Source organism: Amycolatopsis sp. lyj-90 (genome assembly GCF_046549035.1).
In the GTDB taxonomy this organism is placed as follows: domain Bacteria; phylum Actinomycetota; class Actinomycetes; order Mycobacteriales; family Pseudonocardiaceae; genus Amycolatopsis.
Map to the genome: position 1 here is coordinate 838757 of NZ_JAJPWP010000003.1, position 105182 is coordinate 943938.

Annotated in this window: 91 protein-coding genes, 1 tRNA gene and 1 pseudogene (1 of these 93 cut by a window edge); 46 read left to right on the forward strand and 47 right to left on the reverse strand. The window is 68.3% G+C overall.

The features are described 5' to 3' along the window. From pqqE to pqqA, 4 genes are all read right to left on the reverse strand, one after another. Positions 1–515: the 5' end (the start) of a pyrroloquinoline quinone biosynthesis protein PqqE gene (pqqE, locus tag ACLJPX_RS15480; protein ID WP_410600661.1), read on the reverse strand. The gene continues 574 nt to the left of window position 1, outside the view; the window shows 515 of its 1089 coding nt (coding positions 1–515); it begins with the start codon at positions 513–515; the stop codon falls past the left edge of the window. Continuing rightward, positions 506–778, reverse strand: a complete 273-nt coding sequence (gene pqqD / locus ACLJPX_RS15485) for a pyrroloquinoline quinone biosynthesis peptide chaperone PqqD (RefSeq protein WP_101610331.1) — start codon at positions 776–778, stop codon at positions 506–508. Before pqqD ends, pqqE begins: the two co-directional genes overlap by 10 nt. 2 nt (positions 779–780) lie before the next feature. Next, positions 781–1461 (reverse strand): pyrroloquinoline-quinone synthase PqqC, encoded by a 681-nt coding sequence (gene pqqC, locus ACLJPX_RS15490; protein ID WP_410600760.1) that lies wholly within the window; start codon positions 1459–1461, stop codon positions 781–783. 103 nt (positions 1462–1564) lie between these two features. Continuing rightward, positions 1565–1660, reverse strand: a complete 96-nt coding sequence (gene pqqA / locus ACLJPX_RS15495) for a pyrroloquinoline quinone precursor peptide PqqA (protein WP_101613483.1) — start codon at positions 1658–1660, stop codon at positions 1565–1567. Positions 1661–2000: 340 nt separating this feature from the next. Here pqqA and ACLJPX_RS15500 point away from each other — a divergent pair, with 340 nt between their 5' ends. Then, complete coding sequence (locus ACLJPX_RS15500) at positions 2001–2987, forward strand: PQQ-dependent sugar dehydrogenase (protein WP_410600662.1); 987 nt, start codon at positions 2001–2003, stop codon at positions 2985–2987. 63 nt (positions 2988–3050) lie between these two features. On the opposite strand, the gene ACLJPX_RS15505 is transcribed toward ACLJPX_RS15500, so the two are convergent. After that, positions 3051–4427 (reverse strand): WS/DGAT/MGAT family O-acyltransferase, encoded by a 1377-nt coding sequence (locus ACLJPX_RS15505; protein ID WP_410600761.1) that lies wholly within the window; start codon positions 4425–4427, stop codon positions 3051–3053. A gap of 96 nt (positions 4428–4523) precedes the next feature. Here ACLJPX_RS15505 and ACLJPX_RS15510 point away from each other — a divergent pair, with 96 nt between their 5' ends. The 8 genes from ACLJPX_RS15510 (at position 4524) to ACLJPX_RS15545 (ending at position 14278) form a co-directional block, all read left to right on the forward strand. Further along, complete coding sequence (locus ACLJPX_RS15510; protein ID WP_410600663.1) at positions 4524–5537, forward strand: glutathione S-transferase family protein; 1014 nt, start codon at positions 4524–4526, stop codon at positions 5535–5537. Then, positions 5521–6678, forward strand: a complete 1158-nt coding sequence (locus tag ACLJPX_RS15515; protein ID WP_101610326.1) for an NAD(P)/FAD-dependent oxidoreductase — start codon at positions 5521–5523, stop codon at positions 6676–6678. The genes ACLJPX_RS15510 and ACLJPX_RS15515 overlap by 17 nt, the downstream gene beginning before the upstream one ends. Continuing rightward, positions 6671–7297, forward strand: a complete 627-nt coding sequence (locus ACLJPX_RS15520) for a pyridoxamine 5'-phosphate oxidase family protein (protein ID WP_101610325.1) — start codon at positions 6671–6673, stop codon at positions 7295–7297. The genes ACLJPX_RS15515 and ACLJPX_RS15520 overlap by 8 nt, the downstream gene beginning before the upstream one ends. Positions 7298–7395: 98 nt before the next feature. After that, on the forward strand, positions 7396–9027 hold the full coding sequence (locus ACLJPX_RS15525) for a thiamine pyrophosphate-binding protein (protein WP_410600664.1): 1632 nt from the start codon (positions 7396–7398) through the stop codon (positions 9025–9027). After that, positions 9024–11084: a hydantoinase/oxoprolinase family protein gene (locus tag ACLJPX_RS15530; RefSeq protein ID WP_410600665.1), complete on the forward strand. Its 2061-nt coding sequence runs from the start codon at positions 9024–9026 to the stop codon at positions 11082–11084. Before ACLJPX_RS15525 ends, ACLJPX_RS15530 begins: the two co-directional genes overlap by 4 nt. After that, entirely contained in the window at positions 11081–12793 is a 1713-nt protein-coding gene (locus ACLJPX_RS15535) for a hydantoinase B/oxoprolinase family protein (protein ID WP_410600666.1), read from the forward strand. Before ACLJPX_RS15530 ends, ACLJPX_RS15535 begins: the two co-directional genes overlap by 4 nt. A 2-nt stretch (positions 12794–12795) precedes the next feature. Next, entirely contained in the window at positions 12796–13581 is a 786-nt protein-coding gene (locus tag ACLJPX_RS15540) for an SDR family NAD(P)-dependent oxidoreductase (protein WP_410600667.1), read from the forward strand. A 4-nt stretch (positions 13582–13585) separates the two neighbouring features. Next, positions 13586–14278 (forward strand): GntR family transcriptional regulator, encoded by a 693-nt coding sequence (locus tag ACLJPX_RS15545; protein ID WP_410600668.1) that lies wholly within the window; start codon positions 13586–13588, stop codon positions 14276–14278. A gap of 72 nt (positions 14279–14350) precedes the next feature. Here ACLJPX_RS15545 and ACLJPX_RS15550 read toward each other — a convergent pair whose 3' ends face one another. Beyond that, a complete protein-coding gene (locus ACLJPX_RS15550; RefSeq protein ID WP_410600669.1) occupies positions 14351–16300 on the reverse strand; it encodes an NPCBM/NEW2 domain-containing protein in 1950 nt (649 codons plus the stop codon). A gap of 216 nt (positions 16301–16516) precedes the next feature. Between ACLJPX_RS15550 and ACLJPX_RS15555 the strand changes: the two genes are divergently transcribed. Together ACLJPX_RS15555 and ACLJPX_RS15560 are read left to right on the forward strand one after the other, a co-directional pair. After that, positions 16517–17788 carry an aspartate aminotransferase family protein gene (locus ACLJPX_RS15555; RefSeq protein WP_410600670.1) on the forward strand — a complete coding sequence of 424 codons (1272 nt, stop codon included), beginning with the start codon at positions 16517–16519 and terminating at the stop codon, positions 17786–17788. Between the two features lie 26 nt (positions 17789–17814). Next, a complete protein-coding gene (locus ACLJPX_RS15560) occupies positions 17815–18252 on the forward strand; it encodes a PPOX class F420-dependent oxidoreductase (protein WP_410600671.1) in 438 nt (145 codons plus the stop codon). Positions 18253–18449: 197 nt separating this feature from the next. Here the strand turns inward: ACLJPX_RS15560 and ACLJPX_RS15565 are convergent, their stop codons facing one another. The 3 genes from ACLJPX_RS15565 to ACLJPX_RS15575 form a co-directional block, all read right to left on the reverse strand. After that, positions 18450–18644: a hypothetical protein gene (locus tag ACLJPX_RS15565; RefSeq protein ID WP_101610317.1), complete on the reverse strand. Its 195-nt coding sequence runs from the start codon at positions 18642–18644 to the stop codon at positions 18450–18452. 110 nt (positions 18645–18754) lie between these two features. Next, positions 18755–19249 carry a GNAT family N-acetyltransferase gene (locus tag ACLJPX_RS15570; protein WP_410600672.1) on the reverse strand — a complete coding sequence of 165 codons (495 nt, stop codon included), beginning with the start codon at positions 19247–19249 and terminating at the stop codon, positions 18755–18757. Between the two features lie 52 nt (positions 19250–19301). Further along, positions 19302–20081, reverse strand: a complete 780-nt coding sequence (locus tag ACLJPX_RS15575) for an IclR family transcriptional regulator (protein ID WP_101610315.1) — start codon at positions 20079–20081, stop codon at positions 19302–19304. A 112-nt stretch (positions 20082–20193) separates the two neighbouring features. Between ACLJPX_RS15575 and ACLJPX_RS15580 the strand changes: the two genes are divergently transcribed. Next, entirely contained in the window at positions 20194–21102 is a 909-nt protein-coding gene (locus ACLJPX_RS15580) for an SDR family oxidoreductase (protein ID WP_410600673.1), read from the forward strand. On the opposite strand, the gene ACLJPX_RS15585 is transcribed toward ACLJPX_RS15580, so the two are convergent. Together ACLJPX_RS15585 and ACLJPX_RS15590 are read right to left on the reverse strand one after the other, a co-directional pair. After that, on the reverse strand, positions 21093–22616 hold the full coding sequence (locus ACLJPX_RS15585) for a PH domain-containing protein (RefSeq protein WP_410600674.1): 1524 nt from the start codon (positions 22614–22616) through the stop codon (positions 21093–21095). The two genes, ACLJPX_RS15580 and ACLJPX_RS15585, sit on opposite strands and share 10 nt — an antisense overlap. Continuing rightward, a complete protein-coding gene (locus tag ACLJPX_RS15590) occupies positions 22613–23125 on the reverse strand; it encodes a PH domain-containing protein (RefSeq protein WP_410600675.1) in 513 nt (170 codons plus the stop codon). Before ACLJPX_RS15590 ends, ACLJPX_RS15585 begins: the two co-directional genes overlap by 4 nt. 147 nt (positions 23126–23272) lie before the next feature. On the opposite strand from ACLJPX_RS15590, the gene ACLJPX_RS15595 reads away from it, so the two are divergent. Continuing rightward, the gene (locus ACLJPX_RS15595) at positions 23273–24193 is read left to right on the forward strand and encodes a proteasome assembly chaperone family protein (RefSeq protein ID WP_410600762.1); all 921 of its coding nucleotides are present in this window, start codon (positions 23273–23275) and stop codon (positions 24191–24193) included. A gap of 61 nt (positions 24194–24254) precedes the next feature. Here the strand turns inward: ACLJPX_RS15595 and ACLJPX_RS15600 are convergent, their stop codons facing one another. Further along, the gene (locus ACLJPX_RS15600; protein ID WP_410600676.1) at positions 24255–25511 is read right to left on the reverse strand and encodes a hypothetical protein; all 1257 of its coding nucleotides are present in this window, start codon (positions 25509–25511) and stop codon (positions 24255–24257) included. Between the two features lie 40 nt (positions 25512–25551). After that, positions 25552–26205, reverse strand: coding sequence for an NAD(P)-dependent oxidoreductase (locus tag ACLJPX_RS15605; RefSeq protein ID WP_410600677.1), 654 nt, complete (start codon positions 26203–26205; stop codon positions 25552–25554). 141 nt (positions 26206–26346) lie between these two features. Between ACLJPX_RS15605 and ACLJPX_RS15610 the strand changes: the two genes are divergently transcribed. Continuing rightward, positions 26347–27174, forward strand: coding sequence for a class I SAM-dependent methyltransferase (locus ACLJPX_RS15610; RefSeq protein WP_410600678.1), 828 nt, complete (start codon positions 26347–26349; stop codon positions 27172–27174). On the opposite strand, the gene ACLJPX_RS15615 is transcribed toward ACLJPX_RS15610, so the two are convergent. Both ACLJPX_RS15615 and ACLJPX_RS15620 read right to left on the reverse strand, forming a co-directional pair. Next, positions 27171–27497, reverse strand: a complete 327-nt coding sequence (locus tag ACLJPX_RS15615; protein WP_410600679.1) for a YciI family protein — start codon at positions 27495–27497, stop codon at positions 27171–27173. The genes ACLJPX_RS15610 and ACLJPX_RS15615 overlap by 4 nt on opposite strands. Positions 27498–27505: 8 nt before the next feature. Then, positions 27506–27940: a MarR family transcriptional regulator gene (locus ACLJPX_RS15620; RefSeq protein ID WP_410600763.1), complete on the reverse strand. Its 435-nt coding sequence runs from the start codon at positions 27938–27940 to the stop codon at positions 27506–27508. 118 nt (positions 27941–28058) lie between these two features. On the opposite strand from ACLJPX_RS15620, the gene ACLJPX_RS15625 reads away from it, so the two are divergent. Both ACLJPX_RS15625 and ACLJPX_RS15630 read left to right on the forward strand, forming a co-directional pair. Beyond that, on the forward strand, positions 28059–28730 hold the full coding sequence (locus ACLJPX_RS15625) for a nitroreductase/quinone reductase family protein (RefSeq protein ID WP_410600680.1): 672 nt from the start codon (positions 28059–28061) through the stop codon (positions 28728–28730). A gap of 235 nt (positions 28731–28965) precedes the next feature. Continuing rightward, positions 28966–29781: a hypothetical protein gene (locus ACLJPX_RS15630; protein ID WP_410600681.1), complete on the forward strand. Its 816-nt coding sequence runs from the start codon at positions 28966–28968 to the stop codon at positions 29779–29781. A gap of 60 nt (positions 29782–29841) precedes the next feature. On the opposite strand, the gene ACLJPX_RS15635 is transcribed toward ACLJPX_RS15630, so the two are convergent. The 8 genes from ACLJPX_RS15635 to ACLJPX_RS15670 form a co-directional block, all read right to left on the reverse strand. Further along, a complete protein-coding gene (locus ACLJPX_RS15635; protein ID WP_410600682.1) occupies positions 29842–31071 on the reverse strand; it encodes an RNA polymerase sigma factor in 1230 nt (409 codons plus the stop codon). Continuing rightward, positions 31072–31476 (reverse strand): YciI family protein, encoded by a 405-nt coding sequence (locus ACLJPX_RS15640; protein WP_410600683.1) that lies wholly within the window; start codon positions 31474–31476, stop codon positions 31072–31074. A 96-nt stretch (positions 31477–31572) separates the two neighbouring features. Further along, positions 31573–32565, reverse strand: a complete 993-nt coding sequence (locus ACLJPX_RS15645) for an isopenicillin N synthase family dioxygenase (RefSeq protein ID WP_410600684.1) — start codon at positions 32563–32565, stop codon at positions 31573–31575. A 31-nt stretch (positions 32566–32596) separates the two neighbouring features. Next, positions 32597–34015, reverse strand: a complete 1419-nt coding sequence (locus ACLJPX_RS15650; protein ID WP_410600685.1) for an MFS transporter — start codon at positions 34013–34015, stop codon at positions 32597–32599. 74 nt (positions 34016–34089) lie between these two features. Beyond that, positions 34090–35427: a UDP-glucose dehydrogenase family protein gene (locus ACLJPX_RS15655; protein ID WP_410600764.1), complete on the reverse strand. Its 1338-nt coding sequence runs from the start codon at positions 35425–35427 to the stop codon at positions 34090–34092. A gap of 102 nt (positions 35428–35529) precedes the next feature. Continuing rightward, positions 35530–36720 (reverse strand): hypothetical protein, encoded by a 1191-nt coding sequence (locus tag ACLJPX_RS15660; protein ID WP_410600686.1) that lies wholly within the window; start codon positions 36718–36720, stop codon positions 35530–35532. Then, positions 36717–37826 (reverse strand): hypothetical protein, encoded by a 1110-nt coding sequence (locus ACLJPX_RS15665; protein WP_410600687.1) that lies wholly within the window; start codon positions 37824–37826, stop codon positions 36717–36719. The genes ACLJPX_RS15660 and ACLJPX_RS15665 overlap by 4 nt, the downstream gene beginning before the upstream one ends. Continuing rightward, positions 37804–39243, reverse strand: coding sequence for an FAD-dependent oxidoreductase (locus ACLJPX_RS15670; protein ID WP_410600688.1), 1440 nt, complete (start codon positions 39241–39243; stop codon positions 37804–37806). The genes ACLJPX_RS15665 and ACLJPX_RS15670 overlap by 23 nt, the downstream gene beginning before the upstream one ends. Positions 39244–39812: 569 nt before the next feature. Between ACLJPX_RS15670 and ACLJPX_RS15675 the strand changes: the two genes are divergently transcribed. From ACLJPX_RS15675 to ACLJPX_RS15705, 7 genes are all read left to right on the forward strand, one after another. Further along, positions 39813–40814 carry a helix-turn-helix domain-containing protein gene (locus ACLJPX_RS15675; protein WP_410600689.1) on the forward strand — a complete coding sequence of 334 codons (1002 nt, stop codon included), beginning with the start codon at positions 39813–39815 and terminating at the stop codon, positions 40812–40814. A 146-nt stretch (positions 40815–40960) separates the two neighbouring features. Further along, complete coding sequence (locus ACLJPX_RS15680) at positions 40961–41701, forward strand: class I SAM-dependent methyltransferase (protein ID WP_410600690.1); 741 nt, start codon at positions 40961–40963, stop codon at positions 41699–41701. Next, on the forward strand, positions 41682–42776 hold the full coding sequence (locus ACLJPX_RS15685) for a FecCD family ABC transporter permease (RefSeq protein ID WP_410600691.1): 1095 nt from the start codon (positions 41682–41684) through the stop codon (positions 42774–42776). The genes ACLJPX_RS15680 and ACLJPX_RS15685 overlap by 20 nt, the downstream gene beginning before the upstream one ends. Beyond that, a complete protein-coding gene (locus tag ACLJPX_RS15690; protein WP_410600692.1) occupies positions 42776–43564 on the forward strand; it encodes an ABC transporter ATP-binding protein in 789 nt (262 codons plus the stop codon). Before ACLJPX_RS15685 ends, ACLJPX_RS15690 begins: the two co-directional genes overlap by 1 nt. After that, positions 43561–44544, forward strand: a complete 984-nt coding sequence (locus ACLJPX_RS15695; protein ID WP_410600693.1) for an ABC transporter substrate-binding protein — start codon at positions 43561–43563, stop codon at positions 44542–44544. The genes ACLJPX_RS15690 and ACLJPX_RS15695 overlap by 4 nt, the downstream gene beginning before the upstream one ends. Positions 44545–44549: 5 nt before the next feature. Continuing rightward, positions 44550–45608: a cysteine synthase family protein gene (locus ACLJPX_RS15700; RefSeq protein WP_101613476.1), complete on the forward strand. Its 1059-nt coding sequence runs from the start codon at positions 44550–44552 to the stop codon at positions 45606–45608. Continuing rightward, positions 45605–46798 carry an ATP-grasp domain-containing protein gene (locus tag ACLJPX_RS15705; RefSeq protein WP_410600694.1) on the forward strand — a complete coding sequence of 398 codons (1194 nt, stop codon included), beginning with the start codon at positions 45605–45607 and terminating at the stop codon, positions 46796–46798. Before ACLJPX_RS15700 ends, ACLJPX_RS15705 begins: the two co-directional genes overlap by 4 nt. Before the next feature lie 32 nt (positions 46799–46830). On the opposite strand, the gene ACLJPX_RS15710 is transcribed toward ACLJPX_RS15705, so the two are convergent. The 3 genes from ACLJPX_RS15710 to ACLJPX_RS15720 are packed head-to-tail and all read right to left on the reverse strand — an operon-like array spanning position 46831 to position 48682. Next, complete coding sequence (locus ACLJPX_RS15710) at positions 46831–47406, reverse strand: hypothetical protein (RefSeq protein ID WP_410600695.1); 576 nt, start codon at positions 47404–47406, stop codon at positions 46831–46833. 28 nt (positions 47407–47434) lie between these two features. Next, complete coding sequence (locus tag ACLJPX_RS15715; protein WP_410600696.1) at positions 47435–48019, reverse strand: hypothetical protein; 585 nt, start codon at positions 48017–48019, stop codon at positions 47435–47437. A gap of 57 nt (positions 48020–48076) precedes the next feature. Beyond that, positions 48077–48682, reverse strand: coding sequence for a TetR/AcrR family transcriptional regulator (locus ACLJPX_RS15720; RefSeq protein ID WP_101610291.1), 606 nt, complete (start codon positions 48680–48682; stop codon positions 48077–48079). A gap of 93 nt (positions 48683–48775) precedes the next feature. Here ACLJPX_RS15720 and ACLJPX_RS15725 point away from each other — a divergent pair, with 93 nt between their 5' ends. Then, the gene (locus ACLJPX_RS15725) at positions 48776–49480 is read left to right on the forward strand and encodes an SDR family NAD(P)-dependent oxidoreductase (RefSeq protein WP_410600697.1); all 705 of its coding nucleotides are present in this window, start codon (positions 48776–48778) and stop codon (positions 49478–49480) included. A gap of 182 nt (positions 49481–49662) precedes the next feature. On the opposite strand, the gene ACLJPX_RS15730 is transcribed toward ACLJPX_RS15725, so the two are convergent. Beyond that, positions 49663–50040, reverse strand: a complete 378-nt coding sequence (locus ACLJPX_RS15730) for a RidA family protein (protein ID WP_410600698.1) — start codon at positions 50038–50040, stop codon at positions 49663–49665. Positions 50041–50232: 192 nt separating this feature from the next. Between ACLJPX_RS15730 and ACLJPX_RS15735 the strand changes: the two genes are divergently transcribed. The 5 genes from ACLJPX_RS15735 to ACLJPX_RS15755 all read left to right on the forward strand — a co-directional run bounded on the left by ACLJPX_RS15735 (position 50233) and on the right by ACLJPX_RS15755 (position 57826). Then, a complete protein-coding gene (locus ACLJPX_RS15735) occupies positions 50233–54861 on the forward strand; it encodes an isopeptide-forming domain-containing fimbrial protein (RefSeq protein ID WP_410600699.1) in 4629 nt (1542 codons plus the stop codon). A 218-nt stretch (positions 54862–55079) separates the two neighbouring features. Then, positions 55080–55682: a YbaB/EbfC family nucleoid-associated protein gene (locus ACLJPX_RS15740; RefSeq protein ID WP_410600700.1), complete on the forward strand. Its 603-nt coding sequence runs from the start codon at positions 55080–55082 to the stop codon at positions 55680–55682. Then, positions 55679–56014, forward strand: a complete 336-nt coding sequence (locus tag ACLJPX_RS15745; protein ID WP_410600701.1) for a type VII secretion target — start codon at positions 55679–55681, stop codon at positions 56012–56014. Before ACLJPX_RS15740 ends, ACLJPX_RS15745 begins: the two co-directional genes overlap by 4 nt. Next, positions 56011–57273 (forward strand): WXG100 family type VII secretion target, encoded by a 1263-nt coding sequence (locus tag ACLJPX_RS15750; protein ID WP_410600702.1) that lies wholly within the window; start codon positions 56011–56013, stop codon positions 57271–57273. Before ACLJPX_RS15745 ends, ACLJPX_RS15750 begins: the two co-directional genes overlap by 4 nt. A 61-nt stretch (positions 57274–57334) precedes the next feature. Further along, positions 57335–57826 carry a GNAT family N-acetyltransferase gene (locus ACLJPX_RS15755; RefSeq protein WP_410600703.1) on the forward strand — a complete coding sequence of 164 codons (492 nt, stop codon included), beginning with the start codon at positions 57335–57337 and terminating at the stop codon, positions 57824–57826. Here the strand turns inward: ACLJPX_RS15755 and ACLJPX_RS15760 are convergent. The 13 genes and pseudogenes from ACLJPX_RS15760 to ACLJPX_RS15820 form a co-directional block, all read right to left on the reverse strand. Then, the gene (locus ACLJPX_RS15760; protein ID WP_410600704.1) at positions 57823–58404 is read right to left on the reverse strand and encodes an adenylate kinase; all 582 of its coding nucleotides are present in this window, start codon (positions 58402–58404) and stop codon (positions 57823–57825) included. The genes ACLJPX_RS15755 and ACLJPX_RS15760 overlap by 4 nt on opposite strands. Positions 58405–58437: 33 nt before the next feature. Then, a pseudogene (locus tag ACLJPX_RS15765) lies at positions 58438–58614 on the reverse strand (polyketide cyclase /reductase); the annotation flags it as partial. Positions 58615–59139: 525 nt separating this feature from the next. Further along, positions 59140–59727, reverse strand: coding sequence for a TIGR03086 family metal-binding protein (locus tag ACLJPX_RS15770; RefSeq protein ID WP_410600705.1), 588 nt, complete (start codon positions 59725–59727; stop codon positions 59140–59142). Between the two features lie 19 nt (positions 59728–59746). Further along, positions 59747–60742 carry an alpha-ketoacid dehydrogenase subunit beta gene (locus tag ACLJPX_RS15775; protein WP_410600706.1) on the reverse strand — a complete coding sequence of 332 codons (996 nt, stop codon included), beginning with the start codon at positions 60740–60742 and terminating at the stop codon, positions 59747–59749. Continuing rightward, the gene (locus tag ACLJPX_RS15780) at positions 60739–61677 is read right to left on the reverse strand and encodes a thiamine pyrophosphate-dependent dehydrogenase E1 component subunit alpha (protein WP_410600707.1); all 939 of its coding nucleotides are present in this window, start codon (positions 61675–61677) and stop codon (positions 60739–60741) included. The genes ACLJPX_RS15775 and ACLJPX_RS15780 overlap by 4 nt, the downstream gene beginning before the upstream one ends. Positions 61678–61709: 32 nt before the next feature. Continuing rightward, positions 61710–66557, reverse strand: coding sequence for an amino acid adenylation domain-containing protein (locus ACLJPX_RS15785; RefSeq protein ID WP_410600708.1), 4848 nt, complete (start codon positions 66555–66557; stop codon positions 61710–61712). Between the two features lie 11 nt (positions 66558–66568). Beyond that, a complete protein-coding gene (locus ACLJPX_RS15790; protein WP_410600709.1) occupies positions 66569–68542 on the reverse strand; it encodes an amino acid adenylation domain-containing protein in 1974 nt (657 codons plus the stop codon). After that, positions 68535–69764: a cytochrome P450 gene (locus ACLJPX_RS15795; RefSeq protein WP_410600710.1), complete on the reverse strand. Its 1230-nt coding sequence runs from the start codon at positions 69762–69764 to the stop codon at positions 68535–68537. The genes ACLJPX_RS15790 and ACLJPX_RS15795 overlap by 8 nt, the downstream gene beginning before the upstream one ends. Continuing rightward, complete coding sequence (locus ACLJPX_RS15800) at positions 69761–70909, reverse strand: LLM class flavin-dependent oxidoreductase (protein WP_410600711.1); 1149 nt, start codon at positions 70907–70909, stop codon at positions 69761–69763. Before ACLJPX_RS15800 ends, ACLJPX_RS15795 begins: the two co-directional genes overlap by 4 nt. A 63-nt stretch (positions 70910–70972) precedes the next feature. Continuing rightward, positions 70973–71236: an acyl carrier protein gene (locus ACLJPX_RS15805; RefSeq protein ID WP_101610278.1), complete on the reverse strand. Its 264-nt coding sequence runs from the start codon at positions 71234–71236 to the stop codon at positions 70973–70975. A 335-nt stretch (positions 71237–71571) separates the two neighbouring features. Continuing rightward, positions 71572–72540, reverse strand: coding sequence for a ParB/RepB/Spo0J family partition protein (locus ACLJPX_RS15810; RefSeq protein WP_410600712.1), 969 nt, complete (start codon positions 72538–72540; stop codon positions 71572–71574). Between the two features lie 507 nt (positions 72541–73047). Next, positions 73048–73120 (reverse strand) — tRNA-Arg (locus ACLJPX_RS15815). Between the two features lie 65 nt (positions 73121–73185). Next, on the reverse strand, positions 73186–73623 hold the full coding sequence (locus ACLJPX_RS15820; RefSeq protein WP_410600713.1) for a MarR family winged helix-turn-helix transcriptional regulator: 438 nt from the start codon (positions 73621–73623) through the stop codon (positions 73186–73188). 45 nt (positions 73624–73668) lie between these two features. Here ACLJPX_RS15820 and ACLJPX_RS15825 point away from each other — a divergent pair, with 45 nt between their 5' ends. Then, entirely contained in the window at positions 73669–74793 is a 1125-nt protein-coding gene (locus ACLJPX_RS15825; protein WP_410600714.1) for an epoxide hydrolase family protein, read from the forward strand. Between the two features lie 151 nt (positions 74794–74944). After that, on the forward strand, positions 74945–75862 hold the full coding sequence (locus tag ACLJPX_RS15830) for a cation diffusion facilitator family transporter (protein ID WP_410600715.1): 918 nt from the start codon (positions 74945–74947) through the stop codon (positions 75860–75862). A gap of 92 nt (positions 75863–75954) precedes the next feature. Here the strand turns inward: ACLJPX_RS15830 and ACLJPX_RS15835 are convergent, their stop codons facing one another. Continuing rightward, positions 75955–76668: a DUF305 domain-containing protein gene (locus tag ACLJPX_RS15835; protein ID WP_410600765.1), complete on the reverse strand. Its 714-nt coding sequence runs from the start codon at positions 76666–76668 to the stop codon at positions 75955–75957. A 13-nt stretch (positions 76669–76681) separates the two neighbouring features. Next, a complete protein-coding gene (locus ACLJPX_RS15840) occupies positions 76682–77479 on the reverse strand; it encodes a DUF3105 domain-containing protein (protein ID WP_410600766.1) in 798 nt (265 codons plus the stop codon). A gap of 203 nt (positions 77480–77682) precedes the next feature. Here ACLJPX_RS15840 and argS point away from each other — a divergent pair, with 203 nt between their 5' ends. The 7 genes from argS (at position 77683) to ACLJPX_RS15875 (ending at position 87109) form a co-directional block, all read left to right on the forward strand. Then, positions 77683–79338 (forward strand): arginine--tRNA ligase, encoded by a 1656-nt coding sequence (gene argS, locus ACLJPX_RS15845; protein ID WP_410600716.1) that lies wholly within the window; start codon positions 77683–77685, stop codon positions 79336–79338. Between the two features lie 3 nt (positions 79339–79341). Beyond that, complete coding sequence (gene lysA / locus ACLJPX_RS15850; RefSeq protein WP_410600717.1) at positions 79342–80775, forward strand: diaminopimelate decarboxylase; 1434 nt, start codon at positions 79342–79344, stop codon at positions 80773–80775. Between the two features lie 3 nt (positions 80776–80778). Beyond that, positions 80779–82089, forward strand: coding sequence for a homoserine dehydrogenase (locus tag ACLJPX_RS15855; RefSeq protein ID WP_410600718.1), 1311 nt, complete (start codon positions 80779–80781; stop codon positions 82087–82089). Then, a complete protein-coding gene (thrC, locus tag ACLJPX_RS15860; protein ID WP_101610268.1) occupies positions 82086–83147 on the forward strand; it encodes a threonine synthase in 1062 nt (353 codons plus the stop codon). The genes ACLJPX_RS15855 and thrC overlap by 4 nt, the downstream gene beginning before the upstream one ends. Continuing rightward, a complete protein-coding gene (gene thrB / locus ACLJPX_RS15865; protein WP_101610267.1) occupies positions 83144–84025 on the forward strand; it encodes a homoserine kinase in 882 nt (293 codons plus the stop codon). Before thrC ends, thrB begins: the two co-directional genes overlap by 4 nt. Before the next feature lie 435 nt (positions 84026–84460). Continuing rightward, entirely contained in the window at positions 84461–86488 is a 2028-nt protein-coding gene (gene rho, locus ACLJPX_RS15870; RefSeq protein ID WP_410600719.1) for a transcription termination factor Rho, read from the forward strand. A gap of 90 nt (positions 86489–86578) precedes the next feature. Beyond that, positions 86579–87109: a hypothetical protein gene (locus tag ACLJPX_RS15875; protein ID WP_410600720.1), complete on the forward strand. Its 531-nt coding sequence runs from the start codon at positions 86579–86581 to the stop codon at positions 87107–87109. Positions 87110–87556: 447 nt separating this feature from the next. Here ACLJPX_RS15875 and ACLJPX_RS15880 read toward each other — a convergent pair whose 3' ends face one another. Then, entirely contained in the window at positions 87557–88102 is a 546-nt protein-coding gene (locus tag ACLJPX_RS15880) for a CHAP domain-containing protein (RefSeq protein ID WP_410600721.1), read from the reverse strand. Positions 88103–88325: 223 nt separating this feature from the next. Here ACLJPX_RS15880 and rpmE point away from each other — a divergent pair, with 223 nt between their 5' ends. Together rpmE and prfA are read left to right on the forward strand one after the other, a co-directional pair. Next, complete coding sequence (gene rpmE / locus ACLJPX_RS15885) at positions 88326–88553, forward strand: 50S ribosomal protein L31 (RefSeq protein WP_007028345.1); 228 nt, start codon at positions 88326–88328, stop codon at positions 88551–88553. A gap of 94 nt (positions 88554–88647) precedes the next feature. After that, on the forward strand, positions 88648–89718 hold the full coding sequence (gene prfA, locus ACLJPX_RS15890) for a peptide chain release factor 1 (protein ID WP_410600722.1): 1071 nt from the start codon (positions 88648–88650) through the stop codon (positions 89716–89718). A gap of 147 nt (positions 89719–89865) precedes the next feature. Here prfA and ACLJPX_RS15895 read toward each other — a convergent pair whose 3' ends face one another. The 3 genes from ACLJPX_RS15895 to ACLJPX_RS15905 form a co-directional block, all read right to left on the reverse strand. Further along, the gene (locus ACLJPX_RS15895; protein ID WP_410600723.1) at positions 89866–90603 is read right to left on the reverse strand and encodes a hypothetical protein; all 738 of its coding nucleotides are present in this window, start codon (positions 90601–90603) and stop codon (positions 89866–89868) included. A gap of 288 nt (positions 90604–90891) precedes the next feature. Beyond that, the gene (locus ACLJPX_RS15900; protein WP_410600724.1) at positions 90892–91371 is read right to left on the reverse strand and encodes a hypothetical protein; all 480 of its coding nucleotides are present in this window, start codon (positions 91369–91371) and stop codon (positions 90892–90894) included. A 14-nt stretch (positions 91372–91385) separates the two neighbouring features. Further along, complete coding sequence (locus ACLJPX_RS15905) at positions 91386–95072, reverse strand: ALF repeat-containing protein (RefSeq protein ID WP_410600725.1); 3687 nt, start codon at positions 95070–95072, stop codon at positions 91386–91388. A 286-nt stretch (positions 95073–95358) separates the two neighbouring features. On the opposite strand from ACLJPX_RS15905, the gene ACLJPX_RS15910 reads away from it, so the two are divergent. The 3 genes from ACLJPX_RS15910 to ACLJPX_RS15920 all read left to right on the forward strand — a co-directional run bounded on the left by ACLJPX_RS15910 (position 95359) and on the right by ACLJPX_RS15920 (position 99780). Then, positions 95359–95847: a hypothetical protein gene (locus tag ACLJPX_RS15910; RefSeq protein WP_410600726.1), complete on the forward strand. Its 489-nt coding sequence runs from the start codon at positions 95359–95361 to the stop codon at positions 95845–95847. Further along, complete coding sequence (locus ACLJPX_RS15915) at positions 95807–97855, forward strand: FG-GAP-like repeat-containing protein (RefSeq protein ID WP_410600727.1); 2049 nt, start codon at positions 95807–95809, stop codon at positions 97853–97855. The genes ACLJPX_RS15910 and ACLJPX_RS15915 overlap by 41 nt, the downstream gene beginning before the upstream one ends. 173 nt (positions 97856–98028) lie before the next feature. Continuing rightward, complete coding sequence (locus ACLJPX_RS15920) at positions 98029–99780, forward strand: arabinofuranosyltransferase (RefSeq protein ID WP_410600728.1); 1752 nt, start codon at positions 98029–98031, stop codon at positions 99778–99780. Positions 99781–99783: 3 nt separating this feature from the next. Here the strand turns inward: ACLJPX_RS15920 and ACLJPX_RS15925 are convergent, their stop codons facing one another. Continuing rightward, positions 99784–101217 carry a hypothetical protein gene (locus ACLJPX_RS15925; protein WP_410600729.1) on the reverse strand — a complete coding sequence of 478 codons (1434 nt, stop codon included), beginning with the start codon at positions 101215–101217 and terminating at the stop codon, positions 99784–99786. 116 nt (positions 101218–101333) lie between these two features. Here ACLJPX_RS15925 and ACLJPX_RS15930 point away from each other — a divergent pair, with 116 nt between their 5' ends. The 3 genes from ACLJPX_RS15930 to ACLJPX_RS15940 all read left to right on the forward strand — a co-directional run bounded on the left by ACLJPX_RS15930 (position 101334) and on the right by ACLJPX_RS15940 (position 105011). Beyond that, complete coding sequence (locus ACLJPX_RS15930) at positions 101334–101882, forward strand: HD domain-containing protein (protein ID WP_410600730.1); 549 nt, start codon at positions 101334–101336, stop codon at positions 101880–101882. A gap of 84 nt (positions 101883–101966) precedes the next feature. Continuing rightward, the gene (gene prmC, locus ACLJPX_RS15935; RefSeq protein ID WP_101610254.1) at positions 101967–102833 is read left to right on the forward strand and encodes a peptide chain release factor N(5)-glutamine methyltransferase; all 867 of its coding nucleotides are present in this window, start codon (positions 101967–101969) and stop codon (positions 102831–102833) included. 192 nt (positions 102834–103025) lie between these two features. Beyond that, entirely contained in the window at positions 103026–105011 is a 1986-nt protein-coding gene (locus ACLJPX_RS15940) for a M6 family metalloprotease domain-containing protein (protein ID WP_410600731.1), read from the forward strand. Positions 105012–105182: the final 171 nt, after the last annotated feature.

Here is a 105182-nt window from a genome sequence, read left to right on the forward strand (position 1 = left end):
AGGTCGATGATCCCGGCGAGCTGGTCGTGGTTCTGCCGGTGCAGGACGACGTTCACCGAAAGCGGCAGACCGGCCTTCTTGATCAGCCCGGCGACGACCAGTTTCCGGTCGTGGGCCCGGGCACCCGCGAGCCGGTCCGCGCGTTCGGCGGTCGCGCCTTGGACGGACAACTGGATGTGCGCGATACCGCGTTCGACGAGATCGTCCAATCTGGGCTCGGTCAGCCCGAGTCCGGACGTCACCAGGTTGACGTAGCAGCCGAGTTTCGTGGCGTGCTCGACCAGGATGGGCAGATCCGGCCTGGCGAGCGGTTCGCCGCCGGACATGTGCACCTGGAGCACGCCGAGCTCCCGTGCCTGTGAGAGCACGGAAATCCATTCCTCTGTGGACAGTTCGCCGTCGCGGGCGATCATCTCGACCGGATTCGAGCAGTACGGGCAGTGCAGCGGGCAGCGATGGGTCAGCTCGGCCAGCATGCCCAAGGGCGGAGCCGCGGTGGAGGTGTTCAGGTCCATTCGACGATCCGCCGATCTCCCAGCCGGGTCAGGACGTCCAGGATCTCTTGCTCGCGCACACCGGTATAGCGCTCGCGCAGCGCGGCCGCGATCGCGGCGACGTCCGCCGCGCCGTCGCAGAGTCCGAGCACGGCGGCGGCGGTCGGATTCGGGACGAGCACGCCTTCGGGGAACAGGAGGACGTGAGTTTCCCTTGTCCGGTCATAACTCAGCCGGACGCCGCGCCGCAGCCGCGGCACGGAACCGGTGGTGATGGTGGTCATCGCTACTCCTTGGCCGCGGCGCGCTCGATGGCGTCGAGGATGGACCAGAGCACGTCGGTCTTGAACGACAGCGCGGCGATCGCCTTCTCCTGCTGTTCGCGCGTGACGGCGTGTCGCACGACGATGTCGAGTGTTCCTTTGCCCTCGCCCGAGACCTTGTCGATGCGATTGGTGAAGTAGGCGAGGTCCTCCCGCGCGATCCACGAATAGTTCGCCAGCATGTCGGCGACGCGTCGCTGCATGAGGTGCCCCGCGAACATTTCGGTCAGCCCCGAAGCGACCGCTTCCAGCCAAGGTTTCGTTCGGGCGAAATTCACGTAGGCGTCGACGGCGAACCGGACGCCGGGGGCGACGTGCCGCTGATCGAGAACCTCTTCGCGGTCGAGTCCGACCGCGGTGCACAAACGGAGCCATCGCTCGGTTCCGCCGTCCCCGGCTTTCGTCCCGTCGTGGTAGACGATGCGGTCGAGCCATTCACGGCGGATCTCGGGCAAGGGGCAATTACTGATGATCGCCGCGTCCTTCTGCGGGAGCACGCATTGGTAGTACCAGCGGTTCGCGGCCCAGATCTTCAGTTCTTGCTCGGACAGTTCGCCGCCGTGCATCCGGTGGTGGAACGGATGCGTGCCCCAGTAGCGGTGGGAAAGCCCGCGCAAGGCCGCGATGAATTCCGCCGACGACATCGGCGCGGCGGAAAGAGGAAGAGACACGGTGCTGCCTCCAACGGCTCGCTGATCGGGACGGCGGCACGGTGGTGGGGGACGGCCCCCACCACCGGGTGGGAAATCAGTCCTCCATGCGGGCCGCGTAAGCGGTGACCTCCATGGGAGTTTCGTACTCGACGAAGTCGGGTGTGGTCCATACCTCGATGGCTTCGATCATTCTCTCACTCCTCGGATCGCTGACCTTGATCCCCGGAACGTCCACATGGGAACGAACCGGGCCGAGCCCCGCCACCCTAGAAGCGGGCCGCCGATTCTGACCAGACGTAAGGACCAAGTTCCGGAGCCGTTTTGTAAAGTTTCCTACCTATGGCCGATCGTGCCGCCCCGATCGTCACGCTCGGCGCACACAACGGTTAACAGGTGGCGCTTTCGATACCCCGTCCAGTGGTGTCCGTTTCGTCCCATGGTGTGTTTGTATCCAACTCGACGGGTGAACCCCGGCCACCCGCCGACCGCCGCCATCCGAGCTCCAGGGGTGTAGCTGAAGGAGGCGTCCCATGTCCTTACGTCGTACTCTCGCCGCCACGTTCGCGGCCGCGACGGCCGTGTCGATCGCGGCAGTCCCGGCGGCCGCCGCCGAAGTGCCGTCCATCCAGGCGATCAGGCAGCTCGCCGGTGGTCTCAACCAGGCCTGGTCGATCGACTTCCTGCCCGACGGCACGGGTCTTTTCACGCAGAAGGACGCCAAGACGATCAGCAGGATCGACAAGGCGGGCAAGGTCACCACGGTCCAGACCATCCCCGGGGTGAGCGTCACCGCGGAGGCGGGCCTGCTCGGCATCGCGGTCTCGCCGAAGTACGCCACGGACGAGACGGTCTTCATCTACTACACGACCAGTTCCGACAACCGCATCGCCAAGCTGAAGCTGGGCCAGACGCCGACACCGATCGTCACCGGTATCCCGCGTGGCTCGCAGTATCACCACGGCGGGCGGATCAGGTTCGGCCCCGACGGCTACCTCTACGCGGGCACCGGCGACGGCCAGAACGGCGCCAACGCGCAGAACAAGAACTCCCTCGGCGGCAAGGTCCTTCGCGTCACCACCGACGGCGCCGCCGCACCCGGTAACCCGTTCAACAGCCGCGTCTACTCCTACGGCCACCGCAACGTCCAGGGCCTGACCTGGGCGAACGGGCAGCTGTACATCTCCGACATCGGCAACAGCAAGCTCGACGAGCTGAACAAGATCGACCCTGGCAAGAACTACGGCTGGCCGACCTGCGAGGGCCCGTGCAACACGGCGGGGATGACCAACCCGGTCAAGGCATGGCCGACGGCTTCGGCGACGCCGAGCGGGCTGGCGGCCTACAAGGGCTCGCTGTACATGGCCTCCCTGAAGGGCGGCACGTACAAGCTCGACCTGAACGGCAACGGCGGCAAGCTCTGGACCAACCTCGGCCGCACCCGTGACGCCACCGCCGGCCCCGACGGCCAGCTCTACACGATCACTCCGGGCGCCATCTACGTCTCCGACGGCAGCTAGCGCCGGCGCGTTTAGTCCTCTGGTTGCGGTGGACAACCGCAACCAGAGGACTGAACGCGGGAGTCAGCTGCGCCCGACGGACGCCGCGTGCTCTAGTTCGGCGAGCGCGGTGTCCAGGTGGGTCAGGATGCGCTGCAGATGCGGGACGCTGCGACGGCAACCGGTGATGCCGAAGTCCAGGTTGTCCCCGTTGCTGGTCAGCGTGATGTTCAGCGCCTGCCCGTCGAGCAGCACCGACGCCGGGTAGATGCCGTCGAGCGACGCGCCGTTCCAGTACATCTGCTTGCGCGGCCCCGGCACATTGGAGATCACCAGGTTGAACGGCGGTTTCGTGTTGTTCACGATGCCGGGGATCGGGGACACGCCGAGCTGGGCGACGTTGATCCCGGACAGCAGGAGCGTCTGCAGCGGGGTCAGCTCCGAGAACAGCTTCTTCCCGTTGCGCATGGACGCGTTGATCGCCGTGAGCCGCGCGGCGGGGTCGGCCAGATGGGTGGCGAGGTTGCACAGCAGCGCGCCGATGTTGTTCCCCGCCGCGTCCCCGCTGTCCTTGCGCCGCAAGGAAACCGGGACCATCGCGGTCAGCGGGGCGTCGGGCAGCGCGTTCTGTTCCATCAGGTAGTCCCGCAGCGCGCCCGAGCACATCGCGAGGACGACGTCGTTGCGTGACACCCCGGCGGCGGTCGCGACCTTGCGCACGCGGTCCAGCGACCACGACTGCGCGGCGAATCGCCGTGCCCCGCCGATCGGGACGTTCAGCATCGTCTTCGGCGCCTGCGCAGGCAGCGTGAGCGTGTGCTCCTGGAACGCCTCCCGCGCCACCTTCATCGCGGCGGGCGCGATGCCGGCGAGCTGGTTGAACGTCTTCCCCATGGTCTGGAGCACCGAGGGGGACGCCTTGCCGTTGCGACCGTCGTCCGGTTTGGCCCGGCGGCCCCACGGCGGCGGGCAGTCGAGGTCGTTCGGGTCGTCCGACAGCGTGCCCTGCAGATGCCTCAGCGCCGAAACGCCGTCCATCAGCGCGTGGTGGATCTTGCTGTAGATCGCGAACCGGCCGTCCTGCAGGCCCTCGACCAGGTGGATCTCCCACAGCGGCCGGTGCCGGTCGAGCAGGGTGCTGTGCCAGCGCCCGGTCAGTTCCAGCAGCTCTCGGATCCGGCCGGGCTGGGGCAGCGCCGAATGCCGGAAGTGGTAATCGAGTTCGAGGTCGACGTCGGTCGCCCAGGCGATGTGCCCGGCGGTGTTGACCGGCCGGGCGGGACGCCGCCGGAACACTGAGCGCATGTTGTCGGAATCGAGCAGTTTCCGGCGGATGTCACGCAGATAGTCGGGCCCGGCGTCCTCGGGTTTCTTGAACAGCTGAAGTCCGCCGACGTGCATCGGATGTTCGCGCGTTTCCACGAGAAGGAACATCGAGTCGGTCACGGGCATGAACGGCATCGTCGGGACCACCTTCCGCGCGGCGGCGTGCGAGCACGCCGGGTGCCAGAGTCTACGCACACCGAAACCACCCTCTCACGCTTTAGGGTGGCTCACATGACGATCCCGACCGATCCGAAGACGGGTGAGTTCCGTCGGTCCGCCAACCATTTCGACGCGCGAGTCACCGCGGACGGCCGCGACGGCTGGCCGGTGGAGGCGGGGAGGTACCGGCTGGTGGTCAGCCGGGCCTGTCCCTGGGCGAGCCGGGGACTGGTCGTCCGGCGGCTGCTCGGCCTCGAGTCCGCGCTGAGCGTCGCCGTCGCCGACCCGATCCAGGACGACAAGAGCTGGCGGTTCACCCTCGATCCCGATGACCGGGACCCGGTGCTGGGCATCAAGTACCTGGCCGAGGCCTATCACGCGGCCGATCCGCACTACATGGGCGGGATCAGCGTTCCGGCCATTGTGGACATTCCGAGCAAGCGGCTGGTGACCAACGACTATCCGCGGATCACGCTCGATCTTTCCACCGAATGGACCAGTCTCCACCGGCCCGGCGCGCCCGACCTCTATCCCGAGCGGCTGCGCGACGAGATCGACGACGTCAACGCGGGGGTCTTCGCCGACGTCAACGCCGCTGTCTACCAGGCCGGTTTCGCGACCAGGCAGCGTGCGTACGAGGACGCGTACACCCGGCTCTTCGCCATGCTGGACGCGCTTTCCGAGCGGCTGGAAAACCAGCGTTACCTCGTCGGCGACACGATCACCGAAGCGGACATCCGGTTGTTCACCACGCTCGTCCGCTTCGACCCGGTCTATCACGGGCATTTCAAGTGCAACCGGGACAAACTGACCGAACTGCCGGTGCTGTGGGCCTATGCCCGCGACCTCTTCCAAACGCCGGGCTTCGGTGACACCGTCGATTTCGACCACATCAAGCGGCACTACTACGGGGTGCACGAGCAGGTGAACCCGACGCGGATCGTCCCGATGGGACCGGACCTGTCCGGCTGGACGACCCCGCATCACCGGGAGCAGCTGGGCGGGCGCCCGTTCGGCGACGGCACGCCGCCGGGACCGCCGCCCGAGGACGAACGGATCGAGGCCACGGATGGAGTCACTTCCTGAACGTACCGACGTCGTCGTGATCGGCGGCGGCATCATCGGGGTCAGCTGCGCGTACCGGCTCGCCGCGGCCGGGGTCTCGGTGCTGCTCCTCGAACGCGACAGCCTGGGCGCGGGCTCGACGGGGAAGGCGGCGGGCGGGATCCGGTCGTCGTTCACCACGCACGTCAACATCGAGATCGGCCTGCGCGGGCTGGCCGAGTACGCCTCGTTCGCCGAGACGTACGGCGCCGAGATCGACTTCCGCCGCGACGGCTACCTGTACCTGGTCACCGATCCCGCGGATCTGCCCGAGTTCGAACGCTGCGCCGAACTGCAGAACTCCTACGGCGTCCGAAGCCGTCTCGTCGAGCCGGCCGAAGCGCGACGGTTCTCCCCGATGATCGACACCGAAGGCGTGATCGCGGCGCTGTGGTCGCCGGACGACGCCAAGGCCACGCCGGACTCCGCGGTCCAGGGCTACGCGCGGGCGGCCCGCGGGCACGGCGCGGTGCTGAAGACCGGTGTCGAGGTCGTCGGGATCGAACGCGACGGGGACGAGATCACCGGTGTCCGGACCGGCGACGGTCTCGTCCGGACGGACGCGGTGGTCTGCGCGGCGGGCGCGTGGTCGGGGCGGATCGGCGAGTTCGCCGGTGTCGAGCTCCCGGTGCGGCCGTTCCGGCGGCAGGTGGTGTTCACCGGCCCGGTCGCGGGCCTGCCGGAATCCGTGCCGCTCACCATCGAGATGCCGTCGGCCTTCTACTTCCACCGCGAGGGTCTCGGGCTGGCGATGTCCTTCTGCGACGGTGACGGCGACCCCGGTTTCGACACCCGGTATCAGCCGGGCGACTGGTTGCCGAAGCTCGCCGAGATCGCCGCGAGGCGGGTGCCCGCCGTGCTCGAAGCGGGGATCCGCAGCGGCTGGGCCGGGCTGTACGAGGTCACCCCCGACCGCAACCAGATCGTGGGGGAAAGCGTCCAGGTGTCGCGGTTCTTCTACGCGACCGGATTTTCGGGACACGGGTTCCAGATGGGCCCGGCCGTGGGGGAGCTCGTGCGGGACCTCTACCTGGGGCGGGTCCCGGCCATCGACATCACCGGGCTCGACGTCCGCCGGTTCGCCGGCGACCGGGCCGCGACGAGGGAGCACAACATTGTCTGACGGGTTCATCGAGGTCACCAGCGAGGCGGAGCTGCGGGAGATCCTGCCGCCGCCGCTGGAGCGGACGGCGAACAAGGCGCGGCCCGCGCTCCACGAGATGGACCGGCGATGGCTGGCGGAGTCGCCGTTCGTGCTGATCGCGACGTCGGCGGCGGACGGCACCTGCGACGTCTCGCCGAAGGGCGACCCCGCCGGGTTCACGCTGGTACTGGACGACACGCGGATCGCGATCCCGGAGCGTCCCGGCAACCGTCGCGCGGACGGGTTCCGCAACGTGCTGTCGAACCCGCACGTCGGGCTGATCTACCTGATCCCCGGCCGCGGCGACACGCTGCGGATCAACGGCCGGGCGCGGCTGGTGCGGGAGGCGCCGTTCTTCGACGACATGATCGTGCGGGGCAACCGGCCGCGGCTCGCGCTGGTGGTCGACATCGACGAGATCTTCCACCACTGCCAGAAGGCGTTCATGCGGTCGAAGCTCTGGTCGCCCGAGAGCTGGACACCCGGCGCGATGCCGTCGAGGGCGGTCATCTCGAAGACCTTCGAGCGGCCGGAGGACAGCATCGCCGAGCTCGAGGCGTACTACGAGCCGAGCAAGTACTCGGCCGGTCTGTACTGACCTCGTGAGTGGTAAGGATGGTTCTAACCGTCCGTGCCACTCACGAGGCAGGAGATCACGGTTGCTGGATCGTTGAACGATCTGGCACTATCGGCGGGGTGCCTGCACCCACCGGAGCCCAGCATCTCGCCGACGCGCTGACCGCTCTGGGGACCGAAGTCGTCTTCGGTCTCCCCGGGGTGCACAACCTGCCGTTATGGGAGGCGCTGGCCGATACGGACATCCGGCTGATCGGGGTCCGGCACGAGCAGACGGCCGGGTACGCGGCCGACGGGTACGCCCGCGCGACCGGGAAACTGGGCGTCGCCATGGTGACCACGGGGCCCGGCGCGGCGAACACGCTCGCCGCCGTCGGCGAGGCCATGGCGTCGGCCGCGCCGATGCTCGTCATCGCGACCGACATCCCGTCCACGCTGCGGCGGCCCGGCGTGGTCCGCGGCGTGCTGCACGAGACATCGGATCAGCAGGCGATGTTCGCGCCGGTCACCAAGGCCGGCTTCACCGTCACGAGCGCCGACCAGGTCGCCGCCACCCTGCACCGCGCGGCCCGCCTCGCGCTCCAGCCGCAGAGCGGGCCGGTCTACCTCGGCATCCCCGCCGACTTCCTGTCCGAGCGGACGCCCGCCCGCCGTCCGCCGCGGTCGCACGCCCGGCCGTCCGAGATCCCCGATCTCTCCGAAGCCGAGGCCCTGTTGGCCACCGCCGACCGGCCGCTGATCTGGGCGGGAGGCGGCGCGCTGCGCGCCGGTGCCGGTGAGGCGATCGGCAAACTCGCCGAGCGGCTGGCCGCTCCGGTGCTCACCACCTTCGGCGCTCGCGGGCTCCTGTCGGTCGACCACCCCTGTCTCGCCCCGAACCCGGTGCACGCGCCCGAGGTCGGCGCGCTGTGGGACGAGGCCGACGTCGTCCTCGCCATCGGCACCGACTTCGACGGGCTGATGACGCAGAACTGGCTGATGCCGCAGCCGAAGAAGCTCATCGCGATCAACGTCGACCCGGACGACGCGGCCAAGAACTACCAGCCGGACATCACGCTGGTCGGCGACGCCCGCGTGCTCACCGAGGCGCTGAAAGTCGAGGAACGGCCGGGTATCGCGGCGCTCGTCGGCAGGCTCGCCAAGGTCTCCGCCCGGGTCCGGCGGCGGATCAAGGAAGAGGAACCGCAGGCCGCGGACCTTCTGTCCACTTTGGACGAAGTGCTGCCGCAGGACGCCGTCGTGGTCGCGGACATGTGCGTCGCCGGGTACTGGATCGGCGGTTTCCACCGCGTCCGCGCCCCGCGCAAGCTCGCGTATCCGATGGGCTGGGGCACCCTGGGCTACGGTTTCCCCGCCGCGCTCGGCGCCGGTGCCGCAGGCACCGGCCGCGCGATCTGCGTCAGCGGTGACGGCGGATTCCTGTTCGGCTGCGGTGACCTCGCCACGCTGGCGCAGGAACAGTTGCCGGTCACGGTGATCATCGTCGACGACGGCGGGTACGGAATGCTCCGCTACGACCAGGATCGCGCGGGCCTGCCGCGCCGGGGCGTCGACTGGGACAGCCCCGATTTCGTCGGTCTCGCGCGGTCCTTCGGGGTGCACGCGGACCGCGTCTCCGGGTTCGGGCGCGCGTTCCGCCGGTTGCTCGGCGAGTTCGTCGAGTCCGACGAGCCGAACGTGCTGGTCGTCCGCGCGAAGATGGCGCCGCCGCTCAACACGTCGCCGCGCTGGTATCGCAAGGGTTCTTCGTGACCGGGCTTCGCGTCGGCGTGGACATCGGCGGCACGTTCACCGATCTCTGCGTGCTCGACGAAACCGGTGTCGTCGCCGTCGGCAAGGTCCTGACGACGCACGACGAGCCCGCTCGCGCCGTCGAGGAAGGTCTGAGGAGGACACTCGCCGACGCGGGGCTGGTGGCGGCCGACGTCGAGCAGTTCGTGCACGGCACCACGCTGGTCACGAACGCGCTGATCGAACGCAAGGGATCGCGGACCGCGCTGCTGGCGACCGCGGGTTTCCGTGACGTGCTGGAGATGCGGCGTGAACATCGGTACGAACTGTACGACCTGCTCATCGAGCTCCCCGCCCCGCTGGTCCCGCGCCACCTGCGGTTCGACGTCCCCGAGCGGATCCTCGCCGACGGAACCGTCCACACAGGACTGGACGAGGAGTACGTCGCCCGCCTCGGCCGCGAGCTCGACGCCCGCGGGATCGACGCGGTCGCGATCTGTTTCCTGCACGCCTTCACGAATCCCGCGCACGAACGGCGGGCCGCCGAAATACTCCAGGACGTCGCGCCGAGGTTGCGGGTCGCGTTGTCCAGCGAGGTCGTCCCGGAGATCCGCGAGTTCGAACGCGCGTCCACCACGGTCGGATGCGTCTACGTCCAGGACCTCACCGAACGCTATCTGCGCGATCTGGAACGTCGCCTGCACGCGGCCGGGGTCCGGCCGTCGCCGCACATCATGCTGTCCAACGGCGGGATCGCGACCGTCGACACGGCCGCGCGCTACCCGATCCGCATCCTCGAATCCGGCCCGGCAGGCGGGGCGCTGGCCGCGTCCGCGATCGGTTCCGCGGCCGGTGTCGAGGATCTGCTGGCCTTCGACATGGGCGGCACGACGGCGAAACTGTGCATGATCTCCGGCGGCGCACCGCTGGTGACGCACGAGTTCGAGGTCGACCGGAAGTACCGGCTGCTCCCGGGATCCGGGCTGCCGGTCAAGGTCCCGGTCATCGACATGATCGAAATCGGGGTCGGCGGTGGTTCGATCGCCCGCATCGACGCACTCGGCCTGCTGACCGTCGGCCCGGATTCGGCGGGGTCCGAGCCCGGCCCGGTCTGTTACGGGCGGGGCGGCACCGAACCGACCGTGACCGACGCCGACCTCGTGCTCGGCTATCTGGATCCCGGCTACTTCCTCGGTGGCGGAATGACTTTGGACGCCGAGGGCGCGCGCGAGGCGATCCGCTCGAAGATCGCCGGACCGCTCGGCGTCAGTGTCGAAGAGGCCGCCTGGGGTATCCACACGAGCGTCAACGAGGACATGGCCAACGCCGCCCGCGTCCACGCCGTCGAGCGTGGCAAGGATCCGGCGAAGCTGCCGATGTTCACTTTCGGTGGCGCCGGGCCGGTGCACGGCGTCGGCGTGGCGCGGGCACTCGGCGCGCCCGAGGTGGTCGCCCCGCCCGCGGCGGGAGTGCTGAGCGCGGCGGGATTCCTCACCGCGCCGCTGGCCTTCGACTTCGTGCGCTCGGCGCGTTCGGCGGTCCTCGATCTCTCGTGGGAACAGGTCGACGCGCTGTTCGCCGAGATGGAGACCGAGGGCGGGGAACTGCTGGAGAAGTCCGGTGTGGACGGTGCGAAGGTGACGCACCGCCGGATCGCCGAGATGCGGTATTCCGGACAGGGCTACGAGATCCGCGTGCCGGTCGAACCGGGGAACTGGCCGGAATCGCTGGTCGACGCGTTCACCGGGACCTATCGGACGCTGTACCGGCGGACCGGGCCGGACGTCGCGATCGAGGTGCTCAACTGGCGGGTCGTTTCCAGTGGCCCGGTACCCGAGGTCACCTTGAAACTCGCGGGCGCGGTGGCCGAAGGCGACGCGCGCAAGGGGAGTCGTCCGGCGTACTTTCCCGCCGAAGGTGGATTTGTCGACACGGCGGTGTTCGACCGGTACCGGCTCAAGCCGGGTGATCGTGTCGCGGGACCGGCCATCGTCGAGGAGCGCGAGTCCACCGTGGTCGTTCCGCCGGGAGCTCACTGCGTGGTAGGCGATGATGCCAGCCTGGTGGTGACGGTATGAGCGTCGACCCGATCCTCGTGGGAGTGCTGGGAAACCGGCTGCATTCGATCCTCGCGGAGCAGCAGAACGCGCTCGTCAACACCGCGTTCTCCTCCGTGGTGCGGGAATCGCTCGATCTCGCCTGCGCGGTGTTCGACTCGCGCGGTGAGATGATCGGCCAGTCCGTCGGCGGGACCCCCGGCCACATCAACGCGATGGCGACCGGGATGCACCACTTCGTCGCCGCGTACCCGCCGGAGACCCTCGCGCCGGGCGACGTCCTGCTCACCAACGACCCGTGGCAGACGGCGGGGCAGATCAACGACATCACCGTCGCCACGCCGGTGTTCCTGCGGGGACGGCTGGTCGCGTGGTTCGCCTCCTGCTGCCACGCCCCGGACATCGGCGGACGGCTGGTTTCGGCCGAGGCCAACGAGGTCTTCGAAGAGGGCCTGCGCCTGCCGATCATGAAGTTCCTCCGCGCGGGCGAGGTCAACGCGGATCTCGAACTGCTGATCCGCGCGAACGTCCGCACCCCGGAGGAGACCCTCGGCGATCTGTACGCCCAGGTCACCGGGAACGAGGTCGGCGCCGCCAGTCTGGTGCGACTGCTGGAAGAATTCGAGCTGGACTCGCTCGACGACATCGCCGCGGAGATCATGAACCGCTCCGAGCGGGCGTTGCGGGACGCGCTGGCGAAACTGCCGGACGGCACGTACACCAGCGAACTGGTGACCGACGGATTCGACGACGAAGAGGTCGTCCTCAAGGTCGCCGTGACCATCGACGGCGACGAGATCCATCTCGACTTCGGCGGATCGTCGCCGCAGAGCCGTCGCGGGATCAACGTCGTCCTCAACTACACCCGCGCGTACGCCTCGTTCGCGGTCAAGGCGGCCATTTCCCCCGAGGTGCCGCACAACGCGGGCTCGTTCCGTCCGGTGCACGTCACCGCTCCCGAGGGTTCGGTACTCAACTGCGCGCCGCCCGCGCCGGTCGCGTCCCGGCATCTGATCGGGCACTTCCTGCCGTCACTGCTGATCACCGCGCTGCACGAGGCGTTGCCGGGCAACGCTTTGGCGCACAGCGCGGACGCGCTGTGGATGACGATCTGGCGCGGCGCCGACGCCGGGGGCGGCGAGTTCATGCTCAACGTCTTCCAGACCGGCGGGATCGGCGCGAGGTCCACAAAGGACGGCCTCAGCACGACGGGATTCCCGAGCGGGCTGCGGTCCACGCCGACGGAGGTCATCGAGACGATGGCGCTGCTGGTCCAGCGCGAACGTGTGCTGCGAGTGGACTCCGGAGGCGCCGGGCGACGGCGCGGCGGCCTCGGCCAGCGCACGTCGATGGCGGCGCGCGGCGAGATTTCCTGGAGTGTCAACGGGAACATCGACCGGGTGCGCCGACCGGCGTCCGGTGTGGACTCGGGACACGAGGGGGCCGTCGGCCGGTTCAAGCTTTCCGGTGGCGCGGACCTGCCGTCGAAGAGCCGGGTGAACCTGCGGCCGGACGACGTCGTGGACGTGATCCTGCCCGGCGGCGGTGGATACGGCGACCCGTTCGAACGAGAACTGGAGGCGGTACTCGCCGACGTCGTCGATGGTTACGTCTCGGTGGAAGGGGCGCGCGAACTGTACGGCGTCGAGGTGACATATCACGGGGAACCGGGGGCTTTGGTGCGGCTTCCGGAGGACTACACAGCGGTTTCGTCGAGAGGGAAGAGATGAGCATGGGTCGGCTGGCCGGCAAGGTCGCGGTGGTCTTCGGCGGCGCGAGGGGCATCGGTCTCGCCACTGTGAAGGAGTTCGTCGCCGAGGGGGCGACCGTGTTCTCCAGTGACATCCGCGAGCCCGCCGAGGCCGTCGAAGGCGCCGGGCACTCCCTTGTGGACGCCACCGACGAGGGACAGGTCGACGAGTTCGTGCGCGGGGTGCTGGCCGAAACCGGCCGGATCGACGTGCTGTTCAACAACGTCGGCATCCACCTCGGGAAGCCCCTGTCCGACACCACGCTGGCGGAATTCGACAACATCTTCGCGCTGAACGTGCGGGCCGCCTTCCTAGGCGTCCGGGCGGTGCTGCCGCACATGATCGCGGGCAAGGCGGGCAGCATCATCACGACGTCGTCCAACGGCGGCGTGATGGGCCGCCCCGGCGACCCGGTGTACAACGCGACCAAACACGCGCTGGTCGGCCTGACGAAGTCGATCGCCGTCGCGCACGCGCACCAGGGGATCCGCGCGAACACGGTCAACCCGGGCGCGATCGACACCGACATGCTGCGCGGCACGCTCGCGTCGCCGGAAGATTTCGAGGCGAAACAACACCAGTTGACCGCGAGCACGCCCGCCGGGCGGGTCGGCGAGGCGTGGGAGGTCGCGAAGGCGGTGGTCTTCCTGGCGAGCGACGAATCGAGGTTCATCAACGGGGTCGCGCTCCCGATCGACGGCGCCAAGGCCGCCGGTGCCATGCCGGGCAACCGGTACAGTCTCGACTTCGAACTCGGCGTCAGGTAACGCAGTGTCCACCGTGGATGCCGAGGAGACACTTGCCCGCGACAGGCCACTGCTCGAACGAAGCGGGACAGCGGAACGGGTCGCCGAGATCCTCCGCCAGCGCATCACCGAAGGCGTCTTCCCGCCGGGGTCGAGGCTTTCCGAGCCGTCGATCAGCGCCGCGCTGGGCGTTTCGCGCAACACCCTGCGGGAGTCGTTCCAGCTGCTGGCGCACGAACGGCTGGCGGTGCACGAACTCAACCGCGGCGTGTTCGTGCGGGAACTGACCGCGCAGGACATCTCGGATCTCTACGTCATGCGACGGGTCACCGAATGCGGCTCGCTGCGGCGCGCGTCCGAACTGTCCACTGTGGATCTCTCCGCCGTCGCCCTCGCGGTGCGCGAAGGCCGTGCCGCGGCCGACGAAGGTGACTGGCAGGCCGTCGGGACCGCGAGCATCGCGTTCCATCAGGCGCTCGGTGATCTGGCAGGCAGCGAGCGGGTCAGTACGACGATGCGGCAAGTGCTGGCGGAGACGCGGCTCTTCTTCGTGCTGGCCGAGAACACGCGCGCGTTCTTCGAGCCGTTCCTGGAACGGCACGAGCGGATCCTGCGGGATCTGGAGCGGGGGCGGTTCGGGCCCGCGGAGACGGCGCTGGAGAAGTACCTGCGGGATGCGGAGAAGCAGCTTCTGGCCGCTTATGACCGGCGGGGTTGAGCCTCGGGGTGTGCTATGAAAGGCCCGTTACTTGCAAAATTTGCAAGTAACGGGCCTTTCATGTCACGCGCGTCAGCAGTTCAGAGCCGCACCGGCCCAGTCCGCGTGATCGGAATCGACCCCGTCGCCGCCGTCGGTGACGACCAGGTCGAGTACCTGCACCCCGCTCAAGGGTACGGAAAGCGTCTGCGCCGCCTGGCCGCGCTTGAGCACGCCGGTGTTCGCCAGCCGCTTGCCGTCACCGAGGACCTCGAACGCCACGCTGCCCCCGGCCTTCTCGTCGTCGACGCCGACGGACGAAGCGAACGACGCGCAGCCGCCGCCGAGGTAGAGCCGGACCTTGGACGGCGCGTGGACGCCCAGTCCGTCGTCGTAGGTCACCCCGCCGATGCTCATCTTGTGGCCGTCACCGGCACTCGATTCGCCGTTGCTGGTCCCGCGTTCCACCGGTCCGTAGCCGTTGTCCGCCGTCATGAACGCCGCCTTCGAGAGCGCGTTCGTCCCGGCGGCAGGGGGTTTCACGAGGGGCGCGCTGCCGGTCATGGACAACGATCGTGCCCCCGATGACGTCCGATAGTCGATCCGCCCGGAGACCTCGACGTGGTCACCGACGGGAGACGACGGGCGCACGGTCCAGGTCCGCTCCCACGACTTTCCCGGTGCGACAGCGGGAATCCGTACTTCGGTGCCGCCGTCCGGCTTCCAGCCCGCGCCGACGGTGAGCTTCACCCTGCCCTCGGTCAGCGGTGTCCTGCCGTCGTTGAACACCTGCAGTGTCGTGGTGAACGGCTTGTCGGTGGCGGCGTATTCGGGCGACCGCAAGGAAAGTGTCGTATGCGGAGCGGCCTTCGGACGGCTCGACGGCCAGACCCGGAAGACCGCGGAACCGTGGCCGGGCAGCCCCGCCCGCAGGATTCCGGCGGACTCGGTCTCACCGCCGGTCCACAGGTCCCGGACCCGGTAGCCGGACGAGGCCGGGGCGCCGATCTCCTTGGCGGTGGCGGACAGGGTCGACGGCGCGCCGCCGCGATTGAACAGGACGACGACGTTCGAGCCGTCGGACATCGGTTTGGCCCAGACCTCGGTGTCCCCGTCGTCGCGGACCTTGCGTCCCTGCTTGCCGCCCCAATCCTGATTGACCGCGAGAAGATCCTTGTTCAGCAGGATCTTCTTGGTCGCGCCGGACATCGAACGCAGGTCGTTGCCCGCCAGCAGCGGGGCGTTGAGCAGCGACCAGAGCGCGAAGTGGGAGCGATATTCCGTGTCGGTCATGCCACCGTTGCCGACTTCGAGCATGTCCGGGTCGTTCCAGCCACCGGGCCCGGCATAGCCTTCCAGGCCGACCTGCTGGTCGAGGAGGTTCGTCATGCTCGACCAGGTGTCACTGATGTCGCCGGTGGTGCGCCACAGTTGCGCTCCCGCGCCCTTGCCCCATTCCCAGGGCTTGTTCTCGCCCCATTCGCAGAGGGCGTAGACGATCGGGCGGCCGGTCTTCTTCAGCGCCTCGCCCATTTTCGTGTACCGCTCCAGCGCGGGACGGCCCTGGTTGTGGCAGTTGTCGTATTTGAGGTAGTCGACTCCCCAGTCCGCGAACGTCCGCGCGTCGACCTCTTCGTGATCGAGTGAACCCGGCATGGTCCGCGCGCAGGTTTCCGTGCCCGCGCTGGTGTAGATGCCGAGTTTCAGGCCCTTGCCGTGCACGTAGTCGGCCAGCGCCTTGATACCGCTGGGAAACCGCGTCCGATGCGGTTCGTACTTCCCGTCGGGGGTGCGGTTCTTCTCCGCCCAGCAGTCGTCGAGGTTGACGTACTGGTAGCCGGCGGCCTTCATCCCCGACGTCACCATGGCGTCGGCGGTTTCCCGGATCAGCTGTTCGGTGATGTCGCAGCCGAACTTGTTCCAGCTGTTCCAGCCCATCGGCGGTGTCGCGACCGGTGGCGGGCTTTCGACGGCCGCCACCGGAACGGCGCAGAGGGCGGTGAGCGTGCAGGCGGCGACGAGCGCGCCAGCGAGACGACGCATAAGTTCCTCCCAGAATGCTCAACTTTGAACAAACTCACTCATCAAACAACAGGATCGGCCAGCGCTGGTCAAGAGCCGTTGGGATGGTGTCGGAAATTCACCGGAGGTTGCGGCGACAGACCGGACAGGTCCGCGGCGCGAACTGTGCACGATGGAGTGTTCGCGTCGCGGCCGGATCCGGGCGAGGATGGGGGCACGGACTCGAGGAGGAAGATCATGGTGTCGTCGGCATCCGCGCACAATCCGCTGTGGCATCCCTTCGCGGACATGGGAGCGGTCGACGGCGACCGGCTGGTCATCGCCCGCGGTGAGGGTTCCTATGTCTGGGACGACGAGGGGAAGCGCTATTTCGACGCGACAGCGTCGCTCTGGTACGCGAACTTCGGCCACGGACGCGAGGAGATCGCGGTGGCCGTCGCGGACCAGCTGCGGACGCTCGATTCGTACAACCTGTTCGGCTACAACGCCAACGAGCCGGCGCTGAGGCTCGCCGAGCGCGTCTCCGCGCTGGCGCCGGAACCAGGCTCGAAGGTGTTCTTCGGTTCGGGCGGCGGCGACGTCATCGACACCGCGGTCAAGATCGCCCGGGCGCATTTCGCGCATACCGGGCACCCGGAGAAGGTGCACGTCATCGGGCGGGTGCAGGGATATCACGGCACGCACGGCTTCGGCACGGCCGTCGGCGGCATCGCGGCCAACGCCACGAACTTCGGGCCGTTGCCGGGCGACATCTCGCACGTGCCGTACGACAGCGCGGAAGCACTCGAAGCGGAGATCCAGCGCGTCGGGCCGGAGCGGGTCGCGGCGTTCTTCTGCGAACCGGTGATCGGCGCGGGCGGGGTCCTGCTGCCGCCGGACGGGTACATCGAGGCGGTCGCCGGGATCTGCCGCAAGCACGGTGTGCTGTTCGTCGCCGACTGTGTGATCGCCGCGTTCGGGCGGCTGGGGACCTGGTTCGGGATCGACCGGTGGGACGTGAAGCCCGACATGATCACGACCGCGAAGGGCATCACCGGCGGGACGATCCCGCTGGGCGCGCTGATCGTCGCGCCGCGGGTGGCCGAGCCGTTCTTCACCGGGAAGCCGGGCGCGCCGGTGCTGCGGCACGGCGCGACCTACGCGGGGCATCCGGTCGCCTGCGCCGCGGGAAACGCGACGCTGGACATCTACGAGCGCGACGGGCTCATCCCGCGCGGGCGCGAGCTGGAGAAGCCGCTGGCGGACGCGCTTTCCGGGCTGGCTTCGCATCCGCTGGTCGCGGAGGTCCGGGCCGGGCTGGGTTTCCTCGGCGCGGTGGAGCTCAAGGCCGACTTCCTCGCGTCGGACGCCGGCGCGCCGAACCGGTTGCAGCGGACGGCGCGGGAGGAGGGCGTCCTCGTGCGGAACCTGGCCAAGGGGATCGCGGTCTCGCCGCCGCTGATCGCCGGGGAAGCCGAACTGGACCTGCTCACCACGGCTCTGCCACGCGCGCTGGACCGGCTCGTCTAGGCACGCGACTTCACCGGGAGGGCCGGATGGCCGAGTTGAGCGAGCAGGTCCGTGACCGGGTCGCGGCGCCGAACTTCTGGCATCTGGCCACGGTGAACCGGGACGGTTCGCCCCAGGTGTCGCCCATGTGGATCGACGTCGAAGGCGACTACATCGTGTTCAACACCGCCGTCGGCCGGGTGAAGGAAGAGAACCTGCGCCGCGATCCGCGTGTGTCGCTGTCGTGCGTGGACGCGGAGAATCCCTACGACCGGGTCGTGATCCACGGCCGGGCCGTCGAGTTCGTCGAGGGTGACGAGGCGGACCGCTGCATGGACCGGCTGGCGAAGAAGTACGTCGGAACCGACCGCTACGAATGGCGGATTCCGGGGGAACGGCGGGTCAAGATCCTGGTCGAGCCGGACCGGGTCCGGCACGTCGTCGGCGTGGAGCCCTTCCGGCGCGGGATCCTGCCGGAGGCCTGAGGCGGGGCCGAACCGTAGTAGGTCTCGTGAGTGGCTAGGACGGTTAGAACCGCCCTAGCCACTCACGAGGTCACGCCTCGCGACGTGCACGAGGACTCGCGCTCGGTCACGAAGGGCCCGCGTGGGCCCGCCTCGGCAGCGGCGGAGTTCGTCGCCCCCGTTGTCCGCGGTGGTGATCCACGCGAACGGTCCGGGTGTCACCTGGAGGTCATCCGCCATACCGGCACATGGACCACCCGCCCCGACATTTCCGGGAGCTCGTACCCGCTGACCACGGTGAACCGCCATTTGTCGACCCCGCCGCCGATGATCTCGGCGTAGCGGCGGGCGCCGTCCGCGTTGGCGAAGCGCACCTGCTGGCCGTTGGTGAGATGGGTGATCTTGACCGCCATCCGTGTCTCCTCTGCTCCGGTGCCGGCCCGCGGAGCTTCCCCCTCCGGGGCCGGCGCGGACAGTAGAACACACGTTCGATAGACGTCGCCAGTCGAACCCCCCGCGCGGGTCACCGCCGCATGGTCACCCTCGGCCACGCGTCCAGGCCACGGGCGATTTCGTGGTCCCGGATCGCTCGCAGGCCGTCGGTGAGGTCTTCCTCGCCGAGCGTCGCGAAGCCGAGCCGGGCGTAGTACGGCGCGTTCCACGGCACCTCGGCGTACGTCGTCAGCGTGAGCCCCGCGAGCCCCTCGCGCGAGGCCCATTCCGCGGCGTGCTCGATCAGCCGCCGTCCGAGGCCCTGCCGCGCGTGGTCCGGATGGACGGACACCTGCTCGACGTGGCCGTAGCCGTCGACGACCTCGGCGAGCAGGTACGCCATCGGGCCGTCACCGGTGTCGCAGACCCAGGCGCGGCCCGCGCGCTGATAGGCCGCGAGGTCCTCGAGCGACGGCGGATCGTCGTCGGCGATCGCGGCCATGTCGAGGGCGCGGAACGGCTCGCCCGCGGCGCGCTCGATATCCTGGAGCCTGGGCAGGTCTTCGGGTACGGCTGGTCGGATCACGGGTCGAGTTCTACCCCGGCGCCGGGGTGGGCGCGCGCGAATTACCGCCGCGTCAGAGGGAGAACGACGAAACGGCCCGGTGGATCCTGCTCGCGTACGACTGGAGCGCGACGATGGCGGCCCGTTTCGCGTCGTCGCTGATCCGGGTCGCGGGGGCGGCGAGGCTCAGCACCGCGGGCCGGTGCCCGGTGCTCGGGATCGGCACCGAACACGACCAGACGCCGTCGTCCAGTTCGCCCCAGCTGACCGAATACCGGTTGATACCCGCGCGTTTGACCTCTTCCCGCACGGTCGGCCCGCGACGCTGGACGATCGACGAAAGCCGCCTTTCCCGTTCGCCTTCCGGCAGCATGGCGAGCAGCATCTTGCCCGACGCGCCGGCGCCGAGCGGGACGGAATGGCCCGGCTGGAAGGTGAAGCGCATCGCGCGTTCGCATTCGACGCGGTCCGCGCAGACCGCGGAATCGCCGAAATGCTGGAACAGCAGGACCGTCTCGCCGAGGTCGCGAGCAGCCTCCTCCATCGCCGGGCGCGCCAGCCGGGCGAGGTCGTTGGCGAGCTGCGCGGCCCGCGCGAGCGGCATCACCTGGCTCGTCACGTGATAGCGCCCGGTCTTGCCCTCCTCCAGCAGCTGGAGTTCCTTCAGCAGTGCGACATAGCGATACGTCGTGGCGACCGGGGTGCCGATCCTCGCGGCGAGCTCGGCGACGCTCGCGTCCCAGCGGCGTTCGGAAAAGGAGAGCAGCAGCTGCAGGACTTTGCGTGAGCTGCTGGCGCCGGGGGTGCGTTTCGGGGGAGCGGTGGTGTCCAGGGATCGTGCGGCAGGCGTCATCTCGACCTCTCGCCGGGGCAATCACAAAGAGTCAAGAAAGTAGCACATTGTGTGAATTGCGGACCAGGGACTTTGGTCCACGAACAAACGGACTTCTTGCTAGGTTCGGACCATGGAAAAGCCATTGGCGGGCAAGATCGCTTTGGTCGCGGGGGCGACCCGCGGCGCCGGGCGGGGAATAGCGGTCCAGCTGGGGGCCGCGGGCGCGACCGTTTACGTGACCGGTCGCAGCACCGGTTCCCGGAGATCCGAAATGAATCGCCCGGAGACGATCGAGGAGACCGCGGCACTCGTCGACGAGGCGGGCGGGCGCGGCATCGCGATCGGCGTAGACCATTTGGAGGCCGACGAGGTCCGCGAGCTGGTGGAACGGATCGACGCCGAGCAGGGGGCGCTGGACGTCCTGGTCAACGACATCTACGGCGCACCCATCGAATGGGGCAAAACGGTCTGGGAGTCCACTTTGGACACCGGATTGCGGACGTTGCGCCTCGCCATCGACACCCATGCCATCACCAGCCATTTCGCGCTCCCGCTCATGATCAGGAAACCGGGATCGCTGGTCATCGAGGTCAACGACGGGACCACCGCGTACAACTCGGGGAACTACCGCGTTTCGTTCTTCTACGACCTCGCCAAGACCGCGGTGAACCGGATGGCGTTCGCCCTCGCCCACGAATTGGAACCGCATGGCGGTACCGCGGTGGCGGTCACGCCGGGCTGGCTCCGTTCGGAAGCGATGCTCGACGCTTATCAGGTCACCGAACAGAATTGGCGGGACGCGACGAAGGTGCAGCCGCATTTCGCCATTTCTGAAAGCCCGGCGTTCGTCGGCAGGGCGGTCGCGGCGCTGGCCGGTGACGCGGAAGTCGCCCGCTGGAACGGGAAATCGGTGTCCAGCGGCGAATTGGCGAAGGATTACGGATTCACCGACCTCGACGGAAGCCGCCCCGACTGCTGGCGTTATCTCGTCGAGGTCCAGGATCCGGGCAAACCGGCGGACGTCACCGGCTACCGCTGAGCCTCCCGCCGCAGGAACGGCGTGAGCAGGCCGGGCGCGGCCTGCTCCGCCATCGCCAGCCCGGCCGATTCGCCGACGTCGACCACCTGGTAGCCGCCCCGGCCCGCCGCGATCGGGGCGGTCACGGTGATCAACCCGCCGCGGCGCTGGAAGAACGAGCGGCTGATGACGATCCCGGTGAGCCCCTCGCGCCGGATCGCCACCGTCGCCCGCGCCAGTGAACCGGAGCGGCTGACCAGATACCGCCCGACGATCGCGTGGCCGAGGTTGCGGTAGCCGTCCCAGCCGACGAGCACGGCGAACGGCAGCAGCCCGAGCGCGACCTGCCACATCCAGTCCGGCAGGAAATCGATCCACGCCAGGCCGAACAGCGCCGTCGCCAGGATCAGCACGCCGACGACGGCCCGGGTGAGCCGCCTGGTGAGCGCGCGTCGCGGATGCCGGTTCAGCGGCACGGTCGCCGGGTCGAAGTTCTCCCGCAGCACCTCGGCCGCGACCTCGTGGACCCGGCCGACGGGCGCGGGCGGCAGCAGGAGCCCGCCGCCCTTGTCCCCGCCTTTGCCCTCGCGCAGCCCGCCCGCGATCGCGGTGAGCCGCGCCCCGCCCGCGATCCGCAGCGGCAGCGGCTCTTTCACCTCGACGCCGCGAAGCCGGTCCTCTTCGATGGACACCGAACGTGTGGTGATCAGCCCGCGCCGGACGTGCAGGGTGCCTTCCGTCTCCCGGGTGAGCTTGAAGTTCCAGAACGACAGCACGTAGCCGCCGACGGAAAGCAGCGAGACGAGCACCAGCAGGGCGACCGCCGCGACGACGACGATCAGCCACACGGCGGTGTTCGCCAGATCGTCCATGAGGTCCCGCAACGGCCCGACGTTCTCCGGGTCGATGTTCAGCTGGTGCGCGAAATGCCAGACCGCGGCGAACACCGCGCCCACCACGGCGAGCCCGGACAGCGTGAACGGCGCGTACCGCACCCACTTCCGGTCGACCTCCGCCACGATCTGCTCAGGCGGCGGCGCGGACTCGGCTTCGGCGATGACTTCCTTGCGGTGCAAGAGAACCGTGCGCAGCCGGTGTGCTTCGGTCGCGCTGACGGCGTCGAGGACGAGCTGGTCACTGCCCGCGCCCTGGACGGCCGAATGCCGTCCGGTGCCGATGCGCACGGCGCTGAGGGAGAACAGGCGGTGCTTCAGCTCCGAGGTGACGTCGACCGTGCGGACGCGGTCGAGCGGGATCGCGCGATGTTTGCGCAGCAACAGTCCGGTGGTCCATTCCACCTGGCCGTCGGCGATGCGATAGCGCGACGTGAGCACGTGCGAGATGCCGACGAGCACGGTCAGCGCGGTGACGCCCAGCCCGATCCATTCCCAGCCGTTGCCCCGGCCGAGGAGCACCGTCCCGATCAGCACCGGCAGCGATTTGACGACGTCGAGCACCGGCCGGATCAGCAGCATCCGGCGGTCGAGGCGGTGCCACTGATCGACGGTGGCGTCCGGTGCTGCCTCGGTGCTCATGTCGCGTCACCGGGAGTGGCCTGCGTGGTCTTCGTGAGTTCCGCGGCGAGCGCCAGCGCGTCGGCGTGGTCGAGACCGGCGATCTTGACCGGGCCCGCGGCCGACGCCGTCGTCACGGTGATCTTCGCCAGTTTGAACAGCTGCTCGACCGGGTCGCGTTCGATGTCGACGGTCTGGATCCGCGAGATCGGCGCGATCCGCCAGTCCTGTTTGAGCCAGCCTTCCTGGGTGTACACGGCCTCGCCGGTGACCTCCCAGCGGTGGATCCGATAGCGCCACTGCGGCATGACCAGGAGATGCAGGGGGCCGAGCACGCACGAGATCGTCAGTGTCACGGTGAGCCACGTCGGCGGGTCGTCGCTCGTGAGCACGAACACCGCCTGCACACCGATGAGCACCACCCAGCCGACCGCGGCCCACACCGTCCAGTACCCGATGGCACGACGGCTGACCCGGTTGGCGGGTGGGCGCAGGGTGAGCCGCTCGGGCGGTGCTGTCTCTTCTGTCACCTCTTCAGCGTGCACCACCCCGGCACGGACCGCCCACGGCACCTGTCACGGACCGATAGGATCTCGGCCACCATCGGCGGAATGGATGCCCCCTATCGGGGCGTTCCCACCCGTAGACGGTTGTACGCACGAAACCTGGAGGATCTGGTGGCGCTGGACCCGGAAGACCTGTACGAGGTGGACTCGGACGTCCCTGACCTCGGCGGGGCCGTGCTCCTGCACTACTTCGACGGGTTCATGGACGCGGGGTCGGCCGGCAAACTCGTCGCCGAGCACCTCCTGAGCTCGTCCGAACACCGCGTGATCGCGCGGTTCGACGTCGACCGCCTCATCGACTACCGCTCGCGCCGCCCGACGATGACGTACTCCATCGACCACTGGGAGGCCTACGACGCTCCCGAACTGGTCGTCCACCTGCTGCACGACGCCGACGGCGTGCCGTTCCTCCTGCTCACCGGCCCGGAACCGGACCACGACTGGGAGCGGTTCTGCGCGGCCGTGCGGAGTCTGGTCGAACGCTGGGACGTCCGGCTCACCACCGGTTTCCACGGCATCCCGATGGGCGCGCCGCACACCCGCCCACTGGGCGTGACAGCGCACGCGACGCGGGACGAGCTGGTCGGCGAACACCGGCCGCTGCCCAACCGGATGCAGGTGCCGGGCAGCGTCGCCGGGCTGCTGGAGTTCCGCTTCGGCGAGTGGGGGCACGACGCGTCCGGATTCGCCGCGCACGTGCCGCACTACCTGGCGGACTCGACGTACCCGAGCGCCGCGCTGCACCTGCTGGAGGCCGTCGCCGAGTCGACCGGGCTGAACCTGCCGGACGGCGATCTGCGGGAGGCCTCGCAGGAGGCGGAAGCCGAGATCGCGCGCCAGGTCGCCGGGTCGGAGAAAGTCGCCGACGTCGTGCGCGCGCTGGAGCAGCAGTACGACACCTTCATGGAGGCGTCCAGCAAGGAAAGCCTGCTCGCGGAGTCGGTGGAGCACATGCCGACCGCGGAGGAGCTGGGGAGCCAGTTCGAGCGGTTCCTCGCCGAGCAGAACGGTGGCGACACCCCGGAGCGCTGAGCCGCCCCTGCTCGTGAGTGGTAAAGACGGTTCTAACCGTCCTTACCACTCACGAGGCAGGTCAGGGCAGGTCGAGCGAAGCGAGGACGCCCCAAGTGCTCTCCAGCCCGCCCGAGCTGCCGACCCCGGAGGTCAGCACGCCCGGCGTCCCGGGGACGGCGGCGAACCCGAGGATAGAACTGCCGTCGGCCGTCTTGGCGACCTCCGGCGGAAGCGCGTCCTTTCGCCATTCGATCCCGTTCCACACGGACATCAGGACGTGGGCGTCACCGGGCACCCAGCCCGCGGTCCACAGCTTCCCGGAGCCGTCGAGCGCGGCCGCGTTGATCTCGTCGAACGGGCCGGACGGCAGGGAGCTCCACTTCTGCCCGTCCCAGCGGGTGACGAACGCGGGGATGCCGGTCGCGTTCCATTCGTTCACCCTGCCGACGACGTAGGCCGAGCCGCGGCCGTCGGGGACGACGTGGTTGACCAGCCAGCCGGTGCGGTAGTCCGACGGCACGGGAACCTCGATCTGCCGCCAGCCCGCGCCGTTCCAGTGCAGCAGGAACGGGGTCTCCTTCCCGTCGGCCGCCACCGACGACGCGGAGACCCACAGGTCGTCGTCACCGGTGCCGCCGACCCGGGACGGCCGGAGCGGGCGGGCGCCGGTCTGCGGGATCTCGACCTGCTCCCACGCCTTCCCGGTCCAGTGTTCGAGATGGTCCACGGACTTGTTCGTCTTGAAGTCGTAGTCGTAGGAGACCAGCCACACCGATTTCGGCGAGAAAGCGGCGATGTCGCTGGTGAAGCCCTCCATGCCCGCCGGTGGTTTCGGGCGTTCGATGTCGGTCCACGTCTTGCCGTCCCATCGCTGGACCAGTGTCGACGAGCCGGTCGCCGCCACGCGGGCGGGACGCGGCCGTCGGGGATCCGCGACCTGCCGCGTGCCGACCTCGACCGTGCGGTCACCGGCGGCCCAGACGTTGTCCGGTGCCGAGGCGGAGACCTGGGTGAACCGGGCGCTGGTGCCGGTGACCGGGGCCGGGGTGGTGTCGGCCCACTTCGTGCCGTCCCAGCGGACCGCGACCGGGACTTCGGCGCTGCCGGTCCAGGTGCTCCCGACGGTCCAGGCGTCGTTCGCGCCGGTGGCCGTGACGCCGTAGTAGATCCGGTTCACCGTGCTGTCCAGTGGTTGTTCCAGCCGCCAGCCCTCGCTCGCCGACGCCGTACTCGTGAGCAGGCCGGACAGGCCGAGGACCAGACCGGACACGGTCAGCGTGGATCGTCTTGCTACGCCTTGCATCTGGGACCCTTCCAGTTGTCGCAGGGAGTGCATGTGAACTCCTTACGAACCACCCGTCCGGAAGGTTGCCCGGTCAGTGGTCGATGGCGACCATTTCCCTCGAATGCCCTGGCCGTTCGATCTCGTCGACGAGTGCGACCGCGAGATCCGCGTACGAGAACGGTCCCGCGTCTTCCGCGCGCGGCAATACCCGGTGGTCCCCGCTGCGGTACTCGCCCGTCCGCTCGGCGTGTTCGTCGATGATCGCGGGCGGCGGCGCGATGACCACCCAGTCCAGTGCGCCGCCGGACGCACGGAGGACCTCCAGTTCCGCCGTGTGCCCGAGGGAGAATTCGCGGTGTTCCGGCGGCCAGCCCGGCTGGTCGTGGAACGCGACGCCCGGCGCGATCTCCAACGCCGACCCGACGCCGACGACGACCAGCCTCGTGACACCGGCTTGGCCGAGGCCGTCGATCAGCGCGTGCGCGGCGGCCGGGTAGTACTCCCGCGCGGGGAGATCCGCGCGGTAGATGGAACTGATCGCGGCGTCGTGCCCGGCGGCCGCCTTCGCGACGTCGTCGGCCACCGTGACGTCGGCGGCGATCAAGGTGACGGCTTCACCGGCGAGATCCTTGTGACGGCGGGGATCCCGGACGGCGGCGGTCACCCGGTGCCCGCGATTCACGGCTTCGGCGACGGCTCGGCGTCCTCCACGTCCGCCTGCCCCGAAGATGACGATCTTGCTCATCGCGCTCCTTTTCCCGTGCCGGCACCTGATCACCGGCGGCGAACGCGATGGTAGGAGCGGACCCCTCGGTTACCGCAACGAAACCGGCCCCTCGATGTTCTGAGTCCGTTCACCCGAATGGTGCTGGTGTATCGTCCCGGAATGCGTCACCTGGTACCCCATTCAGCCCTGTACACGGTGGGCCGATCGGCCCGCAGCACCCTCGGCCGGGGCCTGCACCGGCTCGCCCGGCGATTCCATGATCCTTATACCGAGGAGCTGAACCGGGTCGCCGGGGAACTGCGCGCGGAGATCGTCCGGCAAGGAGATCGCTGTTTCGATCGCGTCATCGAGTTCGAAATCCGGAGCCGTCGCGACATCATCTACGCCGGTGATCAGGACGCGGCGCGGGACAGCAACCGGTTCGCCCGCGAGCACCTGACCGGAACCCGCCACTTCGCCCGTCCGCAAGAGACGCTCGCGTACGCGCTTTCCCTTGCCCCGTCAGGGGGAATGGCCCTCGAATTCGGGGTCGCGAGCGGGAACACGCTGCGCGTGATCGCCAAGGCGCGCGGCGGTGCCGAAACCTACGGATTCGATTGGTTCCAGGGCCTGCCGGAGAACTGGCTCAACGGGATGCCCGCCGGTTCGTTCGCGCGCGAAGATCTGCCGGACGTCCCCGGCGCCGAACTCGTCGTCGGTCTTTTCGCCGACACGCTTCCCGGTTTTCTCGAGCGGCACGAAGGTGCCGTCGATTTCCTTCACGTGGACGGTGATCTGTACAGCTCGGCGAAAACCGTGCTCGATCTGGCCGGTCCGCGTCTGCGGCCGGGCAGCATCGTGCACTTCGACGAGTTCTTCAATTACCCCGGCTGGCAGCGGCACGAACACCGGGCGTGGCTGGAATACGTCGAACGCACCGGCACCGAATTCGAATACGTGGCCTACACCTACGCCGACAATCAGGTCACCGTCCGGATCACCGGCTAGATCATCTCGCGGACTTCGATCGTCCCGATCGCGGCCCAGGGATGACTTTTCGCCGCCTCGACGGCCTGTTCCCGGCTTTCGCAGTCGAGGACGGTGATGCCGCCGATCTGTTCCTTCGTCTCGGCGAACGGGCCGTCCGTGAGCAGCGCCTTGCCGTCGCGGACGCGGACGGTCGTCGCCGACACCGGCGCGTGCAGGCCCATCCCGTCGACGCGCATCCCGCGCCGCGTCAGCTCTTCGCGCCAGGCGCGGCAGGGCTCGGTGATGTCCGTGCCGGGCGTTTCGTCATCGACGGTCCCGCAGAGCATGAGCAGGTATCGCACCGGTTCTCCTAGGTCGTGAGCCCGTCCTCGTAGGCCCGAAGCGTGTCGATGAACAGGCGGCGCTGCGCCGGTGTCAGCGGGGCGAGCGCCTTCTGCCAGGCGCGGGCGCCCTGCGCTAGCCAGCCGTCGATCGCGGGCCGCATGCGCTCGGTGATGGCGACGATCCGCCGACGCCGGTCGGCCTCGTCCTCGCGCCGGTCCAGGACGTCCTTCTTGCTCAGTTCGCCGACCATCAGGCTCACCGTGGTCGGGGCGACCTCGAGCCGTTCGGCCAGTTCGTTCACCGTCATCGGACCGTCGAAGAGCAGGTACGACAGCAGTGACAAGTGACGCGGAGCCAGCGACAGCGACTGGAGTTCGTCGGGGATCTTGATCCGCTTCGCGCGGCCGACCATCCGCGGCATGAGCAGCAGCAAGGCGCGCACGGCGTCGTCGGCTTCCATGTCCTCGGTTGACACCGGGCACCCTCCTGGATACCTTTGCAAGCAAAGAGGCTTTGCTTGCAAAGCAAAATGGCTTTCAGGACGATGCTACCTGGGGAGTACCGTGGAATCGCTGTCGATGACCACCATGGATGCCGGGACGGGGCGTCCCCGCACGACCTCCGTCGCCTGCCGCAGTCACGGAAGCCGGTACCTGGCGTACGCGCCGGACGCCGATTCTCCTTGGTATCGCGACCTTCTCGTCAGTCCACAAGCGACACTCGGGATCGACGGGGTTCCGCATGCCGCGTATGCCGTGCCGCTCGAAGGCGGGGAGCGGGGTTTCGTGCTGCATCTGCTGGAAGTCGATGCCGCCCGCGGGCGGGCGATCGCCGATCAGTTGCTCGTCCACCACGACGAGCTCCGGAAGGCGCTGGCGGAGGCGCGGGCCGAGCTCGACGGCGAGCCGGTGCGGGGACGGCCGGGAGTGCGGCGCGAACTGCTCGGCCATTGTGTCACTTTCTGCAACGGCCTGCGGATGCACCATCTTCGCGAGGACGGCGCGTTCACGGCGATCGAAAAGGCCCATCCCGGACTCGCGCCGGCCCTGACCCGGCTGCGCGAAGAACACGAAACCGTGTCCCGCGCGTTGCTCGATCTTGATGAGTTGCTGCAGGGCAAGGGGGAACTCGAAACCGCCGCACTGCGTGAGGAGTTCGAGCGGGTCGCGAATGGACTCGATGAACACTTCGCCTACGAAGAGGCGAATCTGCTCCCGGCGCTCCGCGGAGCGGGAACATCGTCCCCGTGATCGGTTCGTTCTGTCACAGCTTGGAAACGAGCCGCGTGTTCCGGACCTGGGAACACGCGGCGGGGTTACTCCGAGCGGGTGAGAACTTCGGGCCACCCGGCGGGAGACACTGGTAACGAATGTCCGTTCCTGGGCGACTGATCGTTGTCCGCACCGATCGGCGCGACGCCCCCGACCGGAATTGTGAGAACCGATGAAGCTTCGAAGAGCCTCAGTTCTGTCTCTGGTGGCCGCTGTGGCCACGATCATGCTCGTGGCGCCTGCCTCCGCCCTCGCGGCCCCGCCGACCAGCGCCGTGGAGGTTTCGCCGACCACTGTCCAACGTGGACAGACGTTCACCGTCTCGCAAACCGTCTACAACGCCGACGCGACCTCGACCATCGAAGGCGGCAAGGCGACGCTCTACGGCAAGGAATCGCCGCTTCCGGGCATCGTCGACCTGGTGTCCTGTCCCGGCGCGTTCGCCTGCGACATGCTCGGCGGCAGCATCCGCGGCGGGGTCGGCACCGTGACCCCCGGGCAGAGCAAGACCGTGCTGTTCACCTTCCGGGTCAAGGACGACGCCCCGCTGGGCAGCGTCACCCTGCAGCACCAGTTCGTCGGTGACAACTACAGCTTCGAGATCCTCGACGGCCCCGTGCTGACCGTCACCGGCGCGCAGAGCGCCGCGGACCTCGGTGTCACGCTGACCGCGTCCCCGCGCGGGATCCTGACGTCGTCGATCGAGTACACGGTCAAGGTCACCAACGCGGGTCCGGGCACGGCGTCCGGTATCCGGGTGGCGTCGACGCTGGGCAACGGGCTGCGCTTCACCGGCTCGTCGACCTGCTCGAACCCGAGCGGCTCGAAGGTCGTCAACTGCGACTTCTCGTCGCTCGCGACCGGCACCAGCGGCACGGCCAAGTTCTCGGTGGCCGCCGGACTGCTGACCATCGGACCGGTCAAGACGACCGCGAAGATCACGCAGAGTTCCGTCGCCGACCCGAACGCGGCCAACAACACCGCGTCGTCGACCTGCACCGCGATCACCGGGCTCCTGCTCAGCTGCTAGTCAAGTACGTGAAGGCCCCCTTCCTTGCGTCTAGCGCAAGGAAGGGGGCCTTCACGTACTTCAGCGCAGGCGGGCGGCGCGAGCGTGGAGATAGCGCTGATGCGGCAGGTTCGTCGCGCGCCGGGCAGCCTCCACATAGGACTCGACGGCGCCCGCGGTGTCCCCGGCCAGTTCGAGCAGATGCGCGCGGGCGGCGTGGAACCGATGGTCGCCGGGAACCCGGTCACCGAGCTTTTCCAAGGCCGTCAACCCTTCTCGCGGACCTCGGGCCATCCCGACCGCGACGGCGTGGTTCAGCTCCACCACGGGATTCGCGGAGAGCCGCAGCAGAAGTTCATAGAGGGCCTCGATCTGCGGCCAATCGGTCTCTTCGGCGGTCGGCGCCTCGTCGTGCAGCGCGGCGATCGCGGCCTGGATCTGGAACTGCCCGGTCGGCCCGTGCGGCAGCGCCTCGGACAGCAGCGCGATCCCTTCGGTGACGTACCCGGTGTTCCAGCGGCTCCGGTCCTGTTCGGACATCGGGATCGGCGCACCGTCCGGTGCCGTCCTCGCCGGGCGGCGGGCGTCGGTGAGCAGCATCAGCGCCAGCAGCCCGGTGACTTCGCTGTCTTCCGGCAGGAGCCGGTGGACGATCCTGGCCAGCCGGATGGCTTCGGCGGACAGCTCGCTCCGCGTCAGGTCGGGGCCGGACGTGCTGGCGTAACCCTCGTTGAAGATCAGGTACAGCACGTGGAGGACCGCGTCCAGCCGCGCCGCACGCGCGGCTTCCGGTGGCATGCCGAACGGGACGCCGCTGGTCTTGACGCCCGTCTTCGCGCGGCTGATCCGCCGGGTCATCGTCGCTTCGGGGACCAGGAAAGCGCGGGCGATCTCCGCCGTGGTGAGGCCGCCGACGGCCCGGAGCGTCAGCGCGATCTGCGACGCCGGTGACAGGGACGGGTGGCAGCACAGGAAAAGCAGGATGAGCGTGTCGTCGGAGTCGGCGGCCCGCCGGTCCGCCGCGGGCGCGAGGTGTTCCTCCGGCAACGTCCGCTGGACGACGGTGTCTTCGCGACGGCGCCGCGCCTGCTCGGCGCGGAGCAGATCGGTCAGCCGCCGCGAGGCGACCGTGATGAGCCACGCGCGCGGATCGTCGGGCCGTCCCTCGGCGGGCCACTGCGTCGCGGCCGCGAGAAGCGCCTCCTGTGTCGCGTCCTCCGCCAGGTCGAAGTGACCATAGCGGCGGACGACGGCGCCGAGGACCTGCGGCGAAAGCGTGCGCAGCAGGTCCTCGACGCCGCTGTCCGGCACCTAGAGCTCCAGTTCTTCGAAGCTGTCGGCGCACGGCCGGATGTCGACGTACCACTCGCGGCCGAAGTCGGTGCCTTCCGGATGCGGGGTGGCAGCCAGTTTGGCCGCGATCTCGGTCGCGCGGTCGTAGCTCGCGCAGTCGACGGTCGTGTAGCCGACCAGGACCTCCTGCGTTTCGGCGTACGGCCCGTCGGTCACCACGGGCGCGCCGTCACGCAGGGAGACGCGGCGGGCGTGCGCCGGCTGGGAAAGGCCCTGCGCGTCGACGAACTCCCCGGACTCGACCAGGTCGTTGTTCCACTTGGCCATGAACTCGTGCAGGGCGGTGACCTCGTCCGCGCTCCACTTGCCGCCGATGCTGTCGAGATCCTGCTGCGACCCGAACATCATGATCATGTACTTCACGGTTGGCTCCTCTCGGCGGGCACCGCTTCGGTGCCTTCTGCCGGAGACGTCGGAGCCACCGGACAGGACCGGACATCGTTCGCCGGGAATTCTCCCTCAGCCGCGGTCGGCGGCGGTGTTCATCGCGTCGGCCGGTTCGAGGGTCCGCCCGCCGGTGATCTTGGCGTAGAGGTGCGCACCGCCGAGGACCGGCGGATATTTCGGCGGATTTTCGGGAGATTGGCAGGTCGGGAGGCATTCGAACCGTGCGTCGTGATCACCGTCGAAGAAGAACGCCACGCTTCGGCGCCGCGAGGGCCCGGGCCCGGACGGCGGCACGACCCGGTGCAGCGTGGAGCGCCAGCGGTCGTTGGTCCACTGCGCGGTGAGGTCGCCGAGGTTCACCACCAGCGCGTCCTCGGCGGGGATGACGTCGTGCCAGGCGCCGTCGGGACCGTGGATCTGCAGGCCGGGGACGGGATCGGCGTACAGGACGGTGACGATGCCGTAGTCGGTGTGCGCGCCGAGCCGCATCTGTCCCGGCAGCGGTGCGGGCGCCCCGGCGCGGCGTTCGAAGTGATTCACCCGCAAGGTGCGCGTCGGATGCCGGGTGTACGCCCCCAGGTAGCCGTCGGGGAGTCCGAGTGCCTGCTCGAAGATCTCCAGCAGGACCTTCGCGACGCGGTGTGCTTCCGCCTCGTAGGCGGTGAGCGCCGGCCGCAGGCTTTCCGGCAGACCGGGCCAGATGTTGGGCACGAAGAAGCCGTACGGATCGTCACCGTCGATGTCCTCCGCGCCGATCACGAACGACTCCGACAGGTCGGGCGGCGTCGTCTCGCCGAGGCTGTACGCCAGTCCTTCGGTGCCTTCGGCCGCGTACCCGCGATCCGAGGCGCGGTCGGCAGGCGCGGAGCGGAGCTTCTCCTCGACAGGGAGAGCGAAGAAGGCGGCTGTCGCTTCGCGCATCCCGTCGATCGTCGCCCGCGGGATGCCGTGCCCGACGAGCTGCAGGAACCCGACACGCGTCAAAGCCTCGTCGACGGTGTGCGCGAGCTCCGCGCGGTCTCCGTCGTCCCAGCCGCTCAGGTCGATCGTCGGTACGAGGGTCATGAGACGACGGTAGCCAGGACGGAGCCGGTGATCACGGGGCCGCGGTCATCCGATCGGGCGATCCGTCCTGCCCGATCGGCCGCGGTTCCCGCCGGGAACGGCGCAGGGCGGCCGAGCACAGCAGCCCGAGGATCAGCACGCCCATCGGGAGCAGGAAGGCGGTCTTGACCGCGTCCGCGGCCTCGTTCGCCCTGCCCGCCATCGGGGCACTGGTCCGTGCCTGCAGCACCAAACCGACGGCCGCGCCGCCGAGGACCCCGCCGATCTGCCGCGCCGTGTTGAAGATGCCCGACGCGCTGCCGACCAGCGACCGCTCGACCGAGTTGATGGTCACGTTGCTCATCGGGGAGAAGATGAAGCCGACACCGAGACCGCACCACAGCAGCCCGGGGATCAGCGCCGCGGGCGAACTCGCCGGGATGATCACCAGCGAGAGGACGCACAGGCCGCCGCACAGCGAGAACAGGCCGAACATCAGCGGGTACTTGGGGTGCGTCCGGTCCGACAACCGTCCCGCGAACGGCGCGACGGCGCCGGACATCAGGGCCAGCGGCGCGGTGAGCAGGCCCGCGTCGGTCGGGGACATGCCGAGCACCGACTGCAGGTAGATGGCCAGCACCAGGAGCGTGCTGGTCATCGCGAACCCGACCAGCACCGCTGTCGCGGCCCCCAGGGAGAAGTCGCGGTTGCGGAAGATTCGCAACGGCAGCAGCGGTTCGCGGCGGTTGACCCGTTGCCACAGGACGAAACCGCCCAGCAGCAGCACTCCCGCTCCGGCGTACCCCCATCCGTGGGTCCGTCCATTTTGGATTCCGAAGACGAGGCAGACGAGACCCGCGCCGAAGAGCAGGATGCCGGGAACGTCGAAGCGGTGAGAGTTCCCCGGTCTCCAGTCGGGCACGTGGACGGCGGTGAGCGCCAGGGCGAGCAGCCCGATCGGAACGTTCGCGAAGAAGACCCACTCCCAGCCGAACCGGTCGACGAGCACGCCGCCGAGCACCGGACCGGTGATCATGGCGACGCCCGCGACACTGCCCCAGGCCCCCAGCGCCGGGCCGCGTTCGTCCGGCGGGAACAGATGCGTGATGAAGGCCGTCGTCTGCGGCGTCATCAGCGCGGCGCCGAGACCCTGCACCGCGCGGGCGGCGATCAGGGTTTCCACGTCACCGGAAAGCCCGCACCACAAGGACGCCCCGGTGAACACCACGAGCCCGGCGACGAAGACGCGTTTCGGGCCGAGCCGGTCACCCAGCCTGCTGGCGGGCAGGATCGGAACGGCGTAGGCGAGCAGGTACACGCTGGTCACCCAGATCACCGCGGTCAGTTCGGTACCGAGTTCGCGCACCATCGACGGCACCGCGGTGTTCACGATGGTCATGTCCAGCATGACCATGAAGAAACCCAGGCACAGCGCGAAAAGCGCGGACCAGGGCTTGACTCGCTTCGTCATCGGTCGTCCCGTCCTCGACGGCGAGGGGACGACGAGTGAGGCCCGGGGGCGGGTCGCTCGCCGTCCACCCCCGGTCAGCCTGCCTGCCGGACCATGTCACCGGCGCGTGGCACGACCGCCGGGCGGCCGATGCCCTGATAGGAAAGGCCCGTCCCGGCCACGATGAGCGGGTCGAGGAGGTTCCGGGTGTCGATGACGGCCCGGCCGTCCAGCCGGTCGGCGATCCGCGCCCAGTCGAGAGCGCGAAACTCCGGCCACTCGGTCAGCAGCACGATCGCCGCCGCGCCGTTCGCCGCGTGATAGGCGGTTCCCGTGATCCGCACACCGTCCGTCACCCCCGGCACCGGGGCGTGGACGCTGGGGTCGTAGCCGAACAGTTCCGCGCCCTCGGCGGCCAGCCGTCCGGCGACCGCCAGCGCCGGAGAGTCCCGCAGATCGTCCGTCCCGGCCTTGAACGTCAAGCCCAGCAGGCCGATCCGGGCACCGGCCAGCTCGCCGCCGACGGCCTTGCGCACCTTGTCGACCACCAGTTCCTGTTGCTTCAGGTTGGTTTCGATCGCCGCCCGCAGCAGGGCGAAATCGCTGCCGGCCGACTCCGCGGTGCGCAGCAGGGCGAAGGTGTCCTTCGGCAGGCAGGAACCGCCCCAGCCCGGACCCGGCCGCAGGAACGACCTGCCGATCCGTTCGTCGTAACCCATTCCCAGCGTCACGTCGTCGATACTCGCGTCGAGGTACTCGCACAACTCGGCGACGGTGTTCACAAAGGACAGACGGGTCGCCAGGTAGCAGTTGGACGCGTACTTGATCATCTCGGCGCTCGCGGAATCGGTCACCAGTACGGAAGTGTCGAGCTTCCCGTACAGGTCGGCGACGCGCTGGGCGGAGACCGGGTCACGATCGGCCGAACCGACCACGATCCGGTCGGGATTCAGGAAGTCGTGGACCGCGGACCCTTCGCGGAGGAACTCGGGATTGGACACGACGGCCACGTCCGCCCGATCGATCAGTTCCGTGACACGGGAGGCGGTGCCGACGGGAACCGTCGACTTGTTCACCACGACGCATCCGGGCGCCAGCAGCTCCCGCACCTCGGCCACGACGAATTCCAGCGTCGTCAGATCCGCCGCGCCGGTGGCGCTCATCGGTGTCGGCACGCACAGGATCACGATGCTCGCCTCGGACACCGCCGCGCTCGCGCCGAGGACGAATCCCAGCCTGCCGGACGCCAGCCCGTCCACCACCAGCTCGCAGATACCCGGCTCCCGGATGGTCGCCTCACCGCGGCTCAAGGCGTCGACCTTTTCCTGGTCGACATCCGCGCACACGACCTGATGTCCCAGTGACGAAAGGCAGGCGGCCGTGGTCAACCCGACATAACCCGCGCCGATCACGGCGACCTTGGTCCCGAACATTGCACTCATTCCCTTTGACCCTCCTGTTTTCGACGCCACCGGGCAGGACGGAGCCGTCCTGCCCGGTGGCATCGAGAGATGCGGACTTCGTGTTCGGGCGCGTTACTTCGCGTGCGGGATCGCGCGGATGCCTTCGTAGGGGGTTTCCCTGCCGAGGTAGTCCACCGTTTCGAACAACCCGATCGCGTCCATCGGATAGCGAGCGCCCGCCTCGGCCGCGAAGATGCACGGAAGGATCTGCTTCCGCTCCGAGGCGGCGGCCTGGTTGCTCTTGCGGATGTGCTTGTGGGTGTGGATCAGGATGGGCATGTAGCCCCCGCCGAGGAACGAACCGGCCTGCAGGACCGCCCCGCCGACGCAGTCGATCACGCAGCCCTTGCCGAGGATCGCGTCGCGGCCTTGGTAGTAGTAGGAGGGCGTGGCGAGAGTGCCGTGCTCCACATGGAACACACCGGCCGCGAGGCCGATGATCGAGCGGCCGCCGGTCCGCAGCACCGAGCGGTAGAAGTCGACCAGGATCGGCCGCACGGTCGTGTCCGGAAGCTGGAATTCCCCGCACATCAGCGTGATGCGCATCAACTCCGCGAGCGTGAGGTTGCTGCCGTTCTCACCGGGGAACTCCTGGTCCCAGGGCACCAGGTAGTCCAAAGGGGACACCATGGTCGTCCCGACGTCCTCGAGGATCAGCCGTTCCGGCTCACCCTCCGGCGCCGTCTCCGCGACCCCGTTCCCGAGGACCCGCCCGGCGAGCAGGTACCGGCTCTCAAGCGTTTTCGCCCTGCTGGCCGCGATCAGGATGTTGAGCCTGCCGGTCACCGTGTCCGGGATGTCGAAAAGGTGGTCGATGCCGTCGGTGGGGACGGCGATCTTCGCCTGCAGGCCGCGGACGGGCAGCGGTTCGTACGAGTCCACGACCTCCTCGAGTGCGCCGGTGAACTCGCCCGCTCCGACCTGGAGGAGCTTTTCCGCCGCCAGGGCCCGGTAGTCGAAGGGGATGGAGGTCGACGTCGACAGCACGATGTCGGCGAGCTGGGCGCGATACCGGTCGTCGTCCAGGGACGCCGCGGCCAGTTCCAGGGACAGGTAAGGGGAGTCGTCACCGGGTCCGTGGACCCAGCTCGCGGTGAAGGGAGCTTCGAAACGGCAGACCTGCGCGAACAACGCGCGGGCCGCGTCGTCGTTCTTGATCTGGCTCGTCACCTGGGCCACTGCCGCTTCCCTGTCCGATACTTCGGCCAGCATGTCCTTGGCCGGTCGCAACAGCGTCGAAAGGTCTTCGATGATCTGCGTCATGCTTCGCTCCCAATTCGTGCGAACTTCTCTTCGTTTTCCTGGTGATCGGTTTCCGTTGAGCGGGGGAAGGTTCCGGTGAACATGGCCGAACCCAGCGCCGCGAGGAACCGGTGCTCGGCAGGCCGTATCGCCGTGGTGCCCTCGTCGATGCGGTGCAAGAGTTCCAGCTGGGCCAGCAATGCCTCCTTGAAATGGTTGACGGCGATCACGGAATGCCCCGTGGCGTTCCGGACGTGGACGACGTGCAGGTTCTTGTAGTCGGGCTCCGAGTCGAAGAACGGCTCGAAAACCAGGGTGACGTGTTCGCCGGAAGCGAGTTCCACGTCGGCGAAGCGATACCGGAACTCGGATCCGTACGGAATGACGGCGGGGGTGAGGTAGCTCCTCGAAACGCCCTCGGAGAACGCGAACCCCGCCAGACCGGCGAAGGCGATGGCGCCGGTCGACGACGTGTAGAGCTCGATTTCCGGCAGGCCCGCGGCCAACGTCCGCACCCGCATTTCGGCGGTCACCGACATCGGCACCGTGCGCAGATACGTCCGGTACTGCTCGGCCGGAAGGATCGCGCGCAGAATGCTCAACATGTGGAAACCCTCGTAGCCGGCTTCGCCGTACTGGGTGTCGACGAACCTGCCGTTCGCGACGTCGAGCTCCCGGTTCTTGGTGAATTCCACGGTGATCTTCTTGATCGGATCGGCTTCGCCGAGTTGCCGCACCGACTCCGCGAAGTGCCGCACGGCCTCGCTGTGGGAGTAGACGTCGTTGACGATGATCCGGGCACGGGGATTGCGCCGGATCACGCGCTGGAGACCGGCGAGGTCTTCCGGGTAGCAGGCCGGTTTCTCGAGCAGGATGCGGGCATCCGGCTGTATCCGCAGGATTTCTCCGACGACGGAAAGATGCGTGGCGGTCGGTGTGGCGACCACCCAGGCATCGACGCCCGAGGGATCGGGCACGCGGGCCACCCGGTCCCAGTCGGCACCGTTCCCGGTGTCGACGGTGCGGATCCGGTGACCCGCTTCGCCGTACCACGCGGCATACAGCGACCCGATCTTGCCGAGTCCGACGATCACGATCTCCCGTTCAGTCGGCGACGGTGACCGCATGGGCTTTGCCTCCCCTCGACCGCAGGGCGTGGCCCGCGGCGGACGTGCCGGCCGCCCGGCCCAGCACCGCTCCCGCCATCAATCCGGTGCCGCCCGGATATCCCTGGTCGTAAAGGCCACCGGCGATCACGCCCGCCGCGTAGAGGCCGCTGATCGGTTCGCCGCCGCCACGGACTTCGGCGTCGGTGGTCACGGACAGCCCGCCGTAGGTGAAGGTCAGGCCGCAGACCACCGGAACGAACAGGAACGGAGGCGTGTCGAGGCGTTTCGGCGTTCGATCGGAGTTCAGGCGCCGGATTTCGGCGGTCAGGGTCGCGGCGTCGATACCGAGCCGCCGGGCGCCTTCCTCGATCGAGGAGACGCTCACCGCCGCGGGGTCGCCGAGGTAGCCGTCCGGGAGCGCGCCCGCCGCGACGACCTGGTCGTCGAAGATCTGGAAGGCGATCTTCCCCGGCTGCTCCTGGATCTTCTGTCCCAGCGTGACGTAGGTGAGGTTGCTGTAGCCGGACTCGTCGAAGAACCGGCGCCCTTCCCGGTTGACCACGATGCCCAGCGGGAAGGCGTACCTGGCGAGGCCGTGGGATTTGTGCATCTGGCCCGGCAGCATGTAGTCGGGCAGCTTCACGCCCTGCGGCGTGGTGTGGCACTTTTCCCAGTTGCCCGCGGTGTCGGCGCCGAGTTCGACGGCCGCTGCCAGCGGAACGCCTTCGTTGAACGGGACGCCCCGCAGCTTGACGTCCCGCCAGTCCTCTCCGAGGTGGAGCTCGCGCAAGCGGGTGTTCGCCTCGAAGCCGGCCGATGCCAGGACCAGCGCGTCGGCGAGGATCGGGAACGCGGGCCCCGATCCGTGGAGCAGATACCGGTCGCCGCCGGTCTTCTCGAAGCCGGTGACGGCGCTGTCGTACAAGACCGTTCCCCCGAGCTGGTCGAACCGGGCGAAGTTCCGGTCCTGCAAGCTCTGCCCGCCGCCGTCGAGAACGATCGGCACATCGCCGGGAAGGGGAGTCGGCCTCGGCGCCCAGCGCTGGCCGGAATCGCGCATCCAGGAAATCGTTTCCGTCGAACGGCGAATGATCGATTCGATCAGCGCGACGTCCACCTGACTTCCGGATACCCGCAACCAGTCGCCGAGATACTGCTCGTCCGTGTATTCCGATCGGCCGGCCAGTATCTCTTCGGCCCGGTCTTTGTCCGCCTCCCGGAGCAGACCGGAGATGAATGATCTTCCTTGCCAAGAGAAACGCATGGTCCTGGTCAAGGAACTGTTCCCGCCGCGCAGTTCCTTCGGTGCGGCTTCGAGGACGGTGACGGAGGTGGCGCCCGCCTGCAGTGCGGCTATACCCGCACAGAGACCGGCATTTCCCGCTCCGACAATGACGACCTGCCTCTCGGCGACATCACTTTGCCCGCTGTGCATCAACAACGCTCCAGGTAATCCGGTGTTCGCCATTTTTGATCGACCGAGTTCGAGCCGGGCCGCCGGCAGGCATGCTGAGTGACGGTGTCCGCACTCACCGTTATCGGCTCACTGTCACCGAGTCGGCGTAGTCAATCGGGACACCGTTGTCTGCGAACTGTCGATCCGCTGCCGGGAACGAGCGGACGAGCGCTCCTTCACCCTCCGAGCAGGCCTGATCGCTTCCCCCACGTGGGCGGCGACGAGCGCCACCCGATCTTCAAAGCGGGAATTCCAGTGGATGCCTTCCGAGGTAACCCTGATGTTTCCGTCGAGTTTCCCGTCACCACTGACGATGATCCCGCCGGTTCTTTTCGATTGCTCACTTTCGGAGCCCAGCCATTTCCGCGCCTCCCCCGGTGCGGTCGATGTGGGACCAACAGAGGTCAGCCTGACTTCCTGACCAGCGCGTGGGCAACCTTCGGCCAGTTCGGGCTTGTTCGAAACCGTTCGAGCGCACCCGAACAGCAGATTCCGGCGCCGCTGATTGGCGGTATCGCGGCCGAGACGGCCTCAGTCAATCTAGAGCGATGATCGTTGAAGAGGGGGGCGACGACGGGGAGTCGCCGACAGAAGTTCCGCCACCGGACCCGGCCACTTCACCGGCTGAGTTCACAGCGGCACTGCGCGTATTGAGAACATGGTCCGGACTGACTTATCGGCAGTTGTCCGGAAGGGCGACGGAACTCGGGGGAGCGCTTCCGGCGAGCACGATCGCGACCACTCTCGGCCGCACCACATTGCCTCGCGAGTCTTTCGTCGAAGCGTTCACGCGCGCGTGCGGACTCAGTGACGAACAGGCGCGACGGTGGCTCGACGCCAGGACGCGCATCGCGCTGGGAAGCCCGCCGCGCGTCGAGGAACGGATCGCCGCCGACGAGGGGGTGAGCGCCGTCGCGCGGCCGGAACCGCGGCGCTGGCAGCGCTGGCGCGCACCGCTCATCGTGGTCGCGATCGTGGGCATCGTCCTCGTCGGCACGCTGGGATATCTGACCTGGCCCTTCGACGCGTCCTCGAAGAACAAGGTCGCCGAGGCCATGGTGCCGGGGCTCGCCCTCCGCGAGATAGGCAGCTGGGCGCAGATCCGGCCCGCCCGCTCGCCCGAGTTCTGCCTCGCCGAGGGGAAGGACCGGACCCAGCTCTACTCGGGAACCGTCGTCGCCCAGCAACCCTGCGGGGAGGCCACCTCGCCCCGCGTGTTCATCGACCCCGTCGGGGACGTGAACGCCGTGCAGATCCAGTGGCACCATCCGGACACCGGGGTCGGCTGCCTCACGGTCGTGAACGAGGGAATGGGGCACGACCTGATCGAACCCCGCGACGACTGCGGCGACGACAGCGCGGACCAGCTGTTCACCATCGGGCCGGCGGGCCCGCCCGAGGCGGCGCAGTACGTCATCAGCCCCGTCGGGACCAGCCAATGTCTCGGCCTGCGTGACCAGGACACCGCCGCGGGGACCGAAGTCGTCCGGGAACGCTGCTCGGGCGCGCCCGACCAGTTGTTCCTCATCGACCTGATCCCGCCTCCTTGACCGGTCCAGACCACTCGCATCCTCACCAAGCGTGCCGATCCGTACCTCCGTGATCACTCCACGAGAAAGCTCGGAAAGCCGGGAACCGGGGACGGCCTTCCGACGACTTGTGGGGCTGAATCGTGCGGCCCGGCGAGCGGAGAGAGATGCACTGGTACGAGGACGACGACCTGTGGGTCGGCTTCGCGGACGTGATGTTCCCGCCCAGCCGGTCCGAAGAGGCCGAACGCTTGACGGCCACGTCGCCGCTGCTCGCGGTCACCGAAGAGACGAAGGTGCTGGACCTGGCCTGCGGCCCGGCGATCCACGTCGTGCCGCTGGCCAGGAAGGGCGCCGACGTGACCGGCGTCGACCTCAGCCCGGCCATGCTCGAACGCGCGCGCGAGGCCTGCGAAAACGCGGGCGTCACCGCGAAACTGATCCAGGCCGACATGCTCGAGTACGTCGAGCCAGGCGCGTACGACCTGATCGTCAACATGTACACGTCGTTCGGCTACTTCACCGAGCCCGGCGACAACCTCACCGTGCTGCGGAACGCACACGCCAGCCTCGCGCCCGGTGGCAGGCTGCTGATCGACGTGCTCGGCAAGGAGGTGCTGGCCGGGTGGGTCGGCCGCCCGAAGGCGGTCGACATCGACGGCGGCACGGTGTTCATGCGCGACACCATCCTCGACGACTGGTCCCGGCTCAAGACCGACTGGACCCTGGTCCGCGGTGGTGAGGCGAAGCAGGCGTCGATCCTGTCCTTCCTGTACAGCGCGGCGGAACTGAAGGCGCTGTTCGAGACGGCGGGGTTCACGGACGTCGAGTGCTTCGGCGATTTCGACGGCTCGCCTTACGACAACCACGCGCGCCGCCTGATCGTGCGTGGTGAACGTGCCGGCTGAAACGCTCCGCCTGTTCGCGGAGCCCGACGAAGGAACCGCCCGCCCGCTGCGGCTCACCGGACCGGTGATCCTGCTGTCGGCGGCGCTCCTGATCTCGCTGATCGCGGGCATCGCGCTCGGCCCGACCACGGTCGCCCTCCCGGATGTCCTGCGTTACCTGGGAAAGGCGATCACCGGCGGGACCATCACCGGCGACGAGGTCACCGGGTACTCGATCGTCTGGCAGGTCCGCACCCCGCGCGTGCTGCTCGCGGCCGTGGTCGGCGCGGGACTCGCGGTGGTCGGGGTCGCGGTACAGGCCCTGGTCCGCAACGCCCTCGCCGATCCGTTCGTCCTCGGGATCTCTTCGGGCGCCTCGGTCGGCGCCGCCGCCGTCGTGGTGTTCGGCCTGTTCGCCGGGCTCGGTGTGCTGGCGTTGTCGACCGCCGCCTTCCTCGGGGCGCTCGGCGCGACGGCGCTCGTCTATCTGGCCGCCCGCAGCAAATTCGGCCTGACGCCGTTGCGCCTGGTGCTCACCGGGGTCGCGCTCACCTACGCCTTCCAGGCCGTGATGAGCGTGCTCGTCTACCTCTCGCCGAACGGCCAGGCCGCGCAGACCGTGCTGTTCTGGCTGCTCGGCAGCCTCGGCGCGGCGACCTGGGCGTCACTGCCGCTGGCCGCGCTCGGGGTGGCCGTCGCGATCGTGGTCCTGCTGCGCTACGGCACCGCGCTCGACGTCCTGTCCATGGGCGACGAAACCGCGATGAGCCTCGGCACCGACGCGGCCGCGTTGCGCCGCTGGCTCTTCCTGCTCACCGCGGTCGTCACCGGCCTGCTGGTGGCGGTGAGCGGCTCGATCGGGTTCGTCGGACTCGTCCTGCCGCATGTGGTGCGGATGGTCGCCGGTTCGGGACATCGCCGTGTGCTGGCGCTCGCGCCGCTGGTGGGCGCGGTCTTCCTGGTGTGGGTCGACCTGCTCGCCCGCACCCTCGTCGCGCCCGAGGAACTGCCGCTCGGCGTCATCACCGCGCTGATCGGCGTCCCGGTCTTCCTCGTGGTGATGCGGCGCCGCGGTTACGCGTTCGGGGGCCGCTGATGTTGTCTCTGAAGGACCTTTCCGTCGAGGTCGCTGGATCGACCCTGATCCGCGAGCTGCGGCTGGACGTCGGCGCGGGCGAGGTCGTCGGCCTGCTCGGGCCCAACGGAAGCGGTAAGTCGACGGCGTTGCGCTGTGTCTACCGGGCGCTGACGCCGTCCGGCGGCGCCGTCCTGCTCGACGGCACCGATCTCGCGGAGCAGAGCCTGCGCGACACCGCCCGCCGGATCGCCGCGCTCACCCAGGACAGCCGCGCGGATCTGGACTTCACCGTCGAGGAGGTCGTCGCGCTCGGCCGGTCACCGCATCAGCGCGGCAACCTCCGGCTGTCGGCGCGCGAACGCGCGTTGTGCCGGGAAGCGTTGCGGCGCTTGGACATCACTCATCTCGCCCAGCGCAGTGTGCTGACGCTTTCGGGCGGCGAACGGCAGCGGGTCCTGGTGGCGAGGGCGCTCGTGCAGGAACCCGAGGTGCTGGTCCTCGACGAGCCGACCAACCACCTCGACGTCCGTCACCAGGTGGAGCTGCTGAAGTTCCTGCGCGACTGCGGGCTCACCGTGCTCGTCGCCCTGCACGATCTCAACCTCGCCGCCGCCGTCTGTCACCGGATCGCCTTGCTGCGCGGCGGATCGCTCGCCGCCTGCGGCACCCCCGCCGAAGTGCTCACGCCCGAAACGGTCCGCGCGGTGTTCGGCGTGGAGGTCACCCAGGTGACCCATCCCGTGACCGGCGCTCTCCAGTTGCTCTACGACCTTCCCGCCGAAGAAACCGAGGGGATCTCACGATGAAGCCGTCCAGGGTGATCGCGCTCTTCACCGCGGCGCTGCTCCTGAGCGCCTGTGGCGCCCAGGTCGAGGCCGGGCCGGCCGCACCGGCACAGGCCACGGTGACCAACTGCGGTGCGCAGGTCACCTTCCCGGCGCCGCAGCGTCCGGTGGCCTACGACGTTTCCGGTGCGGAGAAGATGTTCGCGCTCGGGCTCGCCGGCCGGATGCGCGGCTACGTCATGAACTCGCTCGGCGACCCGTCGATCGCCGGTTCGCCGTGGAAGGACGACTACGCCAAGGTCGAACGGCTCGGCACTTCCCGGGTCACCCGCGAGATCCTGGTCAACGCCAAGGCGGACTGGGTGATCGCCGGCTGGAACTCCGGCTTCAGCGAGGAGCGCGGGATCACCCCGAAGCTGCTCGACCAGGTCGGCATCCGCAGCTATCTGCACACCGAGACCTGCTGGGAGTATCCCACCGCGAAGGCCGAGGTGACACCGCTGGAGGCGCTCTACACCGACCTGCGCAACCTCGGCGACATCTTCGGCGTCCGCCAGCGGGCCGACGAACTGGTCACGGAACTCAAGGGCCGCTTCGACAAGGTCCGCGCCGGAGCGCCGAAGACCCCGCCCGCCAAGGTGTTCGTCTACGACTCCGGCACCGACCAGCCCTTCACCTCCGGGAAACACGCCGCTCCCAACGACATCATCGACGCCGCGGGCGGGACCAACGTCTTCCGCGACCTCCAGGACGGCTGGGGCAGCGTCGGCTGGGAGGCGGTGGTGAAGACCGAACCCGAGGTGATCGTCGTGGTGGACTACGCCGACCAGCCCGCGCAGGACAAGATCGCGTTCATCAAATCCGCGCCACAGCTGAAGAACACGCCCGCCGTGCGCGACAACCGGTTCCACGTCGTTTCCTACGGCGACCTCGTGAGCGGACCGCGCAACGCCGCGGGCGCCGAGTCCCTGGCCGCGTACCTCCGATCGATCGGCCGGTGAACGCGATGCCCGTCGAGACCGCCCCTCTGGTCCACGAGCACGTCACCGACGCGATCAAGACACCGGCGCTGATCCGGCTCACGCCGAACGTCGTGCTGATCCGCTTCGAAACCCTGAAGGTCTACGCGGCGCTCGGCGCCGTCCGGTCGCTGCTCGCCGACGGTACGGTCCGAAAAGGACAGACGTTGATCGACAGTTCCAGCGGGATCTACGCGCTCGCGCTGGCGATGGCCTGTCACCGTTACGGTCTGCGCTGCCATATCGTCGCGTCCACCACCGTCGACCTCACCATGCGTTCGCAACTGGAGATCCTGGGCGCGACGGTGGACCAGATGCCGCCGTCCGAAGACCTCCGGCTCGACCAGCGGCGCCGGGTCGCGCGCGTGCACGAACTGCTGGAGCGCCATCCGGACATGCACTGGATGCGCCAGTATCACGATCCCGTCCACTACCTCGGCTACGGCGAGGTCGCCGATCTCGTCGCCCGCGCGCTGCCGTCCGGGCCGCTGACCGTCGTCGGCAGCGTGGGCACCGGCGCGTCGACCGGCGGGATCGCCCGGTCGCTGCGCGAACGCGATCCGGACGTCCGCCTGACCGGGGTCCAGCCGTTCGGGAGCGTCACCTTCGGCAGCGAACGGTTCACCGATCCGGACGCGATCATCGCGGGCATCGGCTCCGCCATCCCGTTCGGCAACGTCGATCACGAACTGTACGACCGGATCCACTGGCTGGACTTCGTGCACGCCATGGCCGCGACCGTCGGCCTGATGCGCGACCACGCCGTCTTCGCCGGGCTTTCCACCGGCGCCGCGTACCTCGTCGCGGGCTGGGAGGCGGCGCGGAATCCGGACCGGACGCATGTCGTCATCGGCGCCGACACCGGGCACCGTTACACGGCAAGGGTTTTCGCCCGGCACCGGGAAGCCGTCGACCCGGCAGGGCTCGCGCCGCGGGAGATCGCCTCACTCGACGACCTCGCGCTGCCGTGGGCGGCGATGGAGTGGCGCCGCCGCAAGTTCGGGATACCCTCGCAGCTGTCGTACCGGAAGGAGCGGGTGTCATGACCGTCGTCCTGTTGGAAGCACTCACCTTCGGCCTCGGCAGGCTGGCCGACGCGGCGGCGGGAGCCGGGCGGAAACTGGTGCTGTTCACCGGAAACCGCGACATCTACCGCTACGAACTCGGCACCCTCGGGCCGGACAGGGTCGAGGTCGTCGACATCGACACCACCGACATCGCGGCCTGCGAAGCGGCGTTGCGCGCCATCCCGGACCTCGCCGGGATCATCAACTCGACCGACACCTGGGCATTGCCGGGCGCGGAACTCACCGCCAGGCTCGGCCTGCCCGGTCCGGACGCGGCGGCCGTCCGCGTGCTGCGGGACAAGGGTGCGGTGCGCGATCTGCTGTACGACCACGGGCTCACCCGCGGCCGCCCGGTACCCATCATGGTCGCCGAGGAACTCGGATTCCCTTTGGTGGTCAAGGATTCCTCGGGGACGTCGTCGCGCGGGGTGTGGCTCGTCCGTGACGCGGCCGAACTCGAGCAGGCCAGGCGGGAGGCGAAGGACACGCCGCTCAAGGGGCACCTGATCGCCGAACCGTATTTCGCCGGTCCGCTCTACAGCGCGGAAACCGTGACCTGGCAAGGACGGACGCGGCTGCTCGGGATCCTCTCCCGTCAGCTTTCGCCGGAACCCGTGCGGCGCGAGGAAGCCGCCGCGTTCCCGGTGGCCTTCCCCGAGACCGAGTACGCCGGACTGGCCGACTGGATCGGCCAGGTGCTCAAGGCCGCCGGACACGAGCAGGGCTTCGCGCACACCGAGTTCGTCCTCACCGCCGAGGGGCCGGAGGTCGTCGAGATCAACATCCGGATCGGCGGGGCGATGCTCGGCGAGGCCTTGTGCCGGTCGCTGGACACCAACGTCTATTCCGCGATGATCTCGATGGCGCTGGGCGAGGAACCCGCCCTGCTCACGCGGGAGATCGGCGGGGGACCGGGCGTCGCGTTCGTGCTGGCGTACCCGGCCGCGGAAGGCGTGCTGACCGGCTGGTCCGGACTCGACCGCCTGCCCGGCTTACCCGGCGCGCCGGAGTGGTACCCGACGGCGAGCCCCGGTGACGAGATCCGGCACCTCGCGGATCAGCGGTCGTGTACGGGGATCGTGCTGGCCGAAGGGCCGACGGCGGAACTCGCGCTGCATCGCGCGCTCGCGGCGGCGGGTGGGATCACGCCGGAGCTCACGGACTCGTGAGTGGTAAGGACGGTTCTAACCGTCCTTACCACTCACGAGCCGCCGGGCACGCACTTCTTGGCGGCGGCCACGGCGGCCAGCAGATCCGGTGTCTCCATCTTGACCGACGCGAACGGGTCGGTGGTCTCCAGGAGCGGCTTCTGCGCCGACTCAAGGGCCTTGAGCGCGGCGTCCAGCGCGGTCTGGCTCTGGGAGGAGTCCAGCTTCCGCTTCCCTTCCGCCGCCGCGTCCCGCGCCGTCGTGTAACTGTCCACAAGCGACTTCTTCGCCGTGTCCCCGCCGGGTATCGGTGACGCGGGCAGCGCGTTCAGTTCCTCGACGACCTTGCCCGCCAGCTGGGCGCGGACCCCGAGGTTGTCGCTGAGCCAGGGCCGCGTCACCTCGACACCGGAACTCTGCCTGCTCGCGTGCTCGTTGCTGGCCTTCACGAAGCCGTAGATCGCGCCGCACATCCCGTCCAGCCAGGCCACCGTCCGGACGTCCGGTTCGGACGCGGTGGACGTCGGGGTGACGGTGACCGTCGGCGGAGCGGACGGTGCCTCTCCCGAACAGGCTGTCACCGCGAACAGGGCCCCTACCAGTGGAACAAGCAGGGTTTTCGGCTTCATGGGACTCCGTTCGCGGGTGACGCTCCGGTCAGTGGGGAGACGCGCAGTTCTTGGCCTCGGCCGCCGCGGCCATCAGCTCGGGCGTCTCGATCTTGAGTGCGGGCATGAGATCGGGCGTGTCCGTGACCGGTTTCTGGACGGCGTCCATCGCCTTGATCGCCGCGTCCATGGCGGCTTCGTTCCCGGACTTCTCCAAACGCTGCTTCCCGGCGGCCGCCGCGTCCCGTGCCGCGGTGTACTGGTCCACAAGGGACTTCCTCACCGCGTCACCGCCGGGAATCGGCGACGGGGGCAGCGCGTTCAGGTCGTCGACCGTCTTGCCCGCGAATCCCGCTCGGATCCCGAGTTCTTCCTTCAGCGCGTTGCGGGTCACTTCGATCCCGGACTGCTGCTTGCGCGAGTATTCGTCGTGGGCCTTCATGAAGCCGTACACCGCGCCGCACACCCCGTCGAGCCACGCGACGGTCTTGGCGTCCGGCCCGGCGGGCGGCGCGGGCACCGTGGACGACGGGGTGGCGGTGACCGTCACGGGTGCCGGTGGCGGCTCCCCGGAACACGCCGTCGTCGCGAACAGGGCCCCCACCAGGGAAACGAGCAGAATTTTCGTCTTCATCGGATCTCCCCTCCGGGGTGAACACGTTCCGGAGGGGCCGGGGGTTGCCTGACGGCTTCAGCCGCAGTCGCCCATGATCCGCGCCAGTTCCGCGGGCAGCATCGGCGGTTCCGGCAACGGGGTCGCGGCGGGCGCCCGCATCCCGTCGAACAGCAGGGCGAGATGGCGTCGCCAGACCTCCGGCCGGACGGCCGCGGTCGCCTCCACGGTGCGCGCGATCCCCCAGGTCACGAAGGCCATGTCCTCGAGGGTGAGATCGGCGCGCAGGGCTCCGCTCTCCTTGGCGCGCTCGACGACGCGGGTCATGAGTTCGTATCCGCGTTCGAGATCCTCGGCCAAGGGCGGCCGCGTCGAGGCCAGTTCGTTGTAGCCGCGATCGGCGGCCTGAAGTTCGCAGATCCGTTCGAAGAAGGATGTCAGCCCGGCCCAGGCGTCGTCGAGGGACAGCGCGTGCTCGGCCAGTTTCGCGACGGTTTCGGTCCGGTCGGCGAACACGGCGTTCACCAGATCCGCGCGCTGGGGGAAGTGATTGTACAGGGTGCCGATGCTGACGCCGGCGGTCTTGGCGATCTCTTCGAGCGCGACGTCGAGGCCGCGCGCCGCGTAGAGCCCCCTGGCGGCCTCGATCAGCAGGTCGCGGTTGCGCTGGGCGTCCTTTCTCATGACGACATGGTAGTCAAGTTGAAGGTGGCCTCAAGTTGTGTGTACCTTCGAAGAAGTTGAGGGCATCCTCAACTTAAGCTTCTGGGAGGACATATGACCAAGACGCTCGCGATCTTCGGCGCCGGACCGGTACTGGGACTGTCACTCGCCCGGCGCTTCGGCCGCGAAGGCTTCCGGATCGCCCTCGTCGCGCGCACCACCGAGAACCTCGACGCGCTCGTCGCCGAACTGGACGGCGACGGCATCGAAGCGAGCGGACACGTCGCCGACGTCTACGAACCGGACCGGATCGAGGCCGCTGTCACCGCCATCGGCCGGATCGACGCGGTCGCGTTCAACCCCGGCGGCGGGGGCATGGGCGAGGGCATCGCGCCGGTGCTCGACGTCGACCCGGAGAACCTGCGGCTGATCCTGGACCGGTTCCTGGTGTCGGCGGTGGCGCTGGTGCGGGCGGTCCTGCCCGCCATGACCGAGCGCGGCGACGGCGCGATCCTGTTCACTGCGGGCCAATCCGGCCTGCACCCGGCGCCGTTCCTCGGCAACGCGGGCATGGCGCAGGCGGCGCTGCGGAACTACTTCCACAACCTGAACGCGGTGCTCGCCGAGAAGGGCGTCTACGCCGGAGCCGTCAACATCGGGGCGCTGATCGAGGGCAGCGTCCCGCATCGGGTGCTCACCTCGAGCCCGCTGGACTTCGAACCCGAGGTGATCCACCCGGATGTCTTCGCCGACGCTTTCTGGAAGCTCTACGCGACGCGTGAGGCTCCCGAAGCGCTGGTCGGGTCGTTCGGAAAGTGACCTCGCCCCTTCATGTACTTGGGGAAAGGCCCTTCACGCGCTGCTGCCCGTGACTGCTGCGGAGGGCGATCGCATAGTCCGTGAAGGCCTCCTTCACTACCTTCAGGGTAGGCAAGGAGGCCTTCACGGACCTGCGACCATCTAGCCGTCCTTACCACTCACGAGGCCTGACCTGGGCCCGGTCACTTCTCGATGGCGTACGCCTCGATCTCGACCTTCATCTTCGGGTCGAGCAACGCCGAGACCTCGACCATGGTGGCCGCGGGCAGCACGTCGCCGAAGGCCTCGCGGTGGGCCCGCGCCACCAGGTCGGCGTCCTTGATGTCGGTCACGTAGGTGACCGTGCGCACCACCGCGGCGAGGCTCGAGCCCGCCTCCCGCAGCGCGGTCTCGACGATCGAAAGCACGGCCGACGCCTGCTCGTACGCGTCGCCCGACCGGGACGGTTCACGCGCCGTCGTGCCGGAAACGTGGATGTGCTCGCCGACGCGCACCGCCCGGCTGTAGCCGAAAATCTGCTCGAAGTCCCCACCGGAGGAGATGTTCACCCGCTCAGTCATGATCCGAACGAAAGCACAGTGACGGCCGGAGCGGAACCGACTTCGTCTCACCCATGATCGAACACGTTCAGGTGATGCCCGGACTTTCGAGTTGAGTGTGGTGGCGCGGCTTGTAGCGTCGGGCTGAGTTCGCTCGTCACCGGGAGGCTCCTCGTGGTCGTCGCACAGCGCCGACGCCGTGTACTGAAACCGTTGTCACGACGGGTTTTGTCGTTCGGCACAGTGGCGGCCCTCCTCTTCGGCGCCCTGGTCCCGACCGGGACGGCGCAGGCGGCGACGTGGCCGGTGCAGGGCGAGAACGACCCGTCGACGTTCGACTGCGATCACCTGTACTACAGCAACTTCCGGTCCGGTATGCAGTTCCGCACCGGCGCCTCGGGTGACGCGGAGATCCAGAACACGGTGATCAGCAAGCGGGCGGGCGCGGCCCCGCCGGACTACTGGTCGACGAACATGGCGCTGGGCAAGGATCCGGACACCGGCCGGGTCGCGGCGTTCTACTCCAGCTACACCACCGGGAATCTCACGCTCTACAAGCATGTGTCGGGAACGAACACGGTCACCGACGAGATCGCCGGGGGAGCGCCCCGCAAGCTTCCCGCCGGGGTCAACTGGGGCGGGCTCGGCGCCGATCCCGCCACCGGGATGCTTTACGGCGCGCAGAACGGCGGGGCTCCGGTCCTGTTCGCGATGGATCTCGCCAGTGGCGAGACGAAGACCTTCTCCCGGGGATCCACGCTGAAGCCCGTTCCGGCGAACGACCCCGTGTTCGCCGGGGGATCGCTCGTCCCCGACCTGTTCGTCGATTCCTCCGGCGGCGTGTACTACGGGATCGTTTACGGCGGGCAGAGCTACGTCTACCGGTTCGATCCGGACACGGGCGAGACCACCCAGGCGGTGAAGGTCACCGGACCGGGCTCGTCCAACGGCTTCAACAACTACGGCATGGCCTTCCTGAACGGCTCGATCTACCTCGGCTACTACGGCGGCGCGCTGTACAAGGTCGATCCGCGCACCGGCGTGTCCCAGCAGGTCCCCGGCGGCAACGCGCACACCAACCAGGTCGGCCGGATCACCTCCGAATCCGGCGGGACCTGGCCCATCACCGACCTGGCCAGCTGCTCGATCGCCCCGGACCTGACGAAACGGATCGTGGTCGCGAAGAAGGCGGACAAGGCCGACGCGAAACCGGGCGAAAAGGTCACCTACACCGTCACCGTCGCCAACGAGGGAACGGCGGCGGCACCCGGGACGGTCGTCACCGACGACCTGTCGGGCGTGGTGGACGACGCCGCGTACAACGACGACGCGAAAGCCCTTTCCGGCGGCTCCGAGCTGGCGAAACCCCAGTACGACGCCGCGGGAAAGCGCCTGACCTGGACCGGTGAGATCCCCGCTGGCGCGACCGTGACGATCACCTATTCCGTCACCGTGAACAGCCCGCCGGGCGGCGACAAGAAGCTCGACAACGTCGTGACCGTGCCGGGCAGCAACTGCGCCGAGGGCGGGAAGGACCCGGACTGCGCCGCGGTCGTCCCCGTGGCGACGTTGAAGATCGTCAAGACCAGCGCGCCGAAGAAGCCCATGCCGGGCCAGAAGGTCACCTACACGGTCAAGCTCACCAATGACGGCACGGCCGACTGGACGGACGCCACCGCCGTCGACGATCTGTCCGATGTGCTCGACGACGCGGCGTACAACGGCGACGCCACCGCGACCGGCGGCATCGTGACCTATCTGGAGGGCGACAGCACCCTGCGCTGGGCCGGCACCGTCGGGAAGGGCAGCACGGTCACGATCACCTATTCGGTGACGGTGGCGAACCCGCCGGGCGGGAACAAGCGGCTGACCAACGCGGTCGTCGGACCGGACGGCTCCACCTGCCCCGAAGGCGGCACGGATCCGGACTGCGGCACCGACGAGCCGATCAGCGGCGTCGTGATCACGAAATCGGCCGCTCCGGCCACGGCCAAACCCGGCGACGTCGTGACCTACACCTTGACCGCGCGGACCCTCGACGGTTCGGCCGCGGCCGGTGTGACGCTCACCGACGATCTGTCCGGCGTCGTCGACGACGCCACCTACAACGGTGACGCGGTCGCCACGGCCGATGGCGTGCCCACCCCGGCACAACCCGCCTACGACAGTCCGACGTTGAGGTGGACCGGAGACATCCCCGCCGGGAAGACCGTCACCATCACCTATTCGGTGAAGGTCGGCACGCCTCCCGCGGGGGACAAGGTGCTGCGCAACGCCGTCACCGGTCCGGACGGCTCGTCGTGCCCGCCGGGAAGCGCGGACCCGGCCTGCGGCACGGTGACCCCGATCGGTGCCCTGGAGATCAAGAAGACGGCGAGCCCGGCTTCGGCCATGCCCGGGGACAAGGTCACGTTCACCGTGAAGGTCACCAACGTCGGTCCGGCGGCCTATCCGGGAGCCTCGTTCACCGATGACCTGACCGGTGTCCTCGACGACGCCTCGTGGAATGGCGACGCCTCCGCCACCTCGGGCGCGGCCACCTTCGACGAGCCGGGCCGGAAACTCACCTGGACCGGTGACGTCGCCGCGGGAAGCACGGTGACGGTCACCTACTCGGTCACCGTCGGCAAACCGCCCGCCGGGGACCGCCGCCTGACCAACGTCGTGGTCGGTCCGGACGGCTCCACCTGCCCGCCCGGCGGAAGTGACCCGGACTGCGCGACCGAAACCCCGATCGGTGCCCTGGTGCTGGCCAAGACCGCTGCACCGGCGAGCGCGAAGCCGGGTCAGGTCGTCACCTACACCGTGACCGCGAGCAATCCCGGCACCGGCGTCTATCGCGGCGCCCGGTTCACCGACGATCTGAGCGGGGCCCTGGACGACGCGACCTACAACCAGGACGCGCGGGCCACCGCAGGCACCGTGACGTACGCGGAGCCGAAGCTGACCTGGACGGCGGACCTTCCGGCGGGCACCACGGTGACCATCACCTATTCGGTGACCGTGAACAAGCCGCCCGCCGGGGACCGGACGCTGCGCAACTCCGTGACCGGTACCGAAGACTCGACCTGCCCGCCCGGCTCGACGGACCCGGACTGCTCCACCGTCACCCCGGTCGCGGCCCTGCGGGTCGTCAAGACCGCCGCCCCCGCCGCGCCCCGGCCCGGCGAGCGGGTCACCTACACGGTGCGCGTCCAGAACACCGGCACCGCGGCCTACCCGGGAGCCCGGATCACCGACGACCTGACCGGGGTCCTCGACGACGCGACCTACAACGACGACGCCACGGCGACCGGCGGCACCACCGGCTACGAGGCCCCGGTGGTGACCTGGACCGGCGATGTCGCCTCCGGTGCCACCGTGACCATCACCTATTCCGTCACCGTGAACCGCCCGCCCGGCGGGGACAAGAAGCTCTCCAACGCCGTCACCGGCACCCCGGACGGCAACTGCCCGCCGGGTTCGGCGGATCCGGACTGCGGGACGGTCACGCCGGTGCCGTCGCTGAAGATCCGCAAGACGGCCACCCCCGAAGAGGTCAAGACCGGCGACACGATCACCTACACCGTCACCGTCGAAAACGTCGGCGCGGCAACGGATCCCGCCGCGTCGTTCACCGACGACCTCACCGGTGTGCTGGACGACGCCACCTACAACGGCGACGCGAAAGCGAGCAGCGGCACGGTGACGGTCGCCGTCACCCCGCCGACCTTGACCTGGACCGGCTCTCTCGCCCCCGGTGACAAGGCCACCGTCACCTATTCCGTGGTCGTGACCAACAAGGGCGACAAACGCCTGGTCAACGTGGTCACCGGCACGGGCTCCAACTGCGAAGAGGGCTCCGAAGACCCCGACTGCCGCAACGAACTGCCCACCCCCGCGTTGCGCATCACGAAGTCGGCCGCCCCGGCGGTGGTAGCGCCGGGCGGCAAGGTGACCTACACGGTGATGGTGCGCAACACCGGTCAAGCTCCGTATCCCGGCGCCGCTTTCGCCGACGACCTGACCAAGGTCCTCGACGACGCCACTTACAACGACGACGCGCGGGCCACCGCGGGCACCGTGGCGTACAAGGCGCCGAAGCTGACCTGGACGGGCACGGTCGCGCCCGGCGCGTCGGCGACCATCACCTACTCGGTCACCGTGGCGAAACCCTTGCGCGGAGACCACTTCCTGGACAACGCCGTCACGGGCGACGAGGGGACCAACTGCCCGCCGTCAGGACAGGCGGACCCTGCCTGTTCCACCCGTACCCCGGTGCTGTCGATGGTCATCGCCAAGACGGCGTCGCCGGTTTCCGACGTCGCGCCGGGCGGCAAGGTCACGTACACGCTCTCGATCACCAACACCGGCACCGGCATCTATGACGACGCCGCCGTGACCGACGACCTGGCCGGAGTCCTCAGTGGAGCGACGTACAACGGTGACGCGAAGGCGACGAGCGGATCGGTCGCGCTGAGCGGAAAACTGCTCCGCTGGCACGGCAAACTCGCAGTCGGACAGAAAGTCGTCGTGACGTATTCGGTCACGGCCGGTTCGGGGAAGCTGCGCAACGCGGTCACCTCCACCACCCCCGGCGCGAACTGCCTCACCCCGGCCGAACCCGGCTGCTCGACCGAAACGCCGGTCACCCCCGGCGAGCCGCCGACACGGCCCGATCCGGCCCATCCTGATCCGGTCAAGCCCGATCCGGCGGCGCCCGGCGATCCGGTCCGGCCACCCGGTACGGGGCCGCTGGCCTCCACCGGATCGCACACCGCCGACCTGCTGGCGCTGGCCTTCGCCGCGCTGCTGGCAGGCGCCTGGATGCTGCGGTACGCGCGCCGCCGGGTCCGCCGCTGAGCGGCCGGTTTGCGTTCTCGGGCAGTGAGGCTTGTTCGTACGGGCAAGCCTTGAGCCCGGTGCTCCGGGGGATCCGCGGTGCTGCCTAGGATGCCTTTGCAGGAACGGTGTTTTATGCTCTTTTTCGGCTTGAGGCGTGGTGAACGGCCTGACGGCTGTCCGCGTCGTCGAGCCGTGCCCCCCGGTGGTGACCCTGTCCAGAGCGAGCAAGGCGGCCCATGCAACCCAACTTCGACGCCGGTGAGGATTTCGCCCTCCTCCTGGAGCGGGAAGCCAAGAAACTCGAAGAAAAAGCCAGCGCGCTGACCGCCGCGTTCGCCGCGTCCGCCTCCACCGCGCAGTCGGCGGACGGCTCGGTGACGGTGAAGGTCGAGGCCAACGGCTCGCTGAGTTCCATCGAGTTCAGCAACCGGGCGCTCACGCTGGGACCGGCCAGACTCTCCTCACTCGTCATGCAGACCGTGCGCGAGGCCCAGCGCAGGACCGTCGAGAAGGTCACGGAGTCCTACACCGAGATCAACGGCAACGACGAGGCCGCGGAACTGGTCCGCACCTTCATGCCGAAGGTCGAGGACGAAGAGGGCGGCGCGCAGGACGGCCCCGAACAGGAGAAGTGGGCGCCGGAGGCGCACCACGAGGACCGGCCGCCGCAGCCGGGCCGGTGGACGCCGCCGCAGCAGCCGGGTGGCGCCAGGCCGCAGGCCGGTCCCCCGATGCCGCCGCAGCCGGGTCGCCCCGTGCGGCCCCCGAACCCGCCGGCGCCGCCGCCGCGCACCCGGCGGCCGTCCACTCCCGACGACGACGAAATGAGCCCGTGGTGAGTGCTGGACGCGAGGTAACGACAGCGGCGCTGAGGGAATTCGCCAAGCACCTCGACCGGCTCGAGGAATCGCTGCAGAAGAGCGCCGACATGGTGGGCAGTTGTGTCGCCGACCCGGGCCTCTTCGGCATCTTCGGCGGCCAGGCCTACGGCGCGGGCGCGAGCATGCACTGTGGCGAGGCACGCGACCAGCTGAACAAGTACGCGGAGAACATGCAGAAGTTCTCCGACAAGATGCACGAGGCCGCGAAGCTGTACGAGTCCAACGAGCAGGACTCGGAGAAGCTGATCACCGCCGCCGGCGACGGGATCGACGAGGTGAAGGTCAAGTGAGCGAGTACCACCGGAACGATTTCGGGAGCAACAGCGGCGTCAGCGCCGAAGACTTCAAGGACGAGAAGAACAACTTCCTCGCGGGCAGTGGTGACACCGCGGGCGCGGGCTTCTTCGATTCGGCGTTCGCGCTGAAACGGGCGACCAACGAAGGTGACGCCCTCTCCATCACGATGGCCTCGATCGGGATGGGGATCGAGATCCTCGGCATGGTCCTCGACCCGATCGGGTCGTTGCTCACCGCCGGGATCGGCTGGCTGATGGAGCACGTCGTCATCTTCCGCTGGCCGCTGGACTTCCTATTGGGGGACCCGAAGGGCATCGAGGCGGCCAAAGAGGCGATCTACGAAGAGGGCAAGACGGTCAAGCAGTGGTCGGAAGACCACAAGCAGTCCACCAGCAAGCTCTTGGAGACCTGGAAAGGCGACGCCGCCGAAGCGTTCCGGTCCGACATGGAGGGTGTCGCCGAGCAGCTCGACGCACTCGCCGGCTACATCAACCTCGCCGGCAAGCAGATGGGCATCGCGGGCGCGATCATCGGCGCCGTCCGCGGCATCGTCCGCGACATCATCGCCATGACCCTGGCAGGCATCCTCAAGGCCGCGATCGTGGCTGTCGCGCTGGCGCCCGTCACCTTCGGTGCCTCGATCATCGCGGCGATCACCTCGATCATGGCCACGGTCGGCGTGGCGATCGCGAAGATCGCCAAGCAGATCGCCGACATCGCCAAGCGGCTCGCCGAGATGCTCAAGATCCTGGCCAAGACGCGCGGGGCGGCCGACGACGTCGTCAAGATGAAGCTCAGCGGCAACATCGACAAGATCAAGGTCCCGGTGGGCGGCGGCAAGAAGCCGCCACCAGAACCCGCCCCGCCAGGAACTCCGCGGATCGAGGACGCGAAACCCGACCCGCTGGCCAAGCCCAAACCGGACAAGCTCGGCGACCAGGCAGGCTGGATCGTGCGGGAAAAGCTGTTGAAGGAACTGCGGGCCAAGGGCGAGCTGCCTGCGGGCGAGCTGCCCAAGGGCGACATAGCGAAGGTGATGAAGCGGTTCGACTACTGGTCCAGCATGCCAATGCCAGAGTTGACCAAGAGGCTCGGCAAGACCACGGCGGAAAACATCGAAAAGGTCACCAAGATCCTGAGCGACCCGACCTACGGTGCCTCGGGCATGGCGGGGAAGACCATCGTCGAGTTGACGAAGGGCATCCCGCCCGCGGCGAACGAAAAACCGCCGAAGGACGAGCCGGAGGAATGACGGCCACCGGAGCCCCGTACCGATCGAGGTGCGGGGCTCCGGTCACGTAAAGGGGGACCTGATGGGAAGCGGACCGGTCGTGCGGCCTGCCCGCAGGGACGACGTGATGGCCATCTGCCACTTCGGCGAGGAGCACGTCCGAGCCCACTACGCGCCGTTGATCGGTGAGGAAGCCGCAGCCCGGCAAGTCCGGATGTGGTGGCACGAGACGAATATCGCCGGGGCAGTGGCTCGCGGGTCGGTGGTGGTCGCGGACGACGGCGGGAACCTGGCCGGTGTCGGGCAGCGCGGTCTCGACGGCGACGACCACGTGATCTACAAGCTCTACGTGCACCCGTCTCATCGCGGCGGCGGGCTGGGTGTCCGGCTGCTCGACGTCCTCATCGGACAGTTGCCCTCGGACGCCGAGCGGCTGTACATCGAGCATTTCGTGGCCAACGAGCGCGCGGGCGCCTTCTACGAGCGCGAGGGTTTCGCGGTGGAGCGGATCGAACCGAGTTCCACGGGCGACCCTCGGCTCGGTGTGGTGTGGCGCGTCCGGAGTCTTCGTTAGCGGAGGTTCCGGGCGAGCGCCCCGTCGAGCCAGCGGTCGACCTGGCGCTGGCCGCGCAGGCGCACGATGACGAGGCCCGGATACCGGTTCTCTTCGATGACCTTGTGCACGCGGGCCCGGATCATCGGGTGGTAGCGCCAGGCGAGCTTGACGATGTGGTCCGGGTCGGTGAAGAACGTGTGCAGCGGCCCCTCGACGTTGCCGCCCGCGATCTTCGAGCCGCGCCCGGCCTTCCGTTTCAGCGTCCGGACGACGGTGCGGGCCACGGTCATGGCCCGCGGGTGATCGAGCCAGACCAGCACGTCCAGCCGCTCGGTCATCCGCTCCCGGACCTCCTCGCCCTGCCACTCGATGGCCCACTCGTCGCCGTCGAGATACTCCAGGACGTCGGCCTGCCAGGTCTCCCGCACCGTCCAACCGGGAGCGTGGAAGAAGGACTCGAACTCGACGAACGGCAGACCCATGCGTTCACTCAGAGTCCGAGCCAGCGTCGACTTCCCGGCTCCGGCGGGACCCGCCACCGCGACCCGCCGGAGCCGCCGCCCGGGAAGGGCGTCGTCCGGCCCGATGATCTCCATGCCTGGGAGCATAGGGATCGGCCGGAGCGACTCCTACCGGTTTTCGGCGGCTGTTTTGAGGTCCTTCAGCCAGATTTCGAGACCCTGGCCCAGCATTTCGGTGGAGCCGGGCACGTCTTTGTCGACCTGCGGGCCGGTGTGGCTCTCTTCGGTGCGGACGATGACGCCGCCGCGCACCTTGACGAAGTTCCAGACGTGGACGCCGTCGAGGGACCCAGGGTCCCTCGAAGTTCCCCTCATCCGCGCGGAACAGCGCCTCAAGCCCCGGCGGCATCATCAGCCACGATGATCGCGTTTGAAGCCCCCTTCGCCGCGTCTAGCGCAGTGAGGGGGCTTCAGGCGACCAAGGGTGCCGGAGCGAGGTGGGTCGGGTTGGTCGTGAGTGGCAATGCGCGTTCTATTGAGGGGTAGGCAAACGTGGCGTGTTGGTGAGCGGGGCCGGTGACGGGATGAAGGTGCCCTTTTCGCCGCGTCCGATGCCGAGTGGCCGTGTCGCGAAAGCCACTTTCGGGACATCAGACGTCCCGAAAGTGGCTTTCGCGACGCCCCGGGCAAAGGCGTCTGTGGCTGAACCCAAGGTGAGCGAGGGCGTGACTCGCGTGATCCGTCTCTGATCACGGGTGATCGCCGCCCCATCACACGCGAACACTCATCCCGCCCGAACGCGCCACCTTTGACTTAACCCCTCAATAGGACCCGAAACGCCACCGACGACCACCTGTACCGAAGGCCCCCTCAGACCGATCGGCCGAGGAAGGCCAGGAACCGGGTCTGCTGATCGGCGCCCGGCGCGGGTTTCACCTTGGGCCCGAAGGTGCCCGGCGTCCGGGAGATGATCAGCCGCGCGAGGGAGAACGACGGCGCGACGATGTCGGCCTCCATGGTCACCTCCACACCGAGCGCCGAGCCGACGTCCCAGGTGTGGACCAGGGTGTCGAAGGTCAGCAACGCCAGGTAGTCCGTGACAGTCACATCAGGACGGTTGGCCAGGTACCACGCCGGGGCGGGCAGACCAAGGAACTCGTCGGTGACGACGGCGTCCGTCGCTTCGCGGGTCGCGCGCCACTGGGCCAGCGGGTCTTCGCCCGCCAGCTCGCCGGGATTCTCGGAGCCCGCCGGACCGTTCCGGACGATGTACTCCTCGCCCGCCGCGTGACGGCGCAGAACCTCCACACCCCAGATGACGTGCCCCGCCACGTCGCGCACGGTCCAGTGCTCGCACGCCGAAGCCGCGTCCCACCGGCCCGCCGGGACGGCGGCGAGCACGGCGTCGAAGGTGTCCTGCGTCCGCTGGTAGCGGTCCACGATCTCTTTGGTTTCCATCATTCCTCCGCGCCACGGCTCATTTCGACGCCGACTTCAGCGTCGCGTTGACGGCGTCCGTCAGCTGTTCGGCACCCGGTATCAAGGCCTTGTCGAGCGCGAGGGCGTACGGGATGACCGTGCCGTCCGGCCTGCAGACCCGCCTCGGCGGCGCCACCAGGTCGAATTCTTCGGCCGCCGTCGCGACGATCTCCGCGCCCAGCCCGCACATCCGGTTCGAATCGTCGATCACGACGAGGCGCCCGGTCTTGTTGACCGACTTGCGCAGGCAGTCCCAGTCGAAGGGGTACACCGTCCGCGGATCGACGATCTCGATGTCCACCCGGTGGCTGAGGCTCTCGGCGACCTCGATCGCCGTGCCGACGTGCTGTCCCACCGCGACGATCGTCAGGTCGCCGCCCTCGCGGACGACGTTCGCCTCGCCCAGCGGCACGATCTCGTCTTCGCCACCGTAGGCCGGATCGGTCGCCCCCAGCAGCGGAGAAGGAGCGAACACGGCCACCGGGTCGGGGTCCTGGATCGCCGACCGCAGCAGCCCGTAGGCGTCCGACGGCAGTCCGGGGACCACCGTCTTGATCCCCGCGTGCGCGAGCAGGCTGTACGGGTTGTCCGAATGCTGGCCCGCCCAGCCGAACCTCGAACCCGATCCCGACACGAGATAGGTGACCGGGATCTGCACCTGCCCGCCGGTCATCAGCGAGAACTTGTGCGCCTGGTTCACGATCTGCTCGAAGACCAGGTAGATCAGCGAGGAGATCTGGAACTCGATCACCGGCTTCTTCCCGAGCATCGCCGCGCCCGTCCCGAAACTGGTGAAAGCCTGTTCCGACAACGGGGTGTCCAGCACTCGTTCCGGGCCGAACCTGGGCAGCAGCCCCGAAGTGACGCCGCTCGCGCCGACGCCCACGTCTTCCCCGAGCAGGAAGACGTCCTCGTCCGCCGCCATTTCGGCGTGCAGGGCGAGATTCATCGCGTGCATGTAACCGAAGTTCTCCGGTGAGGGCAGCTCGCTCACAGGATCACCCCCGGCCGGACAGCGGTGGATCCCGCGTACAGGTACATCAGCGCGTCCTTCGGGTCGGGCGACGGCGCGTTCTTCGCGAACTCGACCGCGTCGTCGATCTGGTTCTTGATGGCTTCGTCGATTTCGGCGACGACGTCGTCGCCCAGTTTCCCGCCCAGCAAGGGAATCGGATCCCGCTCGCGCCACTGGGCCACTTCGTCGCGATCGCGGAACTCGACACCCAGCAGTTCGAGTACGGAGTGATGTCCGAAGAACCGGTAGGTCGCGCACTCCAGGAAAGCGGGACCTTGACCGGTGCGGCAGTGCTCGATCAGTTCCTCGGTCGCGGTAGCCACCGCCTCGACGTCCATGCCGTCGACGGTGCGAGCGACCATCCCGAATCCTTCGGCGCGGCGGGCCGCGTTGCCCGCGAGCCCCGATTCGAGTTTCAGGCTGGTCGCGTACATGTTGTTCTCGCAGACGAACAACACCGGCAGAGACCAGATCGAGGCGAGGTTGAACGCTTCCAGCAGGACACCCTGGCTCATCGCGCCATCGCCGAAGAAGCTGACGACGACCTGCGAGTTGCCGCGTGCCTTGGCCGCCCACGCCGCACCGGAAGCGATCGCTCCTCCGGCGCCGACGATTCCGTTGGCGCCCAGGATGCCCAGCTTCATGTCCGCGGCGTGCATCGATCCACCGCGGCCCTTGTTGAAGCCTTCGAGGGTGCCGAGGAGTTCGGCGAGCAGACGGCGGGGATCCGCGCCCTTCGCCAGCACGTGCCCGTGTCCCCGGTGGGTGCTGGTGATGTAGTCCTCGTCCGTCAGGTTCGAACAGACGCCCACGGCGACGGCTTCCTGCCCGATGTACGGGTGGATACCGCCGTCGATCTCGCCGTCGATCGCCATCGCCAGGCAGCGTTCTTCGAACTCTCGGATCAGTTTCATGGACCGGTACAGGGCCATTTGGTGTTCACGGGTCATTTTTGCAACAGCCCTTCGTGGTCGACGGTGGGACGGGGCCGGACGAGCATCCTGTCGACGTAACGAAGCAGCGCGCCGTCGTCGGGGTTCGGTACGACGATCGGGGTGAACTCGTCGTTCGGGCGACTGTCCTTTGTGGAGTCGAAAGAGGACTCGAAGATCAGCCTCAGAATGGCGTGTTCCTCCGAGGAATGCGCTTCGAGCTTGGCGAGCCAATCGGACAACGGCAGGGTGCCGATCGCCGTGCCGTCGCCGCGCAAGAGATCCAGCAGGTGCGTGAGACGCATCGGACGGCGGCTGTCGAGCACGAATCGGCTGCCGTCCCGCGATCGCTCCGCGCCGAGCCGGGCGAGCTGCCCGGCCGTCTCGTCCACCGCGATCCAGGGTTCCTCCAGCTCGGTGTCCGGCGCGGTACCGAGTTCGAGGATGACCCGCAGCACCCGCAGCATGATGTCCCGGGAGTTTCCCTGCCCGGTCCGCGAATCCCCGACGATCCGGGGCAGCCGGTAGGTCGCCGCCGGGATCCCGCGTTCGTACGCGGCGGTGATCAGCTGTTCGGCGTGCGACTTGGTCTCCGCGTACCCGCTGCGGGCGCCGGTTTCGGCGCCGGCGGAAATGGTCGACACGAACTGCACCTGCTTGAGCCGCGTGGTGGCCGCCAGCCGGATCAGCTCGCGGGTGCCGCCGACGTTGGCTCCTTCGAGCTGTTCGTAGCTGGAGAGCGCGTCGACCCAGGCGCCGTTGTGGCAGATCAGGTCGATTTCGCCCGCGAGCCGCTCGAAGGTCGCGTCGGTGAGCCCGAGCCCGGGCGCCGCGAGATCACCGGGGACGACTTTGATCCGTTCGTGGTCGACCTCGTGCGACAGGCCGTAGCGGTCGAGATTTTCGCGCAGCCGTCGCCTTCCCGCGTTCTCGTCCGCGGCCCGGACGAGGCAGTGGACGCGCACGCCGTCCCGTTTCAGCAACTCGCGGACCAGGTAGGCCCCGACGAAGCCGGTGGCCCCGGTCAGCAGGATGTCCGAAACCTCGCCGGGCGCGCGGGGCGGCAGCGGGTCGGGGAGGATGCCGCGCAGGATCGGCAGCGGATCGAACGAGCGGGCGCCGGTCGTCAGCCCCTCTCCGGTGATCCCTTCGGCCAGTTTCGCGATCGTGGGCCGCTCGAACAACGTCCGCAACGGCAGGTCGATCTGGAGCGTCTCCCCGATCTTGACGGCGAGTTGCGCGGCCTTCAGGGAGTGCCCGCCGACGTCGAAGAAGCTCTCGTCCCTGCCGACGGCTTCGCGATCGAGGACCTGGGCCCAGATCGCCGCCAGGGTCTCCTCGGTCGGGTTCCGTGGCGGGGCGAACGGCGTGGCCGTGTCCGATCGAGAGCCGTCGTCGGGTTCCGGGAGTGCCTTCGCGTCGAGCTTTCCGTTGAGGGTCAACGGGAGCTCGGGCAAGGACACGAACGCCGCGGGCACCATGTACTCCGGCAGCACAGTGCGCAGCCGGGTGCGCAGTGCGTTGTCGTCGAGAACGCCCGAGACCTTGAGATACGCGACGAGCCTCTTCTGCCCGGACGTGTCTTCGCGCGCGACGACGGCGGCCTGTGAGATGTCCTCATTGGACAGAAGAGCCGCTTCGATCTCCCGGGGTTCGATGCGGAAGCCGCGGATCTTGACCTGATCGTCGACGCGCCCGAGGTACTCGATGTCACCGTCGGCGTTGTGGCGGACGATGTCCCCGGTCCGGTACAGCCGCTCGCTGGTGGTGTCGTGGCGATTGGGGACGAACTGTTCCTCGTTGAGTTCCGGTTGTCCTCGATAGCCTCGTGCGACGCCGGGTCCCGCCACGTGGAGTTCCCCCGGCACCCCCGTCGGAACGAGCCTGCCCTGCTCGTCGAGGACGTACACGCGGGTGTTGCCGAGCGGGCGGCCGATGGGGATGCCGGTGAGCTCGGCGGGAACCGGGGCCGGGATCGGGTGACACGTGGTGAACGTGGTGCATTCGGTGGGCCCGTAGCCGTTGAAGAACCGTGTGCCCGGCAGCGCGGCGACGGCGCGGCGGACGTGGGTGACGGACAGCGCTTCGCCGCCGACGAGCAGCTGCCGGAGTCCGGTCAGCGCCGAGGTGTCCTCGTCGACGATGTGGTTGAACAACGACGAGGTCAGCCAGGCCGTGCTGATCCGGTGCCGGGTGATCGCTTCGGCGAGCGGCCGGGCGGTGAGCACCCGCTCGCCTGCGATCACGCAGGTGGCGCCGGTGAGGAGGGCGCCCCAGATCTCGAAGGTCGCCGCGTCGAACGAGATCGCCGACGCGTGCAGCACCACTTCGTCCTGGCCGAGGATGCCTTCCGGGAGCCCGGTGACGAGCCGGATGATCGCCCGGTGCTCGATTTCGACGCCCTTGGGACGTCCGGTCGAGCCGGAGGTGTAGATGACGTACGCCAGGTCCCGGGGCTCCACACCGGACTCGATCGCGGCCGGTGATTCGTCCTCCAGGGTGGGATCGCCGGTCAGATCGGTGGTGATCACCAGCTCGGCCCCACCGTCGGTGAGCAGGAGCCGCCGGCGTTCCTCGGGGTACTCCGGATCGATCGGCAGGTACGCGGCACCGGTTTTGAGCACCGCGAGCAACGCGCTGATCTGCCCGATGGAACGCGGCAGGCACACCCCGACGAGGGTTCCCGGCCCGGCGCCCGAGGCGCGCAACCGGTGCGCGAGCCGGTTGGACCGGACGTCGAGTTCGGCGTAGGTCAGCGAGTCTTCGCCACAGACGAGGGCTGTCGCGTCAGGACGACGGCGGACCTGGGCGGAGAACACCGCGGGCACCGTCGCCGGATCCGGCAACGTCGTGGTGGTGTCGTTCCAGTCCTCCGCCAGCCGCCGGAGTTCGGCGTCGTCCATCATCGGCAGGGCGGACAGCGGCCGCTCCAGCCCTTCCCCGACGGACGCGAGCAGCTGCCGGAAGTGCCCGATGAACCGCTCGATCGTGACCCGGTCGAACAGGCGGGCGTTGTAGTCGACCCGCGCTTCCAGCACACCGTTCCGGTCCGTCACCTGGAGTTCGAGGTCGAACGGATCCGCTTCCGTGCCGGCGGGCGAGACCTCCGGCAACGGCACGTCCACCAGCCGGAGCGCGACCTGCGTGAGGGGATTGCGGCTGAAGTCCCGCCGGGGCGCCAGCTCCTCGACGAGGCGTTCGAAGGGAATGTCCGGGTTCGCGTAGGCGCCGAGCGTGGTCTCCCGGACGCGCCCGAGCAGCTCCGGGAACGTGGGGTCGCCGGAAAGATCGGTGCGCAGCACCAGCGTCTTGGCGTCGTACCCGAGGCCGGTCTCGCCGGACGCGGGCACGCCGACCGTCACGTCATTGGTGCGTGCGTAGCGGGACAGCACGACCTTGAAGGTCGCCAGCAGCGTCATGAACAGGGTGGCGTCGTGGCGGCCACTCAGCTCGCGAAGCTGTTCGGCGACAACGGAATCCACGTCGAAGGAGACCGAGTCGCCGCGGTAGGACGCCACCGGCGGCCGCGTGCGATCCGTCGGCAGTTCCAGCGCCTCGGGCACGTCGGCGAGTTCGTCCCGCCAGTAGTCGAGCTGCCCCTGCAGGGCCTCGAAGATCGGCTCGTCGGGATTCCGCATCGCGTGTTCGACGAGCCGGACGAGCCTGCCGACGATCCGCGTGGCGGTGGAGCGGTCGAAAAGACTGGTGCGGAACACCAGTGAGCCGTGCAGTTTGCCGTCCTGCACGTGGGTGACCAGTTCCAGGTCGAACCGGGTCGCCACGCCCGCCCACGGCACGGGGGAGATCTCGCCCTCGCCGGGTGTGGGGAGCTCCCCGTTGTGCACGACCACGACGTCGAAGATCGCGTTGCGGCCAGCGTCGCGTTCGGGCCGGACCTCGGCGACGACCTGGTCGAACGGCGCCTGCTGATGGGCGTACGCCTCGACCATCTTGGTGCGCGTCACCTTGAGCAGTTCACGGAACGACATCGACGGGGTGAGGTGGGCGCGCAGCACCACGGTGTTCACGAAGAAACCGAGGACGTCGGCGAACCGGCGGTCGTCGCGGCCCGCCAGCACCGTTCCGATCGTGACGTCCTGCTGTCCTGAATGGAGGGACAGCAGGGCTTGGAACACCGCGGCCACGGCGCTGGAGAGCGCACACCGGTTCCGCAGGGCGAAGGCACTGAAGGTCTTCGTGAGCTCGGCGGGCAGTTCGAAATCGACGTGGTCGCCCGCGAAGCCGGGATTGCCCGTTCGCGGCCGGTCCGTCGGCAGTCGCAGCGGTTCGAAACCGGCGAGTTCCCGGCGCCAGTAGTCGAGGTGTTCCGCCGCGGATTCGTTGTCGCGGCCGGAACGCTGCGCCGCGACGAACTCTTCGTAGGTCACGTCGAGCGGCGCGGGGGTTTCCGAACGGTAGAGCGTGACGAGATCCTCGGTCACGATCTGGATGGACCGGCCGTCGGTGATCATGTGGTGGTTCACCACGCACAGCACGGCCGATCCGTCGGCGCACTCGACGACCATCGCGCGCACGGGCGGTGCCGCCGCGAGATCGAACGGTTCGCTGACCAGCTCGGCGGTGTGCTGCTGCCAGGCGTTCTCACCGGGACCGGCGGTCCGCCGCGTCACCGGGATGCGGAAGTCCGGTACGGAGACCGCGGCGGGCGTCCCCGTTCCGTCCACGACGAACTTCCAGCGGAGCACCGGATGCCGTTCGACGAGCGCGCCGAGCGCCCGGTCGAGTGCCTCGAAATCGACGCCGTCGTGGAACCGCAGGACGATCGGGATGTTGTACGCGGCGCTGGTCCGATCGAGCTGCTGCACCAGCCACAGACGCTCCTGCCCGAGCGACAACCTCATCGACTTCTCCTTCATCCGACGCTCGCGGGTACCGGCGGGGCCGCGGCTTCGATCAGCATCTTTTCGTCGACTTTCCCGTTGCGGGTCAAGGGAATCTCGTCGACCTGGACCCAGCGGGCGGGTAACGCGTAGCTCGGCAGCTGACGCGACAGGAACTCGCGCAACGATCGCGGATCCGCCTCGGCACCGGGGTGCACGACGATGGCCGCCACGAGCTGGAGACTTTGGTTCGGTTGCCGCGAGACGACGATCACGGCGTCGCGGATCCCGGGGTGACCGGCGAGGATGGTGCCGATCTCCTCGGTTTCGATGCGATGCCCGTCGAGTTTGATCTGCTTGTCCGCGCGGCCGAGGAAGAGCACGTTGCCGTCCGGATCGAGCCGGACCAGATCCCCCGTGCGGTACAGGCGTTCACCGGTGTCCGGCGAGAAGTGGCCGAACCGCTTTCCCGTTTCGGTCTCGTCGCCGAGATAGCCGTCGGCCATTCCCGCTCCGGCCGCGTACAGTTCGCCGATCCCGCCGGGCGGGACGAGACGGGCGTTCCGGTCGAGGACGAAGACCTTGGTGCCGGCGATCGGCCTGCCGATGGGAAGCGGCCCGGTGACCTCCGCGCCGGACCGCACGGTGTGCGTGGTCGTGAACGTGGTGTTCTCGGTGGGGCCGTAGCCGTTCGTGATCACCAGCCCGGGATACGACTCGAGCAGCTGTGTCACGGCGTCGTGCGGGACGACCTCGCCCCCGCTCAAGAGCCAGCGGAGCCCGGCGAGTGCCTGCGGCCGGGACTTGACCACCAGCCGGAACAGGCTGGCGGTCAGCCAGGCGACCGAGACTTCCCGCTCGGCGAAGAACTTTTCGAGCTTCCGGACCGCCGGAAGCCTCCCGGGGAAGACCTCCAGCGTCGCGCCGTTGAGCAAGGTCACCCAGATCTCGTACGTCGACGCGTCGAAGGCCAGCGGCGCCATGCGCAGCACACGGTCACCGGGGCGCGTTCGGAGTTCCGGCGTCCGCGCGAGCCGCGCGACCGCGCGATGCGGGACGACGACGCCCTTCGGTTCGCCGGTGGAGCCGGACGTGAACGCGATGTACGCCGTGCGGCCCGGGTCTTCGGAGCCGGATGCCCGGCCCGGTGACCCGTGATCCGGGTGCTGCCCGGGAACCCAGGAATCGACGCGGACGAGCCCGCGCAGGACGGGATGATCGGCCGTGGCCGGGTCGACCACCGCGACCGCGGGTGCCAGCTTGCCGACGATCCTCGCCAACCGGGCGTCCGGCGCGTCGTCGTCGAATCCCGCGTACGCGGCGCCGAGACGGATGATCGCGAGCAACGCCACGATCTCGCCCGCCGACCGCCGGGCCGCGATGAGCACCGTGTCACCGGCCCGGACCCCCGCGTCCCCCAGGACCTCGGCGTACCGCCCGGCGGCGAGCGCGAGCTGTTCGTAGGTCAGTTCGACGTTCGCGTCCCGGACCGCGATCTCCCGCGGCCGGAGCCGGACCTGGTCCAGGAACAGGGATTCGATACCGGACGGCGGGCTTTCGGCACCGGCCAGTGCGTCGAGGATCCGGCGGCGTTCCGGCGCGATGCAGCGCACGTCCTGGAGACGGCCGTCGAGCGAGGCCAGCTCGGTCACCGCGGTGGCGACGTCGGCCGCGAAGCCGTGCGCGGCGTCCGGAACCTCGGTGACGAAGCGGATCTCCCCGGACCGCAGATCGGCGTCCGCGGACACGATTTCGAGGTCCGCGGAGCCGGCTCCGCCGTCTCCGGCCGTCCGGACCGAGCGCAGGAAGTCACCGACGAGCGCGTCGTCGTCGATCCGGAGCCGGATCACCTTCCCGGCGACCGAGATCGCGGCCTCGCTCGCGGCCGTCCACCGGCACAGGGTGACCGCGAACGCGGCCACCACCAGTGCCGCGCGGTCGTCCGCGGCGGATCCGGCCGCGAGCCCGGCCGTCAGCTCGTAGGGAACGGGGCGCGCCTCAGGCATCGGCCTTGCTGCTCCCCGCGTTCAGGCGCTCCAACCGGACATGGAGGTGGTCGGGCCGCCGGAAGATGTGGCCCCGCTCGCGGAGCCGCCAGAAACCCTTCCGGATGCCATCGAGCGAGCCGCCGAGCCGGACGCCGCCGAACCGGAGCGACAACCGCTCGAACAGCGTGTCGAACTCCGCCAGGGCCAGCTGGATGCCCAGGCAGGTGTGCGGACCGGCCGAGAACGCCAGCAGCCGCTGGTCGGTGCGTTCCGGGCGCCAGGTGTCGGGATCCTCGAAGGTGTTCTCGTCGCGGCTGGCGCTGCCCAGGGAGAGCAGGAGCGCGGACCGGCGCGGAATGTCCACCCCGTGCAGCGTCAGGTCGGTGGTCGCGTACCGGAGGATGGTGTGACTCGGCGGCTCCCACCGCAGCGTCTCGCGCACCACCTGGGTCCGGTAGTCCTGATCCGCCAGCGCCGAAAGCTCGACGTCGTGCGCCAGGACGGCGTACATGATCTTGCCGATGGTGGCGACGCTCGTCTCGGTCCCGGCCAGCAGGAACAGCGTCGCCGTGCCCAGCATGGACTCGTCGACCGGTTCACCCGGCGGGAAGACCAGGTCGAGGAACGGCATCCGGGCGCCGTCCTCGCGAGCGGCGATCTTGTCCTTCAGGTACTCGATCAGCTCCGCCTTGGCCGTGAGCGCCGAGTCCAGCGAGGTCGCCGGGAACTCGATCGCGCCCGCCAGCGGAAGGACCCGGGGGCGCAGCCAGGCCGCGTCCTCCGGCGGCAGGCCGAACAGCCGGGTGACCATCGCGTAGGGCACCCCGACCGCGACCCGCTCCATGAATTCGACGTCGACCTCGTCCCGGGAGCCCATTTCGGCCTCGATCGAGTCGAGGACCTGGTCCACCGCGGGAACGAGGATCTCGGTGCGCAGCCGTTTCACCGAACCGCCGGCGAACAGCGGCATGAACAGCTTGCGCAGATCGCGGTGACGCGGCCCGTCGGTGTCCAGCAGTGTCCGGCCGAACAACCGGCGGCTGCTGCGCATCGGGAACCCGCTGCCGACCTGCCGGTCCGACAGCAACTCCTGGACGTCGTCGAACCGCGTGATCAGGAAGGCGTTGAAGGCCGACGACCAGTGAACGGGTTCCGACCGCCGGAGCTCCTTGTAGATTTGCCACGGATCGGCGAGGAATTCGTCCGAACTGAAGTCCAGACTCACCTTCGTGGTGCTCATTTGTCGCCTCCGTTACCGACCAGCTCGGTCCGGGACTTCAGCTGACGCGCGGCCTCTTCCGAGGTGAGCCTGATGGACTCCGTGGTCCCGGCGTATCCGCCCGCCAGTGCGGGCACGACCTCGTGCGCGAGAGCCGTCAGCTGCTCGAGAGTCGCCTTGTGCGAGACCCACCGGGGAACGAAGAAGTTCAACGAGACCGGGTCGCCGACGCGGTCCAGCAGATCGCGGATCCGGCTGACGCAGGTCGCGGTGTCGCCGACGATGAACCCGCCCGTGTCGACGAGGTTCTGCAGCGTCTTGCGGTGGGCCACCGGGGAATCCGGGATCGGCATGCCGAGGGTGTTCCGGTACAGACCGCGCCGCAGCGCGGAAAACCCTTCCAGGAGTTCCTCGACGCCCTCGGCGGGGGAGTCGGCGATGTGCACGAAGACGTTGCACCGGATCCGGGTCCCGCCCGCGGACTTGTTCCGGTAGGAGTCGATCCGCTCGATCAGCGCGCCGACCGGATCCGGATCCATGCCGGGCCGGATAGAGCCCCACGGCGGCGCCACGTGGACGGTCGGCGTCGTGGCGGTGTCCGTCAGGAGCTCGATGCCGGCGGGGCTCAGCGAAGACGCGACGACGGTCTCGATGGCTCCGGGGCCCCTCAACGGCTGGAGCTGCAGGACGGCCTTCTTGACGGTGAACCACGGTGTCGTGGTGTTGACCGTCTCGCCGTTCAGGAGCGCCTGAACCGTCTCCAGCGCCGCCCGGAAATGATCGCGGACCGTGGCCGGGGCCACCCCGATCATTTCCATGTCGTGCACGTAGGTCCCGGTCCCGACGCCCAGGATCGCCCGGCCCGCGGTGAGGTGGTCGAGCAGCGCGATCCGTTCCGCGACGTGCAGGGGGTGGTGATAGGGCAGCGGGATCACGCCGGTGGCGAAGCGGATGCGGCGGGTTTCCCTGGCCAGTGCCGCCATCAGCATTTCCGGCGAGCTGAGCGTGCTCCAGCCGCTGGAGTGGTGCTCGCCGAGCCAGATCTCGTCGAAACCCAGGTCGTCGGCCAATACGCTCAGTTCGATGTCACGGTGCAGCGACGCGTGCGGGCTGACCGAAGGGTCGTGAAAGGGCGGCAGGAAGCAGCCGAACGCCTTGGAATTCATGATCCGAAAACCTCTTGATTCTTTGTCCGGGGGCGATCGTGATCGGCGGGCGACGGTCGTGTCTCAGCCGGCGGGCACCTGCTCCAGCAGGTAGTCGCAGAACTTGTCCACCGTGGTCAGATCCTCGTTTTCTTCGAGGTCGATGAACACGTCGAGCTTCGTCTCGATCTTCTCGATGAGCGCCAGGTATTCGATGGAGCTCATACCCGTCTCGGGGAACTCGGTGTCCGCCTCGATGGTCTGGTTTTCCAGAACACCGCCCGCGACTTCGGACAGCAGGGAGAAGATCTGCTGACGTAGTTCCGACCGTGCCTCTTCTGCGCTCATGTGTCCCCTTATGCTGATCCGCACCTCCTGGGCGCGGGTAGACGAGTTCGGAATTCCGGCTCTACCGCGGGTGAGTACGGCGAAAAGTAAACCGGTGGTTTCGGTTGATCCCTTGCCCCGTGATTCACGGCAGCGAAAGTCACCCCAGCGTGGCGTCCGTGCATGCGGGCGGGTTGACACTATTGTGTCCCGAATAGGCCACGGTTTGCAACACCGCGCGGTCTCGCCGACTTTCGCGCGGATGGCCGGAAAGTGCCATATGACAAGAAAAACTCCTGGTGGGCGACGTCGCGATGTCGCCCACCAGGAGTTTCCGAATACTGTATGAAGCTATTTCAGCGCTGGCGTTTCTGAATCAGTGCCGCGAATTGACGCCAGTCTTCGGCGCGGGTCTTGGCGAGCTCGGAGATCAATTCGAGCCGGTGTTCGGGTATGTTCCTGGCGACCTGATCCCACTCGTCCCGGTCGTTGAGATGGCCGTCCAGCAAGCGCACCAGGGTGCGCCCGGCCTCGGTGTAGCGAATGGTGGGATCCGACCGGAGCCGCTCCACCGCCGCTTGATCGGCGGTGGTCTGGGGGTGGGGATCGGCGGAGCGTGGTCTGGCCGGGGGCCGTGCCGGGCCCGCTTCCCGCGGCGTCGCGGGGGAGGACGTTTCGGTGTGGCGGTGCCGATGCCGCACGTCGTGCGCCGTCGCGAGGGAAACCCCCGCGCTGCGCGCGATTTCCCGGATGGAGGCGGACGGGTTGCTCGCGAGCAGCTCGTGCGCGCGACGGCGGCCCTGCGTCGGATCCAGCGCGCGGACGCGGCCGTCCCGGCCGACGTGGGCGTTCGACTGGGGAACTTCCCCAGTCGAACGGCGTAACCGGCCGACCGTCTTGTGGGACAGGCCCGTGACAGCGGCGATGGCGCGGTCGGACCACTGGGGGCGCAGTCCGAGAATCCGGCACGCGGCGGTCTTGCGATCGGCGAGGGAAAGCGGCAATCCGTGTGCGATGTTCGACTTCACGGCGAGGATGAAGGCGGCTTGCTCGTCCCCGTCGAAGAACTGCACGGTGATCGCGGTGGCCTTCTTGATCTTGGCCGCCTGCAACCGATGCGTTCCGTCGATCACCCGCATCGTGGGCCGGTGCACGAGAATCGGGGGGAGCGGGTTGTCCGTCTCCGCGAGTATTCGTGCGTAGGCTAGATCCACTCCCGCCGCCCGTGGTGAGCTTTCCGCCGACAACGCGTCCAGCGGCACTTCGACGACGTCGCCGAGCGCTGGATCCGAGGCCGCTGTCCAGTCACTTTCCCGCCTGGCCACGGGGATCTGTGGACTGTCTGCCTGTTTTTCCTTGTGCCAGTTCAACATCTTCTAGCCCCCAGAGCACTTGGATCATGTCAAACCTTTTCCATCATTCGAGCCGGTGTGTGAACTTGTCAAGGGCCGTGAGTCGCAACCGGGCCGCTGCCGGTTTACCTGGCATGTCGGCTTTTGTGCGGTGGTGACGACGCTGTCCAAGGGGGTCGCTTGACGGGAGTGCGCCTTGCGGGCAGCCTGGATCGAAGATGTGCCGTACACAGGAGATCGCAGGCTGGGGGCTGATTCGGGACGCTCAGTATTCCTGAGAGTCATCCGGGACACTGAGCGTGAAGCTTTCGTATTGCGCGGACGAACCGGAAGTTCGTTTATGCGCCTATTCTCTGGTGAGGCCGCCGATGCTATGAAAGGCCCGTTACTTGCAAAATTTGCAAGTAACGGGCCTTTCATAGCACGCTTGGTGAGTGTCCGATCCGGTTCGCACCGGGCGATCGGTGAACCGACTGTGTGTGCCCTCGGCAGGATTCGAACCTGCGACACCTGCCTCCGGAGGGCAGTGCTCTATCCCCTGAGCTACGAGGGCGTTGCCGCCTGGGCGACTCCGAAAGCTTAGCGCATCCGGTCCGGGGGCCTCGCGCGCGGTGGTCGTTAACCGTGGTGGTGGTCCACGACGCGGGCCAGGAGCCGGGTCAGCTGCTCCCGTTCGGCGGGTTCCAGTGGTGCGAGGAAGGCGTCCTGAGTCTCTCTGACCAGCTCTTCCAGGTGGCCGAGCCGCCTCGTGCCCGTGCCGGTGAGGGTGATCAGGTTGCGCCTGCCGTCGGCCGGGTCGGGGGAGCGTTCGACGTAGTCCGCGCCGGCGAGTTCGTTGATGACGGCGACGACGTCGCTGCGGTCGATTCCGGTGGCGCGGCTCAGGGTCGCTTGGCTCGACGGGCCGTTCTCGTCGATGGCCGCGAGGATCCCGTAGTGGTAGCGGCGGGCGCCGCTGCGGGCGAACTCGTCCAGGGCGAGCCGGTGGGCCACGGTGGCGGCCTGGTTGACCAGCCAGCTGGCCTTGGTGCGGAGCCGGGCGGGGACGGTGCTCATCGGGACAGCGTAGCGTTGGTGTCACCAACGAACTGGGAGGCTGTCGTGATCGAACCGTTCGAGGTGGGGATCCCCGAATCCGCCATCGTCGATCTGCGGACCAGGCTGCGCGCCACGCGCTGGCCCGAGCCGGCCACTGTGGACGACTGGAGTCAGGGTGTCCCGCTGGAGTTCGCGCGGGAGCTGTGCCGCTACTGGGCGGAGGACTACGACTTCGGCCTGGCCGGCCGCGTCAACGCCTTCCCGGGTTTCAAAACCGTCGTGGACGGTCTCGGTATCCACTTCCTGCACGTCCGGTCGCCGGAGCCGGACGCGACGCCGCTCGTGCTCACGCACGGCTGGCCGGGCTCGGTGGTCGAGTTCCTCGACGTGCTCGGCCCGCTGACCGACCCCGCCGCGCACGGGGGCGATCCCGCGGACGCGTTCCACGTCGTGGCGCCGTCGCTGCCCGGGTTCGGCTGGAGTGACAAGCCGTCCGGGACGGGCTGGAACGTCGAGCGCATCGCGCGGGCGTGGGACGAGCTGATGGGTGAGCTCGGCTACGAGCGCTACGCCGCGCAGGGTGGCGACTGGGGTGCCGGGGTCACGAACATGCTCGCCAAGGTCGCGCCGGAGCGGTTGATCGCCGTCCACGTCAACATGGCGGGCGTCCCGTACGACGAGACCAGGCTGGGCGAACCGACGGCCGAGGAGAAGGCCGCGATCGGTGACCTGATCCGGTTCCAGAAGGTCGAGTCCGCGTACTCGCAGCAGCAGGCCACGCGCCCGCAGACGGTCGGCTACGGGCTCACCGACTCGCCGGTGGCGCAGGCCGCCTGGATCGCCGAGAAGTTCCGGGAGTGGACCGACAACGACGGTTCGCCGGAGACCGCGCTGTCCTGGCGGCAGATGCTCGACGCGATCTCCGTCTACTGGTTCACCGGGACGGCCGCTTCGTCGGCGCGGATCTACTGGGAGAGCAAGGAGCGGGACCTCTCGGCGATTGAGGTTCCTTCGGGTATTTCGATCTTCCCCCGCGAGATCATCCGCCCCTCGCGGCGCTGGGCGGAGCTGCGCTACACCGATCTTCGCTGGTACGAGGTGTTGGCCAAGGGCGGCCACTTCGCCGCGTTCGAGCAGCCCGAGGCCTTCGTCGGCCAGTTGCGGGGGTTCTTCCGATCGCTTCGGTAGCGGTCCGTGTCGGTTTCAAGTTTCGGGAAGGCCCTCCTGGGGGATGGCTTCCTTGTGTGGCTTAAGACATGGTGAACTTAGGCTCACCTGTATTGCACATATGCGCATGTGACAATATATTCAGCCTGTCGACTTCACGAGAGGCGGAGCAATGGGTCACGGGCACGGGCATGGGACGGCATCGCCGTCGAGCGCGTCAGGCCGCTACCTCAAGAGCCTGACGATCGCCCTGGTCATCGGCGCCGGCTTCATGGTCATGGAGTTCATCGTCGGGTTCGCCACGGGCTCGCTCGCGCTGATCTCCGACGCCGCGCACATGTTCACCGACGTCCTCGGGGTCGGCATGGCGCTGGCGGCGATCATGCTCGCCCGGCGCAGTGGCCCGACGCTCACCCGCACGTTCGGTTTCTACCGGGCCGAAGTGCTCGCGGCGCTGGGCAACGCCATCCTGCTGTTCGGCGTCGCGGGCTACGTCCTGGTCGAGGCCTTCGGCCGGATCAGCGACCCGCCCGTCGTCCCCGGCCTGCCGGTGCTGCTGGCCGCGGCCGCGGGCCTGGTCGCGAACATCGTCTCGTTCCTGATCCTGCGCAAGGGCGCCGAGGAGAGCATCAACGTCCGGGGCGCGTACCTCGAAGTCCTCGCCGACCTCATCGGCTCCGTCGGGGTGCTGCTGAGCGGCGCGATCACGCTGCTGACCGGCTGGCGCTACGCCGACCCGATCATCGGTGTCGCGATCGGCCTGTTCGTCCTGCCCCGCACCTACGCCCTCGCCCGCCGCGCGCTGCGGATCCTGTTCCAGCACGCGCCGAAGGGGGTCGACGTCGCCGGGATCCAGGCCGAACTCGGCGAGCTGAAGGGTGTCGAGGACGTCCACGACCTGCACGTCTGGACGCTGACTTCGGGGATGGAGGTCGCTTCGGCGCACCTCACCATCGCGCCGACCGTCGAGCAGGCCGCGGTCCTGACCGAGGCCCAGAACCTCCTGGCCGACCGCTACTCGATCGAGCACGCGACGCTGCAGATAGAAGTGCCCCAGTGCGCGCAACGGTGCCGGGAACTCTCCTGGTAACTCCCCCCACGACGCGTTTCGTCCTCTAGTTGCGGTAGTTCGTGAAGCCAACTACCGCAACTAGAGGACGAAACGCGTAAGTGGGGGAGGCGTCAGGCGGGGAGAGGGGAGCCGCCGCGCTCCTGGAGCAGGCCCTTCATCAGGTCCATCTCGGCGCCCTGCGAGACGAGCATGCTCCGCGTCAGCGACTTCACGTCCGCGATGGACGTGTGGTCGTTGCCGTACTGCGCCATCTCCGTCCCGCCCATGTGATGCCGCAGCATCAGCTGGAGAAAGAAGACGTCCATCTCCTTGCCGGTCAGCGACCGCAGTTTGGCCAGTTCGGCCGAAGTCGCCATCCCCGGCATCGGCGCGCCGTTCGACGGCTTCATGTCGACGCCCCCGTGCCCGGCGTGGCCGGACGGTTCGGTCATCCAGGTCATGTAGGCGCCGTTCGTCTGCTCCGGCTGGCCCCACAGGCCCAGCCAGCCCTTCATCCGGCCGACCTGGCCGGTCTGCGTGCGCTCGATGTCGAACGCGAGGGTCTTGATCGCCGGATCGGCCGTGTGGTCCCGCGCCCAGCCCGCCATGGTGACGGCCTGGAGGTGGTGCACCGACATGTCCTGCGCGAAGCCGACCTCGACCGAGCCCGCACCCGGGGTGGTCGGCTCCGGCTCGGAGTCGACCAACCTGGTCGTCAGGGCGCCGAGGCCGAAGCCCACGATCAGCATGACGACCAGGGCGGCCCCGATCACCAGCCACCGGCTCTTGGTCGAGCGCGGTACCTCGTCGCCGGGTTCGTCGACGTACTGGGGATCGGGGTCCATCCTGCTCACTTACCTACTTGCTCGCGGGCGCCGACGGCTGGGTGGCCGGGGGCTGCGACGGCTGGCCGGCGCCGGGCTGCCCGTCCTGCTGGGTGCCCGCGGTGCCCTTGTAGTCCATCGGCTTCGCGTCCGGTCCCGGCGGGGTCGGGTCGAACTTGCCCGGCTCGATCTGCGCGTCGCAGGTGGCGTCACGCTCGGGGTACGCGCCGTACGGGTTGGTGCGCAGCGCCGCGATGAACTGGTCGATCCGCTCGTCGGACGCGCTGTCCAGCTTCAGCTGGTGGCCCCAGGACTGCAGCGAGATCGGCTTGTCGAGGTTCGGGTACGGCGACATCGTGGTGTACGGCTTGCCCTCGACGCGGACCCGCAGCAGCTCGAGCGCCTCGCCCGAGATCTGCGCCGGGTTGTAGGCGATCCAGACCGCGCCGTGCTCGAGACCGTGGACCATGTTCTCGTTGCGGACGGCTTCCGGGTAGACGACACCGTTGCACGCGGCCCAGGCCTGGTCGTGCGGGCCGCCGTAGGGCGGGGTCTTGTCGTAGGCGACGCGCTCGGCGGCCGTGACGTGGACACTGCCCTCGTACGTCGTGGTGGTCACGCCGTTGATCCGCTTGGAGGGATCCGGGTCCTGCTGCGAAGGCGCGAAGGCGGCGGCGGCCTCTTCACGGGTCTTCTGCTCGCGCTTCGGCGCCGAGGCGACCATGTAGTAGGTGACCACCGAGGCAGCCAGGACGACGATCGCGACGACGGCGATGATCGTGCCCCAGGGCGTGCCCTTCTTGGACACGACGGAACTACGGGCTGCCTTCATGGCGTTCTTCGACGACGCGCCCTTTTTTCTGGTTGTCCCGTTAGCCATGGCTCCTGCGTTCTCCAAAGGGGGTGGTCCCTGCGCGGGCCAGTGTAGAGACCGCGCGTCTGATCACCGTGAACAGCCGGAAGATCACCGGCTTGGCTCACACCTTCCGGCGGTCGCTGCGAAGCCCGGACCAGGTCACACCTAGAATTCCGCGAGTGACTCCCGCAGCTCTCGCCGACCTGGTCCGTAACTCAGCCGTGCAGGTTCTCACCGCGCGCGGCCTCGACGATTCCGTGCTGCCGGAGAAGGTGACGATCGAACGTCCCCGCAACCCCGAGCACGGCGATTACGCGACCAACCTGGCGCTGCAGGTGGCCAAGAAGGCGGGCATGAAGCCCCGCGACTTCGCCGACGCGCTGGCCGGGGCCCTCGCCGCGGCCGACGGCATCGACTCGGCCGAGGTCGCCGGGCCGGGCTTCCTCAACCTGCGGCTCGCCGCCGACGCGCAGGGCCAGATCGTCCAGCAGGTCCTGGACGCCGGTGAGCGGTTCGGCCTCGGCGACGAGCTTGCCGGGCTCAAGATCAACCTCGAGTTCGTCTCGGCGAACCCGACCGGCCCGATCCACCTCGGCGGCACCCGCTGGGCCGCGGTCGGCGACGCGCTGGGCCGCGTGCTGTCCGCGCAGGGCGGCCTGGTCACCCGGGAGTACTACTTCAACGACCACGGCGCGCAGATCGACCGCTTCGTGCGGTCCCTGGTCGCCGCCGCCAAGGGCGAGCCCGCCCCGGAAGACGGCTACGCGGGCGGCTACATCAACGACATCGCCGCCGAGGTCATCCGCCAGGAGCCGAGCGCGCTGTCGCTGCCGGACGACGAGCGCGCCGAGACCTTCCGCCGCGTGGGCATCGAGCTGATGTTCACCGAGATCAAGCAGAGCCTGCACGACTTCGGCACCGACTTCGACGTCTACTTCCACGAGAACTCGCTGCACGAGTCCGGCGCCGTCGGGTCGTCGGTCCAGCGGTTGAAGGACTCCGGGAACCTGTACTTCGAGGACGGCGCCTGGTGGCTGAAGTCCAAGGAGCACGGCGACGACAAGGACCGCGTCGTCATCAAGAAGGACGGCAACCCGGCCTACATCGCCGGCGACCTCGCCTACTTCCAGGACAAGCGCAAGCGCGGTTTCGACCTCTGCATCTACATGCTCGGCGCGGACCACCACGGGTACATCGCCCGCCTCAAGGCCGCCGCGGCCGCCTTCGGCGACGACCCGGCCGTGGTCGAGGTCCTGATCGGCCAGATGGTCAACCTGGTCTCCGACGGCAAGCCGGTCCGGATGAGCAAGCGCGCGGGCACCGTGATCACCATGGAGGACCTGGTCGGCACCGTCGGGGTCGACGCGGCCCGCTACGAGCTGATCCGCTACTCGGTCGACTCCACTTTGGACATCGACCTCGACCTGCTGCGCAAGCACTCCAACGACAACCCGGTCTACTACGTCCAGTACGCCCACGCGCGGCTGGCCTCCTTGCAGCGCAACGCTTCCGACCTCGGCCTCAAAACCGATGGCGATGTCGACTTCGGTCTGCTCACGCTGCCCGCCGAGGGCGATCTCATCCGCACCCTCGGCGAATTCCCGACCGTCCTCCGCCGGGCCGCACAGCTGCGCGAACCGCACCGCGTCGCCCGGTACCTCGAAGAACTCGCCGGCGCCTACCACAAGTGGAACGCCGTCGGCCGGGTTCTCCCGAAGGGCGACGAGGAGACCACCCCCCTCACGTTTTCCCGGCTCGCGCTCTGTGAGGCGACCCGCCAGGTGCTGGCGAACGGCCTCACGGTGCTCGGTGTCTCCGCTCCGGAACGGATGTAATCGATGGCTCACCCCGCCGGCCCCCGCCACGCCGACGTCTACCCCCACGCCGACGCCTCCGGTTTCCCGCCGTCGAGTCCCGAAGAACTCGACAGGCTGTATCCGAAGGTCTGGCCCCGCAACACCTTCCGAGGTGGAGACGGCGTCGTGCGCATCGCGGGCGTCGACGTCCGCGAACTCGCCGAGAAGTACGGCACGCCGCTGTTCGTCGTCGACGAGGCCGACTTCAAGTCCCGCTGCGCCGACTACGCCGAGGCGTTCGACGACCCGGCTCTCGTGCACTACGCGTCCAAGGCGTTCCTGTCCATCGAGATCGCCCGCTGGGTGGCCGAGCAGGGACTGAGCCTGGACGTCTGCAGCGGCGGCGAACTCGCCGTCGCGCAGCGCGCGAACTTCCCGGCCGAGCGGATCACCTTCCACGGCAACAACAAATCCCTTCCCGAACTCGAAGCCGCCGTCGAGGCCGGCGTCGGCACGGTCGTGGTCGACTCCTACTACGAGATCGCGCGGCTGGCGGATGTCGCCGCCCGGCACGACATCGTGCAGAACGTGCTGATCCGGGTCACCGTCGGCGTCGAGGCGCACACCCACGAGTTCATCGCGACCGCGCACGAGGACCAGAAGTTCGGTTTCTCGCTGGCTTCCGGTGACGCGGCCGAAGCCGTGCGCCGCGTGCTCAACGCGCCGTCGCTCAAGCTGATCGGCCTGCACAGCCACATCGGTTCGCAGATCTTCGACGCCGACGGCTTCGAGGTCGCCGCCCGCCGCGTGGTCGGCCTGCTGGCCGAACTCGCCAAGGAGCACGGCACCGATCTGCTCGACCAGCTGTCGATCGTCGACCTCGGCGGCGGTTTCGGTATCGCCTACACCGACAAGGACAACCCGCCACCGCCCGCGCAGATGATCACACAGATCCGCGAGATCGTCCGCAAGGAATGCGAGTACGCGGGCCTTCCCGTGCCGAAGATCGCGGGCGAGCCGGGCCGGGCCATCGCCGGTCCCGGCACGATCACGCTCTACGAGGTCGGCACCATCAAGGACGTGTCGCTCGGCGACAAGGCCGCCCGGCGCTACGTCAGCGTCGACGGCGGCATGAGCGACAACATCCGCACCGCGCTCTACGACGCGGTGTACGACTGCCGTCTCGTTTCCCGCACCTCCGACGACGACGGGGACGGCCAGGTCGCCGCCGCGCTGTCCCGGGTCGTGGGAAAACACTGTGAGTCCGGCGACATCGTCGTCCGGGACTGCTGGCTCCCCGACACTCTTGCTCCCGGCGACCTGCTCGCCGTGGCGGCCACCGGGGCGTATTGCTACTCGATGGCCAGCGGGTACAACCGGCAGCCGCGGCCCGCGGTGGTGGCCGTGCGCAACGGCAGCGCCCGCGTGCTGCTGCGGCGGGAGACGACGGACGACATGCTGCGCCTGGAGGTCTAGCAAGTGTCTACTGTGGACGGACGCGTGATCAGGGTCGCCCTGCTCGGCTGCGGGACGGTCGGCGGTGAGGTCGTCCGGCTGCTCACCGAGCAGGCCGAGGAACTCGCCGCCAGGGCGGGCGCCAGGGTGGAGCTCGCGGGCATCGCCGTGCGGCGCCCCGACAAGCACCCCGAACTGCCGTCGGAGCTGGTGACCTCCGACGTGACGAAGCTCGTCACCTCCGACGAGGTCGACGTCGTCGTCGAACTGGTCGGCGGGATCGAGCCGGTGCGGGAGTGGCTGCTCGACGCGCTCAAGGCCGGGAAATCCGTTGTCACGGCGAACAAAGCGCTGATGGCCGAGCATTCCGCGGAGCTGTTCGAGGCCGCCGACGCGTCCGGTGTGGACCTCTACTTCGAAGCGGCCGTGGCCGGGGCGATCCCGTTGCTGCGCCCGCTGCGCGAATCGATGGCGGGTGACCGCATCACCCGCGTGATGGGCATCGTCAACGGCACCACCAACTTCATCCTGTCCGCGATGGACTCCACCGGCGCGGGCTACGCGGAAACCCTGGAAGAGGCCAGCAGGCTCGGATACGCCGAGGCGGACCCGACGGCCGACGTCGACGGCTACGACGCGGCGTCCAAGGCCGCGATCCTCGCCTCGCTCGCGTTCCACACCCGCGTCACGGCGTCCGAGGTGCACCGTGAAGGCATCGCCGACGTCACCGCGTCGGACCTCGCCGCGGCGAAGGTGCTGGGCCGCACGGTGAAACTGCTCGCCATCTGCGAGCGCGTCACCTCCGACGACGGCGCCGAATCCGTTTCGGCGCGCGTACATCCGGTGATGATCCCGCGCGGGCACCAGCTCGCCGGGGTCGGCGGCGCGTACAACGCCGTCTACGTCGAGGCCGACGCCGCCGGTGAGCTCATGTTCTACGGTCAGGGCGCCGGTGGCGCGCCGACCGCGAGTGCCGTGCTCGGCGACCTCGTCGCGGTGGCTCGAAACCGGGTCGTCGGCGGCCGTGGCCCGCGCGAATCCGCGCACGCCGCGCTCCCGGTCAGGCCGATGGGCCAGACGCCGACGCGGTACCACGTCAGTCTCGACGTGGCCGATCGAGCGGGCGTGCTCGCCCAGGTGGCCCAGGCGTTCGCCGGGCACGGCGTCAGCATCGCCGCGGTGCGGCAGCGCGACGCCAACGACACGGCCAGCCTGGTCGTGGTCACCCACCTGGCGCCGGACGCGGCCTTGAAGTCCACTGTGGACGACATCGCCAAACTCGATGTGGTGAACCAGGTCGTCAGTGTGATGCGTGTGGAAGGCGAAGACCAGTGATTCCCCAACCATGGCCAGGGATCATCCAGGCCTACCCCGACCGGATCCCGGTCCCGGCCGGCGCGAAGGTGATCACCCTCGGCGAGGGCAACACCCCGTTGCTGCCCGCGCCGCACCTCTCGGAACTGACCGGCTGCGAGGTCTACCTCAAGGTCGAGGGCGTGAACCCGACCGGGTCGTTCAAGGACCGCGGGATGACCGTCGCCATCACGCACGCGCTCGCCAGCGGGCTCCAGGCGGTCATCTGCGCCTCCACCGGCAACACCTCGGCGTCGGCCGCCGCCTACGCGGCCCGCGCCGGGCTCACCTGCGCGGTGCTGGTCCCGCAGGGCAAGATCGCGATGGGCAAACTCGCCCAGGCCGTCCTGCACGGCGCGCGGATCCTGCAGGTGGACGGCAACTTCGACGACTGCCTCGAGCTGGCGCAGAAGACCGCGATCGACTACCCGGTGACCCTGGTCAACTCGGTCAACCCGGTGCGCATCGCGGGCCAGAAGTCGGCCGCGTTCGAGATCTGCGACGTGCTTGGCAAGGCGCCGGACATCCACTGCCTGCCGGTCGGCAACGCGGGCAACATCACCGCCTACTGGGCGGGATATTCGGAGTACGCGGGCGACGGTGTGGTGAAGAACACCCCGCGGATGTTCGGCTTCCAGGCGGCGGGCGCCGCACCGCTCGTGCACGGCGAGCCGGTACCCGATCCGGACACCATCGCGACCGCGATCCGCATCGGCAGCCCCGCGTCCTGGGACGGCGCGATGAAGGCGAAGAACGCCTCGGCCGGGCTGTTCGAGGCCATCACCGACGAGAAGATCCTCGAGGCGTACCGGCTACTCGCCAGCAAGGAGGGCGTGTTCGTCGAGCCCGCCTCGGCGACCAGCGTCGCGGGCCTGCTCGCGACGGCCGCCGACGGCCGCCTGCCGAAGGGCTCGACCGTCGTCTGCACCGTCACCGGCCACGGCCTGAAGGACCCGGCGACGGCACTCGAGGGCAACGTCGAGGTCGAACCGCTCGCCGTCGACCCGACCGCCGTCGCCGCCGCGCTGGACCTGCGATGACGCTGCTCAAGGTCAAGGTCCCGGCGTCTTCGGCGAACCTCGGTCCGGGGTTCGACACGCTGGGCCTGGCGCTGGCGCTCTACGACCGGGTCGAGCTCCGGATCACCGATCACGGGCTCAAGATCGAGGTGATCGACGCGGGCGCCGGCGGCGTGGACGACGTCCCGACCGACGAGTCGCACCTGGTCGTCCGGGCTTTCCGGCGGGCCTGCGAGCACCTGGACGTCCGGGTGCCGGGCCTGCACCTGCGCTGCTTCAACGCCATCCCGCACGCTCGCGGCCTCGGCTCGTCCGCGGCCGCCGTCGTGACCGGCGTCGCGGCGGCGTACGCGCTTGCGGAGAAGGCCCTGGACGACGACGCGCTGCAGTTGGCCGCCGGGTTCGAGGGACACGCCGACAACGCCGCGGCGAGCCTCCTGGGCGGCTTCGTGGTGGCCTGGAACGAGGGCGAGCGGTTCCTCGCCGAACGGCTCCAGCCGCATCACGACATCCGGCCCGTGGTCGCCATCCCGGCCCTGCGGTCCTCCACCGACGCGACGCGCGGCCTGCTTCCCGCCCAGGTCCCGCACGCCGACGCGGCGTTCACGGCGGGGCGCGCGGCGCTCGCAGTCCACGCGCTCACTTCGCGCCCTGACCTGTTGCTCTCCGCGACCGAAGATCGGCTTCATCAGCATTACCGGGCGCCCGCGTATCCGGCGAGCAGCGAACTGGTGCGCGCGCTGAGGGCCGAAGGGGTGGCCGCGGCCATCTCCGGAGCCGGTCCGAGCGTGCTCGCGCTGACCACCGGGGGAATACTCCCGGCGGGTGTGGACGTTACATCTTTCGACGTCACCGAGCTGCCGGTCGATCCGGGCGGCGTTCAGGTTGCGGCCCAGTAAAGCCTCGGTCACATGCCGGGGCCCCATCCCGCCACGCGGGGGGTGGTTGTTGCACCCGGCCGTGGCGCGGTCTACCCTCGGGGGCGTTCGATCACCGTGCGTTTCCGCACCCGGTGCCGGTCCAGGTGACCAGTGTCACCCTTGGCCCGCATCCTTTGTTGATCCGCCAGTCCCGCACAGAGTCCGGCAACAGCACAGCCTGGCAAGCGGGGGCTGGCAGGTCGACGCAGGCGGGTTCCCGGTTCCGGCGGTGCCGAATTCCGCTTCCTCCATTTGGAGGAGGCAAATCCCTGTGCTGGAGGCCTTCTAGCTGTGTTCAACACGGCCGAGGAGCTGATCGCCCGTATCGGGGGCCAGATACGCCGTTTCGCAATCGGACGCGAACGGCGGTCCGCTGATCCACCTGGAGGCGTGGATCGGTCAGGAAGGACATTTGTGAGCAACACCGATCTTTTGAGCGACGTCGAAGGTGGCGCCGCCGAGTCGAACGGCGCCGTCGCTCCCAAGCGCACGGTCGGCGGATTGACCGGCAAGACCGTCGCCGAACTGCGCTCGATCGCTGGGGACCTTGGCATCGGCGAGACCACGGGTATGCGTAAGGGCGACCTGATCGCGGCCATCCGTGAGCGCCAGGGCAAGACCAAGCGCAAGACCCCCGCGGCGGCGAGCGAAACGCTTCCGCTCGAGGGGATCGATGCACCACGCAAGGCTCCCAAGGCCGAAGCGCCCAAGACGGGGGCCCCGAAGCAGGAGGCCCCGAAGGCCGAAGCGCCGAAGGCGGAAGCCGCCCCGGCCGAAGCCCCGCGCGCCGAGAAGGCCGAAAAGGTCTCGGACAACGGCTCCGCGCCCGCCGCCGAGCGGCCCGCGCAGCAGGAGAATCAGCAGGACGGCCAGTCGCAGCAGGAAGAGGGCGGCCGCAGCCGCCGTCGTCGTGGCTCCAACCGCGCCGCGGGTTCGCCCGAACAGGGTGGCCAGCAGCGTGATCGCGGTGAGCAGCGTGACCGCGGCGACCGTGGCGAGCAGCGTGACCGTGGCGACCGCAACGAGCGTGGCGACCGCGGTGAGCAGGGCGGCAACCGTCAGAGCAACCGTGAAGGCGGTCGTGACGGCAACCGCGACAACCGCGGCCAGGACAACCGCCAGCGCAACCAGCAGGGCGGTGGCCAGGACAACAGCCAGCGTCAGGGCCAGCAGGGCCCGCAGGGTGACGACGACGAGGAAGGCGGCCGTCGCGGCCGTCGCTTCCGCGACCGTCGCCGCCGGGGTGCCGGCGGCGGCCGTGAACAGGGCGGTTCGCCCGACACCGAGATCCGCGAGGACGACGTCCTGCTGCCCGTCGCGGGCATCCTGGACGTGCTCGACAACTACGCGTTCGTGCGTACCTCGGGCTACCTCGCCGGGCCGAACGACGTGTACGTCTCGCTGTCGCTGGTCCGCAAGTACGGCCTGCGCCGCGGTGACGCCCTCACCGGTGTCGTGCGCCAGCCGCGTGACGGCGAGCAGCAGCGGCAGAAGTTCAACCCGCTGGTGCGCGTCGACTCGATCAACGGCCTGGAGCCGGACGAGGCCAAGCGTCGCCCGGAGTTCACCAAGCTGACCCCGCTGTACCCGAACGAGCGGCTGCGCCTCGAGACCGAGTCGCACAAGCTCACCACCCGCGTCATCGACCTGGTGATGCCGGTCGGCAAGGGACAGCGTGCCCTGATCGTGTCGCCGCCCAAGGCCGGCAAGACGACGATCATGCAGGACATCGCGAACGCGATCTCGACGAACAACCCCGAGTGCCACCTGATGGTCGTGCTCGTGGACGAGCGTCCTGAAGAGGTCACCGACATGCAGCGTTCGGTGAAGGGCGAGGTCATCGCCTCGACCTTCGACCGTCCGCCGTCCGACCACACCTCGGTCGCGGAGCTGGCCATCGAGCGGGCGAAGCGGCTCGTCGAGATGGGCCACGACGTCGTCGTGCTGCTCGACTCGATCACCCGCCTCGGCCGTGCGTACAACCTCGCGGCCCCGGCGTCCGGCCGGATCCTCTCCGGTGGTGTCGACTCGACCGCGCTCTTCCCGCCGAAGCGTTTCCTCGGCGCGGCGCGCAACATCGAGAACGGCGGTTCGCTCACGATCTTCGCCACGACGATGGTCGAGACCGGATCCACCGGTGACACGGTCATCTTCGAGGAGTTCAAGGGCACCGCGAACGCGGACCTCAAGCTCGACCGGAAGATCGCCGAGCGGCGCGTCTTCCCCGCGGTGGACATCAACCCGTCCGGTACCCGCAAGGAAGATCTGCTGCTTTCGCCGGACGAGCTGGCGGTCACCCACAAGCTGCACCGGGTGCTGCACGCGCTGGACTCGCAGCAGGCCATCGACCTGCTGATCTCGCGACTGCGCAAGACGAAGACCAACATCGAGTTCCTCATGCAGGTCTCGAAGACGGCCCTCGGCTCGAACGACGACGACTGAGTTTTCAGTCTGGTAAGTACGTGAAGGCCCCCTTCCTTGCGCTAGGCGCAAGGAAGGGGGCCTTCACGTACTTGAGGCGAGGGGGAAGTCGTGGCGTCGGGACCAGAGCGGATCGTCGTCTACGGCGTCACCGGTTCGGGCAAGTCGACGCTGGCCCGGAAGCTGGCCGGGCGGACCGGATTGCCGTATCACTCGGTCGACGACGACCTCGCGTGGCAACCGGGCTGGGTGCCCGTCCCCGACGACGAGCAACGGCGCCGGATCACCGAGCTGGTAACGGGAGACCGGTGGATCATCGACGGCATGTTCTCCAAATGGCGCGACATCGCACAGCCCAGGGCCGAGCTGATCGTGGCGCTGGACTATCCGCGCTGGGTTTCGCTGAGCCGCCTGGTGCGCCGGACGGCGGTGCGGTGCGTCACCCGTCGCCGGATCTGCAACGGCAATGTCGAAACGCCGCGCGGGATCTTCTCCGGGGACTCGATCATCGTGTGGCACTTCCGGTCCTTCGCCCGCAAGCGGCGGACCCTTCGCGCTTGGGAGGCAGATCCTGGCGTGCCGGTGGTGCGGCTGACCTCGCCGCGCGCGACAAGACGCTGGCTCGCGTCTCGTGAGTGGTGAGGACGGTTGGAGCGGACCGGTGTTTGCCTACCTGTGCGTGACCAGGGCGAAGGTGTGGTGCGGGAGTCGAGGGGGTCGGTCCTGTCTCGGAGCTTGATGGCACCGGAATGTCCCCGTGTCAGGTTCGAGTGTGGAGGATTTGGGACGTTGAACGTCCCAAATCCTTCATCGTCGGGGGGTCGCTCCGGTCTTGGTACTTGATCGACGGAGGATCGGGGACACTCAACGTCCTCGATCCTCCGTTGATCAAGACCGAGCCACCGAGATGACATCAGGATCCAGTGGGTAGGCAAATACCAGTCCACCAGAACCGTCCTTACCACTCACGAGACCCAGCCCTGCGGTCCTGGAGCGTCTTTGCCTGCCGGAAGTCCGTGAAGGCCCCCTTCCCTACCCTGAAGGTAGGCAAGGAGGCCTTCACGTACCGAACCTGCGATGAACGAGGGCTCAGCGGTGCGGGACGGCCGCGGGGGTCCAGCCGCGGTAGTTGTTGAAGTAGTTCACGCTCGACGCGTGGCCGATCTTGCCGCCGATGCTGGAGGCGTAGATCCCGCCGGAGCCGTCGGCGATGCCGACGTGGCCCCACTGGCTGATGTTCCAGTACACGAAGGAGCCCTTGGGCGGCGTCCCGGTCGTGTGCTTCGGGCTCGCGCCGTTCCAGTGCGCGTTGGCCGAGGCCCAGACGCCGGTGGTTCCGTACGCGTTCTCGACGGCCTTCTCGCAGAGGCCCTGGTACGCGGTGGAGCCGGCTTTGTTCTTGAACCACTGGACGGCGCCGGCGGGCGTGCCGTCCCCGGCGCCCTGGATCGCGAGGTCACCCTCGGGCACCGTGGTGAACGTGCCCGCCGCGGGGTTGATGTCGGCGGCGGTGATGGTGGCGCCCGCTTCAGGGGCGGCCGGAGCGGCTCCGGCGACCGGAGCCAGTGCGAGAGCCGCGATGGCCAGCGCGGCGACGGACGCCGGCTTCGCCACCTTGGCGAGGATGGTGCGCATGATGCAAACCTCCTGTTGAGTATTAACCAACAAGAGAACGGTCCCGTGATCGAGTACAAATTTCGTACAACTCGGCGTCGATAGTTGATTACTCAACGTGTTGGAATATGCCGGGGGAGGGGTGCGTTAACCCCACTGCCAGCGCATCTGGCAAAATCATCCGCTGAAGTCCGGCACCGGTTCACCCCGCCACGGGGACCCGGGGCCAACGAGAGAGGACACCATGAAGAGCGGTATTCACCCCGAGTACGTTGTCACGCACGTCAACTGTGACTGCGGCAACGAATTCACCACGCGCAGCACCAAGACCTCCGGCAACCTCCACGTCGAGATCTGCTCGAACTGCCACCCGTTCTACACCGGCAAGCAGAAGCTCATGGACACCGGCGGCCGCGTCGCGCGCTTCGAGGCTCGCTACGGCAAGCGCAAGAAGGCCGAAGACGCCAAGTAGCTTGAACGACGGCGCCTACCCGCATGTCCGGGTAGGCGCCGTTTTCTTTGGTGTCCCAGCCATGGTTTTGTCCGGGCCGTTGAAAGGTGGAGTGGTGGATTCGAGTTCGCTGAAGGGTCTGCTCGAAGAGCACGCCCAGCTGGAAGAGCAGCTGGCCGACCCGTCCGTGCACGCCGACCAGGCGCGCGCACGCAAGCTCGGCCGCCGCTACGCGGAGCTGAGCCCGGTCGTCAAGACGGTCCGTGAGCTCGACACCGCTCGCGACGACCTCGAGACGGCGAAGGAACTGGCGTCCGAAGACTCGTCCTTCGCGGCCGAGGCCGACGAGATCTCCGCCAAGATCCCCGTGCTCGAGTCCAAGCTCACCGAACTGCTCCTGCCGCGCGACCCGTACGACGGTTCCGACGTGGTCATGGAGATCAAATCGGGTGAAGGCGGCGAGGAGTCGGCGTTGTTCGCCGGCGACCTGCTGCGCATGTACCTGCGCTACGCCGAGCGTCACGGCTGGAAGGCCGAGGTGCTCGACTCGGTCGACTCGGACCTCGGCGGTTTCAAGGACGTCACCGTGTCCATCAAGAGCCGTTCCGCCGACGTCGACGGTGTCTGGGCGCGGCTGAAGTTCGAGGGCGGGGTGCACCGCGTGCAGCGCGTGCCCGCCACCGAATCCCAGGGCCGGATCCACACCTCCGCGTCCGGCGTGCTCATCTACCCCGAACCCGAGGACGTCGAGGTCGAGATCGACCCGAACGACCTGCGGATCGACGTCTACCGCTCGTCCGGCCCCGGTGGCCAGAGCGTGAACACGACCGACTCGGCCGTGCGCATCACGCACCTTCCGACCGGTGTGGTCGTCTCGTGCCAGAACGAGAAGTCGCAGATCCAGAACCGCGCCCGTGCCCTGCAGGTGCTGCAGGCCCGCCTCCAGGCGATCGCCGAGGAGGAGGCCGCCGCGAAGGCGTCGGACGCGCGTCGCTCGCAGGTCCGCACCGTCGACCGCTCCGAGCGGGTCCGCACCTACAACTTCGCCGAGAACCGCATCGCCGACCACCGGGTGAACTACAAGGCGTACAACCTGGACCAGGTCCTCGACGGCGACCTCGACGGCGTGCTGAACGCGCTCATCACCGCGGACCGCGAAGAGCGGCTCGCCGCCCACGCTGGCTGACCCAATATCGGAAGAATCAGTGACGTGCTCGTCCAGTGTTCGCGATTCTTTCGGTGGCGGCTATGACCACCATCGCGCGGACTCTCGGCGATCAGCGGCGCACCGATGCGGAGCGCCTGGTGTATCTCGATGGGAAGAGAAGGCCCGCTAACCAGGTTCCGTGGAGAATGGGTCGTCTTCCAGTCCCGTGTGGATGGCCCGCACGGACATGCCCACCTGCGAAAGGCGGCCGTTCAACTCGCCCTCGACCCGGTTAAGCGCCTCCGCGCCGGTTTCCCCGGCGGCCGCCGGGAAAGCCGATAGCAGCACCGCCTCGCAAGGGCCCGTGTCCGTGCTGACCCTGATCAGGGACGCCGAAAGATCCGTCGCGGTCGCGCCACACAGGCGAATGGCTGCCCGCAGGTCGTCGGTGGGCACGTAGAGGTGCACCCGCGAGATGACGTCAGTGTCCGCTCGCGGGGTGAAATCGTGCCGGGGAACATAAGCCGGTTCACGGGGATCTGTGCCACCGAAGGTCGCCATGAGCGAATAGAGTGTGAAACCGTCTACCTGCGTGTCGCCGGCTTCGTAGCTTCCATAATGACCGGTCTCCGGCGTCCCATGGATTTCGAAGAACGCCGCATTCAGGCCGAAGTGGAAAAGCGCAGGCACTGCGGCACGATGCAAGGTGTCGGCAGGCTCCTCGCCGTCCGACGGCAGCGTGCGATAACCGACGGAGACCGAGAAGCCCCTCCGGCCGTCCACCGGATCCGCTCGACAGATCTCCACCTCGGTGGCCTCGAACTCGCCGATCAAGCGCTCACCCAGCCCGGCGGCCGCCGCGAAATCGTCGGTCTCGATACTCGCAGACAACCGCGTGACGACTCGCGTCTCTCGGAAATCCATGGCTATTCCGCAGGCTCCTTCGGCGACGACAGCTGCGCCCAGCTTACGGCCAACGCCCGGAACGCGCCCGGTGCCCCAGGTTGTTCCCATGCCCGCGAGCGGTCTTCGGGAGTAACGACCGCGGCGTCGGCTTCGACGAATTTCGTGACGTGATCTTCAGTTGCCTGCAACGCTCGGTTCCCGGTCACGTGGTGATCACCACGTGACCGGGAACCGGCTAGTTGTCGATCTGTCGTCGCCCATCCCGTCAGGGAACGCCAGGGCTCGCGAATTCCAGTCGACGACCCATTATGAATCCAGATACATTCCGGTCAGGTAGAATCCTTGCTTTTCGATATGATCGGACTGCTGGTGTTCGAAGAAGCTGGCCACCACTTTGGTGTCCTGAATCTGAAATGCGGATTGTTTTTCAAAGGTAAGGTCGGCGTATGCGTGGTAGCGGTAGTTCCTTTCTTTGAGGGCTGCCAGGAAAGTTTCTCTCGAAATAATTGAGTCCGAAGAATTCCCCTTCAGTGGATCTGGGATCGCAAAAGTTTCTCCGGGTTCCAGTCTGAGTCGGATCGCTGTGACAAGCCCGTTTGCGATGTCAAGCGATAAATTTCCCCACGAGTACGGGTATGGGTATTCATCTGCCTTCGAGCCGAGCAGGCGTATCGCCGGGTGGGGGGATCCGGGACCCAGGATTCTGGCGGCCTCCTGAAGCCTCATGCCGCCATGAATCGGCCCCAAGCTTCCTTTGCCTGCGAAGTCGAGTAGCACGTCCATCATTGCCTCAGGGTATCCTATTTGAACAATAATTCCACGTCTGTGTAGTTGCCGTACTCGCCTACGCGTTTTATGAATTCGACTTCTGTGAACCCGTACTCTCCTGCCATCTTGCCTGTAAATGTGCCGCGCGCCGCGTCCTCCGGAGTATGGTTCTCGCGGAGAAGTCGATTAAACGTATCCAGGTTGTCGCGCAGCCCGGTATTCCATTTGCCGCCCACTCGCTTGATGTTCGCCCCGAAGTGGTCAAACGCCGAATGAGCGAGAGCTCGGCCTATTCCTTGGTCTTTCATTCCAACTTGGACCACTATATCTAGAGTTCCGGTTTCGCTCAGAGTTGTGAGGAAGATGGTGCCGTCGGACAAAGACACATCAAACGCTTTGGAGGTCGCGACGAATTTGGTGGGGGTGATCGCCAGCACCTTGCCGAGCCGGGCAATCCGCACTGGAATGATCATCGACGCGGCGATCCACGCGCAGCCTTCCGCCTGATTCCACCCCTTGTCGTTCGCGCACTTGACGAAGTCGTCGATCAGCGCCTTGCCGATCGCCACGAGCGCGTCACCGACTGCTTCCCAGGACTTGAGCTGGGTGTGCTCGGTGTAGACGAAGTCGATGGGATTCGAGCCGATCTCCACGCGTGTACATTGTTCGCGCTGAGTGGCGCCTGGCGGGCACTGGTAGGTGAAGTAACGCATCGTGCCCGTGATGTGGTGCTCGATGGTGATGTCGCAGATATAGATCGGCGGACCGCCGCCGATGTTCAGACCGTTCGGCTTGCACTTTTCCAGACCGCGCGTCGTGGGGTTGTCGCGAAGATTCTCAGGCTGCCTGTCTACGCCGAACTGACTGATTGCCTTCTCGTCGGGTACGTCGCCGATGTTTTCGCGTTGCTCCCCGACCTGAGTGAATTTCGCAGCCGCCGTACGGGCTTCCTCGGCGGCCCGTGCCGCGGCCTCCGCGTCCTTGCCGGCTTCGATCGCATCGGTGCGTGCGTCGTCTGCGGACCGCTTTGCTTCCGCTGCCTTCGTGCGAGCGTAGGTGGCCTGAGACGACGCGTACGCAGCGGACGCGCTCGCACGTTGAGCGCTCTTGCCCGCGGCGGCTGCCGCGTCACGAGCTCGCTTTGCCGAGGCGGCTGCCTCGTCCGCGGATCGCTGGGCCGCATCGGCCGATTCCTTCGCCTGCTTCGCCGCTTCGGCGGCCGTGGCAGCGGAGGCTTGTGCCTTCTCGTTCCATTGATGTGCTTCGTCTGCCGCGTTCCGCGCGATCGCGGCTTGCTCGGCGGCCAGGTGAGCACTCTGGCGCGCGGCGGCGGCTGACTGATCGGCGCTGGCGAGATAGCTGGCTATCTGAGAGACATGGGTCGCGGTGTCGGAGTCACGGAGCTGCGCCTTCGGCAGCTCCGTCTGCAGGAATGACGTCACATACGAGTCCGGCCCGGACAGGGCCGCCTGTGCGGCTGCTCGAACTTCCGGCCCGCCGGTCGCCAGGGCGCGGTTGGCGGCCTTGCGATCCTCCTGCTTCGCCGCGATATACCGGCCGTGTTCCAAGAACCGCTGCAGAGCGTCGGCGTCCCCGTTCAACTCGGCCGTCAGCGCGTCGCTACCTGCCTGGTGAACCACGGTGCCTGCGCCCGCCGCCGCCATGACGCGATTGACTTCCTGGCGATCGTCATTGGGCTTGCCGGGGTAGAACTTCGTGCGAAGGAACTCCTTGACCACATCATGGCTACCCGCGGCAGCGGCGACCGCGGCGGCGCGCTGCGGTGGTTTGGTGGTGGAGCGAATGATGACGCTGACGCTCGCCCGGTCGTCTTGTTCGACAGCCAGGGCCAATCCCGTGGTGAGGAACTCCTTTACCCCCGCCTCGGTCTCGCTCAGGGCGTCTTCGGCCGCTACCTGCACCCATGGCCCACCGCGGGTGAGCAACCGAAGCGCGGCTTGGCGTGTCTTGAGAAGCGAGGTCTCCGGGGACGTGCCGCTTTGGCCCGCTGCTGTCAGCAGAGCCTGTGTATCCGGATCGATGATCTCTCGCTCGCCGGGCTTCCACGTCGGCTCGGCTTTTTCCGCGGCCTCTGCCAGCACTGCGTCCTGGGCATCGCGAATCCCTTGGGACTCCTGCTGAGCCAATCGCTCGGCATCGGCTTGCCGTGCGGTGTCGGCCACGGTGTGCGCCTTGGCCGCGGCGGCACTCGCCGCGTTCGCCGCCTTGTCGGCCTCCGCTGCCGCTGCCGCCGACCGTTCCGCGGCCTTCTCGGCTTCACCGGCCTGCTCTGCCGCGAGCAGGGCGGCTTCGGCTGCCTTGACGGCATGTCCTGCGGCGGAGTTGGCGGCGTCACGAGCCTCGAACGCCGCCGTTGCCGCTCGTTGCGCCAGCGACTGGGTGGCCGCAGCCGCTCGCCGTGCCTCCGCCGCCGCTTGGCGTGCGCGCCGCGCGGCGCGTTCCGCTTCGTCGGCGTTCGCGCCGGCCGCTCGTGCGGCCGTCGCGGCCTGTTCGGCGGCTTTTGCTGCCTTGTCGGCGAAGTCGCCGGCATTGCCTGCCGCGGTGGAGGCGTTGCCAGCCTCGAGAACGGCTTTGCCCGCCGCGTCCGCCGCTGCTGCGGCGGCAGTGGCGTTCACGGCCACTTCCTTGGCCGCCTCGGCGGCCACGCGAGCGTCATGTGCCTTGCCGCGTTCTCTCGCCGCACCGGCTGCGGCATCGTGTGCCCGTGTCGCCGCCTTCTCGGTCAGAGAAGCGGCGATCGCAGCTTGACCCGCGGCGTTCGCCGCCACCCGTGCAGCGTCGTTGGCACGCCCGGCCGCGTTGATCGCGGTCTGGGCCGAAGCGGCCGCGGCGCCGGCGGCTTCGGCCGCCCGTGTCGCAGCCTGACCGGCTCGTACCGCGTCACCTTGTGCGGCCGCGGCCTCGGTGGCCGCGAGCTCCGCCGCCTCACGTGACTTCTGTGCGGCACTGACCGCCTGCTCCGCCGCTTCTTTCGCGGCGTCGGTGCTCTCCACGGCGCGTCGCTGGGCGTCGGCGGCCAACTCGGCCAATCCGGCGACCGAGAGTGTCTCCTGGTCGCGCTGCACGGCCACCTGCCAGCCACTGCGCAGGAACTCGCGGATGTCGTCGGCGGTACCGCTCAATACTCTCTGGCAGGCTGTGTACACAGCCGAACCGACAGCCGACGCATACAAGATCTTGTTGACGCGGATTCGGTCGTCTTTGTCCTGAGCGACGTACTGACCGGTGCGCAGGAAGGCCACGACATCGTCGATGGTCCCTTTCAGAGCGGCGTCCCCGGCCTTGACCACCTGCGCACCGCCCCGCGCCATGATCTGGTTGAGGAGTCGGCGCTGGTCGTTTTCCCAAGGGGTGCGCCACCCGGTGGCAAGGAAGGTCCGCACGGCGGCGATCGAGTCGCTCAAGGCCGCGCTACCCGCGGCACGGACCGCGGGTCCCGACCTTGCGATCAGCTGATTCAGGGCGATTCGGTCATCGTGCTCGGTGGCGACCGGCCGTCGTTCGGTCAAGAAGCGATGAACATCCGCGTCGCTACCTAACAGTGCGAATTCCGCTTCCCGCGCGACGACCCGGCCGCCCGACTTGAACAATGCGAGTGCCTGCGCACGTTCACTATCGTTTGCGGCGGCATTGACAATCGGTTCGGCGGCCGCGGTCGTTACCGGTCCGACGCCCATAATGAATGTGATGAGGGCCATAAGGATGCTGAGACACGCTCTTACGCGCACAGGTGTTCCCCCTGGTGTTAAAGATGGTCCATTTGGTGTAATGGATAGCCCGTTCGGCCTAGGTTGACATATTGTTTTCAGGCCATTGAGGAATCTACCAATAGGTCTACACCTGCGCTAGCATCCATCTGGGCGGGAGGGTTGTCGGCAGTGGCTCTAAGAAAAAACTACGGTTCCTGAGCGATGTTCCCGTTTATTCGCCTGCCTGAAGCGATCTTCCTGCTGAATTCGTTCAGCTTGATGAATAGGGGTGGTAATGCGTTATCTTTATGTTGCGATACTTGTTTGCTCGGCCGCTGTCGTGAGTATTCTGGGTGGTGCGGCGACAGCTTCCGGTGGTGAGACCTCCGGGTCGGGGTCGCGAGTTCAAGCCGATGCCGGATCGCTCGTCGAGGACTTCGCCTATCCGGGTGCCGAAAAGATTTTGGCCGACCGTGGGATAACCCTGATAAAGGGTGACGGGCACATTCTGCTCGTCGACTGTTCGCCGGGTGGTGCCGGTCAAGTGGTTCTGTCCAGTTCGGCCTTTGCTGATCCGATTTGCTTCAAGGTGACCGGAGTCGTCGGCTACCTGAGCATGTCGATTCCCGAGGTCTACTCGATCAAGGGTGACGACCACGCGGCCATCGCAACGGTCAGCGTTGCCGGAAGCGCGCCACGGGACACTGAAATCAAGAAGAATCTCTGGACTCCGATCAACGCCGGTGACGGTGCGACCCTGCTCGAACTCAAGACCTCCGCGTGAACAATTCGAGAAGTGTGTTCTTCTGTCGAATTTCGGAGCGGTATCGAATAATGGGGAAGAAATGAAATATCTCAGATTCTCGGCTGTTTCTGTATCTGTGGCGGCCTTCAGTCTGTTCGTTCTCGCGCCAGTGAACGCCGTCACCGGTGGAACTCCCGCCGCGGACGGGAGCTACGCCTTCGCCGCCAAGATCAACGCAGAGGGTGCGGCCTGTAGTGGGGCTTTGGTGGCATCCGAATGGATCATCACGTCGGCGTCCTGTTTCGCCGGCAATCCGCAGGGCGGTGTTCCGGTCAAGCCGACCACGGTCACCGTGGGCCGGACCAATCTCGCTGGTACCGCCGGCCGGGTCGCCAAGGTGACGAACCTGGTGGTCCACCCCAGCCGGGCCGTGATGCTCGCGAGGCTCGATACGACGATCGCCGACATCACGCCGGTTTCCGTGGGCGCCGCCGCCGCGGGTGGAGAGAAGCTGCGACTGGCGGGTTATGGCCGCACGGCGACAGAGTGGGTGCCCGACAAGCTGCACTCGGCGTTGTTCGCCGTCGGTGCTCCGACCGCGGCAGAGTTCCCACTCACCGGTGACAACGGTGCGGACGCCTGCAAGGGAGACGCCGGGGGAGCGGTGTTCCGGGAGGTTTCCGGCCGCGCGGAGTTGGCCGGTGTCGTGAGCACTTCCTGGCAACACGGGTGTCTCGCCGTGTCCGAGACACAGCAGGGCACGACGGCTACGCGCACCGACGATCTCGCTGAGTGGATTCGGCAGCAGACGTTCGTCGCGACGGCCAAGGCGGTCGACCACGCGATCACGGTCAAATGGGCTTCGGTCGCGGGTCAGGGGCAGTTGACGTACCGGATCTACGCGGGGGAGGACTCCACGGTTCCGGTGGCTGAAGCTCGTCGCATCGGCTCGACGACGGGGACCAGCTTTACGCACAAGTCGCTGCCCGCCAAGAAGACCTGGTACTACCGGGTCGTCACGACGTTGGCCAATGGGACGGAGTTGGTGTCCAGCGTTGTTTCGGCGACCACGCCGATTCCCGCCGTGAGTGACTTCTCCGGTGACGGTAAGGACGACATCGCCGTCTTCACCCGAGGCGCCACGGCGGACGTCTACGCGGCCGTGTCCGACGGGGCCAAGTTCGTGGGAAATTCGGTCAAGTGGCACGAGCGGTTCGCGACGAACAACGAGGTGCCGCTCGCCGGTGACTTCGATGGTGACGGCAAAACGGACATTGTGACCTTCACTCGGGGAACGCTGGGTGATGTGTATGTGGCGCTGTCTGACGGAGGCAAGTTCGTCGGCGACTCCCAGCAGTGGCACGGCGATTTCGCGTTCGGCGAGGAGATTCCCGCGGTCGGTGACTTCGATGGTGACGGCAAGGATGACATCGCGGTCTTCACGCGTGGGACGACGGCTTCGGTCTATGTGGCGTTGTCGGACGGCAAGAAGTTCGTGGGCAGTGGTGCGAAGTGGCACGGCCGGTTCGCCGGCGGCGCAGAAGTTCCTGTGGTGGGTGACTTCGACGGTGACGGCAAGGATGACATCGCCTGCTTCACCCGTGGCACGACGGGCGACGTCTTCGTGGCGTTCTCGGACGGTGGCAAGTTCGTCGGTGACTCCTTGCAGTGGCACGGAGATTTCGCGTTCGGTGACGAGATCCCAGCATCGGGCGATTTCGACGGCGATGGCAAGGATGACATCGCGGTCTTCACCCGGGGGACGGCGGCCTCTGTCTATGTGGCGATTTCGAATGGCGTGAGGTTTATCGGGAATGCTGTGAAGTGGCACGGAAACTTCGCCTACGGGACCGAGTTGCCCGCGATCGGTGACTTCACCGGTGACGGCAAGGCCGACATTGTCACTTACACGCGCGGCACGAGAGGGGACGTGTATGTCGGGGTGTCCGATGGAGCGAAGTTCGTGGGTGCTTCCGTTCTGTGGCATGGCGATTTCGCCTTCGGTGAAGAGGTGACCGTGCCCAGGGCCTTCGCTCTCGGGTTCTGATTATCCGCCCGGCGCCGGGCGGGGCATCCATGGCCCCTGCCCGGCGCCGGTCTTTTTCGGATACACGATAGAGTGACGCAAGATCGTTTTACGGGTCTTGCCCAGTCACGGACAGTGTTGTCTCGTCGCAGAACTCTGGGTGATTGTCGTCTTTCACTTGCCTGGAGAATGAATTGAGCACGAGTACTGTGGAATCCGAGGCCGTATCGGGCAGACCCGGCGAAATCCGTGCTCGCGGCCGCGTCCGCGCGTGGAACTGGGTCGCCATCGGGGCCACTGTCCTGGGGTTTGTGCTCCTTGCCTGGCAGCGGCGCTGGATGAGTGATGATGGGCTGATCGTGCTGCGGACGGTCCGGCAGATCCTGGCGGGCAATGGTCCGGTCTTCAACGTCGGTGAGCGGGTCGAGGCGAACACCAGCACGCTGTGGACGGCGGTGCTCGTGCTGGTCGGCTGGATCCCAGGCGTCAGCCTCGAGTGGATCGCCGTGATCGTCGGACTGGTGTTCTCGGCGGGTGGTCTGTTCCTGGCACTCGATGGTGCGCGGCGGCTGGCTGGGCCGGCGGCGTCCACTTTCGTGTTTCCGGCGGGTGCGCTGGTCGTCTTGGCGTTGCCGCCATTTCGTGACTTCGCGACCTCCGGTCTGGAGACCGGGCTGATCAGCCTGTGGCTCGGCGGGACCTGGTGGCTGCTCGTGCGGCGCGCTATCGGGCGGCCGTTCGGTCCGGTGTGGTCGGCCGCGGTGGTCATCGGGCTGGGTCCGCTCGTGCGCCCGGACCTTGCTTTGTTCAGTCTGGTCGCCATGGCCGGTTTGCTGGTGCTCCCTTGGCGGGGTTGGCGCCACGCGCTGGTTCCGGTCGCCGCCGCGGCTGTGCTTCCGGTGTCGTATCAGGTGTTCCGGATGGGTTACTACGGTTTGATCACCCCGAACACGGCGCTGGTGAAGGAAGCCTCCGAGGCGCTGTGGGACAGCGGATGGACTTATTTCGGCGATTTCACCGATCCGTACCTTCTATGGATTCCGGTCGCCGCGTGTCTGCTCGCGGGGTTCGCGTTGATGTGGCGGAGGTCGCTGAACCACCGGGTGGTGGTGCTGGTGGCCGTGCCGCTGGTGGGTGCCGTCCTGTTGGCGGCGTATGTCGTCCGGGTCGGTGGGGATTTCATGCACGGGAGGATGTTGCTTCCGGCGACGTTCTGTTTGCTGCTTCCGGTGATGGCGGTGAGGGTCACCAAGCTGACGTTCGTCCCGGTCGTCGCTGTCGCGGTCTGGGCCGTGGTCGCCGGTGGCTGGCTGCGAACCCCGTATGCCGGGCTCGAGGAGCCGATCGATGAGCAAGAGGTCATCGCCGACGAGCGTGCCGCCTACGTCGAGGCCAGCGGAACCGAGTATCCGATCCTGGCGCGGGATTTCCGGTTGTTCGTGGAGATGACCGACGACGCGGGCAAGCAGCTGGCCGCGCGGCAGGTCCCGTCGATCCACGTGTCCGCGCCGTCGACGGGCTGGGTCGCGTATCCCTCGGCGAACGGCCGCGACGTGCTCACCTACTTCAACATCGGTGGCCCCGGCATGTTGCTTCCGCTCGACGTGTGGGTGCACGACCCGATCGGGCTCGCCAACCCGGTGGCGGCACACACCACCGTCATCGCGGGGCGGCGGATCGGGCACAGCAAGTTCGCCGGGGCCAACTGGGAGATCGCCGACCTCGCCACGGAGACGACGGAGACCGCGGCGGCGCGGGGCCAGTACAAGCAGGACAACCTCGACGCGATCCGGACCACACTAGGCTGCCCGCACAACAGGGAAATGCTCGACTCCGTCCGCGCGCCGCTGACCTTCGAACGATTCTGGGAGAACCTCATCCACTCAGTCGGCCGAAGCCGACTGCGCTACGACCGCAACCCCGAGAACGCACAAACCTGCGGCTGAAGGTCAGCCGGAGACAGACGCCGTCTCCGGCTCGCGGTCTTCGATCGCCGCCGTCTCTTCCTCGCGCCGCGGGAGGAACGAGAGCGCGGCGAAGGCGGCGGCGAGCAGGGTCGGGAAGATCGTCAGCTGCTGGTGCTTGACGTTCTCGATGCCTTCCGCGAGACCGGAGACCAGGAGCTGGCCCATCGCGAAGAGCAGGAACATGAGCACCACGATGCCGACGTCGCGGCGTCCGGTGCGGTTGCGGAAGGCCCGGAACCCCGCCCAGCCGATGAGCAGCCAGATCGGCAGCAGGGCGAACAGCCCCAGCGGGGCGATCCAGCCGGTGATCCCGGACAGGACCGGGATCCGGTACTCCTTCGCGAGCGGCGGCTGCCCGGCGTGCTCGCCGAAGCTGCCGAGGTTCGGCACCCGCGCGGTCAGCGTCTCCTGCGCGGAGCGGTGCAGCATCTCGACCACGCGCACCGGGTGATCGAGGTAGTACTGGGCGACGTTGCGGCGGCTGATCTTGTCGCGGTACTTGGCGTACTCGGGGGACTTCCAGGCCGCGTTCGCGCTCCACCAGCCCGTGCCGACGTACTGGGCGAACTCCGGCGGGAGCCCCAGCGCGGCGAGGTCGCCGGTGGTGTCGTGCTTCCCGTCGACGATCCCGTTGAACACGACGTGGTACATGTTCGCCTCGCGGTATTCCGCGTTGGCCGAGTCGCCCGCGCCCTGCACCAGCGCGGTACCCGTGCCGACGACGGCGAGCACGGCCAGCGGCAGTGCCCACCGGGCCAGGCCGCGGCTGCCCGCGGGCCGGACGAAAAGCAGCGCGAGCGCGAACAGCGGGATCAGCAGCAGCGTCTGCGACTTCGCGTTGATCCCGACCATCGCGCCGAGCACGGTGACCGCCGCGCCGGTGTAGCGCCACGGCCCGGTGCGGTGCATCAGCAGGAGCCCGCCGGCGAGCAGCAGCATCCCGACGAAGGCGGCGCCCTCGCTCAGCACGGAGGCGAAGTACCCGAAGAAGGCCGAGTCCGCGGCGACGAGCAGCAGCGCGGCCGTGGCGATGAAGCTGTCCCGGACCGAAAGGCGCAGGCCCGCGACGATCGCCGCGATCCCGCCCGCGACCAGCAGGCAGCCCAGCACGCCCAGGACCAGCAGGTTCAGGATCGCGGACGAGCCGAGCAGCTGCCCGATCTCGCTGGCGATCTTGTCGATCCAGCTCTGGCTGGAGATGTACTCGCTGTTGCAGGCCGGGGCGGGGCCGTAGGAAAAACGGACGAAGTGCTCCGACGGGCGGTCGAGCTCGCGGGCGCCGAGCTGGCAGAGGATGCGCCAGCCGTCGCCGTTGTCCGCCATCCCGATCGGGCGCGGAACCAGGAAACGGACGAGTAGCACCCCGAGCGCGGCGAAAAACACGCCCAGGGTCAGTCGGATTTCCCGGATCTTCACCCGGGTCACCTTAGAAGATTCCGAAGGGTGATCAGTTCGTGCCCTCTCTAAGCGCCGGAGAGGAACGGCGCGGGACACTGGCGGTTCACCTCATCGTCGACGAGTAGGGGAGCAGCGTGGAAGCCCTGGCCAGGTTCGGGTTCGAACTGGGTGTGCTCAAGCGGATCCGCCGGGCCGGATGGTGGCAGGCCGGGGTCCGCGACCCCGAATCGGTCGCCGAGCACACCACCCGGGTCGCCCAGCTGGCGGGCCTGCTGGCGGCCGAAGGCGGCGCCGACCCGGCGCGGGCGGCGTACCTCGCGCTGTGGCACGACACGCAGGAGACGCGGACCGGCGACCTCCCGCACACGATCAAGGGTTTCGTCGAGAAGCCGGACCCCCGGGCGATCACCGCCGCGCAGACGTCGGCCCTGCCCGGTGTCGCGCGCGACTCGGTGCGCGAGGCTGTCGACGAGTACGAAGCCGCGAAGAGCCCGGAGGCGCTGTACGCGCGCGACGCGGACAAGCTCGAGATGCTGCTTCAAGCCGTCGAGTATCGCGACGTCGGCGTGCGGAACGTCGACGAGTGGATCGCTTCGGCGACGAAGAGCCTTCAGACCGACCTCGCGCGGCGGGTGGCCGAGGCGGCGCTGACGTTGTCATCGCTCTCGTGGCGGGTGCGCTGAAAGGAATCGATACCCTGAGCCCGCGTGTATCGACCCCGGCACGCGTGCCTCGTGTGTCAGGCTTGACTCTGTGAAGGAACACCAGTGAACCGGCAGCCGTTGCGCCTCGCCATCATGGAAGCGACCCGCATTCTCACCGAGGCCGGTGTGGCGTCACCGCGCTCGGACGCGGAGCTGATCGCCTCGCATGTCCTCGGCGTCGAACGCGGCCGCCTGCCGATGGTGCCGCTGGTGGACCCGCCGGTCATCGACGCGATCGGCCAGCTGGTGAACCAGCGGGCCAAACGGATCCCGCTGCAGTACCTCACCGGCTGGGCCGCGCTCGGCGACATCACGGTCAACGTCGGCGCCGGGGTGTTCGTCCCGCGCCCGGAGACCGAACTGCTCCTGGAATGGGGCCTCAAGCTGCTGCACGGGCGTGAGTACCCGGTGGTGGTCGACCTGTGCACCGGCTCGGGCGCGCTGGCGCTGGCCGTGCAGCACGCGCGGCCGGACGCCGTCGTCTACGCCGTCGACATCGACGCGCAGGCGCTCGCCTGGGCCCGTCACAACGCCGACGTCCACGCCGACGCGGGGGACACGCCCATCCGGCTGTACTCCGGCGACGTCGCGGACAGCACGATGTTCGCCGAGCTCGACGGCCTCGTCGACCTGGTCCTGTGCAACCCGCCGTACGTCCCGGAAGGCACCCCGGTGCCCGCGGAGGTCGCCGAACACGACCCGGCGCGGGCGGTGTTCGCGGAGGAGAGCGGGCTGGCGGTGATCCGGCACGCGATCGCCGCAGCCGCGCGGCTGCTGCGGCCCACCGGCGGGATGGCGATCGAGCACGACGACACCCACGGTTCCGCCGTCCCGGCCCTGGTGCGGGCGCGGCGGGTGCTGACCGACGTCCGGGGTCACCTCGACCTCGCCGGCCGCCCCCGGTTCGTCACCGCCCTGCGCGTCTCCTGACGCCCTTCTCTCGCGTTCAGTCCTCTGGATGCGGTAATTGCCCTGCGCAAGTACCGCATCCAGAGGACTGAATGCGGGCGTCGGCGGATGGTTAGCGGGACTCACGACTTCCGGCGGTGCCCAGGGCAAAGCCCACCTCCTACCGTCGATCACGGCCGCCTCCTCGGCGGTCCGACTGGGAGGTGTACCCCGATGCGATCGTCTCTCCGACGAGCCCCACTCAGAACACTCGCCGTCCTCGCCACCGTCGCCCTGTTGCCCGGTCTGGTCGCCCAGCCCGCGTCCGCCGCGGCGCCCGCGAAGGGCTGGCCCGCCCCGATCGACGGGTCGACCTGGGAGAACCAGGACCACATGACGTGGGACGACTACCGCAAGCCGCCTGGCACCAACTGGGCCGATCCCGCGCTGAAGCCGACAAAGCGGACGTTCAAGGGCGCCGTGGTACTCGCGGACTACCCGGACCAGGAGTTCGCCGTCACGCAGCCGACGCATTCGACGGTGTTCGGCAACCCCGGCCCCGCCGCCAGCAACATCCCGCGGGCGAACGTCGCGAAGTTCTACCAGGACTTCCTCAACAAGCCCCAGGCGCTGAACCAGGGCCACACCATCAACGAGTACTGGATGGAGGACTCCGGCGGCAGGATGGGCGTCGACCTGACCGCGTTCGGGCCGTACCGCCTGCCGGGCAAGTCCTTCGAGTACGGCATGGAGTTCCAGCCCGACGCGTGTCCGCCGGGCGCGAACTGCAAGCGCGACCTGCGCGCCGACGCGGGCGCCGCCTGGCGGGCGGACGTGGGTGACGTCTCCAAGCAGTTCGACTTCATCTTCTATCTTTCCGCGGGCCAGGACGAGAGCGCGACCTGGCAGGAATTCGGCGTGATGAAATTCGGCGATCGCGAGAACGTGCCCGACGAATTCGGTCCCGGCGTCGCCGGAATGCCGAACGCCGCGTCCACCCGCTATGTCCCGTGGACGTCGTGGAAATCCGCGGCGAGCATCTGGCCGAACGCGGTCACCGGCTCCTCGACCCAGGCGGAAAGCTCCGGTCAGGCGGTTTACGCGCACGAACTGAGCCACATTCTCGGCATCGGAGACAACTACAACAACCCGTTCGGCACTCCGCCGTCCAGGACCTACACCGGCCCGTGGGAGATGATGTCGCGCGGCAGCTTCAACGGCCCCGGAGGACCGCACACCCGCTGGCAGATCCCGGCGACGCAGGGCGGCTCGATGGGGTCGCACCACATGCTGCGCACCAAGATGAAGCTCGACATCATCGACCCCGAAGACGTGCTCAAACTGGACCGGAAGCAGCTCGCCAAGACCGGCCCGGTCTCGACGCGGATCACGGCGCGTTCGGTCCTGCCGGGACAGGGCGCCTACAGCGGGATCAACATCGCGCTGACCGGCGGGGACCTTTCGCCGAAATGCGATCGTTCGAAGGATCCGTTCTGCGACGGCGGCGGCTACGACAATTACACCGTCGAGGTCGTCGACCGGATGGGCAGCGATTCCTTCGCCCCCGATTCCGGCGTCATCATCGCGAAGACGAAGAACCAGGACAACGCGCCGTTCGAATGGATCGTCGACGCGCATCCGGCCGACATCGGGATGACCGACTACAAGAAGCCGGACGGCACCCCGGTCCCGATCCCCATCGGCGACTACCGCCAGCTCAACGACGCCGCCTTCAAGGCGGGCACCGGCTCGGCGAGCAAGTACGAGTACACCGACGAGGCGAACCGGCTGAAGTTCCTGGTCTCGGACGTCGAGCGCGACCGCAAGGGCGTGCTGTCCTACGTCGTCACGGTGGCTTCGCTCGACGGCGCGGGCTCGCAGGCCAGGGGCGTCTCGCTGTGGCCGTCGATCCCGGCGTTCGCCAAGCAGGGACTCGCGAGCTGCTCGTTCCCCGTGCTCAACACGGGCAACGCGAAGGGTGCGGCGGCGCCGTACAACACCGACACCTACCGCCTGAGCGCGTCCACCACGGCGAAGGGCTGGGAGGTCCGGCTGCCGAACGAGCTGTCCACCGTCCCGTTCGGCGGGCGGTCGTCGGCGACGGCGCACGCCAAACGGGCCGCGGGCGGTGACCACGTCGCGCAGATCAAGCTGACCGCGACGTCGATCGCCGACCCGGCCAAGACGGCGACGTCGTTCTGCGCCGCTTTCGCCTTCTGACCCAGCTCGGCTCGTGAGTGGTGAGGACGGTTAGAACCGTCCTTACCACTCACGAGGCGTGTCCCGGGGCCGCGCGTAACGGCGGGCACCGGGCGGCCGACATCCGGTGGCGGCACCACGGAACCGCCCGCCCGACCGGAGGTAGGAGATTGCCCGAGATCCTCAAGGTCC

Bases quoted from the DNA above. Each gene is read 5' to 3' on its own strand.
- pqqD (WP_101610331.1), bottom strand. From the start codon at position 778: ATGACCACCATCACCACCGGTTCCGTGCCGCGGCTGCGGCGCGGCGTC.
- pqqC (WP_410600760.1), bottom strand. From the start codon at position 1,461: ATGTCGTCGGCGGAATTCATCGCGGCCTTGCGCGGGCTTTCCCACCGC.
- pqqA (WP_101613483.1), bottom strand. From the start codon at position 1,660: ATGATCGAAGCCATCGAGGTATGGACCACACCCGACTTCGTCGAGTAC.
- ACLJPX_RS15500 (WP_410600662.1), top strand. From the start codon at position 2,001: ATGTCCTTACGTCGTACTCTCGCCGCCACGTTCGCGGCCGCGACGGCC.
- ACLJPX_RS15505 (WP_410600761.1), bottom strand. From the start codon at position 4,427: ATGCCGTTCATGCCCGTGACCGACTCGATGTTCCTTCTCGTGGAAACG.
- ACLJPX_RS15510 (WP_410600663.1), top strand. From the start codon at position 4,524: ATGACGATCCCGACCGATCCGAAGACGGGTGAGTTCCGTCGGTCCGCC.
- ACLJPX_RS15515 (WP_101610326.1), top strand. From the start codon at position 5,521: ATGGAGTCACTTCCTGAACGTACCGACGTCGTCGTGATCGGCGGCGGC.
- ACLJPX_RS15535 (WP_410600666.1), top strand. From the start codon at position 11,081: ATGAGCGTCGACCCGATCCTCGTGGGAGTGCTGGGAAACCGGCTGCAT.
- ACLJPX_RS15540 (WP_410600667.1), top strand. From the start codon at position 12,796: ATGGGTCGGCTGGCCGGCAAGGTCGCGGTGGTCTTCGGCGGCGCGAGG.
- ACLJPX_RS15550 (WP_410600669.1), bottom strand. From the start codon at position 16,300: ATGCGTCGTCTCGCTGGCGCGCTCGTCGCCGCCTGCACGCTCACCGCC.
- ACLJPX_RS15555 (WP_410600670.1), top strand. From the start codon at position 16,517: ATGGTGTCGTCGGCATCCGCGCACAATCCGCTGTGGCATCCCTTCGCG.
- ACLJPX_RS15560 (WP_410600671.1), top strand. From the start codon at position 17,815: ATGGCCGAGTTGAGCGAGCAGGTCCGTGACCGGGTCGCGGCGCCGAAC.
- ACLJPX_RS15565 (WP_101610317.1), bottom strand. From the start codon at position 18,644: ATGGCGGTCAAGATCACCCATCTCACCAACGGCCAGCAGGTGCGCTTC.
- ACLJPX_RS15575 (WP_101610315.1), bottom strand. From the start codon at position 20,081: ATGACGCCTGCCGCACGATCCCTGGACACCACCGCTCCCCCGAAACGC.
- ACLJPX_RS15580 (WP_410600673.1), top strand. From the start codon at position 20,194: ATGGAAAAGCCATTGGCGGGCAAGATCGCTTTGGTCGCGGGGGCGACC.
- ACLJPX_RS15585 (WP_410600674.1), bottom strand. From the start codon at position 22,616: ATGAGCACCGAGGCAGCACCGGACGCCACCGTCGATCAGTGGCACCGC.
- ACLJPX_RS15600 (WP_410600676.1), bottom strand. From the start codon at position 25,511: ATGCACTCCCTGCGACAACTGGAAGGGTCCCAGATGCAAGGCGTAGCA.
- ACLJPX_RS15605 (WP_410600677.1), bottom strand. From the start codon at position 26,205: ATGAGCAAGATCGTCATCTTCGGGGCAGGCGGACGTGGAGGACGCCGA.
- ACLJPX_RS15610 (WP_410600678.1), top strand. From the start codon at position 26,347: ATGCGTCACCTGGTACCCCATTCAGCCCTGTACACGGTGGGCCGATCG.
- ACLJPX_RS15620 (WP_410600763.1), bottom strand. From the start codon at position 27,940: ATGGAAGCCGACGACGCCGTGCGCGCCTTGCTGCTGCTCATGCCGCGG.
- ACLJPX_RS15625 (WP_410600680.1), top strand. From the start codon at position 28,059: ATGACCACCATGGATGCCGGGACGGGGCGTCCCCGCACGACCTCCGTC.
- ACLJPX_RS15645 (WP_410600684.1), bottom strand. From the start codon at position 32,565: ATGACCCTCGTACCGACGATCGACCTGAGCGGCTGGGACGACGGAGAC.
- ACLJPX_RS15650 (WP_410600685.1), bottom strand. From the start codon at position 34,015: ATGACGAAGCGAGTCAAGCCCTGGTCCGCGCTTTTCGCGCTGTGCCTG.
- ACLJPX_RS15655 (WP_410600764.1), bottom strand. From the start codon at position 35,427: ATGTTCGGGACCAAGGTCGCCGTGATCGGCGCGGGTTATGTCGGGTTG.
- ACLJPX_RS15660 (WP_410600686.1), bottom strand. From the start codon at position 36,720: ATGACGCAGATCATCGAAGACCTTTCGACGCTGTTGCGACCGGCCAAG.
- ACLJPX_RS15665 (WP_410600687.1), bottom strand. From the start codon at position 37,826: ATGCGGTCACCGTCGCCGACTGAACGGGAGATCGTGATCGTCGGACTC.
- ACLJPX_RS15670 (WP_410600688.1), bottom strand. From the start codon at position 39,243: ATGCACAGCGGGCAAAGTGATGTCGCCGAGAGGCAGGTCGTCATTGTC.
- ACLJPX_RS15675 (WP_410600689.1), top strand. From the start codon at position 39,813: ATGATCGTTGAAGAGGGGGGCGACGACGGGGAGTCGCCGACAGAAGTT.
- ACLJPX_RS15680 (WP_410600690.1), top strand. From the start codon at position 40,961: ATGCACTGGTACGAGGACGACGACCTGTGGGTCGGCTTCGCGGACGTG.
- ACLJPX_RS15690 (WP_410600692.1), top strand. From the start codon at position 42,776: ATGTTGTCTCTGAAGGACCTTTCCGTCGAGGTCGCTGGATCGACCCTG.
- ACLJPX_RS15695 (WP_410600693.1), top strand. From the start codon at position 43,561: ATGAAGCCGTCCAGGGTGATCGCGCTCTTCACCGCGGCGCTGCTCCTG.
- ACLJPX_RS15700 (WP_101613476.1), top strand. From the start codon at position 44,550: ATGCCCGTCGAGACCGCCCCTCTGGTCCACGAGCACGTCACCGACGCG.
- ACLJPX_RS15705 (WP_410600694.1), top strand. From the start codon at position 45,605: ATGACCGTCGTCCTGTTGGAAGCACTCACCTTCGGCCTCGGCAGGCTG.
- ACLJPX_RS15710 (WP_410600695.1), bottom strand. From the start codon at position 47,406: ATGAAGCCGAAAACCCTGCTTGTTCCACTGGTAGGGGCCCTGTTCGCG.
- ACLJPX_RS15715 (WP_410600696.1), bottom strand. From the start codon at position 48,019: ATGAAGACGAAAATTCTGCTCGTTTCCCTGGTGGGGGCCCTGTTCGCG.
- ACLJPX_RS15720 (WP_101610291.1), bottom strand. From the start codon at position 48,682: ATGAGAAAGGACGCCCAGCGCAACCGCGACCTGCTGATCGAGGCCGCC.
- ACLJPX_RS15725 (WP_410600697.1), top strand. From the start codon at position 48,776: ATGACCAAGACGCTCGCGATCTTCGGCGCCGGACCGGTACTGGGACTG.
- ACLJPX_RS15730 (WP_410600698.1), bottom strand. From the start codon at position 50,040: ATGACTGAGCGGGTGAACATCTCCTCCGGTGGGGACTTCGAGCAGATT.
- ACLJPX_RS15740 (WP_410600700.1), top strand. From the start codon at position 55,080: ATGCAACCCAACTTCGACGCCGGTGAGGATTTCGCCCTCCTCCTGGAG.
- ACLJPX_RS15755 (WP_410600703.1), top strand. From the start codon at position 57,335: ATGGGAAGCGGACCGGTCGTGCGGCCTGCCCGCAGGGACGACGTGATG.
- ACLJPX_RS15760 (WP_410600704.1), bottom strand. From the start codon at position 58,404: ATGGAGATCATCGGGCCGGACGACGCCCTTCCCGGGCGGCGGCTCCGG.
- ACLJPX_RS15770 (WP_410600705.1), bottom strand. From the start codon at position 59,727: ATGGAAACCAAAGAGATCGTGGACCGCTACCAGCGGACGCAGGACACC.
- ACLJPX_RS15780 (WP_410600707.1), bottom strand. From the start codon at position 61,677: ATGAAACTGATCCGAGAGTTCGAAGAACGCTGCCTGGCGATGGCGATC.
- ACLJPX_RS15785 (WP_410600708.1), bottom strand. From the start codon at position 66,557: ATGAGGTTGTCGCTCGGGCAGGAGCGTCTGTGGCTGGTGCAGCAGCTC.
- ACLJPX_RS15790 (WP_410600709.1), bottom strand. From the start codon at position 68,542: ATGCCTGAGGCGCGCCCCGTTCCCTACGAGCTGACGGCCGGGCTCGCG.
- ACLJPX_RS15795 (WP_410600710.1), bottom strand. From the start codon at position 69,764: ATGAGCACCACGAAGGTGAGTCTGGACTTCAGTTCGGACGAATTCCTC.
- ACLJPX_RS15800 (WP_410600711.1), bottom strand. From the start codon at position 70,909: ATGAATTCCAAGGCGTTCGGCTGCTTCCTGCCGCCCTTTCACGACCCT.
- ACLJPX_RS15805 (WP_101610278.1), bottom strand. From the start codon at position 71,236: ATGAGCGCAGAAGAGGCACGGTCGGAACTACGTCAGCAGATCTTCTCC.
- ACLJPX_RS15820 (WP_410600713.1), bottom strand. From the start codon at position 73,623: ATGAGCACCGTCCCCGCCCGGCTCCGCACCAAGGCCAGCTGGCTGGTC.
- ACLJPX_RS15830 (WP_410600715.1), top strand. From the start codon at position 74,945: ATGGGTCACGGGCACGGGCATGGGACGGCATCGCCGTCGAGCGCGTCA.
- ACLJPX_RS15835 (WP_410600765.1), bottom strand. From the start codon at position 76,668: ATGGACCCCGATCCCCAGTACGTCGACGAACCCGGCGACGAGGTACCG.
- ACLJPX_RS15840 (WP_410600766.1), bottom strand. From the start codon at position 77,479: ATGAAGGCAGCCCGTAGTTCCGTCGTGTCCAAGAAGGGCACGCCCTGG.
- lysA (WP_410600717.1), top strand. From the start codon at position 79,342: ATGGCTCACCCCGCCGGCCCCCGCCACGCCGACGTCTACCCCCACGCC.
- thrB (WP_101610267.1), top strand. From the start codon at position 83,144: ATGACGCTGCTCAAGGTCAAGGTCCCGGCGTCTTCGGCGAACCTCGGT.
- ACLJPX_RS15880 (WP_410600721.1), bottom strand. From the start codon at position 88,102: ATGCGCACCATCCTCGCCAAGGTGGCGAAGCCGGCGTCCGTCGCCGCG.
- rpmE (WP_007028345.1), top strand. From the start codon at position 88,326: ATGAAGAGCGGTATTCACCCCGAGTACGTTGTCACGCACGTCAACTGT.
- ACLJPX_RS15895 (WP_410600723.1), bottom strand. From the start codon at position 90,603: ATGGATTTCCGAGAGACGCGAGTCGTCACGCGGTTGTCTGCGAGTATC.
- ACLJPX_RS15900 (WP_410600724.1), bottom strand. From the start codon at position 91,371: ATGATGGACGTGCTACTCGACTTCGCAGGCAAAGGAAGCTTGGGGCCG.
- ACLJPX_RS15905 (WP_410600725.1), bottom strand. From the start codon at position 95,072: ATGGCCCTCATCACATTCATTATGGGCGTCGGACCGGTAACGACCGCG.
- ACLJPX_RS15910 (WP_410600726.1), top strand. From the start codon at position 95,359: ATGCGTTATCTTTATGTTGCGATACTTGTTTGCTCGGCCGCTGTCGTG.
- ACLJPX_RS15940 (WP_410600731.1), top strand. From the start codon at position 103,026: ATGCGATCGTCTCTCCGACGAGCCCCACTCAGAACACTCGCCGTCCTC.